Source organism: Novosphingobium kaempferiae (assembly GCF_021227995.1).
In the GTDB taxonomy this organism is placed as follows: Bacteria; Pseudomonadota; Alphaproteobacteria; order Sphingomonadales; family Sphingomonadaceae; genus Novosphingobium; species Novosphingobium kaempferiae.
Genome location: NZ_CP089301.1, coordinates 4856553 through 4967603, shown reverse-complemented (window position 1 = coordinate 4967603; position 111051 = coordinate 4856553). Strand labels below are relative to the sequence as shown.

Sequence of the window (111051 nt, the reverse complement as noted above, 5' to 3'; positions counted from 1 at the left end):
CGCTGGCGGGGAGCAGCAGGTGGTCGGGCACGGTGCCGGTGGAGCGCTGGGTGCCGGTGTCGAACAGGCGCAGCGTTTCCAGCTCGTCCCCGAAGAAGTCGAGGCGCAGGCCGCCTTCCAGCCCCGATGGCACGATGTCGAAGATCGAGCCGCGCACCGCGAACTCGCCCGCGTCGATGGCGGTGTCGGTGCGCTGGTAGCCCTGACGGCGCAGCAGCGCGATCAGGCTTTCGTGGCCCACTTCCATGCCGGGCTTGAGCAGGCGCACCGATTCGCGGATGCGGAAGGGGGTCAGCACCCGCTGGAGCACCGCGTTCGTCGTGGTGACGAGCAACTGCGGCCCCTGCCGCTTCAGTTGCAGCGCATGAAGCGCCGCCAGACGCCGGGCGCTGACCGAGAGCGCCGGGCTGGCGCGGTCATAGGGCAGGCAGTCCCACGCCGGGAACTCGATCACCTCCAGCTCGGGCGCGAAGAACTGCGCGGCGCTGGCGACGGCGCTCATGGCCTGATCGTTGTCGGCGATGAAGACCGCGCGGCCTTTGGCTGCGGCGGCGCGGGCGAGATCGGCGAGCACCAGCGGCTGCGAACCGCGAGTGACCGAGGCGAGGGTCAGCGGCGCCGAGGCCGTGATGATGCGGGAGAAATCAGTCATGACGGAGGTGGAAGGCGAGATATGCGGCAGTGGCGGGAAATACAATCGGTTTGCGCGGGGAAGGGGGCGCACAAGGATGTTGCCCGGCGGGTCTTCGTTGCAAGGCCGACACGGGGGTGGTTTGCGGGCAGAGACCTGCTAGGCGTGCCGTCATGAGCAACAGGCTGGCCGGTATCGTCGAGGTCGATGGACTTCAATATGAATGGGAACTGCGCAGCGAGCCGCAGTGGGACGACTTCGATGGCTGGAGAGGCATGACCGTCGCGCTGCAGCAGAAAGGCACCCAGCGCGGAGCCCTGCTGGAGTTTCCTCCACCCAAGCGCCTGATGAAAGGGATGCCGCGCGGGCGTCTTCAGATCGGTGATGCGATCGTATCGAGGGGCATCCGGGCAGCGTTGCTGGCCGGGTGGGAGCCCGCTTCGCGTGGCAAGCCCATGGTCTTCTCGGTCGATGCCGAGGGCAACTGAGCCATGGCTGACAGGAACCCGGCGAGCGACCCGGCGAAGGCGTGGGACGGCCAGCTTGTGACCAGATGGCTGGATGCCCGCATCGATGCGGCGGCACGCGAGCAGGCGGCAGCGGACAGGCGAGGGTACGGTGCCGAGGATGACTACGACAAGGCCGCCGCCGAGGAATGGGTGTGCCGAAACCTCAGGAAAGCGGCCAACGAAGGCGATCAGGCCGCTTTCGCGGAGCGCATCAAGCAGTTGCTGGCCCGCGACGACTATCCGGTCACGGGTGCTCACGACGACCGCCGCGTCGAGCGGAACGTGCGGGCGACCCTCAGGAAGATCGCGAAGATGACGAAGGCGAACGAGGGGTTCGAGAACACGCTGCGCTATCAGTGACGACGGATGCGGCGATGGAGGTTGCCCCGTCGGCAGGATGGCCTATGGCTGCGGCAATGAACTGACAGGCGGATACAATGGCAGCACCTTCGATCGACGAGCAGCGTGAACACTTCGCGTATTGCGTCCAGCTTTTTGGCGGCGTCACCGCTTTCTCGCGCCGTCTCGGCATCGACGAGCGGGCCATCCGGCGCTTCACGAACGGCGAGCGGCCGCTGGGCGCGGGCCTGCTGGAAGACACCGCCAAGGCGCTGCGGCAGCTTGCGGACGAGGCGACCGCTGCCGAGAAGGAGATCGTGGCTGGACTGGGCGCCGGGCCGAACGGCGCGTCGTAAGGCACTACCTCCACAAAGCATCACTTGCACCGAACTGCCCCAGCGACCACGACCGCCCTTGAACAAAGGGAGCGGACGATGGCGGGACTGGAAGGCAGGCGCATACTCATAACCGGCGCGTCGAGCGGGCTGGGGCGGCACTTCGCGCAAGTGCTCGCGGCTCAGGGCGCCGAGGTGGTGCTGGCGGCGCGGCGGGTCGAGGCGCTGGAGGAACTGGCGGCCACGATCGGCAGCGCGGCGAGCGTGGTGCCGCTCGACGTCACCGATCCCGCGAGCGTTCGTGAAGCCGTGGCGCAGGCGGGCGCGATCGACGTGCTGGTGAACAACGCGGGCGTCTCCGCCGCGCAGCCGGTGCTCGATGCGACGGTCGAGGACTTCGACCACATCATGAACGCCAACCTGCGCGGCGCCTTCCTCGTCGCCACCGAAGCCGCGCGCGGGATGCGCGATCGCGGCACTGGCGGGGCGATCGTCAACATCGCCTCGATCCTGGGTCTGGCGCAGGGCGGCCAACTGACGGTCTATGCGATGAGCAAGGCGGGCGTGGTGCAGATGACCAAGCAGATGGCACTGGAACTTGCCCGCTACGGCATCCGCGTCAACGCGCTGGCGCCGGGCTACTTCACCACCGACATGAACCGCGACTTTCTTGCCAGCAAGCTGGGCGAGGCGATGGCGCGGCGAATCCCGCAGCGGCGTTTCGGTCAGTTCGAGGATCTCGACGGGCCGCTCACGCTGCTCTGTTCGGACGCCTCGCGCTACATGACGGGCGTGGTGATGCCCGTTGACGGCGGGCATGTCCTCGGAGGGCTTTGAGCACCTCTCGGGGACGCTTGGTACACGCTAGGTGCAGTTCAGTGCAGGGCTCAGCGGGGCCATCAGCGCGGGATGTCGACGTAATCCAGCTGCATCATGCGGGTCAGCATAGGGCCTTGATATTCTTCGGGAATGCTCTGCGTACCGAGCGCCCAGGCCATGATGTCGACGTCTTCTTCCTCGATCATCCGCTCGAACATGTCGATCTCTTCGTCGGACCATTCGGCGTGGAATTTGTCGAAGAAACAGCCGATCATATAGTCGGCTTCCCGCGTGCCACGGTGCCAGGCGCGGAACTTCAGGCGGGCAAGGCGGCCAGCGTTATCGGGCGTAAGTTCGGTCATGGCCGCGCCGTACAGCGCAGCGCGGCCATGGGCAAGGTTGCGGTCAGCTGTGAAGGACGCGCACGATCTCCTGCGCCGGGCGACCGGCGAGGTTCTTGGGCACCTCTGCGACGAGTATGTCCTTGAGTTGCTTGTGATAATGCCTGCGCATCTCACCCAGCGAACGCGGATCGGCGACCACGACAAGCTGCTCGATATCGCGCGAAAGCACCTGCTGGTTCAGCCATCCAGTCACTGCCGCGACATGCGCGGCCTCGTCGAGTCCGTCGTTGCTGCCGTCCCCGGTCCGCGCCTGATGCCGCGTCGGACCGTCCAGCCGACGCGCGCCCGCGCTGAAGTTCGTAGCCTCCAGTTCGGGCACATCGATGGCGGTAAGCCGCGGTTCTGCCTCGATTCCGGAGTTGCGATAAAGCTCGAAATTCTCCCCGTCGACGATCGCGAACACGGTTCCGTGCGGCAAGAGCATGGGCTTCTCCTATGTTGGTGACGCGAAACTAATGACGTCATGCCCGGGCAAGTTCCCGCGCGGTCTGGCGAAACGGTGCACAGTCGCGCTAAGAGGCTCGGCCTATGCGGCCCGAAGCGCTCAATTCCCTGTTCGTCGAAGTCGAGGCGCTCGAAGGCGTCGGTCCCAAGCTGCGCAAGCCCTTGGAAAAGCTCGCGCTTACCCGCATCCGGGACATCGCGTATCACTTGCCCGACCGCTTCGTGGAACGCCGCGCCATCACCAATCTGGACGAGGCGGGCATCGGCGAGAACGTCATCGTTGCCCTGACCGTGCGCGAACACCGCGCCCCCAGCGGCCGCGGCCCGTTCCGCGTGATCGCCGAAGATGCGATCGGCAACATTTGCACGATCACCTACTTCGGCCGCGCCTCCTACACCGCGAAAAAGCAGCTCCCGGTGGGCGAGAAGCGCTGGGTCGCAGGACGTATCGACCAGTACGGCCAGATGCTCCAGATCGTGCATCCCGAGCATGTCTCCGAGGATTCCGTCGCCCCGGTCGGCCAGTTGTGCGAGGCGGTCTACCCGCTGTCCGAGGGACTTACGCAAGGCCGCGTCGCCTCACTGGTGGCGCAGTCGCTCAAAGCCTTGCCGGATCTGCCTGAATGGATCGAGCCGAGTCTGCTCAGCAAGACCGGCTGGCTCGCCTGGCGCGAGGCGCTGACCGAGGCCCATCGCGGCGTGAACGGCCCGGCGCGCGATCGGCTGGCCTACGATGAACTCTTCGCCAACGCTCTCGCGCTGATGCTGGTGCGCGAAAGCAACCGCTCGCAGCGCGGCACGCCGCTGGTCGGCGACGGATCGCTGCGCGCGAAGCTCAAGCTGCCTTTCGCGCTGACGGGCGCGCAGGCCCGTTCGATCGGGGAGATCGAGGGCGATCTGGCCCAGCCCTCGCCAATGCTGCGGCTGCTGCAGGGTGATGTCGGCTCGGGCAAGACGGTTGTCGCGCTCACCTCAATGCTGATCGCGGTGGAGGCTGGTGCGCAGGCAGCGTTGCTGGCGCCCACGGAAATCCTTGCTCGCCAGCATTACGAGACGCTCTCGCGCATGCTTCAGGGCACCGGCGTCGAGATCGCGCTGCTGACCGGGCGCGACAAGGGCAAGGCGCGCGAAGCGATCCTGATGGGGCTGCTGGGCGGCTCGATCCAGATCGTCGTCGGTACCCATGCGATCTTCCAGGACAGCGTGGCCTATCGGAATCTCGCGCTGGTGGTGATCGACGAACAGCACCGTTTCGGTGTCGGCCAGAGGCTAATGCTGGCGCGCAAGGGGCGCCGCGCGCCGCATACGCTGGCGATGACGGCCACGCCGATCCCGCGCACGCTGACGCTGGCGCAGTACGGCGAGATGGAGGTGTCCAAGCTCGACGAACTGCCGCCGGGACGTCAGGCAATCGACACGCGAGTCGTCGCAGTGGAGCGTATGGACGACGTTATCGGCGCGCTCGCTCGCCATATCGCCACCGGGCAGCAGGCTTATTGGGTCTGCCCGATGGTCAATGAGAGCGAGACGGATGATCTTGCTGCCGCAGAGGCACGCTATGCCGCGCTCAAGGAGTGGCTGGGCGATGCGGTGGCGCTTGTCCACGGGCAGTTGAAGCCGGAGGTCAAGGACGCGGCGATGGAGCGTTTCGCCAAGGGCGAGGCCAGCCTTCTCGTCGCGACCACCGTGATCGAGGTCGGCGTCGACGTGCCCAACGCCACGCTGATGGTGATCGAGCAGGCCGAGCGCTTCGGCCTTGCCCAGTTGCACCAGTTGCGCGGGCGCGTAGGGCGTGGGTCGGGCAAGTCGACGTGCCTGCTGTTGCGCGGTAACCAGCTATCTGAAACGGGCCGCCAGCGCCTCGCCCTGATGCGCGAGACGCAGGACGGCTTCCGGCTGGCCGAGGAAGACCTGCAATTGCGTGGTGGCGGCGAACTGCTCGGCACGCGGCAGTCGGGCGACGCGCCGTTCCGCATCGCCACGTTGGAGCAGATATCCAAGCTTCTGCCGTTGGCGCATGACGACGCGCGGTTGCTGATCGAGCGCGATGGCGGGCTGACCGGACCACGCGGGGAAGCAGCGCGCCTGATGCTCTATCTCTTCGAGCGCGACTGGGGCGTGCAGCTTCTGCGATCAGGCTAGGCCTGCGACGGCAATGTCACTTGACGGTGGCGGAGCGCATATTGCCCGAAAACCCCGCGCACTGGTAAGACCGACCGGCAAAAACCGAAAAATCGGTCGGACCGCAGGAGAGTGGCCGTGGGTGGGGAAAATGGGAAGGCCGATGAGGCCGGGCCGGCGGATGCACATGCTCCAAGGCTCTATCGCAAAGTGGCCGCGCGGATTGTAGAGGATGTGCGGGCAGGGCGCTATCCGGTAGGCTCACGCATGCCCGCGGAGCGCGAACTTGCCGTCATCATGGGCGTGAGCCGTCCGATCGTGCGTGAGGCCTTGCTGGCGCTCGAAGTGATGGGCGTGGTCGACGTGAGGATCGGTTCCGGCGCCTACGTGCTGCGCTTGCCGGAGGATGAGCAGCCTAGCTCGGCGGCCGAAGTCACGCCGATGGAACTGGCACAGGCGCGGCTGATATTCGAGGGCGAAGCAGCCTCGCTTGCAGCGGCAAATGTCACGGACGAGGAACTCGCGCGGTTGGACGCGGCGGTTATGGAGATGCGTCGCGAAGACGGGACGTTCGAGGATTGGCAGGCTGCGCTGACGGATTTTCACATGACGATGGCGCGGGCCACCCGCAACACCGCGGTCGAGCGTGGCGTGAGAGACTTATGGGACATGCGTTCACGCTCGCCCGAATGTCGCCGGATGCTGGAGGAGGCACGCAACCACAACTATCGCTACAGTCTGGAGCAGCACGTCGAGATTCTTGCAGCATTGAAGGCGCGCGATCCGGTGCGGGCGCGAGCGGCGGTGCGGATGCATCTGGAAGGCTCGATCGAGCACGTACTGATGGCGATCGAGGAGCGAGCGGTGGCGGATGCGCGGGCGAGGGTGGCGGAAATGCGCTCGCGCTATTTTTCCGGACGCTGAAACGACGAACGGCGCGTCTTGCGACGCGCCGTTCTCGCCTACTCACAAGGAGTAAAATGGTCGGGGAAAGAGGATTCGAACCTCCGGCCCCTGCCTCCCGAAGACAGTGCTCTACCAGGCTGAGCTATTCCCCGACCGGAGGGGCAATCCGAAGACCGCCCCGGGCAGGAGGGCGCCTATATAGGGCGACTCCGGGGGTGGCAAGAGGGCTTTTCGGAAAAACTTCAACGTCGTGAAATTCGTCGGGACAGGGCTGGGGAGCACCGGCGTTGGAGACTTCCGATAGCCTGGCTGCGACGATAGATTGTGCGGCATGACCACGCTGCCGCTCCACGCCGCCTCAACTGTCGCCCCGCATTGGGAGTGGCAGTATCTCGATCTCATGCGCCGCATCTGGGAGCAGGGCGACGAGCGCGTCGATCGGACCGGCGTCGGCACGCGGTCGGTATTCGGCGCGACGATCCGCTTCGATCTGTCGGGCGGTGCCATGCCGCTGCTCACCACCAAACGCGTCTACTGGAAGACCGCCACGCGCGAGATGCTGTGGTTTCTGACCGGCAATACCAATATCCGCCCGCTCTGCGCGCAGGGCGTGGAGATCTGGACCGACTGGCCGCTCGACCGCTATCGCCGCGAGACGGGAGAGGGGATCAGCCGTAAGGACTTCTCCGCACGGATCGTCGGGGATGAGGTCTTCGCCGAGGCGTGGGGTGATCTCGGACCGGTCTACGGCAAGCAGTGGGTCGATTGGGATACCTATGAGCCCGCGGGCGATGGCCTGTTCCGGCGTGGTGCAGGCATCAATCAGGTCGCGCAGGTGGTCGAGAGTCTGAAGACCAATCCCGGCAGCCGTCGTCACATCATCGAGGGCTGGAACGTCGCCGAACTCGATTCGATGGCCTTGCCGCCATGCCACAAGACCTATCAGTTCCATGTGGCCGATGGGCGGCTGTCCTGTCTGCTCTACCAGCGCAGCTGCGATCTCGGCCTCGGCTTCGCGTTCAACATGTGGTCGCTGGCGCTGCTGACGCGGATGATGGCGCAGCAATGCAACCTTGAGCCGGGTGAGGCCGTTTGGATGGGTGGCGATGTCCACTTGTACCTCAACCACGCGGAACTGGTCGAACAGCAGCTTTCGCGCGAGCCCGACGGGGTGGCCACGATGGCGATTGCGAGGCATCCGGATTCGATCTTCGACTATCGGATCGAGGACTTCGAAGTCTGCGGATATGCCCCCCAGGCGCATATCGCCGCGCCGGTTGCGGTCTGATTGACATTGCTGAGGTTTGAAATATTATGACTTAACCGTAGAATTTTGCATCCCAAGGTTCCTACGGCCCGACCTTGGCGGGAGAGCATGAAAATGGCCGAAAATACGGCACGAACGCGCGGTAATCTGCCGCCGTTGGAACTCTACGTCCCCGAGCCGCGCTATCGGCCGGGGGACGTTGTCGACTACTCGCATCTGCCGGTGCCGCCCGCCGGGCAACTGGGCCGGCCGGACGAGAATTGCCCGGCCAGCGAGACCTGGCCGATGACCACCGACATGATCCGCGTTCTCGACGAGGACGACCGAGCGGTCGGTCCCTGGAACCCCGGACTAGACGCCGAGACGCTGCGCCGCATGTTGCGCACGATGGCGCTGACCCGCGCCTTCGACGATCGCATGTATCGTGGGCAGCGGCAGGGCAAGACCAGCTTCTACATGAAGTGTACCGGCGAGGAGGCGATCTCGGTCGCCCACGCCCATGCGCTTGCCCATGACGACATGGTGTTCCCGACCTATCGCCAGCAGGGCGTGCTGATCTCTCGCGGTTATCCGCTGGTCGAGATGGTCAACCAGATCTACTCCAACCGTGCGGACAAGCTGAAGGGTCGCCAGCTGCCGGTGATGTATTCGGCGCGGGATTTCGGCTTCTTCACCATCTCGGGCAACCTTGCGACGCAGTTCCCGCAGGCCGTCGGCTGGGCCATGGCGAGCGCGATCAAGGGTGACACCCGCATCGCCAGTGCCTTCGTCGGCGAGGGATCGAGTGCGGAAGGCGACTTCCACGCGGCGATGACCTTCGCGGCGGTCTACAACGCGCCGGTGGTGCTGAACGTCGTCAACAACCAGTGGGCGATCTCCAGCTTCTCCGGGTTTGCCGGGGCGGAGCGCACGACCTTCGCGGCACGCGCTGCGGGTTACGGCATCGCGGGCCTGCGCGTAGACGGCAACGATGCACTGGCGGTCTATGCGGCGTCGCAATGGGCCGCCGACCGTGCCCGCGCCAACCAGGGTCCGACGCTGATCGAGCACTTCACCTACCGGGCCGAGGGGCATTCCACCTCGGACGATCCCAGCGCCTATCGCTCCGCGCAGGAGCGTGAGGAATGGCCGTTGGGCGACCCGATCATGCGCCTCAAGAAGCATCTGATCGTGCTGGGCGAATGGTCGGAGGAGCAGCAGGAGGCGATGGACCGCGAACTCGTCGAACAGGTCAAGGTGGCCACCAAGGAAGCCGAGAAGAACGGCGTGCTGGGCCATGGCCTGCACCACCCGTTCCACACCATGTTCGAGGACGTCTTCGAGGAACTGCCCTGGCATCTCGAGGAGCAGGCCGCACAGGCCATCCGAGAGCGTGAAACGAAATGGCCCGAATGGAAGGGGGAAGGCCATGACTGAAGAGGATTCCATCAGCCTGCGCGATGCTCCCACGCGCCAGATGAACATGATCGAGGCGATCAACGACGCGCTCGACATCATGATGGCGCGCGACCCGGACATCGTCATCCTGGGTGAGGACGTCGGCTATTTCGGCGGCGTGTTCCGTGCAACCGCGGGTCTGCAGAAGAAGTACGGTCGCAACCGCGTGTTCGATTCGCCGATCAACGAGTGCGGCATCGTCGGCGCGGCGGTGGGCATGGCTGCCTATGGCCTTCGTCCGGTGCCGGAGATTCAGTTCGCGGACTATATCTATCCGGGGCTCGACCAGCTCGTCTCCGAGGCGGCGCGCATGCGCTATCGTTCAGCGGGCGAGTTCACCTCGCCGATCACGATCCGCTCGCCCTTTGGCGGCGGCATCTTCGGCGGGCAGACGCATAGCCAGAGCCCCGAGGCGCTGTTCACGCACGTTGCCGGCCTCAAGACGGTCATCCCTGCGACACCGCACGATGCCAAGGGCCTGCTGATCGCCGCGATCGAGGACAATGACCCGGTCATCTTCTTCGAGCCCAAGCGCATCTATAACGGCCCGTTCGACGGCTATTACGACAAGCCCTCACGGACATGGAAGGGCCATGCGGGCGGTGTCGTTCCGGAAGGGTACTACAAGACCCCGCTCGGCAAGGCGCGCATCGTGTGCGAAGGCTCGGCGCTGACGGTGCTGGCCTATGGCACGATGATCCATGTCGCCGAAGCAGTGCTGGCGGAGAAGGGCGTCGATGCCGAGATCATCGACCTGCGCACGCTCGTTCCGCTCGACATGGCGACTGTGGAAAAGTCCGTGGAGAAGACGGGGAAATGCCTGGTGATACACGAGGCCACCCGCACTTCCGGCTTCGGCGCGGAACTCGTCACGCTGGTTCAGGAGCGCTGCTTCTATCACCTTGAGGCACCCGTCGAGCGCGTGACCGGCTTCGACACGCCGTATCCGCATAGCCTCGAGTGGGCCTATTTCCCCGGTCCCGTCCGCATCGGCGAGGCGGTCGATCGGCTCTTGAAGGATTGATTGGGATGGGACGCTATATTTTCCGGCTCCCCGACATCGGGGAAGGCATCGCCGAGGCCGAGATCGTCGCCTGGCACGTCAAGGTGGGCGACACCGTCGAGGAAGACGGCCGCCTTGCCGACATGATGACCGACAAGGCCACCGTCGAGATGGAAAGCCCGGTCTCGGGCACAGTGATCGAGGTGGCGGGCGCCGAAGGCGACATGATCGCCATCGGCTCGCCGCTCGTGGTGATCGAGATCGAAGGGGCAGGGAACGAGGATGGCGCCAAGAATATTGGGGCGCCCGCTCCCAAGGCCCAGGTGGCCGAGGAGCGGATCGAGGTGGAAACGTCGGACGCGGGCGATATCGACAGGGCCGTTGCCGGTGCTTCGACAAGCTCGGGACAAGCGGATGTAGCGCAAGAGCCTGTCAAAGCGTCTGAGCCGAAACCCGCTCCCGCTCAGGCTGAGCCTGTCGAAGCCCGCGCGCCTACACCCGCGCCAAAGACCGGCTCCCACGCCAAGGTTCTCGCGAGCCCTGCCGTGCGCAAGCGCGCGAAGGATCTGGGCATCGACCTTGGCGAAGTCCGCCCCGCCGACGATGGGCGGGTGCGCCATGGCGATCTCGATGCATTTCTGTCCTATAACGCCAGCGGCGGCTTCCAGCCTGCAGGCATGAAGGGCAAGGACGAGCAGGTCCGCGTGATCGGCCTGCGCCGTCGTATTGCCGAGAACATGGCGGCATCCAAGCGCAACATCCCGCACTTCGCCTATGTCGAAGAGTACGATGTCACCGCGCTGGAGGAGACTCGCGCTCAGCTGAATGCCGGGCGTGGTGATCGGCCCAAGCTGACGATGCTGCCGTTCCTGATCACGGCGATCTGCAAGCTGTTGCCCAGGTACCCGATGCTCAACGCGCATTACGATGACGAGGCGGGCGTGGTGACGCGCTATGGCTCGGTCCATCTGGGCATGGCCGCGCAGACGCCCGGCGGCCTCATGGTGCCGGTGATCCGCGGCGCGCAGGATCGCAACCTGTGGCAGCTTGCGACCGAAATCACCCGCCTTGCCAATGCGGCGCGCGATGGGTCGGCGAAGTCTTCCGAGCTTTCGGGTTCGACGATCACCGTCACGTCGCTCGGACCGATGGGCGGCGTTGCGACTACGCCAGTCATCAATCGCCCGGAAGTCGCCATCATCGGCCCCAATCGCATCGTCGAGCGACCGATGTTCGTGAAGGGCGCCGATGGCATCGAGCGGATCGAGAAGCGCAAGCTCATGAATATCTCGATGAGCTGCGATCATCGTGTGGTAGACGGCTGGGATGCGGCGAGCTTCGCGCAGGATCTCAGGAAGCTGATCGAGGCGCCTGCGCTGATCCTCGCAGGATAGGAGAGGGCAGATGGGTAGGGATCCGCGGGTAGACGAGTATATCGCCAAGGCCGCGGATTTTGCCCGCCCGATTCTGGAGCATTTGCGCGAGGTTGCCCATCGCGCGCTCCCCAGAGCTGAGGAGGCGATCAAGTGGGGCATGCCGCATTTCCTCGTGAACGGAAAGAACGTCGCCGGAATGGCGGCGTTCAAGGCGCACTGCACTTTCGTCATTCACGGTGACGGCAGGCAGGGCGACGCGATGGGCCAATTCGGGCGCATCGGTTCGATAACGGACCTGTCTGACGAAACTGAACTCGCGAAGAAACTGCAGGCCGCGCGTGAGCGCGTCGAGAGCAGCGGCACGGCCGTGCGGACCGTCCGCAAGCCCAAGGCCGAAATTCCCATGCAGGAAGATTTCTTGGCAGCCCTTGATGCTCTGCCTGCCGCCAAGGCCAGCTACGAAGCCTTCACGCCTGCGCAGCGGCGAGACTACCTCGAATGGATCACCGAGGCGAAGACCGAAGGTACGCGTGCCAGGCGTATCGCACAGGCCGTAGAATGGCTTGCCGAGGGCAAGAAGCGCAACTGGAAGTACGAGAACTGCTGAATCAGCGCACGACGCCTGCGTAGGCAATCCTGCCCTGACCCAGTGCCGCGCTGCTGGCGGGGATGCGCCAGCGCACATGCGTGACGTCTTCCGGTGTCGCCAGTCGTCCATCTACGCGCATGGCGTCCAGACGGCCCCAGGAGCGCCCTCCGTCCACCGAGACTTCCTGCATGTCGCTGGCGCTGCGCTGATAGCTCAGGCCGGCGGGAAGGGGGTTGGTCAGCACGAAGCTGCCCGTGCCCTTCATCCGGCGCCATGTCACCACGGTGACCACCCGGTCGCCCCGGGTGAGCATGTTCGCGGGTTCGAGGCGGCGACCATTGCGGGCGTCTATGCGCTCCACGAAGACCGTGCTGTCCGTTGCGATCGAGGAACCGCCCTGCGCTTGTGCGGGCAGGCTCGATCCGAGGAGCCCGGAGGCGATGACGACAGGCAGGATCGACCTGATGCGCTTGCTGCTTTTCACGGACATTCTCCCACTCCGCTGTTGCGGCCCCGGATCGAAAGTCTGCGCGCCACTCGCAAAAATATGGTTAAATTCTTGCTGTGGAGAAAAAATCGAAATGCGCTTTGGAAGCGTGTTGACAGCCCTGCGAGGCTGGCCTAGTGGCGGCGCTCCCAAGCGGACGCAACCGTTTAGAACGCGGGTGTAGCTCAGTTGGTTAGAGTGCCGGCCTGTCACGCCGGAGGTCGCGGGTTCGAGCCCCGTCACTCGCGCCACTTGGGAAAATCGCCAGGAAACTGGCAAAAACATATCGCTGCGCGGGTGTAGCTCAGTTGGTTAGAGTGCCGGCCTGTCACGCCGGAGGTCGCGGGTTCGAGCCCCGTCACTCGCGCCACTTCTCATGAAGTGGTTCCAGCAGCGATGAATGAAGAGGCCGGACCTAGTCCGGCCTTTTTCGTTTCAGCGCCGTCATTTGGTCACGGCCGGGGCGCTCCATCGCCCGGTTTCCATCCAGATCAGGAATCGCTTCAGCGGCAGCAGCCACACGACGCCGAGAACGATGTAGATCGGCGTCTGCGCGAGCGCATTCCAGCCTCCGATCAGGCTCGGGACGAAGCTGGCGATGGCGATTGCATAAACGCCCAGCGCGATGACCAGCAGGAGTACCCCGAAGGGGATTCGCCAGGTCGGTGTCTCGCGCATGCTCTATCCTCTTATGCGTTATATATCCGTGTCGGCGTGACGATGGCGGCCAGAGGCCGGTCGTGTGGTTCGACGGGCAGTTCCTCGGCCAACTGGCAGTCCCATGCAAGCCCGATTGCAGTGACATCGGGGTGTGCGGCCAGCCAGCGGTCATAGTGGCCGCCGCCTTGGCCTAGCCGATGGCCGTCTGCGGTGAATGCGACCAGCGGGACGATCACGATGTCCGGTACGACAGCTTCGTCGTGAAGCGAAGGCTGCATGGCTCGCCAAGGCCCGGCTTCCAGCAACTCATCGTCCCACGGGTTGCCCCAGATACGAAATTCCATCGCCGCATCGCGTGCCGGGAAGAACGGCAAGGCGACCCGGTGGCCGTTTTCAGACAGCCAGCGCGCCCAGCCAAGGGCAGGGGCCTCGGAGCCTGACGGATGGTACAGTCCGACCGTCGCGTCCGCGGGGATCATCGCCAGCACCGGAGCAGGGGGGCGGTTCAGTATCAGCGCGCGCAGGTTCTGCGGCAGCGCCTCGACATGTTCCGCGCGAGCCTGGCGATAACGCTTGCGCAAGGCGGCCTTTTCATCGGCAAGGTCGATGGGCGACGACGAGTGGGGCACCGTGGGCGTTTCCAGTCAACTGAGTATGGGGCTGGTCTGCGACATATCGATTAGAATTCCAACTTTGGTATTGTTGGAAGACTGAAACCTAAGCCCATGAAAAGGTGACGGGATCCACCATGGGTCGTTTGCCTAGAAATCCTCTGACGCCTCGACGTCAGGTGGGGACCATGTGCGTCGGACCAGGATCCGGGCAGGGACAGCCCCCATTGGATTGCTTATAGCCTCAGGGATGTTCGAACGGCTCGTGCCGGGCAGACCCCGTCGAGACCTAATTAGGCGCTTGGCGCGTCACTCTCAAGAAGGTCTGCAAGATTTTCAACGCGCGCGGCAACCGCGTCGAGGCGCTGGGCCAGATCGGGAGGGATTGTTGCTTCCGCAGCCGGGGCCGGCTCTGTCGGGCGATTGCGCAACTCATGAAGCTCGTCAGCGAGCATCAGGGAGGCAAACAGCAGCATCCGCGATTCGGTTTGTCCGACGACACCTGCGGTCGCGACTTTGGCGTCGATGAGCCGCGCGAGCCGCAGGATATGCGCTTCCTCGCCATCTGCACAGGCGAGGGCGAAATCGCGGCCACCGATCGAAAGCGTGACGTTGCCCATCAGGTGCGCTCCGCGAGCAGTTCGTCGAGGCCTGTGAGCGACAGGGCGACGCTCTGCTTGAGATCGTCGTGGCGGCGGCGCAGGTCGGTTTGGTCCGAGGCGGCCTTCGTGGTCGCCATCTCGATCCGCGCTAAAGCCGCCTCGATGCGATCGAGCGCGAGCAGGGCAGGGGCCTTTTCCATATGATTGCGCTGGGCTCATTGCCGGTGTGAGGCAAGCAGTTGTGCGCCGTTGTTCACAATCTTGTCATGCGACTACGCTTCACAAGTGCTCTACTTGCGATGGACTGTACTTGCCCCCATGTTCACGGCCGATCTTCCCCAGCCTTCGGCCCGAACTGCAGAGGGTGAAATCCGGCGGTGAACTTGACGGGAAGCGGCCTCTCCCTAAAGGGGAGCGCAAATTCACGAATCGTCCCAATATCCCGCGTACCCGGAGTAGTTCCATGACCCTCGCTTCCGACCGTCTCGCGCCGATGGCCAACGCCATCCGGGCGCTTTCGATGGATGCGGTCCAGGCTGCCAACAGTGGCCACCCCGGCATGCCGATGGGCATGGCCGACGTCGCGACGGTGCTCTTCTCGAAGTTCCTCAAGTTCGATCCGGCGCAGCCCAAGTGGGCCGACCGCGACCGTTTCGTGCTGTCGGCGGGCCACGGCTCGATGCTGATCTACTCGCTGCTGCACCTGACCGGTTACGCCAGCCCGACGCTGGAAGACATCCGCAACTTCCGTCAGCTCGGCTCGGTCTGCGCGGGTCACCCCGAGAACTTCCTCATCGAAGGTGTCGAATGCACCACCGGCCCGCTGGGCCAAGGTGTTGCGATGGCGGTCGGCATGGCGATGGCCGAGCGTCACCTTGCCGCTACCTTCGGTGACGATCTGGTCGACCACAACACGTGGGTTATCGCCGGTGACGGCTGCCTCATGGAAGGCGTCAACCATGAGGCGATCGGCCTTGCCGGTACGCTCAAGCTGGGTCGTCTCAAAGTCCTGTGGGACGACAACAAGATCACGATCGATGGCGACGCTTCGCTTTCGACTTCGGAGGACATCCCGGCGCGCTACCGCGCTTCGGGCTGGGACGTGTTCGATTGCGACGGCCACGATTTCGCCGACATCGAGCGCGCGCTGGGTCAGGCTGCGGCTTCGGACAAGCCCACTCTCGTCGCCTGCCGCACGCTGATCGGCAAGGGCGCGCCCAACAAGCAGGGCGGCCACGACGTCCACGGCTCGCCGCTGGGCGCTGCCGAGATCGAGGCTGCACGCGAGTATCTCGGCTGGACTTCGGCTCCGTTCGAGATCCCGGCTCAGATCGCTGAGGACTGGCACCTCGTCGGCAAGCGCGGCACCGCTGCGCGCCGCGAATGGGAAGCCCGTCTTGCGGGCCACCCGAAGAAGGCCGAGTTCGAGCGCCGCATGGCCGGTGACCTGCCTTCGGGCGACGAAGCCGCGAAGACTTTCGCAAGCTGGCTCGAAAGCGAGACCACCGTCGCCACCCGCAAGGCATCCGAGAACGCCCTCAACGTTCTCGCGCCGCTGGTGCCGGAGATGGTTGGCGGCTCTGCTGACCTCACCGGTTCGAACAATACCAAGGCGAAGTGCCAGTCGGCCTTCAATGCCGACGACTATTCGGGGCGCTATGTCTACTACGGCATCCGCGAATTCGGCATGTCGGCGGCGATGAACGGCATGGCGCTGCACGGCGGCGTAATCCCCTACGGCGGCACCTTCCTGATCTTCTCGGACTATGCCCGCAACGCGATCCGCATGTCGGCGCTGCAGCAGACCCGCGTGATCTATGTTCTCACACACGATTCCATCGGTCTCGGTGAAGACGGTCCGACGCACCAGCCGGTCGAGCAGGTGATGTCGCTGCGCCTGATCCCGAACCTGAACGTGTTCCGTCCGGCCGACGTGATCGAGACCGCCGAAGCCTGGCAGATCGCGATTTCGACGCCCGAGACTCCCTCGGTTCTCGCGCTGACCCGCCAGAACCTGCCGCAGCTGCGCACTTCGGGCGAGATGCTCACCGCGCGCGGCGCTTATACGCTTCGTCATGCGGAGGGCGACCGCAAGGTCATCCTCATCGCGACCGGTTCGGAAGTCGAGCTGGCGGTAAAGGTGCGTGACGCTCTGCAGGGCCAGGGTATCGGCGCAGACGTCGTCTCGATGCCGTGCATGGAACTGTTCGAGGCGCAGGACGCATCGTACAAGCATGAAGTGCTGCCCAACGATCCGTCGATCGTGCGCGTCTCGATCGAGGCAGGCGTGACACACGGTTGGGAGCGCTTCACCGCATTCAGCCGCAATGGCGGCCTCAACATCGGTCTGGACCGCTTCGGCGCGTCGGCCCCGGCAAAGGTTCTGTTCGAGCGCTTCGGCTTCACCGTCGATGCGATCGTGCCGCAGATTCTGGAAAAGCTCAGCGCCTAAGAGGAGATTAGGATTATGGCGATCAAGGTTGCGATCAACGGTTTCGGACGTATCGGGCGTAATGTCGCCCGCGCCATTCTCGAGCGTACCGACCATGACCTCGAGCTGGTGTCGATCAACGACCTCGCCAGCGCCAAGGCCAATGCCCTCCTCTTCAAGCGCGACAGCGTCCATGGTGCGTTTGCGGGCACCGTCGAAGTCGACGGCGACGACCTGATCGTCAACGGCAAGCGCATCAAGGTGACTGCCGAGCGCGATCCGGCGAACCTGCCGCACGCCGCCAACGGCATCGACATCGCGCTGGAATGCACCGGCTTCTTCACCGACAAGGTGTCGGCCTCGAAGCATCTCGAAGCGGGCGCCAAGCGCGTGCTGATCTCGGCACCGGCCAAGAACGTCGACCTGACCGTCGTCTACGGCGTCAACCATGACAAGCTGACCGCGGAGCACGTCGTCGTCTCGAACGCGTCGTGCACCACCAACTGCCTGGCGCCGTTCGCCAAGGTTCTGCACGAGAAGATCGGTATCGAGCGTGGCCTGATGACCACGATCCACTCGTACACCAACGATCAGAAGATCCTCGACCAGATCCACTCCGATCCGCGCCGTGCCCGCGCCGGTGCGATGAACATGATCCCGACCAGCACCGGCGCCGCCGTCGCCGTCGGCCTCGTTCTGCCGGACCTCAAGGGCAAGCTCGACGGTTCGTCGATCCGCGTGCCGACCCCGAACGTCTCGGTCGTCGACCTGACCTTCGTGCCGCAGCGCGACACCACCGCCGAGGAAGTCAACGCTCTGCTCAAGGCCGCTGCGGAAGGCGAGCTGAAGGGCGTGCTCGGCTACACCGACGAGCCGCTGGTCTCGATCGACTTCAACCACGATGCGCACTCGTCGACCATCGACAGCCTCGAAACCGCCGTGCTCGAAGGCAAGCTGGTGCGCGTGCTTTCGTGGTACGACAACGAGTGGGGCTTCTCCAACCGCATGGTCGACACGGCCGGCGTAATGGGCGGCCTGCTTTGAGACCTTGATGGAGATGGGCCGCCTCATCGGTATCGCGCGAAGGCTTCGGCCTCGCGCGCCGATGGAGGAGTTACGGTCCGTCACCGTTACTGCCGCCGCGGGAGTCCATGGGGACTTTCGCGGCGCGGTGCGTCCGGGCAGGAAGCCAAGGCGGCAGGTCTCCCTGATGGAGATCGAAAGCTGGCAGGCCGCCCTTGATGATCTCCATGCCTCGGACCTTTTCGGAGAGCGACCGCCCTGGCATTCGCGCCGGGCGAACCTTCTGGTCGAGGGGCTGCGTTTCCCGAGGGAAACCGGCTATGTCGTGGCGATCGGGCAGACCCTGCGCATCGCGATTACCATGGAATGCGATCCGTGCAGCCGCATGGAAGAGGTGGCGCCGGGCCTCAAGGGCGCGCTCATGCCGGACTGGCGGGGCGGCGTGCTGGGCACGGTGCTGGATGACGGCGAAATTGCCGTCGGCAACGAGATAAGGATCGAGAGATGAGCGCTTTCAAGACCCTGGACGATCTTGGTGATGTTGCGGGCAAGGTCGCGCTGGTGCGCGTCGACCTCAACCTGCCGATGCAGGACGGCGCCGTCACCGACGACACTCGGATCCGCGCCGCCGCTCCGACGATTCTCGAACTGAGCGAGAAGGGCGCAAAAGTTCTCCTGCTTGCCCACTTCGGCCGCCCCAAGGGTGAGCGCGTATCGACCATGTCGCTCTCGATGGTGGTCGGCGCGGTCGAGAAGACGCTGGGCAAGGAAGTGATGTTCGTGCCCGAGATCGCCGGTGACGTGGTCAAGCAGGCTGTCGGCATCCTTCGCGGAGGCGATATCGCAATCCTTGAGAATACGCGGTTCTGGAAGGGTGAGGAAAAGAACGACCCCGAACTCGTCGCTGCGATTGCCGCCAACGCCGATTTCTACGTCAACGACGCGTTCTCCGCCGCACACCGCGCCCATGTCACCACCGAGGGACTGGCCAAGGTGCTGCCCGCTTATGCCGGCCGTTCGATGCAGGCTGAGCTTGAGGCGCTGGAAAAGGCGCTCGGCACGCCCGAGAAGCCGGTTGCTGCCGTCGTCGGCGGCGCGAAGGTTTCGTCCAAGCTTGACGTGCTCAAGCATCTCGTCACGCAGGTCGATCATCTCATCATCGGCGGCGGCATGGCCAATACCTTCCTCGCCGCCAAGGGCGTGGACGTGGGCAAGTCGCTTTGCGAGCATGACCTGACCGACACCGCGAACGAGATCCTCGCCACGGCGGATGCCTCGGGCTGCACGGTCCACCTGCCCTACGACGTCGTGGTGTCGAAGGAATTCGCCGCCAACCCGCCGTCGCTGCGCACCTGCAATGTCCATGAGGTCGAGGCGGACGAGATGATCCTCGACGCCGGTCCGAACGCGGCCGAGACGCTGGGCGATGTGCTCAAGAACTGCCGCACGCTGGTCTGGAACGGCCCGCTCGGTGCGTTCGAGATGGCTCCCTTCGATGCAGCCACCGTTGCCCTTGCCCGCACCGCCGCCGCGTTGACGGTGGAAGGTACGCTCGTATCGGTTGCTGGCGGCGGCGACACCGTCGCGGCGCTCAACCACGCGGGCGTGGCGCAGGACTTCTCCTACATCTCGACGGCTGGCGGCGCGTTCCTCGAATGGATGGAAGGCAAGGAACTGCCTGGCGTGGCGGCGCTTTCCGTCTGATACGACAAGACAGACCGGGGCAGGATGCGGTGCGCATGAATACCAAGAACCATGCGGCCGCGCCGCCCTGGCAGGGCCGGTACGTGACGCTCGACGGCATGCGCGGGATCGCCGCGCTCGCCGTCGCGCTGTTCCACTACAACATATCGCAGGCCCCGCATGGCTATGTCGCGGTGGACTTCTTCTTTGCCCTGTCCGGCTTCGTGCTCTGCCGCACCTACCTGCCGCGCTGGGAAGCCGGGCTGACGACGTGGCAGTTCATGAAGCAGCGGGTGGTGCGGCTCTATCCGCTGTTCCTTGCCGGGATCGTCATCACCACGCTGTCGGCGATCTCCAATCACTGGACCGGCAAGGGCGATGTCTACAGCTACGCCAAGATCGCCAAGTCGCTGCCGTTCAATCTGCTGATGCTGCCTTCGCCGTTCACCAACACGCTGTTCCCGACGAATGTCCCGGCGTGGTCGCTGTTCTTCGAACTGATCGCGAGCCTGGGGCTGGCGCTGGTGCTTTTCCGTATTCCGCGTGCAGGGCAGATCGCCATCGCGCTGGTTGCGGGATGCTTCTTCGTGCCTGCGGTTCTGGCGCGCGAGGGAGGCAACCTCGGCCCGCTGTGGAGCCAGATGGGTACGACGATGCTGCGCACGACTATGTCGTTTACCATCGGCGTGGTGCTGGCGAGCCTGCCCGCCAAGGAGGTGCGCCATCCGGGCTGGCTGGGGGTTCTGTGCCTCGTCGCGATCGTCGCGATGCTGGTCGCCGACCCCGCCTTCATCCCCAAGGGCTGGTACGACATCGCTTGCGCGGTCGTGGTGTCGCCGCTTCTGGTCTGGCTCGGTTCACGGGGCGAGCCTTCGCGGGTTCTTATGCCGGTCGCGTGGTTCTTGGGTGAGGTGTCCTACGCGGTCTATGCGGTCCATTGGGCGCTGATGGAGCCACTGCGCTACTTCAAGGACGATCTGGGCTGGAACGAGGTGCTGATGGGGGCCGTCTACCTCGCATCCTGTGTCGCTCTGGGTTGGCTCTGTGTCCGTTGGGTCGACATTCCGCTGCGCCGGCGCCTCAACATTCTGTTTCATGCGCGGGCACGCCACGTCCCGCCGCGTGCGATACCGAATTGAACCTTATGGAAACTATGCCGCAGTTGCGAAGCAAGGGGGCGCGGCGTAGGCTTTAATTCAAGTTGCCGAACAACTCAGGAGGAGAAACCATGCAGTATTCGGAAATGACGGCCAAGATGGCCGACGGTGACGGCTTTATCGCCGCACTCGACCAGAGCGGCGGTTCGACGCCGAAGGCGCTCAAGGGTTACGGCATCGAGGATGGTGCATGGTCGAGCGAGGAGGAGATGTTCGGCCTGATTCATGAAATGCGCGCGCGGATCATCTCGTCGGCGGCCTTCACGGGGGAGAAGGTCATCGGCGCCATCCTGTTCGAGCGCACCATGGACGGCACCGTCGAGGGCGTGCCGACGCCGCAGGCGCTGATCGCCAAGGGCGTGGTGCCGTTCATCAAGATCGACAAGGGTCTTGAGGACGAAGCCAACGGCGTCCAACTCATGAAGCCGATGCCGACGCTGGACGAGCTGCTTGCGCGCTCGAAGGCTCTGGGCGTCTACGGCACCAAGGAGCGTTCGGTGGTCAATTCCGCCAACGCCGAGGGCATCGCCGCCGTCATCAAGCAGCAGTTCGAGATCGGCGCACAGGTGCTCTCCCACGGCATGATGCCGATCCTCGAGCCCGAGGTGAACATCAAGAGCGAGACCCGTGCGGAGTGCGACAAGCTGGTGCTCGCCGAGATCCTCAAGAACCTCGACGAACTGCCTGAGGGCCAGCAGGTCATGCTCAAGCTCTCGCTGCCGATCGTGCCGGGCACGTTCGACCCGCTGGTGGAGCATCCCAAGGTGCTTCGCGTCGTGGCGCTTTCGGGCGGCTACTCGCGTCCGGAAGCCTGCGTCGAACTGGCCAAGAACAAGGGCATCATCGCCAGCTTCAGCCGTGCGCTGCTGTCCGACTTGCGTGCGCAGATGAGCGATGCGGAATTCGACGCGGCGCTGAGCGAGGCGATCGAGGAAATCTACGTCGGTTCGACCCAGAAGGCCGAGGCCGCCGCAACGGCCTGATCGTTTCGGTCCGGAAAATGAAGAGGCGGCGCTCGCAGGGGCGCCGCCTTTTTCGTGCTCTCAGTACCCGCCCATGAAGCGGAAGCCGAAGCGATAGGCATTGGGCGCGATGGTGCCGCCGTTATCTCCACCGGCGACCTTGTCCGGCCGGATCTGCACCAGTTCCAGCGTGCCGTCCGCTACCCGTGCCGGCTTGCCGGAGGTAAGCTCCAGTTCGCCGCCGGTGCCGCTTTCGATGCGCACCCGCAGACGGACCTGCCCGGCCCAGACGCAGCGGGCGTTCATGGGGCAGCGGCTGTCTTCCAGCACCTGAAGGGGCGTGACGCGCGGTCCGCTGACACTAACCGTCTGGCCGAGCGCTGCATAGATCAGCGGATCTTCGGAAGGCGCAGGCGCCTCGGGCGGCGGCGTGTAGTTCGGCGCGGGGCTGTAGGCGGGAGCGGGCGCGGGACCGGGAATCGGCTGCGTCTGGGCGGGTGGTACGCGTGCAGGATCGGCGGGCGGGATCATCCGGCAGCCGGGAAGGGCCAGGGCGAGGATCGCGAGAGCGGCGGTCGATTTCATCGTGCGGAGAATGGCATCGCTCCCTGAACGGTTCCGTAACGAGGCATTGGCGCCCGGTTAGCGCCGCATTAGCAGCGACTCTGGATGCTCAGAAGGCAGGTTTCGACGGAGGGCCTTTTCCTCATGCCGGGGAGCAGCTAGGGCGCTAGGCATGACCGACGAAGCCGACATCCCGCGCGAACCCACGCAGCTCTACCTGATCTCGCCGCTGGACGTGAGCGGGGCTTTCCCGGACCGGCTGGCCCGGGCGCTCGATGCGGGCGAGGTCGCGGCGTTCCAGTTCCGCGTGAAGGACGTCGACCAGCACGAGGCTGCGCGTCTGGCGGAGCCCTTGCAGAAGATCTGCGCCGACCGCGAGGTCGCCTTCATCGTCAATGATTCGATCAGCCTGGCGAAGCGTCTCGGCGCGGACGGCGTGCATATCGGGCAGGAGGACGGCACCGTCGAGGAAGCCCGCCAGGCACTCGGTCGCGATGCGCAGATAGGCGTCACCTGCCATGACAGCCGCCACCTCGCCATGGAAGCGGGCGAGAATGGGGCGGATTACGTAGCGTTCGGCGCGTTCTTCCCGACAACTACCAAGCAGACCAAGCACGTCGCCGGGCTGGACCTGCTCGAATGGTGGCAGGCGATCTTCGAAATTCCCTGCGTCGCCATCGGCGGGGTTACGCCGGGCAACTGCGGCGATCTGATCCGGGCAGGCGCGGACTTCCTCGCCGTGTCAGGCGCTGTCTGGAACGGCGATGAGGAAGCTGCGGTTCGCGCCTTCCACGAGGCGATCGCGGCGGTTCAGGGCTGATATCTGGCGCTGCTCGCTTCTGCCCGCAGCCATGAGATGCCGAAGCAAAGCCCAAGGGCAGCCTTAGAAGTCGATCTTGGTGATCACTTCTTCGCCGAACTTCTGCGCCTGCTCCAGATACTCGGCGCGCGTCTCGGTGTAGATCGTCGCGCCCGAGCCGTCGACGCCGAGCGACTTGAGGTTGGCGAAGTGGTCCAGCGCCTCCTGTGCGTTCCAGCCCGCCTTCACCGAATAGGTCGATGAGGCGATGACCTTGGGCGGAACCTCGCGCCCGACCTTCACGCAATGCTCGGCCATGTAGGCGATGGCGGCGAGGATATCGTCGTCGCCTTCGAGGTTGGCGGTGCGGGCGGTGTCGGTGATCGCCTTGGGCACGAAGAACGGGTGCCAGGCATCCCCGAGTTCGACGGCCCGGCGCAGCGCTCGCTTCGAGTTGCCGCCCACCAGCAGCGGCGGATGCGGCATCTGCGCGGGCGTGGGCAGCACGCGGTTTCCGAGCGCGGTGTAGCCGTTGCCCTCGAAAGTGAAATCCTCGCCGGTCCAGGCCAGCTTCATGGCCTTCATGTATTCGTCCATGATGTCGTTGCGACTGTCGAAATCGACGCCCAGCGCCTTGTACTCCGCCTTCATGTATCCGGCGCCAAGGCCCAGGATCACGCGCCCGCCGGTGAAATGATCGAGGCTGGACACCGCGCGCGCAGTGATGAACGGGTTGCGATAGGGCAGGACGAGGATGTTGGTCTGGAGCCGCAGCGTCGTCGTCGCCGCGCCCAGCATCGAGAGCATGACGAAGGGATCCTGCGCATAGTGCCCGCCGTTGTCGAGCCAGCGCGAGGATGGCACCGGATGGTCTGTGACGGTGCCCGCATAGAAGCCCGCCGCCTCGACCGCCTTCGCGATCTCGTGCAGCGCCTGCATCGTGCCCCATTCCTGCGGCTTGTCGATATGGTCGAAGGGCAGGCTGGTGCTGAGGGTGAAGGTCATCGCTGTTCCGTTTCGTTATTCGGTGACTTCGGGCGGGAGCACCCAGGCGTCGGTGCGGTCGCGCACCCAGCCGCCGGATGCCCAAGAGCCGCCATCGACGGGAATGATCGTGCCGGTGACGTAGCTGGCCATCGGCGAGGCAAGGAACACCGCGACGCGGCCGCATTCCTCGTCGATCCCGGCGCGACCGGCGGGAATGCGCTTGCGGATGCCTTCGACCTGACCCGGGCTGGACTGGAACCATGTGCTCTCGTCCACCGGCCCGGTGAACTGGCCGCGCGTTCCGGGTGTCACCGTGTAGTCGGGGGCGATGGTGTTCACGCGGATGCCGTGTTCCGCGAATTCCAGCGCCAGCGTGCGGGTCAGGTTGTTGATGCCCGCCTTGCAGGCCGCGTAGACGGCATAGCCCGGCGCGGCGCGGCTCGCCTCGATGCTGGTCACGTTGACGATGGAGCCGCCGCGCCCGCCCGCGATCATCACCGGCACCGCCGCCTGCGTCGCGGCGAGGTTGCTGACGAGGTTGAGGTCGATGTGTCGCCGCCAGTTCTTCTCGGTCAGGTCGAGGAACCCGCGTCGGGTGACGCCGCCCGCATTGTTCACCAGCACGTCGAGCCGTCCGAAGGTATCTGCCGCTTGCGCAACCGCGCCCTGCAGGGCCTCCACGTCCATCACGTTGCCGGGAATGCACAGCGCTTTCCGCCCGCGCTGCTCGACCATGCGGGTGACCTGCTCGCAGCGCTCCGGGACGGCCTCGACGATCGCGATGTCCGCGCCCATATCGGCCATGCACAATGCAATGGCGCGACCGATCCCGCCGCCGCCGCCGGTCACGAAGGCAACTTGCCCGGTCAGGTCGATGTCGCTTGCCTGCAAGGGTTCCTCTCCGCTCGACAGGGCCGTGTGCGGCCTCTGGTGTCAGTTCGCTGTGGCGAACATAAATTCAGCATCAGCCAAGTCGGCAGGCTCGTCTATATCTTTCGCGAGGCCGGGCAGGGTGATCGTCTCGGCGGTCAGGCCGAGAGTTCCGGCCGCCTCGCGGTGGAGATTGGCGCTGCCGGTTCCGTAGTGGCAACGGAACGCTGCCGCCTCGGGCAACGGCAGCGAAAGTGCGTTGGTGCCGGTGCCGTGGCGGTCGGTCGCGATGCCGATCACTCCGGCGGGGAGGCGGGTGAGATGGCGCAGGTCCTCGGCATTGAGGCAGGGAAGGTCGCCTGCGAGCACGATGATGCGATCCGGCGCCGCGCCGCGCGCCGCGATGGCGAGAGCGCGTTCGAGTGCCGGATTGAGGCCGTCGCCCGGATCGGGGATGAACGGCAGCGCGCCGCGCGGCGGCCCGATCAGGATCGTGCGATCCGCGACTTGCGCGGCAGCCCGGATGACGTTCGCCAGCATCGCCTCGACGAGATCGTCGCGCTGACGATCCGGCAGCGCAGATGCGAGGCGCGTCTTGCCTTGACCCCGCGCCTTGACCGGGATGAGCGCCCAGACCGTCACGGGATCGCCGGGGCTTCGGTCAGGCTGGTGAAGCGGATGCCTGCGCCATCGGCCTTGTAGGTCTTGTTCATGTAGATGAGGATCGAGGTCAGCGCCTCCGCCGCCGCCGAATTGGCGAGGGCGCCGCCAGAAAGCCCGCGCAGGCCCATGCCGGGGCACAGGTCCACCACCGTCTTGCGCGCCTCCACGTCGTCCGAGAAGACCAGAACGTCGCAGTCGATGGCGTGGTCGGAATCGAGATGATGCGCGGAGACGTTGTGGAACGCCGTGACCAGCCGCGCCTCCGGGCCGAGGTGCGCCCGCGCCTGCATCGCCGCGCTGCCCTCGGCCGGAAGCTGCACGCGCATGACCTTGGGCGGAACGAGCGGCACCGTGGTGTCCACCACCACCGCGTCACCGATGCGGCTGCTGATCTGTGCGAGGGTATCTCCCTGCGAGGCATGGGGCACGGTGACGATCACCACGTCCTTGCCCTCCGCGGCGTCGGCATTGGCGGCGAAGCCTGCCGCGCCCAGCTCCTCGGCGGTCCCCTGCGCCTTCTCGGCCGAGCGCGAACCGATGGTGACTTCGTGCCCCGCGCCGACGAGCCTGCGCGCGATGCCCTTGCCCAGTGCTCCGGTGCCGCCGATGACCGCGATCCTTGCCATGCCTGTTATCTCTCCCGCGAAGTTTCGCCCGTGGCGATTGTCGTTGTCGGCGGCGGACTTAAGGTGTCGTTCGGGAGAACAGGATGAACGCCATTCCGGAACTGACCGTCAAACCGCTGGCCGGCCTGCCCATGTTCGCCGCCGGCCAGTCGATTGCGCAAGCGATTTGCACCGCTCTGGCGGCCACGGGCGATGCCTTACGCGACGGCGATATCTGCGTGGTGGCGCAGAAGATCGTCTCCAAGGTGGAGGGGCGCATGGTGGACCTCGCCTCTGTCGAGGTGGGTGAGGAGGCGCTTGCCCTCGCCGCGAGGACGGGCCGCGACCCGGCGATGGCACAGGCGATACTGGACGAGAGCGCGGAGATCATGCGGCCTCATCCAGCGGCGATCATCGCCCGGCACCGGACCGGCCATGTCCTCGCCAATGCCGGGATCGACGCCAGCAACGTCGAGGGTGGGGACAGCGGCACGGTGCTGTTGTGGCCGGTCGATCCCGACGCTTCGGCGCGACAATTGCGGGCCGATTTGCGGGAGGCGAGCGGAGTGCATGTCGGCGTCGTCATCGCCGATTCCATGGGCAGGGCCTGGCGCATCGGCACCGTCGGCACGGCGATCGGCTCTGCGGGGATCACCGTCTTGGAAGACCGGCGGGGCAAGGCGGTCGATCTCTACGGGCGCACCCTGCAGGCGACGGTGATCGCCGTCGCGGACTCGATCGCGACCATGGCGGCGCTGGCGATGGGCGAGGGGGACGAGGGCACGCCCGTCGCCATCGTGCGCGGAGCGCAGCGCTGGACCTGCGAAGATGATGGCCCCGGCGCGGCGAGTGGCTTGCGCCCGGTCGAACAGGATATGTTCCGATGAAAAAGCATATACTTGCACTCAGCGGCGGGGTCGGCGGGGCTAAGCTGGCGGCGGGGCTGGCATCGGTGCTGGCGCCGGAGGACCTTACCCTTGTGGTCAATACCGGCGACGATTTCGAGCACCTCGGCCTGACGATCTGTCCGGACATCGATTCCGTCACTTATGCGCTGGCGGGCCTCAACGACACCGAGCGCGGCTGGGGCGTGAAGGACGAGACGTGGCAGGCCATGGCGATGCTGCGCGCGCTGGGGGAGGCCGACTGGTTCAACCTCGGCGACCGGGACATGGGAATGCATATCGCCCGTTCCTGGCGGCTTCGCGGGGGCGATACGCTGTCTGCGGTGACGGCCCGTCTGACGCGCGAACTCGGTATCGCGCATGCGATAGTTCCGATGAGCGAGGCGCCTGTGCGCACGCAGGTCGGCACGGCGGAAGGGTGGCTGGATTTCCAGCGCTACTTCGTCGCCGAACAGTGCCGTCCGGTGGCGACGGGGGTGCGTTTCGAGGGTGCTGCCAGCGCCGCGCCGTCGCCTGCATTCGCCGCTGCGCTGGAGCGCGATGACCTTGGCGCGATCATCGTATGTCCCTCGAATCCGTACCTCAGCGTCGATCCGATCCTTGCCGTGGGGGACGTGCGGGAGGCGCTGGAGCGGCGCAAGGTGTCGCTGGTGGCGGTATCTCCGCTGGTGGGCGGGGCGTCGCTCAAGGGGCCGCTGGGCAAGCTGCTGGGGGAACTGGGCAAGCCGGTCTCCAATGCCTCTATCGCCGATCACTACGGCGATCTTCTCGACCATCTGGTGATCGACGAGGCCGATGCCGGGGATGCGGGGGACTTGCGGGCGCGGGGGCTTTCGGTCACCGTTTGCCCAACAGTCATGTGGCATGCCGACGACCGGGAGAGGCTTGCACGCGTAGCACTGATCGCAGCCGGTATCGAGACAGGATGACCATGGCACGCGACGATAACGCATTGATAAACCGACTCCTTTCTGCGCCTCTGGACGAAGTTCTGGCCGAAGCTAGGGCGCGCCGCGCGGCCCGTTTCGGACCGCACACACCGGCGCGGATGACCTATTCGCGCAAGGTCTTCATCCCGCTGACGCGGCTCTGCGCGGACGTCTGCCACTACTGCACTTTCGCCACCACGCCGTCCCGCCTGGAAGCGCCGTTCCTGAGCGAGGAGGAGGTGATGGAGATCGCCCGCGCGGGCGCTGCAGCGGGGTGCAAGGAGGCGCTCTTCACCCTGGGCGATGCGCCCGAGCGACGCTATGCGGTGGCGCGTGAGTGGCTGGAAAAGCGCGGTTTTTCGCGCACGATCGACTACGTGCGGCATTGCGCAGAACGTGTACTGAACGACACCGAACTGCTACCACACATCAACCTGGGCGTGCTTGAGGAGGACGACTGGCGCACACTGCGCCCCGTGGCGGCCTCCGTGGGGCTCATGCTGGAAAGCACGTCCGAACGCCTGCTCGAAAAGGGCATGTGCCACCATGGATCTCCCGACAAGGTGCCCGCCGTCCGCCTCGCCTCGCTGGCGGCAGCAGGGCGAGCGAAGCTGGCGACCACCAGCGGGGTTCTCATCGGCATCGGCGAGACGCCGCGCGAGCGGATCGAGTCGCTGATCGCGCTGCGCGACCTGCATCGGGAGCATGGCCATCTTCAGGAAGTCATCGTCCAGAACTTCTGCCCCAAGCCGGGGACCAAGATGTCCGGCGCCATCGAGGCGAGCGAGGCGGACTTCCTGCGCACCATCGCCGCCGCCCGCATCGTGCTGCCGGACGAGGTTTCGGTGCAGGCGCCGCCCAACCTCAACGACGAGCGGCTGGCCGAACTGATCGACGCCGGGATCGACGACTGGGGCGGGATTTCCCCCGTCACTCTGGACCATGTGAACCCCGAGGCGCCCTGGCCCGAGATCGAGCGGCTGGAGGCCGTGTGCGCCCGCGCCGGTCTGCCGCTGGTCGAGCGCCTGACCGTCTATCACCGCTTCATCGAGGAGGACGGCTGGCTCGACCGCGCGATCCGTCCGGCGGTGCTGCGCCTGTCCGATGCCGAAGGGCTGGGCCGCGACAGCCGCTGGAGTCCGGGCGTTTCCGATCCTGCGCCGGGCAGCGTCACCAGGCCGCTCGCGCGCCGCGATCACGGCCCGGTGGCGAGCCGCATCCATCGCATCCTCGACCGTGCGGCCAGTGGCACGGCGCTGGGCGAGGACGAGATCGCCGCCCTGTTCGCAACGCGCGGCGCGGCGGCGCGGGCCGTGGTGGAGGCGGCGGATGCGCTGCGGGCCGAGGTGCGCGGCGACGTCGTGACCTACGTGGTCAACCGCAATATCAACTACACCAACATCTGCACGCACGCCTGCTCGTTCTGTGCCTTCTCCAAGACCAGCAGCAAGGCGGGCTTTCGCGACAAGCCCTACGACCTCGACCTTGAGGAGATCGCCGCCCGCGCCCGCGAGGCGGTGGCGCGCGGGGCCACCGAAGTGTGCCTGCAGGGAGGCATCCATCCGCGCTACACCGGCGAGACGTACCTTTCGATCCTGCGCGCGGTGAAGGACGCCTGCCCGGACCTGCACGTCCATGCCTTCTCCCCGCTGGAGGTCAGCCAGGGCGCACGCACGCTGGGCATGCCGGTGTCGGATTACCTTGCCATGCTGCGCGATGCCGGGCTCGGCTCGCTGCCGGGTACGGCGGCGGAGATCCTGTGCGACGATATCCGCGCCAAGATCTGCCCGGACAAGCTGACCACCGACGAGTGGCTGGACGTTGTCGGATCGGCGCATAGGGTCGGGCTGCCCACCACCTCGACGATCATGTTCGGCCACCTCGAAAGCCCGCGTCACTGGGCGCGGCACCTGCTGGCGCTGCGCAACCTGCAACTCGACACCGGCGGCATCACCGAGTTCGTGCCGCTGCCGCTGGTCCACATGGAGGCGCCGTTCTACCGCAAGGGCCAGAGCCGCAAGGGGCCCACGTGGCGTGAGGCGGTGATGATGCACGCGGTCGCGCGTCTCGCGCTGCACGGGGCCATCGATTCCATCCAGGTGTCATGGGTCAAGCTGGGCATGGACGGCGCGGCGGCGGTGCTGGCGGCAGGCGCCAACGACCTCGGCGGCGTCCTCATGGACGAGAGCATCAGCCGAGCAGCGGGCGCCTCGCACGGCCAGCTTGCCGAAGTGGCCGACATGCGCGCGGCGGCAGAAAGCGTGGGGCGCAAGCTGCGGCAGAGGACGACGCTGTACGGCGAAGTCGGGGCCGTGATGGCGTAGGGTTGTTCCTCCCCCGACGGGGGAGGGGGACCATGCGAAGCATGGTGGAGGGGCACCCTCGGGATTGCCGGACCTCGATCGGCGCGCTCTGTTTCAAGGCGTTCGAACGAAAGGGCACGCGATCCGCCGCGTGCCCCTCCACCACCCTGCGGGTGGTCCCCCTCCCCGTGCCGGGGAGGAGCTTTGGGCGCGCGTCCAACCTGCCGCCTTAGGTCAGGCTTGTCCGCGAATGTCTCGCCAGTATTCGCGCTCAACCTCAGGGTCGATTTCGACGAGCTTCGAGCCGCCATGCAAGCGATCCGCTCCATCCTTGCGTGGCCCGGAAATCCAGAATTGCGCGCCTGTATCGACGTCGAAGTAATTCGCCTTGAAACCGCTTCCGTCGAGCGACTGGAATACCCGGCCCTGATAATGGATCGATCGTCCGGTTTTCGAGAACGTGACCCGACCGATCCGGGCAGGGCCGTTCAGACCCTCGGATTTGTCCTCGATATACATGATGCGCGTCTTGGGCTTCGACATGGTTCGATTTTAACGAAGACGTATTGCAAGGCAATGTTCGCTCAGGCTGAACTTGTCGAAGTCCCGGCCGCACGCGGCACGTTTAGGCCAAACCTCGTCATTGCGAGCATAGCGAAGCAATCCACGGTCGGCGCACTGCGCTGGATTGCTTCGCTATGCTCGCAATGACGAAAGAGGCATGAAACTAAATCACATCGCCCGAATATGCTGCCACATCGGCTCGGGCATCCAGGTATATTCGATGTAGTGCCCGAACACCTTGCGCGCATCGAGGTACAGGAACTTGAGCGCGCCCTCCGGTTCGCCGGAAAGGTCGCGTTCCATGGCGATGGGGAATTCCTGCGTGTCCACGCGCGCGCGAAAATCCGTCCAGTCGGGCACGCGGAAGCAGATGTGGTGGAAACGCAGGGGTCCGCCGTTCGACAGGCAGTTGGCGTAGATGCCGACCTCGTCGACCTCGTTCTCGATCAACTCGTATTGCAGGTCGCCGATCCAGATGAAGCAGATGCGTCCCTTCTGGCGCTTCGGGCCGGAAGGGGTGAGCACGGTCTGGTCGACCGGGATCACCGTCGGTTCCTTCTCCAGCCCACGGCCGCGGAACAGGTCTATGCCCGCTTCCAGATCGTCGCAGATGTAGGCGTTCTGGTAGTGCAGCCCTTCCAGCATCTCAGCCCTCCCGCGCGACGTCGTAGCGCGACAGGTAGCGTTCGAAGAGGGGTTCCAGTTCGGCCTTGCTCAGCCCGTACTGCGCCAGCTTGTATTCGTGCTTGCCGAACTTGTCCTGCGGGTTGTCGTCCACCCACTTCTGCACGCCGGCCTCCGCCTCGGCGGTCCATTCGTCGCCCAGCGCAGCGTAGACCTTCTTCGTGGCGGCCACCGGGTCTTCCACGATGTCGGCGTAGTGGACGTCGATGATCCTGTCCTCGCCGAACTTGTCGCGGAAATCCATGATGCGGTTGGCGTGTTCGGCGGCCTGCCAGGGGTAGTCCTGCTTCAGCCATTCGGCGTCGATCCGGCCCATGTGCGCCTGATGGCTGAGCGAGATGATCGAGCACAGCGAGCCGGTGGCGGTGAAGGGATCGCGGTGCGTCCAGATCACGCGGGCATCGGGATAGACCTTGAAGATCGTCTCCAGCCACAGCGCATGGCTGGGCTTCTTGACGTTCCAGACGCCGCCTGCGTGCTGCTGCAGCATCTGCAGGAACTTCTTATGGTATTCATAGGCACTGGTCATGTCGCACGAGAAGATGAAGTCCTTGTAGAGCGGCAGCTTGCCCTTGGACTCGATCATCAGCGTCTTGAAGTCGTGCGCCATGAAGAACACGCACTCGTTGGGGTAGACCGCCGATCCGCGATAGTACTTGCCCATGGCCGGGTTCGCTTCCAGCGCGGCCTTCTCCTGCGCGAGCCGGGTGGTGGCGCGCGGGTCGGTGGTGAGCAGCGCGCTGGAGCCGACCGGCGGCACCGGATCGTCGATCTCCCAGGTCAGCGGCGAACGGCGCGCGGGATCGGCGGCGAGGAGGTTCGACATCAGCGTGGTGCCGGTGCGCGGCACGCCCATGACGAAGACGGGGCGCTCGATGGGGCGCTCCAGCAGCTGCGGGTTCTCGCGCAGGTACTGCGAGGTCTTGAGGCGGCCGCGCAGGTAGTGGAGCGTGTCGTTGCGGGCACGGGCGATGCCGCCCTCGCTCATCCAGCCCTTGGCGATCCCCTCGTTGAACGAACGGGTGAAGACGTCGAACCCTTCACGCCAGCTGTCGTTGTCGAAGGTGTCGATGCCGGTCTCGCGGATCGCCTGCTCGACGAGGGCGTCGGGTACGAGCTGTTCGGCGGCGGTGGTGGCCATTGTGTTGTCCTCTTCCCGTGCGGCCGATCGGTCGGCCTTGCATGGGGACCAGATAACCCGTGCGGGCAGGGCGCTGGCAACGTGGAAGGGGTGAGAGAAGGGGACGTTGTGTCGAATTCGGGTCAAGACCCGACGCTCAAGCCAGCACCCGCCCCTGCCGCTGGCGGAAGGTACTGGGGCTAGCCCCCACCGCCCGGCGGAACGCGAAGGTGAAGCTGGAGGGGGAGGCGAAGCCCATGGAGAAGGCGATGGTCTTCACGCTCTCGCCCTCCATCAGCAGGCGCTTGGCGGCCTCCATGCGGCGCTGCTCCACGTAGTCGCCGATGGAGCAGGCGCGGCTGACGCGAAAGCCGCGGGTCAGCTGGCGGACCGAGAGCGAGCAGAGCCTTGCCAGTTCCTCAAGGCTGGGCGCGGCAAGATCGTCGGCCAGCCGCTCGTCGATCAGGCGCAGGCGCCAGCCGGACAAGCCACCGGTGACGGGGCGCTCGGCGATTTCGAGGCTGTGGCGCGCCAGTTCGATCGCCAGTTCCCCGCCAAGGAAGCCGAGCATCCGCTGCGCGGAAAGGCCGGGATGGCGCACCTCGGCGGTGATGCGGAACAGCAGCGCACGCATCTGCGCACTCGCGATGTCGAGCGCGGCGGCGAGGTGCGGATCGTCCCAGGCGAGGGTGCGCCCGGCGAGATCATGGACCAGCGCCGCGTCGATCGTGCAGACGAGCGAGGCCTGCCGCCCGCTGCCGCCCCGGATGAACAGTTCCTCTCCCGGCGGGATGACGAAGACGTCACCCAACCGCTCCAGCCGGTGCGGCCCCCAGCGATGGCGATAGCCGCCGCGCGACTGCAGCGGGCGTGGGGTGAGGCACATGTTGACGTGGTAGCCCTCGTTCAGCGCATGGCGGGAGTCGGTGGGCTCCGGGATATCGAAGCGCACGATCTGCGCGTGGACGCCCTGCGTTTCCAGTTGCGCGTCGATGCACATGGTCGCGGTGCGGGTCATGCTGCTCTCCCTTATGTGTCCCGGACGCTACCTTAGGGCCTGAATTCTATGTCTGCCGTGCTTGCCCGGCAATGCCCCCGCGCCGAACATCGCGGCCACGAAAGCGCCGCTCGAATGGCGCTGCACGGGATCGAGGGAGAGACTGATGGCGAGTGGCCTGTTCGACTGCACGGGCAAGGTGACGGTGGTGACCGGCGGCAACGGCGGCATCGGCTTCGGCTTCGCGATGGGCGTCGCCAGGATGGGCGGCGACCTGGCGATCTGGGCGCGCAATGCGGAGAAGAGCGCGAAGGCCAAGACCGAACTGGAAGCCGCCGGGGCGGGCAAGGTCATCGCCTATCAGGTCGACGTTTCCGAGGAAGCGAACATCGCCGAGGGCTATGCGCAGGTCATGGCGGACTTCGGCCGCGTCGACTGCGTCTTCGCCAATTCGGGCGCATCGCCGCGCTATAACTCGGTCTTCGAGATGCCGACCGAGCACTGGTACGAGTTCCAGAAGACCGCGCTGCACGGCGCCTTCTTCACCCTGCGCGAAGGCGCGCGGCTGATGAAGGAACGGGTCGAGGGCGGCGATGAGAGCGGCGGCAGCCTTGTCGCCTGCGGCTCGCTCTCGCTGTTCCAGGGCCTGCCGGGCAAGATGGAGTATGCGTCGTCAAAGGCCGCGGTGGCGGCGGCGATCCGCTGTCTGGCCATCGAACTCGCGCCGCTGGGCATCCGCGCCAACGTGGTCGCACCGGGCCTCATCATCACGCCGATGATGGGCGAGGGCGCCCGCGCCGACGCCGTGGCGGCGCACTTCGCCCCGACGATACCGATGAAGCGCACCGGCTTTCCCGCCGACTTCGAAGGCATCGGCGCCTACCTGTGCTCGGACGCCAGCAGCTTCATGACCGGTGAGACCATCACCATCGACGGCGGCTACATGGTTCGGCCGTAACGGCGGCGGACCCGAGAGGAGAGCGATATGGAACTGCTCAGAATCCACGGCTCGGGCGACGTGCGCCTCGATGCCTACGAACGCCCGGAGACGGGGCCGCTCGACGTGGTGGTGAAGATGAAGTCGGTCGGCATCTGCGGATCGGACCTGTCCTACATCAAGATCGGCGGCATCCCGACGCCGGGCACGATCACCGCGCTCGGCCACGAAGGCGCGGGCGAGGTGATCGAGGTGGGCGCGAGCGTAGAGGGCATCGCGGTGGGCGATCCGGTGATCGTCAACCCGATGATGACGCCGGGCAACATCGGCTCGGGCGGGCCGGAGGGCGCCTTCACGCAGGAACTGCTGGTGCGCGAGGCGCGGCTGGGCGAATCGATCCTGCCGATCCCCGAGGGCATCGACTACGACGTCGCCGCCATGTGCGAGCCGCTGGCCGTCGCCATGCACGGCGTCAACCGCGCGGACGTGAAGGCGGGCGACAAGGTGGTGGTGTTCGGCTGCGGCCCCATCGGCCTTGGCATGCTGCTGTGGCTGATCGACCGGGGCGTCACCGATGTCGTCGCGCTCGACCTTTCGGAAGAGCGGCTGGAACGCGCCCGCGCGCTGGGCGTGCAGGCGGCGCTCAACCCCGCCGAGGTGGACCTGCGCGCGGAACTGGCGCGGCTTCACGGCGAAGTGCCCAGCTATGGCCGGGTCGGCGTCGGCACCGATGCCTTCATCGACGCAGCGGGCGCGCCGAACATCCTTTCGCAAGTCGTGATGATGGCCAAGTTCCATGCGAAGCTGGTCATCACGGCGGCTTACATGAAGCCCATCGAGTTCCCCGTCGGCCGCATGCTGACGAGCGAGATGACCATCACCACCGCTGTCGGCTATCCCACCGAAATGCCCGATGTGATCGCCGCCATGCCGCGCCTGCGGGACAAGATTGCCGCGATGATCAGCCACAAGCTGCCCTTCAGCGAGGTCATGAAGGGCCTTGAGATCGCCGCCACCCCGCAATCGGCGAAAGTCATGATCGGCTTCGAGGAGAACTGAGATGAGCGACGTGAAGGAAGCCGCCCCCAGGCTCGCCTCGCTGGTCCGCTCGGGCGACGAGCAGGCCGAGGCCATTGCCGTCACCGACTTCGTGTTCGAGGCGAACGACATCTCCAACGCCTACCTCGTCACGACCGACGAGGGCGACGTCATGGTCAACACCGGCTTCATGGACAATGCCGAGCGCACGAAGCGGCTGCTGGAACCGCACCGCACCGGCCCGCTCGCCTTCATCGTCCTGACGCAGAGCCATGCCGACCACTTCGGTGGCGTGCCCGAGTTTCTGGAAGACGGCACGCAGGTGATCGGCGGCCCCGGCTTCACCGAGGCGTGGGGCGACATGAACCGCCTGCAACCCTTCTTCGGGCCGAGGAGCGGCAAGCTCTGGGGCTCGACGCTCAAGCGCGGTTCCGCGCCCAAGCCTGCGCCCGACGTGGTGCCCGATATCCTCGTCGACCGGCGGCTGACCGTTGAACTCGGCGGGCGGACCTTCGAGATCATCTCCACCCCCGAGGGCGAGACGATCGACGCGCTGACGGTGTGGATGCCGAAGGAGAAGATCGCCTTCACCGGCAACCTGTTCGGGCCGGTCTGGCTGTCGATGCCGTTCCTCAACACCCTGCGCGGTGACAAGCCCCGGCTGGTGCGCAATTACCTGAAGTCGCTGGAGGTCGTGCGCGATCTGGGCGCGGAGATCGTCATCACCGGCCACGGCGACGCCATCGTCGGCAAGGACCGCATCCGCGCCGATCTCGACAAACTGCACGCCGCCGTCTCATACGTGCGCGACTACACGCTGGACGGGATGAACGCGGGCCGGGACGTCCACACCCTGATGCGCGAATTCGCCTGGCCCGAGGGGCTGGAGATCGGCGAGTTCCACGGCAAGGGCAGCTGGGCGGTCAAGTCGATCTGGCGCGAATATTCCGGCTGGCTGCACTACGAAGACGGCACCACTGCGCTTTACGGCGTGCCGCGCAGCAGCGTGGATGCGGACCTCGTAGACCTGGCCGGCGGCGCGGTGAAGCTGGCCGAGCGGGCGCAGGCGAAGCTGGACGCGGGCGCGGCGCTGGAGGCGGTCCACCTGACCGACATCGCGCTGGGCGCGGAGCCTGCGAATGTCGAGGCGCTGCGGGTGCGCAAGGCTGCGCATGAGGCACTGCTCGCCGCTAGCGGGGGCAGGAACCTGTCGGAGACGATGTGGCTGCGTTCGGAGATCGCGGCGATGGAAGCGAAGCTAGGGTAGGGGGGAGCTAAGGCGGCGTTCGCTTTCCCCATTTTTCGTCATTGCGAGCACAGCGAAGCAATCCACGGTCAGCCCGTGACGCTGGATTGCTTCGCTGTGCTCGCAATGACGAATTGGGTTTAGTTCTCTCAATCGTCCACCTTCACCATCCCGCCCAGCACCGGCCCGCCTGCCACGGCAATCGCCTCGCCGGTGATGTAGCTGGCCGCATCGCTGACCAGGAACGCCACCAGTTGAGCGACCTCCTCCGGCAACCCGTAGCGGCGCAGCGGGAAGACATGCGCGGCGCTGTCGGCGTCGAAGCCGGTCTTCTCCCAGCCCGCGCGGGCTTTCTCGGTGGCGGTCATGCCGGGAGCCACGGCGTTGACGCGCACGCCCGCAGGTCCCCACTCGGCAGCGGCGACGCGGGTGAACATCTGCACGCCCGCCTTGGCGGCGGAATAGGCCGCCACTCCCTGCGTCCCGTGCATCCCTGCCACCGACGAGATGTTGACGATGGCCCCCTTCACCTTGCGCAGATACGGAAATGCCGCCTGCGAGGCGTACATCGCAGAGTTCAGGTTCAAGGCGATGTCGCGGTCCCACTTGGCCGGGTCCATCTTCGCGATGCCGACATGGCCATGCGCCCCGCCCGCATTGTTGACGAGCACGTCGAGCCGCCCGAAGTGCCCCGCGACCGTCTCCACCAGCGCCTGCACCGGGGCCAGTTCGCGCACGTCCGCCTCCACCGCCAGCGCCTTGCGGCCCAGCGCCTCGACTTCCGCGACCACGGCATCGAGCGGCGGGCGCTTGCGTCCCGCTACCGCAACGTCGGCGCCCCGGCTCGCCAGCAGCAGCGCGGTGGAGCGGCCTATGCCGGTGCCGCCTCCCGTCACCAGCGCCACGCGGCCGGTCAGGTCGAATTCCTCGAACATGGTCCTCTCCTCCATCGTCACCCCGTCCAGCGTGGCCGCGATATCGGCGGCGATGATCGGCGCGGGCCTTGGCAAGCGCAGGCCGGGCATCTTCACTTCGCAGGGATGTTCGGCAATAAGGTAGTAAATACTATCTAGTTGTCCAGAGGCATCGACGGGAGCAGGACGAATGAGCGAACAGGATCTTCTCGACCTTGGCGGGCAAATCGCCGTGGTCACGGGCGCGGGGCAGAATGCGGGGCGCGGGATCGCCCTCGAACTGGCGCGCCACAATGCGGGCGGCGTCGCCGTGAACGACTTCGTGCCCGAACGCGCCGAGGCGGTGGCGGAGGAGATCCGCGGGATGGGCGTGCCCGCGCTGGCGGTGCCCTTCGACGTGGGCGACCTCGACGCGATCCGTGCGGCGGATGCGGCGATCCGTGACCGGCTCGGCCCCGCGACGATCCTGGTCAACAATGCCGGGATGGCCGGGCCGGGCGGCTCGCTGCGCCCGACGCTGAACTTCTGGGAGGAGGAGCCCTCCGCCTGGGACCGATACCTGCGCACCAACCTCTATGGCGTCTACAACGCCTGCTTCGCCTTCATCCCGAACATGGTCGCGGCGAAGAAGGGGCGCATCGTCACCATCGTCTCCGATTCGGGCCGCGTGGGCGAGCCCAAGCTGGCGGTCTATGCCTCGGCCAAGGCGGGTGCGCAGGGTTTCGTGCGCTCCATCGCCAAGGAACTGGGGCGCTACAACGTGACGAGCAACGCCGTCTCGCTGTCCTCGCTGATGCCCGACATGCCCGAGGAGAAGCTGGCGGAAGTCATGCAGGGCGATCACGCCAAGGCGCAGATGGCCCGCTACACGATCCGGCGCTACGGCAAGTCCGCCGACGTGGCCGCGCTGGTGACGTTCCTGTGTTCCGACGCGGCGGAGTGGATCACCGGGCAGACCTATCCGCTCAATGGTGGCTACGCGCCTTCGATGTGAGGATCAGGCCGCGCTCGGCGTCGCTCATGGAGCGGTTGCGGAACAGCGCCTCGGCGTCCTTGGCGATCAGCGGGCGGCCGAAGTAGAAGCCCTGGATCTTGCGGCAGCCGAGCTCGCGGATGACCCGGACTTCCTTCTCGGTCTCCGCGCCCTCGGCGGTGGTCGACATGCCGAGGCTGTCTGCCATGGCCACCACGGCGCGGATGATCGCGAGGCTTTCCGCATTCCCGGTCGCCGCGCCCTGCACGAACGAGCGGTCCACCTTGATGGTCGAGAAGCGCATCTTGCGCAGATAGCCGAGCGAGGAATAGCCCGTCCCGAAGTCGTCGAGTGCGATCGCGCAGCCGAGCGCCATGACCTGCTCCAGCGCGGCGCGGGCCTGCGTCGCGTCGCGCAGGAAGATGCTTTCGGTGACCTCGATCTCCAGCCGGTTCGCGGGCAGGCCGCTCCCCGACAGCGCGCCGACCACGCTGGCGGCGAAGTTGGCGTCCAGCAATTGCTCGCCCGAGACGTTGACGGCGACGCGTATATGGCTCGGCCAGTGCATCGCCTCCTTGCAGGCGGCGCGCAGCACCCATTCGCCGATGGGAATGATGAGGCGCGTGTCCTCGGCCAGCGGTACGAACTTGGCGGGGCTGACCGCGCCATGTTCCGCGCTCTGCCAGCGCAGCAGCGCCTCGAAGCTGACGACCGCCTCGGAACCGGCATCGACCACGGGCTGGAAGACGAGGTTCAGTTCCTCGCGCTCCACCGCGCGGCGCAGCGCGGCTTCCAGCTTGCGGCGCTCCTCGGCATGGGCGTGTAGCGCAGGCTCGTAAGTGCGGTGCAGGTTGCCGCCGCCGTCCTTGGATCGGTAGAGCGCGAGGTCGGCGTTGCGCATGATCTTCTCGACCGTCGATCCGTCACGCGGACCGACCGCGGAGCCGATCGAGGCGCCGACGAACAGCGTATGGTGATCGACCTCGTAGGGCTGCGAAAGCCGGTCGATCACGCGCTTCGCCACGCGATCGACGTGCCCGGCGTCGGAGGCGTCGCGGATGACCACCGCGAACTCGTCCCCGCCGAGGCGTCCGCACAGCTCGTTCTCGGTCATCTGCTCCTTGAGGCGCTCCGACACACGGGCAAGGAGCTGGTCGCCGACATGGTGGCCGAGCGTGTCGTTGACCGCCTTGAACCGGTCGAGGTCGATCATCAGGAAGGCGCAGCGGCTGCGCCATTCGGCGGCATGTTGCAGGGCGCTGCCGAGCGTCTCGGTCAGCATCGTGCGGTTGGGCAGGCCGGTCAGGGTGTCGTAGCGCGCCAGCCAGGCGATCTTGTCCGAATTCTCGCGCGCCTGCGTCACGTCCGAGCCGACGCCGCGATAGCCCTCGAACACGCCGTTGGCGTCGAAGCGCGGCGTGCCCGAAAGCTCCCACCAGCGCGCATCGCCGCGGATCATCACCCGCACCAGCAGGTTGGCGAAATGCTCGCGATGCTTGAGGCGTTCGGCGAGTTCGTGGAGGCTGGTGGGGAACTGACCGCTTTCCCATGCCGAGCCGGCGATGAGCTGGAGCAGTGGTTGCCCCTCGACCTCGCCGGCATCGCGTCCCAGCGCGAAGGCGAAGCGCGGCGAGACGGAACGGATGCGGCGCGAGGTGTCTGTCTGCCAAAGCCAGTCGGCCTCGCCTTCCTCGAATTCGCGCAGGAGGAGGGAGACGACTTCGTCCTTCTCGACGATACCGGCCTCGGCGATCTGCCCGGAAAGGTAGCGCCGTGCGCCCTCGACCGCGCCCATGGCGACGATGCCGAGGAACAGCAGCGCAATGGCCGCCATGTCGAAGCTGCCCGCAAACAGGAACCACGCGATCGCCGAAAGGCCGACCACGCCGGAGAACACCAGCGTCGCCATCGGTACGGCAGGCAGCAGGATGACCGACGCCGCCATCAGCATGGCCAGCACCGTCCACAGCTTCACAAGGGTCTGTGCGCCAACGAATGGCCCGAAGGCCCAGAGAGGCAAGGCCCACGCAAGCGCGGCAAGCACCGCGCCGACGGTCTGGCGGCGCACGTCCTCGCGGCCGATGCGATTGTTCGGCGCGCTGGCGACGATGCGATCGACGCGGCATGCGTGCCACTGGGTGAGGGCGACGACCAGCACCCATGACAGGACGATTCCGGGATGGATGCGCCCGATCAGCAGCATCGCCGTGGCGAGTGCTCCGGCTGCCTGTGTCGAGAGACGCGCTCCAACGGCCCGCCGCAGCGTTGCGTACTGCAAGCCCCGTAGCCGTGCCCAGTCGCTGTCGGCAGGATCCGACAGGCCGAGCACGGCCCCGAGGGGCAAGTCTCCGGGAAGGGGCTTGCTTGTGGGCGACCGTGTGTTCACGGCCGAAGCGATAGGGCTCGAATGGTTAGTGGTAAGTAAACCGCCTTAGTCGCAACAACATCCTATTCGACGGTGACGCTCTTCGCGAGGTTGCGAGGTTGGTCCACATCGGTGCCTTTTACGCAGGCGACATGGTAGGCGAGCAATTGCACCGGAACGGCGTAGACTAGCGGCGCGATCAGCGGATGGACGCGCGGCATCTCGATGGTGGCGATGCAACCGTCACCCGCTTCGGCGATACCTTCCGCGTCGGAGATGAGCACGACCTTGCCGCCGCGCGCGCGGACCTCCTGCATATTGCTGACGGTCTTCTCGAACAGCGGGCCGGAGGGGGCGAGCACGATCACCGGCACGGCTTCGTCGATAAGCGCGATGGGGCCGTGCTTCATCTCGCCCGAGGCATATCCCTCGGCGTGGATGTAGCTGATCTCTTTCAGCTTCAGCGCACCTTCGAGGGCGAGCGGGTAGTCCGCTCCGCGACCGAGGTAGAGCACGTCGCGGGCCGGAGCGATGAGGTGCGCCATGGCGGCGATTTCCTCATCGTGATCCAGTGCGGCGTTGAGGCTTGCCGGGGTCTCCAGCAGGTGCTGGACGACCTGCGCCTCCTCGCTGTGATCCATGCGCCCGCGCTTGACCGCCAGATGCGCGGCGAGGGCGGCGAGAACGGCAAGCTGGCAGGTGAAGGCCTTGGTGGAGGCGACGCCGATCTCCGGCCCGGCGTGGGTGGGCAGCAGCAGGTCTGCTTCGCGCGCCATGGTGCTGGTGGGCACGTTGACGACGACGGCGATGGTCTGCCCCGCCGCCTTGCAGTGGCGCAGCGCGGCGAGGGTGTCGGCCGTTTCGCCCGATTGCGAGATGAACAGGGCAAGGCCGCCGTCCTCCAGCACGGGGTCGCGGTAACGGAACTCGCTCGCCACGTCGATGTCGACGGGCAGGCGGGCGAAGGTCTCGATCCAGTACTTGGCGACCATCCCTGCGTAGAAGCTGGTGCCGCATGCGACAATGGTGATGCGCTTGATCGCGCCGAGGTCGAAGTCGATCTGCGGCAGCGCGACCGACTGGTCGACTTGGCGCAGGTACGAGCGCAGCGTCTGGGCGACGACGGTCGGCTGCTCGAAGATTTCCTTCTGCATGAAGTGGCGGAAATTGCCCTTCTCGATCGCCACGGCCGAAGCGCCGGAGGTGACGATGTCGCGCTCTACGCGGTTGTTCTCCGCGTCGTAGATCGTCGCGCCATCGCGGGTGATGACGACCCAGTCGCCTTCCTCCAGATAAGTGATCTTCTGGGTCAGCGGGGCGAGCGCCAGCGCGTCCGAACCGAGATAGGTCTCGCCGTCGCCGTAGCCCACCACCAGCGGCGAGCCGAGGCGCGCGCCGATCAGCATGTCGGGGAAGCGGCGGAACGCGATGGCCAGCGCGAAGGCGCCGCGCAGCTGCGGCAGCACCGCCTTTACGGCCTCTTCCGGCGCGACACCGGCCTCGACTTGCTCGGAGACGAGGTGGGCGACGACTTCGGTGTCGGTCTGGCTTTCGAAGTGGCGCCCGCGCGATTCGAGGGCTTCGCGCAGCGGCTTGAAGTTCTCGATGATGCCGTTGTGGACGAGCGCGAGTTCTGCGGTCGCGTGCGGGTGGGCATTGGCGGCGGTCGGCGCGCCGTGAGTGGCCCAGCGGGTGTGAGCGATGCCGGTCAGCCCCGGCGCGGGATCGCGGGCGAGTTCCTTGACCAGGTTGAACAGCTTGCCCTCGGCGCGGCGGCGGACGAGCTGGCCGTCGAACAGGGTGCAGACGCCCGCGCTGTCATAGCCGCGATATTCCATCCGGCGCAGTCCGTCGACCAGCCGGTCCGCCACGTCTTCCTTGCCGACGATGCCGATGATGCCACACATGAGATTAAGTGCCTTGGTCTAGAGAGAATAGGGGACGCGGATGCCCGGCATGCTTGCCGGGAAATCCTTGGTATTTCGTGTAACGAGGATGCGCCCGCGCACGATCGCGCTGGCGAGGATGATGGCGTCGGGCGAGCGCAGGCGAGGGCGTTCCCGTCGCAGGGATGCGGCGCGCGTCGCGATTTCCTCGTCGATTTCGTCGATCGCGAAGCCCGACAGGAACGCCTCGGTCCGCTGGAGCAAGGGGCCGTCCCCCTTGGACATCACCTCGATCCAGGCCATGCGGCTGATCCAAAGGCGTCCGCCCATATCGGCCGCGCGCCGCATCTCGACGCGCGATTCCGGGATGCCGCCAAGCGCATCGATCACGATATTGGAGTCGAACGCGAAAGTGGTCACGAGGAGGGCTGGTCCCCGGCACCGGGCTTCGGCACGCGCGGAGCGAAAGCATCCGGGCCCATGACCTTGCGGTAATGCTCATGCTCGCGATCGTCGGCTTCATCGAACAGGTCTGGAAACGCGGCGCGGACTTCCTCGTAGTCGTAGTCCCATGGCCGTGCCGTGGCAGCGCGCTCACGCCTTTGCCATTCGACGGCATCGCCGATGTCCGTCCGATCCTTCCACAAGCCGAAACCCTTGTCGATCCAGTCATGGCCGTGAACCGGCTCGCTCTGCGCCTTGTAGGTCGAAACCGCCTCGCGCAGCACCGAGGCGCGCGACTTGCCGAGTTCGGCAGCGCGCGAGTCGAGCCAGCGAATGTCCTCGTCGGGAAGGTCTGCGAGAATGCGGGTCATGATATCGCGATATCATATCGTGATATCATCGACAAGGATGGTATCGCAGGAAGCATGAACGGGACAGTGCGCTATCCGTCATGACGAGGCACTGTCCCGGACATTACATCTTCGTCATCAATCCCCGTCGATCAGGTTGCCGAGCGAGCCCAGCAGCGATCCCTCGCCGCGGCTCTGGCCGCCGGTCGAGCCTGCCGCGGCCAGCATCCGTCCGGCGAGGCGCGAGAAGGGGAGGGACTGGATCCACACCTTACCGGGGCCGCGCAGTCGGGCGAAGAACACGCCTTCGCCGCCGAAGATCATCGACTTGACCGAGCCTGCGCGCACCACGTCGAACTCGACGCTGGGCTGGAACGCGGCGACGCAGCCGGTGTCGACGTGGAGTTCCTCGCCATGGCGAAGCTCGCGCTCGATCACGGTGCCGCCCATCTGGACGAAGACCCAGCCGTCGCCCTCCAGCTTCTGCATGATGAAGCCTTCGCCGCCGAACAGGCCGGTCATGATGCGCTGCTGGAAGTGGATGCCGATGGAGACGCCGCGAGCCGCGCACAGGAAGGCGTCCTTCTGGCAGATCAGCCGCCCGCCCACTTCGTCCAGCTTGATCGGCAGGATCGCGCCGGGCACCGGCGCCGCGAACGAGACGCGCGCCTTGCCGGAGCCGCGATGGGTGAAGACGGTGGTGAACAGGCTCTCGCCGGTCACGAGTCGCTTGCCCGCGCCGAGCAGCTTGCCCATGAAGCCGCCGCCCTGATCGGCCGAGCCGTCGCCGAACACGGTGGTCATGTCGATGGACGAATCCTTCCAGACCATCGCCCCGGCTTCGGCCACGGCGCTTTCGCCGGGATCGAGTTCGATTTCGACGAACTGCAGTTCCTGGCCCTTGATCTCGAAGTCTACGTCGTCAGAAAGCGCGGAACTGCGGCTGTGGCTCCAGGGGCTGTTGGCCATCACGAAATCTCCATGTACGGCACCGAAAACCGGGCCATGTGCGATGAACGACGATTTGATTTCGGCAAGATGACTTGTCAAACCGCGCTTGTCGGATATTCTTCGCAGTTCAACGAACACTGTCTGACGATTGGCCCACGTTAAAAGGGCTCGGCACAGACCGGCGCGGTATCGGTGTTTTGGGGAGAGGAAAAACGCCGATGAACGCTCGAATTGCGTCTTCCGTTCTTGTTTCGCTGTTTCTTGCAGGCGCCGCGCATGCCGAACCTGCGCGTCAGGCGCAACTCGTCGCCACCAATTTCGCGCCCGCCACGCGGGTGACGGATACCCGCTTCGATGCCGCCGCGCATGTCCAGCAGGGCTACAGCCTGCTGCGGCAGGGCAAGCAGGCGCAGGCGGTGAAGCTGTTCGACAAGGTTATCGCCGACGCCGACCAGCGCCTCGCAGGCGACATGCGTCCGCGCCTGTGCCGCGATGCCGGGGCAACGGCGGCCGCGGGCACCGTGGACGTCGATCCGGCGCTGTGCGAGGCGCATTACGGCAAGGGCTACGCGCTGATCGACCTTGGTCGCGGCGATCTTGCCGAGGCCGAACTGCGCGCCGCATCGCAGATGGCACCGGGCAATGCCCACTTCGCCAACGAATACGCCGAACTCTTCAAGTCCCGCCGCGAATGGCAGCAGAGCTACGACCTGTTCGCCGGAGCCTGGGCTGCCGTCGACAAGTCCACCTCCGGTCCCGACGCGAAGGTCGCGGCGCGCTCCCTGCGCGGCATGGGCTTCACCAAGGCGGCGATGGGTCAGTTCGACGAGGCCGAGAAGCTCTACGACCAGTCGCTCCAGTACGATCCGAAGAGCGAGATCGCCAAGGCAGAGCTTGGCAACATCGCACGCCGCAAGGCGATCGGCTCCTGATGCCCTTGCGCCGCGCCGCCGTCTCGGCTGGCGCGGCGATGCTGCTGTTTCCTGCGCCCCTCAGCGCGGAAGCGCAGGATCCGCGAATGGTCGAGATCGTCGGCCTGATTCGCGACGGCAAGCAGGCGGAAGCCGTCGGACGTGCCGACGCGATGATCGCGCAGTTTGCGGATGCGCAGCATGAGCCGGGCGTTTCCTACTTCTGCAACCGGGACGGCGGCGGCGTGGCGAACCTCGGTGCGGCGGCGGGGCGCGGGACGAAAGTCGATCTCGCGCCCGAAGCGTGGTGCGAGGCGCTCTTCGCCAAGGGCTTCGTGCTGTCGGGGCTGAAGCGTTACGACGAGGCGGCACAGGTGCTCGGGCAGGCCGTGGCGATGGACCCGACGAACCCCCATTTCCTCAACCAGTACGGCGACGTCCTGCGCCTGCGGGGCGATGCGGTGGCGGCGATGGTCCAGTACGGCAGGGCCTTCGAACTCACGGCCTCGGACGATGCCGAGATGCCCGCGCGCATGGCGAACCGGGCGCTGCGCGGCATGGCGCTGGCGTCCGAGAGTAAGGGCGACCTTCCTGCGGCGCAGGGATACTACGAGCAACTGCTCCGGCGTGATGCGACCGATGCCGCCGCGCGCGCGAATCTGGCCGAGATCGTCAAGGCACGCGCTGCGGGGAAGTGAAGGGGTTCAGCCCTTCGCTTCCGCCTTCTTTTTCTTCATCGCGTCGTGGAAGCGGTCGGCCCAGCCGGGCTTGACCAGCTGTTCCCCACGGACGAGGCGCAGTTCGCCGTCGGCCACATCGCGCGTCACCGTGCTGCCCGCCGCGACGATGGCGTCCGCGCCGATCTTCACCGGAGCCACCAGCGCGCTGTTGGAGCCGATGAAGGCGCGTTCGCCGATAACGGTCTGGTGCTTGAAGTAGCCGTCGTAGTTGCAGGTGATGGTGCCCGCGCCGATGTTCGCGCCCGCGCCGACGACAGCATCGCCGATGTAGCTGAGGTGGTTGGCCTTCGCCCCTTCGCCCAGCACGGCCTTCTTCATCTCGACGAAGTTGCCGACCTTGGAATTGGCCTTGAGCACCGCGCCGGGGCGCAGACGCGCGTAAGGCCCGATGGCGACGCCGCTTTCCAGCGTTGCGCCTTCGAGGTGCGAGAAGGCGTGGATCATCACGTTGTCGGCCACTGTCACGCCGGGGCCGAACACGACGTTGGGCTCGATGGTGACGTCACGGCCCAGTTGCGTATCCCAGGCGAAGAACACCGTCTCCGGCGCGATCAGGGTCACGCCGTCGACCATGGCCTGCACGCGGCGCTTCGCCTGCCAGCGGCCTTCCGCTTCGGCGAGTTCGCCCCGGCTGTTGATGCCGCCCACTTCGTCCGCATCGGCGGTGACGATGACGGCGCAGGCACAGCCTTCCAGCGTGGCGATATTGACGATGTCGACGAGGTAGTATTCGCCCTGCGCGTTCTCGTTACCGACTTTGGCAAGGAGGTCGAACAGGTCGGCGGACTTCACCGCCATCAGCCCCGAATTGCACAGGCGGCAGGCGCGCTGTTCCTCGGTCGCGTCCTTGTACTCCACCATCATCGCGATGCGCCCGTCGTCGTGGGCAAGGACGCGGCCGTACTGCAGTGGATCGGCGGGCTCGAAGCCGAGCACGACCACGGCGGGGGCATCCTCTGCATGGAGCCGCGCAATCATGGCGCGCATCGTCTCGGGGCTGACGAAGGGCACGTCGCCGTAGAGGATCAGCACGTCACCGTCGAAGCCCGCCAGCGCGTCCTGCGCCTGCTGCACCGCATGCCCGGTGCCCAGCTGCGGTTCCTGCACGGCGATCGTCGCCCGCGCACCCAATGCCTTCTCCAGCTGCTCGCGACCGTGCCCCGCGACGACGACCTGCCGCTGCGGCGCCAGCTCGGCGGCGCTTGCCAGCAGGTGTTCGAGCATCGGGCGGCCCGCGATCGGGTGGAGCACCTTGTGCAGGTCGCTCTTCATGCGGGTGCCCTTGCCGGCGGCGAGGACGACGATTGCGAGAGGAGCGGCGAGGGGGGCACTGGCAGAAGTCATGGGTGCTCTCCTGCCAGCAAATTGTTGCGGTTTCCATCCCGAGCGGCCACTGCTTTGCGCAATGACCAGCTTTCCCTTTCAGATCGTCGGTTTCGACCTCGACGGAACCCTGCTCGACAGCCTCGGCGACCTTGGCCATGCGGTGAACCACGCGCTCGAACTGGAAGGGCGCAGGCCCGTCCCGCGCGAGGAAGTGCGCGGCTTCGTGGGCGGCGGCGCGCGCAAGATGCTGGCGAATGCGCTGCTGGCGACCGGCGGCGCAGTGGAGGATGCGCGGTTCGAGGAGCTGCACGACGCGCTGCTCGCCTTCTACGAGGCGAACATTGCGATGGAGACGCGGCTCTATCCCGGCGGCGCGGCGATGCTGGACGAACTGGCCGCGCGCGGCGTGAAGATCGCCGTCGTCACCAACAAGCTGGAGCGGTTCGCCAGAAAGATCTTCGGCGAACTCGGCCTGACCGAGCGGTTCTACACCGTCATCGGCGGCGACACCCTCGGCCCCGGCCGCGCGAAGCCGCGCCCGGACCTGCTGCATCTCATGCTGGAGCGGGCGGGCATCGAGGGCAGGGCGGCCTATGTGGGCGACACCACCTACGACACGCGCGCGGCGGCAGCGGCGGACCTGCCGTGCATCGCCGTCAGCTTCGGGTTCAACGACCTGCCCGTAGTTGAACTCGGCGCGGCGGCGGTGATCGACCACTTCGACCAGCTTGTTCCCGTGCTGGAGCGGATCGGCAACGCCCAGCCGATAACCGCCTGAGCCGCTTGCCCCCGTAACCGCCTCGTGCGAGCCCTCCTGAAAAGAGGGAGACGTGACGATGCCGACACCGGGTGAGAAGCTGCGCGCGCTGATCGAGAACGGCGAGCATTTCGTCGCCGCTGAGGCCTACAGCGCGCTGACCGGTCGGATCGTCCAGCATGTCGGCTTCAAGGCGGCCTACCTTGGCGGCCATGCCTGCTCGGCCTTCCACTACGCCGTGCCCGACAACGGCATCTTCAGCCAGATCGAGCAGATCGAGCAGGCGGGCCGCATCGCGCAGGCCATGGATATCCCGCTCATCGCCGATGCCGACACGCTGGGCGAGACAGTGGCCGACGCCTATCGCTTCACGAAGATGTACGTCGCTGCAGGCATCGCGGGCTACCACGTCGAGGACGAGGTGAACCCCAAGCATTCCAAGCACGTCAACGGCCTGTGTTCGATCGAGGAGATGCAGCTGCGCATCGAGGCGGGCGTGAAGGCACGCGGTGACAGCGGCCTCGTCATCATCGCGCGCTGCGACGAACTTTACACCAGCGCCAACGGCGGCGGCGGCACCGGCTCGGTGGAGGAAGCCATCCGGCGCGGCCGGGCCTATGCCGAGGCGGGGGCGGACGCGGTCGTATTCGCCAGCGCCCCGCCGGAACAGCAGGCCGAGGTGATCCCGCATATGCCCATTCCGGTCTGCACGCTGGGCTTCAACCTGCCGGATACGCGCTTCACGCTCTCGACCGGATGGGGCTGGGTCTCGGCAGCGGTGAACCACCTGAAGATGGCGCGCGAGCTGATGGAGACCGGCTCTGTGGCGAGCGCGATGGATGCGTTCCGGAATTTCCCGGAGAAGTACGACCTGATCGACCAGGCGCTTTACGATGACCTGATCGTGGATTGGGCGGAGCGGACCGGCAAGCCGGTGCGGCCGAACCACGCGCGCTGATACGTCGTCCCGGATCAAGTCCGGGACGACGACTACTTCCCTTCCACACCCTTCGGCAGCGCCAGCACCTCAAGTCCCGCCTCGGGCGCAAGGTAGCGTTGGGCCATCGCCTGCACGTCCGCCGGGGTGAGAGCCAGCAGCCGGTCGCGCGCCTTCTCGAAGCGGTCTATCCGCTCGGGCTCCGACTGGGCGCGAGCGACGAGGGCCATCCAGCCCGCATTGCTCTTGAGCGCGTTCTGGAGCCCCTCGACGAGCGGCTGGCGGGCGCGGCGCAGGATGTCCTCGCTGACGGGCGCGGCGCGCAGTTCCTGCACCACGGTGCGAATCGCCGCGCGGGTGGCGGGCACTTCCGCCACATCGACGGAGGCATTGACCGAGAAGGTGCCGTAGCCCTTCCACTCGTGCGACAGGAAACTCGACGCCGAGGGGGAATAAGCCTTGCCGAGCGCCTCGCGCAGCTGGTCGGTCAGCTCGACGCGCATGACGCGCTCCAGCAGTTCCAGTTCCAGCGCCTCGACCGGATCGGTATCGTCGCGCGTGGGCCAGACGATCCGCAGCAGCGCCTGATCGGCGGCACCGGTATGGCGCACCACCTGCGCGGAACGGTCGGTCGAGAACAGCCGCGGCGGCTGCGGCTGCTCGGTGCGGAACGCGGCATCGCGGGCGGGCAGGGTGCCGAAGGTCTTCGCGACGAGTGCGATGGCGGCATCCTCGTCGATATCGCCCACCAGCGAGATTTCGAGCGCACCCTTCGCCAGCCGTTCGCCGATGTCGGCCTTGAGCTTGGCGTAGGAGAGGTGGCGGTAATCCTCCACGTCGCCAAGGCTGAAGCGGGGGTCGCCATTGCTGACGATACTGCCCAGACGCGCCTCCAGCGCCGATGCGGGCGTGGCGTCCAGCTGGGCGAAGTAGTTGTTGATGGCCTGCCGGTAGCGCACCTCGCCCTCGGGCCGATAGCCGGGGTCGGTGATGAGCGCGGCAAGCAGCTGGAGCTGGATCTCGAGATCGCGCGGCGTCGTGGTCAGACGCGAATCGAAACTGGCCGCGCCGCTCGACAGGCCAAGGCCGACGCTGCGTCCGGCAAGGATGGTGTCCAACTCGTCGCGGCTGTGCTTGCCGAGGCCGCCGTCGTCGAGGTTCGCCACCAGCTGCGTCGCATGCGGGTTTTCGCGCGTGTTGAGCCGGTCGCCGCCGTCGATGGCGAGGCCGACGCGCACGCGGTCCTGCTCCAGATCGGTCTTACGCAGGTTCAGCATCACGCCGTTGGCGAAACGCACCTCGCGGATGCCGAGATCGGCGCGGCGGGTGTCGCCGACGACCTGCCCGGCGGGGCCGAAGTCGGTATAGGCGAAGGCGGCGCTGGCGGTCGCGGCTTCGCGGTCGATGGGCGCGCGCATGACCTCGCGCCACGCTTCCCGCAATGCGGCTTCGCCGCCTTCGGGCGCCTTGCGGCCCTGAAAGCGGATCAGCGGGGCGTCGAGCGCCAGCGCCTCGCGCTTCATGGCGGCGAGCACGGCCTCGGGCGTGATCTGCGGCGCAAAACCCTCGAACCGCTCCTTCGCGGACTGCGGCGTGGAGGGCACCATCTTGTCGTCCACCAGCGAGAGCGCGAGCTGCGTCAGCATGGCGTTGCTGCGCGTCGCGGCGGCGGCGGCTGCGTTGACGATGCCGGTGCGGACCTGCGCCACCTGCTCGGCGACTTCGGCGGCGGAGAAGCCGTAAGCCAGCGCGCGGCGGTACTCGCGGCCTGCAGCATCGAGTCCGGCGCGCCACTTGCCGTCCACTGTGTCGATGATGATCCGGGTCGAGCGGCCCGCCTCGAACACGTCGCCCGTGCCGAATCCTGCGCCCCGGAACGGCGGCTCGGCACTGCGGGCAAGGCGCTGGAGGCGGCGGTTGACGATGTCGTAGCCGATCGAGCGCAGCAGCGTCTCGCGGCGCTGGGCGATGGAGTCGGGCTCGTCCAGCCATTTGCCGTTGCGCTGCACGGTGACGCGCTCCGACAGGGCGGGGTCGACGTAGGCCCCGGTGCGTGCCTTGTCCCTGGCGGCGATGGGGCCGGGGGAGGGCTGGCGCTCGGCGGACTTGGGCGCCCAATCGTTGAAGTGGCGGGTGATGCCCGCTTCCACCGCAGAAACGTCGAAGTCGCCGACGACGACCAGCGTGACGTGCGCAGGCACGTATTCACGCTCGTAGAAAGCGCGCAGGGAGGCTGCCGTCGCGGTGTTCAGAGTCTCGGTCGTGCCGATGGGGAAGCGCTGCGCGTAGAGCGACTTGGGGTAGAAGAACTTCGTTGCGTCGATGGCGTTGCGCAGCGACCACGAATTGCGGTCGCGCATCTCGGCAAGGACGACGCCGCGCTCCCGGTCCACCGCTTCCTGCGATATCGTGAGGTTGCTGGCCGTCTCGCGCATCAGCATCAGCGCGGTGTCGATCAGCCCGGCGTCGTTGCGCGGCAGGTCCAGCTTGTAGAGCGTGCGGTCGAAGCTGGTGGAGGCATTGGTGTCGGCCCCGAAGGCCAGCCCCTCGCGCTCCAGCAGCGGGATCATCTGCCCCTCGGGCACGCGCGCCGATCCGTTGAAGGCCATGTGTTCGAGGAAATGCGCGAAGCCCTGCTCGGCGGGCGACTCGTCGAGCGAGCCCGCCTCCACGTCCATGCGCACCATCGCGGTCCCGGCGGGCGTGGCGTTGCGGCGGATGACGTAGCGCATGCCGTTGTCGAGGCGACCGAAGCGGAAGTCGGGATCGACGGGAATGTCGCTGCGCTCGAAGGCCCAGGTGGTGTCGGAAGCGGGGGCCTTGTCCTTCGCGGCCAGCGGCAGGGGCGCCAGCACGAGGACGAGGGCGATCAGGGAACCTCTCATCGCGGCAAGGAGTGCCAAGGTGGGCGGGGGAAGGCAAGGCGCATGTTCCTCCCCGAGCTTGTCTCGGGGAGGGGGACCGCCCGCGCAGCGAGTGGTGGAGGGGGAGAGGCCACGCATTCCCCCTCCGTCAGCCCTGACGGGCTGCCACCTCCCCGAGACAAGCTCGGGGAGGAATTAGGAATCAAAAAGGCGGCACCCTTGCGAGCGCCGCCTTTTCGAATGCCGTGGCTTGCGAGGCTTACTTGCCGCGCAGCTTGCGGTGCTTGGTGAGGTCCAGCACTTCGCTCGGGCCGTTGTCGTCCTGCAACAGGCCGAGGCGGCGGGCGACTTCCTGGTACGCTTCCTCTTCACCGCCGAGGTCGCGGCGGAAGCGGTCCTTGTCGAGCTTTTCGCCGGTGGTCATGTCCCACAGGCGGCAGCCGTCGGGGCTGATCTCGTCCGCGAGGATGACGCGGCTGAAGTCGCCGTCCCAGATGCGGCCGAATTCGAGCTTGAAGTCGACGAGGCGGATGTTGATCGCGGCGAACATGCCGGCCATGAAGTCGTTCACGCGGATCGCCATCGCGGCGATGTCCTGCATCTCGTCATGGTTGGCCCAGCCGAAGCAGGCGATGTGCTCTTCGGCGACGAGCGGATCGCCCAGCGCGTCGTCCTTGAAGTAGTACTCGATCAGGGTGTGCGGCAGCATCTCGCCCTCGGGGATGCCGAGGCGCTTGGAGATGGAACCGGCGGCCACGTTGCGTACCACGACCTCGATCGGGATGATCTCGACCTGGCGGACCAGTTGCTCGCGCATGTTGAGGCGGCGGATGAAGTGGTTGGGCACGCCGATGTGGTTCAGGCGCGTGAACACATACTCGCTGATGCGGTTGTTGATGACGCCCTTGCCCTGGATGGTGCCCTTCTTCTGCGCGTTGAAGGCGGTGGCATCGTCCTTGAAGTACTGGATCAGCGTGCCGGGCTCGGGGCCCTCGTAGAGGATCTTGGCCTTGCCTTCGTAGATCTGGCGGCGACGGGACATGCGCGTGGTCCTTGAAACGGTCAAAAGAGCAAGCCCCGGCGCTTCGGGAAGGCCGGGGCATTCGAGCGGGCATATAGTGCAAGCGGGGTCAAAAGCAAACTGCGCGAGCGGCGGCCTCGTGCTAGGCGGCGGTGGAGGAGGAATCGGCCCGATGTCCGTCACTATCGAGGTCATGACCGGGGAACAGGTGCTAGCCGCCGTGGCCGACCTTGCGCGGCTGCGGATGACCGTCTTCGCCACATGGCCTTACCTCTACGATGGCGATCCTGTGTACGAGGAGGACTACCTGCGCGAGTTCGTCGAGGCGCCCGATGCGGTGCTGGTGGCAGCGCGGGACGGGGATCGCATCGTCGGCGCGGCCACCGCATCGCCCATGGCGGCGCAGAAGGCGGAGTTCCGCGCGCCGTTCGAGGCGCGGGGGCTGGACGTGGACAGGCTGTTCTACTTCGGCGAATCCGTACTGCTGGCTGAGTACCGGGGACAGGGGATCGGCCATGCCTTCTTCGATCATCGCGAAGCGCAGGCACGGCGGTGCGGGGCGGATGCGGCGACTTTCGCGGCGGTGATCCGGGCTCGGGAGCACCCGGATCATCCGGCGGACTACGTACCGCTCGACGGCTTCTGGACGAAGCGCGGTTATGCGCCGGTGGAGGGGGTCGTCACGCAGCTGGCGTGGAAGGATCACCGTGACGTGGCGGATACGGCGAAGCCTATGCAGTACTGGCTGCGGCGGTTTGCGTGAGGCCTATCCCTTCGTCATTGCGAGCGTAGCGAAGCAATCCAGCGGCGTGGGCCGTTCGCGGATTGCTTCGCTACGCTCGCAATGACGAGCTATGGGTTTGGCGCTAACCGCTTTCAGCGCGTTGCTAACTCCGCCACCAGATTGCGCGCTGCTGCGCTGACCTGCTGCCAAGTCGTCTCGAAGCCTTCGGGGCCGCCGTAGTACGGATCGGCGACGTCCTGCCCCTTCATGCCCGGAACGTGATCGAGCAGCAGCGACAGGCGCGCCTTCGCTCCGGACGGGGCCATGCGCCTGAGGTCCGCGAAATTGGTCGAATCGAGTGCGATGATCCGGTCGAAGCGCGCGAAGTCCGCCGGGCTCACCTGACGCGCGCGGTAGGAACGGATGTCGATGCCGTGGCGCGCGGCCTCGTCGCAGGAGCGCGGGTCCGGGCCCTTGCCGATGTGCCACGATCCGGTCCCGGCCGAGTCGACGAGTATGTCCAGCCCGGCAGCCTTCGCCTCATGGCGCAGCGCGGCTTCCGCTAGGGGTGAGCGGCAGATGTTGCCGAGGCAGACGAACAGGACGGAAGGGATCTGGGACATGGTATCGCGATAGCGCCACGGGCCACTCAGCGCACCGGGATTCTCACCGTCTCGGCCAGTTGCAGCAGCATGGCGCGCACGTCCGCTGCGACGAAGGGCTTGTTGAGCATGGGGCGCTCGGCATGGTCCTGCGGCAGATGCTCGCGGTCGTAGCCGCTGAGGAAGGCGAAGGGCGTCTCGCGCGCGGCGAGGGCGTCGGCCACGCGGTCGATCCGTTCTCCGTTGAGGTTGCCATCGAGCAGGGCGAGGTCGGGATCGGCATCGCGGATCAGTGCCAGCGCGTGTTCGCAGGAGGTCGCGGGGCCGATGGCGATGCCGCCCCCGTCCTCGATCTGGGCGATGATCTCCATGGCGACGAGCGGCTCGTCCTCGACGACGAGGATGCGCATCGGCGGCAGGGCGGCGGCGGGCGCGGGCTTGGGCGCTGGCGGCCGCACGCTCGGCTCTACGGGTGCAGCCTCGATCGGGGAGAGCGGCAGGGTCATCGACCAGCGCACGCCTTCGGGCGCGAAATCCGAGACGATGCGCGCGCCGTCGGCGGCCATGCTGTGCTCGATCAGGGTGGAGCCGAAGCCGCGCCGCTCGGGCGGGGCGACGACAGGCCCGCCGCGCTCGGTCCATTCCATCGCGAGGACATCGCCCATGCAGGTCCAGACCAGCGAGACGGTGCCGAAGGCGTTCGACAGCGCGCCGTACTTGTGCGCGTTGGTGGCGAGTTCGTGGAACACCAGCGAGAAGCGCAGCGCCAGTTCGGGCGGCAGGTCCACGTCCGGGCCGTCGAGCAGCAGGCGGTCCTCGCTCACCGCGCCGATGGCGACGTGGTCGGCGATCAGGCGGCGCAGCCCCGCGCTTTCCCACGTCGTCGCGCTCAGCATCGAATGCGCGCGTGACAGGGCCTGAAGGCGACCGGTGAAGGCATCCTGGAATTCCTTGTGCGAGCGGGCGTGGCGGAACCCCTGCGAGGCGATGGCCTGCACGGTGGCGAGGGTGTTCTTCACGCGATGGTTGAGCTCGCCAATGAGCAGGCGCTGGGTATCCTCGGCGCGGCGGCGCTCGGTGATGTCGAGCATCTCGACCATCACGCTGCCGGGACGCCCCCCTGATTGTATGGGCCCTGTTCCCGCAAGGGATGAGCAATACCACTCGCCCTCGCGCAGCACGCCGTCGGCGCGGCGGTAGCGGTGTTCCTGCATGGCGCGCCGGTCACCGCCCTGCAGCAGTTCGCCCATGCCCGCAAGGAAGGCGGCGCGTCCGCCGTTGGGCGGCAGGAACGGCGCTTCGGCCAGCGGCACGCCCAGCACTTCGGCGGCGGTATAGCCGAGGGTCCGTTCGGCGCTGCGATACCAGCCGACGATGCGCAGGTTCGAATCGATCTCTAGCACGGCGAGCGGGGAGTTGTCGCCATGGGCGCGCAGGCGGCCGAGCGCCGCGCCGAGTTCGTCGCGCTGAAAGGCGATCTCACGCCGCTGGCGGGCCAGTTCGACGAAGACGGCGACCTTGGAATTGAGCACGGTGATGTCGATGGGCTTTAGCAGGTAGTCGACCGCGCCCGCTTCGAACCCGCGGAACTTGCGGCGTTCGTCGGTGGCGATGGCGGTCAGGAAGATGATCGGCACGCCGCGCGTGCGCTCCGCCCCGCGCATCAGTTCCGCCAGCTCGAACCCGTCCATGTCCGGCATCTGCACGTCGAGCAGGGCGAGCGCGAAGTCCTGTCGCAGCAGCAGTTCCAGCGCCTCGAACCCCGAGGACGCGGTTACGAGTTCGACGCCGGTCTGATCCAGCGCGGCTTCGAGGGCGACGAGATTCTCGCGGATGTCGTCCACCGCGAGGATGCGGATCGGCCTATGCGGCAAGGAAGGTCTGCCGGGTATCGGATTCAGGGTAAACGGAGTGCCTGCTCTGCCCGGGACGCGCGGTCGTCATTCATTCGCCTCGGGGGGTGCGTTGATACGACCGGAACGCTCCCCCTTGCGCGCGTAAATCCCGGATCGGGTCGGTCAACGCACGGAAATACGGGCAGTTCCCGAGGTTTCTTCAAAAAGATGCATGGCGCGTCGATCATATCGATTGCGATCACGAGAACGACGCCAAAACTTCCTTAAGACATTGCTGGTATCGGCAGGGGATTATCGGGGCAATTCCAACAGCGAGCCTGGTTTACGATGCGTAAAGCATGTCAAAAGATCGCCAAGTTCTCACGAAACGTCGTGCAGGGCGTCGCGCGTGACGCGGCGGGCAACATCCTGCCCATCGCCGCGATGGGCGTGCTGGTCGCCGTCGTCGTGGTGGGCTCGGCCGTGGATATCAGCCGCAATTACCTGGCGCGCCAGCAGATCCAGTCGGCCTGCGATTCCGCTGTGCTGGCGGGACGCCGCACGGTGACGACGGCGGGCTTCGATCAGGCATCGAAGGATGCGGCGAAGGCCTACTTCGCAGCGAACTTCAACGACAACACGCAGAGCACCCGCTCGACCAGCTTCACGGTCACCTCGCCCGACGACGGCCAGACGGTGACGGCCACCGCGACGACGATCCTCGACACGCTGCTCATGCGCGTGTTCGGCAAGGACAACTTCCCGATCAGCGTGACCTGCAGCAGCTCGATGGGCGTGGGCAATGCCGACGTCATGATGGTGCTCGACACCACCGGTTCGATGGACTCGAAGCTGTCGGGCACGCAGACCCGCATCCAGGCGCTGCGCGAGGCGATGAAGAACTTCTACACGACGATCTACAACGCCACCGCCGCCAGCAATGCGCGCGTGCGCTACGGCTTCGTGCCGTTCAGCTCGACGGTGAATGTCGGGCGGCTGCTGAACGGCCTCGACTCCCGCTACATCGTCGACAGCTATCCCTATCAGTCGCGCATCTACGAGCCCGACGATTCCGGCGACAACGACACCAACGGCGTCTGGAACCAGAACACCCCGGTCAAGAGCTACAGCAGCAAGAGCAACTGCACGCCCGACCTTCCGGCGGACACCGCGTTCACCGACAGCGGATCGGGCGCGACCAAGGTCCAGACGAAGAAGGAATACCAGTGCCGCCAGGCGAGCGATAACAAGTACTACGTCTACTGGCGCTGGATCACGCGGCCTTACATGATGCGCTATCGCCAGATCACCTACGACACGAGCAACTTCAAGAAGTTCAACGCGGTCAACACGCCGACTGCTGCCTACGGCGCCAACGAATCCTCGACCTGGGGCGGCTGCATCCAGGAGCGCGGCACCGTCGCGCAGGCGAGCTTCAGCTATTCGTCGGCCACCGGCATCACGCCGAAGGCTGCACTGGACCTCGATCTGGACGGCTATCCGGACGTGAACGACAACAACACCAAATGGGCGCCGCTCTGGCCGGACGTGTCTTTCCGCCGCTGGAACAGCAGCGGTAACTACACCACCGCGACCACCACTTACGGCGGTGACGGCGGCAGCTACTGCCCGGTGCAGGCGCGCCTGCTCTCGACGATGACGCAGACGGCGTTCAACAACTATGCGGACTCGCTGCAGGCGGTGGGCGGCACCTACCTCGACATCGGCATGATCTGGGGCGGGCGCATGATGTCGCCGCAGGGGATGTGGCAGTCGCTTGTCAACGACGATCCGCAGAACGGCGGCGAGGTTTCGCGGCACATCATCTTCATGACCGACGGCCAGATGGAGCCCAGCTACCAGATCCCGCAGGCGTGGGGCATGGAGTACTGGGACCGCCGCGTGACCAGCGACGGCTATTCCAACGACGCGTCGCGCCATACATCGCGCTTCCTCGCGGTGTGTGAAGCGATCAAGGACAAGGGCATCCGCGTCTGGGTGATCGCGTTCACCTCCGGCCTCAGCAGCGACCTGCAGACTTGCGCTTCCGACGACAGCTCCTTCACTGCGACCAGCTCGGGCGAGCTCAACTCGGCATTCCAGGAGATCGCCAAGCAGGTGGGCGAGCTGAGGGTCGTGCAGTGACGGTCACGGACCGCATCCGTGGCCTGCGGAGCGATGCGCGCGGCTCGGCGGTGATCGAGTTCGCCGTCGCCGCGCCGGTGCTGCTGCTCCTGCTCATCGGCATCTACGACATGGCGCACACCGCCTATCTCACCGCCGTGCTTCACGGCGCGGTGCAGGAGGCGGCGCGCGGCGACGGGCTGGAGGGCGCGGACAACGCCAACGCCGACGCCTACGTCACCGGCATGGTCAAGCGCATCGCGCCCGACGCCACGGTGACGTTCAAGCGCATGAGCTACTACGACTTCGCCGACATCAAGCGCGCCGAGGCGTGGAACGACAAGAACACCAACGGCACCTGCGACAAGGGCGAGACCTACACGGACGAGAACAAGAACGGGAAGTGGGACGCGGATGTCGGCACCAGCGACAACGGCGGGGCCAACGACGTCGTGCTCTACACCGCGACCGTGATCTATAAGCCGGTGTTCATCGTACCCTACGTCGGCAACTCGACCGCGCAGCGCACGCTGACCGCCAGCGCGGTGCGCAAGAACCAGCCTTACGCGCTTCAGGAGAAGTACGGCGCGGCGGCGGGGACATGCTCGTGATGCGGCTCGCCCGTTTCGCGCGGCGGCTGCGTCGCGACCAGCGCGGGGTCTCCTTCATGGAGTTCGCGCTGGTCCTGCCGATCCTCATCACGCTGGGCTTCTACGGCACCGAGCTGGCGTGGATGGCGATGATCAACATGCAGGTCGGCCAGATCGCCTCCTCGGTGGCCGACAACGCATCCCGCCTCGGCCAGACCGACAACAGCGCGGTGACGCCCACGGTCAAGGAGGCCGACGTCAATGCGGTGATGTCGGGCGGGCTGCTGCAGGGATCGTACTTCAACTTCGAGTCGAACGGGCGGATCATCCTGTCGAGCCTCGAACGCGATTCCGCCACCGGCCGCCAGTTCATCCACTGGCAGCGCTGCCGGGGCAATCTCAAGGTCGTGTCGCGCTACGGTGCGGCAGGCAAGGGGCTGACCGGGACGACGATCACGGGCATGGGCGATCCGGCAATCGCAGCCGTACAGGGCTCCGCCGTGATGTATGTGGAGGTGAACTACACCTATCAGCCGCTGTTCGGCAGCTGGTTCGTCGGCCAGCCCAACTTCCGTCGCGAGGCGGCCTTCATCATCCGCGACGACCGCACGCTGGGAGCCAGTTCGGGCAACGGCATCTCGGACGCGACGGCGACGACCAAGGCGAGCTGCAACTGAGGATGGATTCGGGGCCTGCCCCAATCTTCGTCATTGCGAGCGTAGCGAAGCAATCCACGGTCGGCCCTCGACGCTGGATTGCTTCGCTACGCTCGCAATGACGAGAGGGGATGCCATTCGAAGGCAGGGGATTAGGTGCCGCTAGCTGCACCTTACCCTGTTCGTCATCCCGCGAAGGCGGGGACCCAACTGATGCCCGTGCGACAGGCACCGGCAGGAGATGGGTTCCCGCCTTCGCGGGAATGACGGGAATGATTTTGATCGCGACGAACGTCCTTGGCGAGCACTCCCGGCAAGCTGTCTCGCCGATAGCACCCACCGAAAGACCGCCAGCGGTCCCGGGTCTAGCCCGGGACGACGCGACAAATCAGCGCGGCTCCAATCGGATCGCGGTGCCGCCGCCCGGCGCCAGCCACACGTCGAGGGTATCACCCTTCTTCACCGTGCGCGTGTCGTAAGCGATCCGGTGACGCGCTTCGGTTTCGTAGGTCGCGCCTTCGCCGTCCTTCCAGACGCTGGCCTTGTAGGTCTTGCCCGCTTCGAGGAAGTCGAACTTCAGCGTCACGGTGCGCGCCGTCGCGTCGTTGACGCCGCCGACGAACCAGCGCTGCGAATTGCGGTCCTTGCGCGCGAAGATCGCATAGTCGCCCACTTCGCCCGCGATCAGGTGGCTTTCCGCCCAGTCGGTGGGAACCGACTCGATGAAGTTCATCTCGCGCGGGTACTTGTCGAGCTGCTCGATGAAGTCCGCCGCCATCTGGATCGGCGAGTAGATCGCCAGGTAAAGGCCGAGCTGCTTCGCCAGCGTCGATGCCAGCGCGCCCTTCGCGCCTTCGAGGCTGAGGACGCCCGGCGTGAAGTCCATCGGGCCGGACAGCATGCGGGTATAGACCAGCGTCGGCTCATGCTCGGGTCCGTTCGCGAACTGGCCCCAGGCGTTGTACTCCATGCCGCGCGCGCCTTCGCGCGAGACCCAGTTGGGGTAGGTGCGGCGCAGGCCCGTGTCCTTCACCGGCTCATGCGCGTCGATGGCGACGTGGTGCTTCGCGGCGTTCTCGACGACGGCGAGGTGATGCTCGACCATGCGCTGACCGTCGTGCCATTCCATGCGGATCGGGCCGACCGGGCCGCCGGGATGGTCGGTGTTGGCGATGATGCCGCCGTGGTCGGCGACGTAGCCGGTCTTCACCGTGTCCACGCCCAGCTTCTGGTAGAGCGCGAAGCCCGCGTCCATGTTCGCTTCGTAGTTCGCGATGTTGCCGCCGGTCTCGTGGTGGCCGATCAGCTTCACGCCCTTCTTAGCGGCGTACTTCGTGATCGCGTTAATATCGAAGTCCGGCGTCGCCTGCGTGAAGCTGAACTCGTCGCCGTGGCCGAACCAGTCGCCGTTCCAGCCCTTGTTCCAGCCTTCGACCAGCACGCCGCGGAACTTGTGCTTCGCGGCATAGTCTATGTACTGCATCGTGCGCGCGGTGGTGGCGCCGTGCTGCGGACCTTCCGCCCAGCTCCAGTCGTTGCGGATCATGCCCCACCAGATGCCGATGTAGCGGCCCGGCTTCACCCAGCTGACATCGCCCAGCTTGTTCGGCTCGTTGAGGTTCAGTTCGAGGTCGTTGTCGACGAGGCCCGCCGCATCGTCGGCGATGCGCACGGTGCGCCACGGCGTCGCGAACGGCAGTTCACGCACGACGCGGGCGCCGCGCGAGGAGGGCGAGAGCGTGGTGCGGAATTTCTGGCCCTCGGCGCGCTTGAACCAGTAGCCCGCGTAATCGACCAGCGCCGCTTCGTGAAAGGACAGGTGGGTGCCGTCCTCCAGCTTCATGGTGATCGGCGTGTGCGCGGTGGAAACGGCATCGATCGGGGTCTGCTGGTAGACCTGCTCGTAGCGGTTCCACTCGCCGCCCGGGATCCACCATGCGGTGCCCTTGGGCACGATGTCGAACTCGGTCGTCTCGTCGGCGATGTTCATCGTCTTGAGGCCGGGCTGCTCGGGCAGTTCGTAGCGGAAGCCGAGGCCGTTATCGAACAGGCGGAAGGTCACGTTCATCAGGCGCGCGCCCTGATTGTCCGCCTGCCTGAAGCGCACCGTGACCTGGTTGTACTTGTCCTTCACGAAGCGGCGCTCGCCCCAGGGCTGTTCCCAGGTGTCTTCGCCCTTGGCGGTGTCGTTGCCGGTGATCGCGAAGCCGCGCGTCATGTTCAGGCCATCGGTCAGGATGAAGCCCAGTTTGCTCGGCGCGATCAGCAGCTTGCCCTTGCGCGTGACCGACCATGTGGGACGGCGGTCGCCGTCGGTGGTGACGGTCAGCACGATCGAGCCATCGGGCGATGCGGCGGTGACGGCGGGGGCGGTCTCCTGCGCATATGCAGGGGCGGCGATGACGATGCCAGCAGTTGCCAGCAGGGCGAGCGGCTTCATGCCGTTTCTCCTTCGATGATCCAGATGCCGCCCCATGCGGGCAGGGCACCGGCTTCAGTGTTGTTCACGGCAGCGAGGACGCGGCCTTCGGTTGGAATTGCTGCGGGCCATGCTGCAGTATCGGCGCTCATGTTGAAGACGCACAGCACGCTGCGGCCATCGGCCTTGCGGCGCAGCACGAGGCGCGTCTCGTCCGCGAAAAGCACGTCGCACGAACCGCGACGCAGCGCGGTGTCGGCGGCGCGCAAGCCCAGCAGATGGCGCGTCAGGTTGAGCAACGATGCCGGATCGGCCTCCTGCCGGTCCACCGCGCGCGACAGGTTCTGCTCGCTCATCGGCAGCCATGGGGCGGACGAGGTGAACCCGCCGTGCTCGCTCTGCGCCAGCCACGGCAGCGGCGTGCGCACGCCGTCGCGCGAGAGGGTGAGCGGCCAGTTGGCGATGGCCTCGGGATCCTGCAGCAGCTCGAACGGAATCTCGTCCTGCAGCAGGCCCAGTTCCTCGCCCTGGAACAGGATCGGATTGCCACGCAAGGACAGCAGCACCATCGCCTTCATCCGCGCGAAGGCGTCCATCTGGTCGGGCGTGCTCCAGCGCGAGAGCGCGCGGGGCGCGTCGTGGTTCTCGAAGGCCCAGCTCGGCCAGCCGGCGCCGTCTTCCTCGGGCCAGAAGTCCTGCGCGGCGGCGATGTGCCGGGGCGTCAGGTTGTCGGCATAGAGGAAGTCGAAGCCGTAGGCGCTGTTCAGGCGCTGGTCGCCTTGCGTAAAGGTCTTCATCTCCTCGCTCGCGCGGGCGCCGCCCACTTCTGCCAGCGAATAGGTGTCGGGGTAGCTGGCGATCAGCGCCTGCAACCGCTCGATGAACGTGATGATGTCCGGGTGCGACTGGTTGTAGACCTGAAGCTGGAAATCATAGGGCCGCGTGCGCACCTTTCCGGTATCGGGCGCTGGCGGATTGTTGCGCAGCATCGGGTCGTGCATCGAGTGGTTGAGCGCATCGATGCGGAAGCCCGAGACGCCGCGATCCAGCCAGAACTTCGCCACGCCCAGCAGTGCTTCCTGCACTTGCGGGTTATGGCAGTTCAGCTGCGGCTGCTCGGCAAGGAAGTTGTGCATGTAGTACTGTCCGCGCCGCGCATCCCAGCGCCACGCCGGGCCGCCGAACACCGACTGCCAGTTGGTCGGCGGCGAACCGTCGGGCTTGGGGTCGGCCCAGACGTACCAGTCCGCCTTGGCGTTGCCGCGCGAGGAACGGCTCTCCGTGAACCACGGATGCTGGTCCGAGGTATGGGCATAGACCTGATCGATGATGATCTTGAGGCCGAGTTCCCTGGCGCGCACGACGAGCGCGTCGAAATCCTCCAGCGTGCCGAACATCGGGTCGATCGCGCAGTAGTCGGAAATGTCGTAGCCGAAGTCCGCCATGGGCGACTGGTAGAACGGCGAGATCCAGATCGCCTCGACGCCGAGGCGCGCGACATGGTCGAGCCGGGCGGTGATGCCGGGCAGGTCGCCGATGCCGTCGCCGTTGGAATCGGCGAAGCTGCGCGGGTAGATCTGGTAGATCGCCGCGCCGCGCCACCATGGAGCGGTGGAAGTTGTTGAAGTTTCGGTCATGGCGCTCTCTGGTAGGGCCCGGTGCATGCTGGGTATCTCTAGGTTCAGTTCAGTGCGCGGCGCAGACCGCGAAGCCGAGCGGCGGCAGGCTCACCGCAAGCGAGCCGGGAACCGTCGGTTTTCCGGGGCATTCCGCTCCGGCAAGCCGCTGGAATGCGCCCGAAGCGGGCTCAACCGCGATGTTGCCGCTGACCGCCTCGGTCGACGTGTTGAACGCCAGCACGACCTCGCGCCCGGTCGTCGGATCGAAGCGCGACACGGCGAAAAGGCCGGGCTTTTCGGACGAGGTGCGCACCTTCGTCATGCCCGAATGGAGGGCAGGGGTGCTTCGGCGCAGCGTGGAAAGCTCTGATATGAAACGATAAAGCGGATGTGACGGATCGAAGTGCTCTGCATTCGGCGCACGGGTCGTGCCCAGCAGCGGCTCGTCGGTCAGGCGCAAGTCCTTCGACGCGAACATGTCCTGCCGCGACCACTGGTCCCCGCCATGCCCGACGAAGCCCTGCTCGTCGCCATAGTAGATCGTCGGCACGCCGCGCAGCGTCAGCAGCATGGCATGGGCCAGCATGGAGCGCTTGAGCAGTTCGTCGTTGCTCGCAAGTGGTTGACCCAGCTTGAGAAACATCGGCAGGCGCCCGGCGTCGTGGTTGCCGAGGAACGTGGGCAACTGCATCGCCCCGGCCTTGCCGCCGGCATAGAGCGCATCGTCGTCGAACAGCCGCGCCAGCGTTGCCGTGCCGCCGTCCTTCGCGCCGCCCGCCGCATCGTCGACCGCGCGCATGAACGCGAAGTCGAGGACGCCGGGAAGCCCGGCATTGCGCGTCCACGAGGCGAGGAGGGCAGGGTCGTAATCGCCCGTCGCGACTTCGCCGAAGATGTGGAAGTTGTTGATTCCCTTGGCCTTCGCACGCTCCAGCATGGCGGGGACGAACTTGCGCCACAGCTCTGCGTTCACATGACGGGCGGTGTCGATGCGGAAGCCGTCGACGCCGAAGCGGTCGATCCAGCTGCCGTAGATCTCGATCATCCCGTCGACCACGCGCGGGTTCTCGGTGGCGAGGTCGTCGAGGCCCACGAAGTCGCCGTACTGCGAACTTTCGCCCTTCCAGTCGGTGTTGCCGCGGTTGTGGTAGTAGATCGGATCGTTGAGCCAGGCGGGGACTTTGACGTCCTTCTCCGCCCTGGGCACGACTGGGGTATAGGCGAACGCGGGATCGGTCAGTTTCGCCCAGTTTTCCGTCGTCGCGACGGCATCACCGGCGAACCCGGGATTGATGGCGGCGCCCTTCAGCCCGCCCTTGGTCGAGAAGGGATAGTCGGCCTTGGAGCGGTAGGGATACCCCTCCGCCGTGCCTTCCCTGAACTGGATCACGTCCGCCGTGTGGTTGACGATGATGTCCATGTAGACCTTCATGCCCCGGGCATGAGCGGCCTCGACCAGCGCCTTGAAATCGTCGTTGGTGCCGAAGTGCGGATCGACCTGCGTGAAGTCGGTGATCCAGTAGCCGTGATAGCCCGCGCTCTCGTTGCCTTTCGGCCCCTGCACCGGCTTGTTCTTGAAGATCGGCCCGACCCAGATCGCGCTCGCGCCGAGGCCCTGGATATAGTCCAGCCGCGCGGTCAGGCCCTTGATGTCGCCGCCGTGGAAGAACGCCTTGTCGGTGGGATCGAAGCCGGTCTGGAGCTTGCCGCCGGTAAGGCCGCCGGTGTCGTTGGCGGGATCGCCGTTCTCGAACCGGTCGGGCAGGACGAAGTAGATCACTTCCTGCTCGGGCGTGCGGGCGCGCATGTCCTCCACCGGGCCGGCAAGCGCCGCGCCGTGGGAGAGGGCCAGCGCAAGGGCGGCGAGGGAAGGCATGAGGCGGTTCATCGGGCTGTCTCCGGATGGCCGTCGAAAGGATAGGCGGAACCGTGAAAGTGAGGGTTCTTGCACGGTTCCGCCGGTGTGGCGCCGGTCAGGAGGAGGAGGGTTCCATCCCGACGCCGGGGGGTAAGTTATCAGAACTTAGCCCGAGCCCCACAGGGGCTCAGAACTTGTAAGTGAAGCCGGCGAGGAAGCGGCGGCCGTAACGCTGGTAGTCGATGATTTCGCGGCTATCGCCGGGGTTGGTCGTGACGAACGGCGCGTCGGTCAGGTTCTGGCCCTGGATGTAGAGCGAGAGGCCTTCCATCGGGCTGCCCGGCTGGAAGTCGTAGCCGATCTGCGCGTCCACGATGGTTTCCGAAGCCGCACGGCGACGCACGCGGTTGGCCGCGAAGCCCGAGACTTCACCCAGGAACGTCGAGCGATAACGCACCGAGCCGCGGGCGTTGAAGCCCCACTTCTCGAAGTAGGCGGTGCCGTTGGCGACCCACTTCGAATAGCCCGGCAGGTCACCCGTGGGCGAGTCCGGCGTCGCCTGGATCTTGCTCTTCGTATAGGCGACCGAGCCGGTCACGCCGAAGCCTTCGAGCGCCGGGATGACGGTCTCGAACGGCAGCGTGGTGGCCAGTTCGACGCCGTAGAGCTTGCCGCCCTTGCCGTTCACCGGGATGGTGTACTGCGCGGTCGGCGAGAGGACGACGCCGTTGCCCGGATCCTGCAGCGAAAGCTCGTCGGTGGGGACGCTCGACTGCTGGTTGTAGATGTAGCTCTTCAAATCCTTCCAGAAGAACTGCGCCGCGATCACACCCTTGCCGCCGAAGTACTGCTCGAACGTCAGGTCGAGCGCGTTGGCGCGCCAGGGACGCAGGTACGGGTTGCCGGACTCGCCGGTAACCTGCGCCACGCCGCCGGTGATCGTGTAGTCGAACTTCTCCGAGGCGCGCATGTCGTCGAGGCGCGGGCGGATGATCTCACGCGCGGCAGCGAAGCGGATGATGGTGTCGCTGGGGAAGCGCAGCGACAGGTTCACGCTGGGCAGCACGTCGAGGTAGTCGGTGCTGGTGTTGCGCAGCAGGGCTCCGACGTTGGGCGAGCCGTTCGGGTTGGTGCCGAGCAGCACGGCGCTGGCGCCGCGCGAGTTCTGGTCGGTCCACTGCGCCTGCACGCCGAAGTTGCCGGTCAGGTGCGCCGAACCGATGTCCGCGTCGAGATTGCCCTGGACATAGGCGGTCATCAGGCGCTCGCGGATGGCGTAGCTCTTGACGATCACGTCGCCGTAGGGGTTCGCGACAAGGTTGTAGATGCCGTCGCGTACCAGCGCGGCGGGATCGTAGCTGATGACCGGGCCGAGGCCGAGGTAGTTCAGCTGCGTCTCGCCCTTGAGGCGGTATTCCTCGGGCACCATCACGCTGGTCAGGCCGTCGGTGTTGGCGGCGAGGCCCAGGAAGTATTCCTCGGGAACCAGCGTCTTGGAACGGTTGGTGTAGTTCCAGCCGACCTGGAACGAGTGCAGCGGGCCGCTCTCGAACTCATGCTCGACCTCGACGCGGTACTGCCACAGCTCGTCCTTGATGTGACGGTCGTTGTAGTAGCCGTCCTGGCCGTTGACGATGCGGGTGCCGTCCGGCGCGATCTGGGTGCCGCCCCAGCCCTGCGGGCCGGTGAGCAGGATCGTGTTGTAGTCGCCGTAGTTGAGCGTCGGCGAGAACACCGCGCCCTTGCCGGTCATCACGAAGTCGACGCTGTCCAGGGCACCGATCGTGTTGCGGCCGGTGCCGGCCAGCGTCTCGATGTTGAGCTCGCTGCGGTCGGTCTTGGAATAGCTGACGTCGGCGTAGGCCTTCCAGCCGTCATCGCCTTCCCACTTGGTGTTCCAGCCGAACGAGTAGAGCTTGGCGTGGCGCTGGAACAGGTCGTTGCGGACCACGCTCTTGACGCCGTTGAACGTGCCCGAGGTGACGAGGCCGTCGGTGACGGTGCCGTTGGCGAGCGACGCGGTGTCCGGATCCCAGAACAGGGGCAGTTCGATGCCGCGCTTGATCTGGTCGTCCTTGAAGTCCGAGTAGAACGCATCGAGCGTCGTCGTCAGGTTCGGCGTCGGCTTCCACTGGAGGGTGCCGTTGAGGCCGAGGCGCTTCAGCTTGGTCGAGGTGACGTAGGACTTCGAACCGCCGATGACCTTGTTGCCATCCGGCGTGTCGGCATAGCCCCAGGCGTTGAATTCCTGGATCTGGTACGGCTCGTCGATGTAGCTGGCGCCCAGCGCGATGCCGAGGGTGTCGTTCGCGAACTGATCGACATACGTGCCGGTCATGCGATAGCCCTTGTCGTCGGACCCGGCGTTGAGCTTGCCGAGATCCGCGTAAGTGCCGCGCGCGCCGAACGAGATGATGCGCTTGCCCGCGTCGAGCGGACGGATCGTCCGCATGTCCACGGTGCCCGACAGGCCCTGGCCGACGAGGCTGGCCATCGGCGTCTTGTAGACGTTGACGGTGCTGACGACTTCCGACGGATACTGGTCATACTCGACGGCGCGGTTGTCGCCGGTCGAGGTCTGTTCGCGGCCGTTCAGCAGCGTGGTCGAGAAGTCCGGCGCGAAGCCGCGGATGGCGATCGAGTTCGAGCGACCGTTGACGCGCTGCGAGGTGAGGCCCGGCAGGCGGGCGATCGATTCCGCGATCGATGCGTCGGGCAGCTTGCCGATGTCTTCGGCCGAGACCGATTCTACGATCTGCTCGGCGTTGCGCTTCTGGTTGATCGCGTTCAGCAGCGACGCGCGGTAGCCGGTGACGACGATGCTGCCGGTATCTTCCGTGGTGGCTGCGTCATCTGCGGGGGCGGCGTCCTGCGCCCATGCAGCAGCGGGAAGCAGTGCCGCGACAAGTGCGGCAGCCATGGCCGTGCGCGACGAACCCGCGACGGCAGAAATCTCATTGCGAAGCGACATGATGTCCTCTCCTGACCCTCTGTTTGCCGGCCCATCTGGATGGTGTCCGGCTCTCCTCCTGCGAAGCCCGAGCATTGCTGCCGCGACTCCATTCGACCTGCCCTGATTAAGACGGTCCTGCGTTGCGCATAATATGGCATACGTATACGTAGGTGCGGGAGGGGTACGCGCCGTGTCTTCCATGCAACGCGCAGAATCCCTTAAAAGCACTCGATTGCATGGAGTTGTGTAACTCGGGTTGTGGCAATGTTGCAGCGCAGCATCGAGCAGGAAAGCCAATGGGACGCAAGCCGACCAACCGCCCGACCAGCTTCGACATCGCCTATCGGGCGGGGGTTTCGCAGCCGACCGTCAGCCGCGCATTGCGCGGGAGCAAGTCGGTCAGCGCGGCCACTCGCGCGCGGATCGAGGAGATCGCGCGGGAGCTGAACTACTCGGTCGACAAGAACGCGTCCTCGCTGCGCTCTCAGCGGTCCAACACCATCGCGCTGCTGTTCTTCGAGGAGCAGTCTCCCGACGATTCCAAGATCAACCCGTTCTTCCTCGCCATGCTGGGCGCGATCACGCGGGAATGCGCGAACCGGGGGCTCGACCTGCTGATCTCGTTCCAGAAGCTGGAGGACGACTGGCACGTCCGCTATCAGGACAGCCACCGTGCGGATGGGCTGATCCTGCTCGGCTACGGGGACTACAAGCTCTACGAAAGCAGGCTGCGGCAACTGGTGGGGCAGGGTACGCATTTCGTGCGCTGGGGCAGCGTCGATGCGGTGGATCTCGGCGCCAACATCGGCGCGACGGTGGGGTCCGACAATCGCGGTGCGGGCCGTATGGCTGGCGAGCACCTGCTGGGGCTCGGGAGGCGGAGGATCGTCTTTCTCGGGCAGGCGGACGAGCATTACCCCGAGTTCGCCGAACGCTATCGCGGGCTGTGCGAGGCGATGGCCGCTGCGGGCGCGGAGGTCGATCCTCGCCTGCAGCGCGATGTCGTGAACCTCGAGGACATGGGCCACACCGCCATGCGCGAGGTGATCGGGGAGGGGCTGGCGTTCGACGCCGTCTTCGCTGCCAGCGATCTCATCGCCATCGGTGCGATGCGGGCATTGGGCGAGGCGGGGCTGTCCATCCCCGGCGACGTGGCGGTGATGGGCTTCGACGATCTCCCCGCCGCCAGCATGACCAATCCGCCGTTGACCACGGTAATGCAGGATCTCAAGCAGGCGGGCGCGGTGCTGGTCGAGACCCTGGCGGACCAGATCGAGGATCGGGAGGTGGCGTCACGCACGCTGCCCGCAAGGCTGGTGGTGCGGCGCAGTACAGTGGGGTGATAAAATACGTCATCCCGGACTTGATCCGGGACCGCTGCCCGTGAACAGCCCACCGTGATGCGCGCGTATCTAGCCAAAGCATTCGTATGCATGTTGTCGCCGAACCCGCATCGTGCGACGCGCTCCGCCTGCACTCCGGCGCGGCACCAAACGCGCGAGGCATCAGGGAAGGGATGAAGTGATGGACGCAGCAACTCAGAAGCCCCGGCAGGGCTGGGCGGGGCTGTGGAACATCAGCTTCGGCTTCTTCGGCATCCAGATCGGCTTCGCGCTCCAGAACGCCAACATGAGCCGCGTCTTCCAGTCGCTCGGCTCCGGGATCGACGATCTCCCCGCGCTCTGGGTTGCCGCGCCGCTGACCGGCCTGCTGGTGCAGCCTATCGTCGGCCACATGTCGGACCGCACCTGGCTCGGCAGGCTCGGACGGCGACGGCCGTACTTCCTTGCCGGCGCGGTGCTCGCGACGATCGCGCTGCTCGCCATGCCCGAGAGCGGCGGCCTGCTGATGGCGGCGCTGCTGCTGTGGATGCTGGACGCCAGCCTCAACGTTTCGATGGAGCCGTTCCGCGCCTTCGTCGGCGACATGCTGCGCAAGGACCAACACACGGCGGGCTATGCCGTGCAGACCGCTTTCATCGGTGCGGGCGCGGTGGTCGGCTCACTGTTTCCCTATCTGCTGGAGCATCTCGGCGTCTCGAACGTCGCTGCGCTCGGTGAGATACCCGATACGGTGCGTTACAGCTTCTTCGGCGGCGCTCTGGCGCTTCTAGGTGCCGTTCTGTGCACGGTTTTCACCACCCGCGAATACTCTCCGGAAGAGCAGGCGGCCTTCGGGGAAGTGCAGGAGGTGGCTGACACCTCGACCTCCGCGCTCGCTTCCCGCAGCGTCTGGAGCGGCCTTCCGTGGATCATCGCAGGCGCACTCGTTGCAACGCTCGTCCGTACATGGTCGCTGGAAAAGGAGGTCTACCTCCTCGCCGCGCTGCTGGCGGGCTATGGCCTTGCAACGATGCTGGCGATCCGCCTCGTCCGCGCCGGGCGCAGCGCGTCGATGCTGGCCGGGATAGTCGGAGACTTCTCCGGCATGCCGCCTCTGATGAAACGCCTTGCTTTCGTTCAGTTTTTCAGCTGGTCCGCACTGTTCATCATGTGGATCAACACGACGCCGGTGGTCGCGCAATATCACTTCGGCTCGGCCGATCCGGCCAGCGCCGCCTATCAGGAAGCGGGCAACTGGGTGGGCGTGCTGTTCTCCGTCTACAACGGCGTAGCGGCGGTCGCGGCGCTGGCGCTGCTGCCGTTCCTGTCCAAGCGGCTCGGCAAGGCGAAGACCCACGCGCTGTGCCTCGTCGCGGGCGCAGCCGGTTTCGCGGGGTTCCTGCTGCTGCGCGATCCCAAGGCGCTGGTCCTGTGCGAAATCGGCATCGGCGTCGCCTGGGCCTCGATCCTCGCCATGCCTTACGCCATTCTGGCAAGCAGTCTGCCGCAGGCGAAGCTCGGCATATTCATGGGCCTTTTCAATGTCTTCGTGGTGCTGCCGCAGTTGCTGGTGGCGACGGTGATGGGCTCGATCATGAAGGCCTTCTTCCCCGGCGAGCCGATCTGGACGATGGCCTTCGCGGCAGGCACACTCCTCGTCGCCGCGCTTGCCTCGCTGCGGGTAGGCGAACCCGCCTGAGAGACATATTCGCGACGCCTCCCGTAATATTCCATCTTCGCGCGGCACCGATATTGCTCTAGGAGCACGGCAACAAAGAGGCTGCCAGAGGAGAGGAACCCATGCGCGCCACCCCCGATTTCGACTTCGCGCTGGGCGAAAGCGCGCAGATGATCCGCGAGACCGTCTCCCGCTTCGCCGACGAGCGCATCGCGCCGCTGGCCGCCAGGGTGGATGCGGAGGACTGGTTTCCCCGCGACCTCTGGCCCGAGATGGGCGAACTCGGCCTTCACGGCATCACGGTCGAGGAGGAATGGGGCGGCATCGGCCTCGGCTACCTCGAACACGTCATCGCGGTCGAGGAAGTCAGCCGGGCCTCGGCGTCGGTCGGCCTGTCCTACGGCGCGCATTCGAACCTGTGCGTCAACCAGATCCGCCGTTGGGGCAACGAAGAGCAGAAGGCGAAGTACCTGCCCAGGCTGATCTCCGGCGAACACGTCGGCAGCCTTGCGATGTCCGAGGTCGGCGCAGGCTCCGACGTGGTCGGCATGAAGCTGCGTGCGGAGGCGGTTTCCGGTGGTTTCCGACTCAACGGCACCAAGTTCTGGATTACCAACGGCACCTATGCGGACACGCTGGTGGTTTACGCCAAGACGGGCGAGGGCTCGAAGGGCATCACCGCCTTCCTGATCGAGAAGGACATGCCCGGCTTCTCCATCGGCCAGAAGATCGACAAGATGGGTATGCGCGGCTCGCCCACCTGCGAGCTGGTGTTCGACGACTGCCTGGTTCCCGAGGAAAACATCATGGGCCCGCTCCACGGCGGCGTCGGCGTGCTGATGAGCGGGCTGGACTACGAGCGCGTGGTGCTGGCGGGGCTACAGCTTGGCATCATGCAGGCCTGCCTCGACACCGTGATCCCCTACATCCGCGAGCGCAAGCAGTTCGGCAAGCCGATCGGCGCGTTCCAACTGATGCAGGCCAAGGTCGCGGACATGTACGTCGCGCTCCAGTCCGCGCGGGCCTACGTCTACGCCGTGGCGCGCGCCTGCGATGCCGGGCAGACCACGCGCTTCGACGCGGCAGGCGCGATCCTGCTGGCGAGCGAGAACGCCTTCCGCGTTTCCGGTGAGGCGGTTCAGGCGCTCGGCGGCGCGGGTTACACCAAGGACTGGCCGGTCGAACGTTACCTGCGCGACGCCAAACTGCTCGACATCGGCGCAGGCACCAACGAGGTTCGCCGCATGCTCATCGGCCGCGAACTGATCGGCGCGGCCTGACGGTCCTTAGTCTTCGAGGCTGCGGCGCACGTAGTCCTCGAAGCGTCCGGGCTCGCGGCCGAGCAGGCGGCGCAGGTCGCCCGAATTGCCGCGAGCGCCGGTGCGGGCCTGCCATGCGTTGAGGCGGCTGACGGCATCCGCAACATAGGCGAAAGCCGGTCCCGCAGCTTCCAGCCCGGCGACGAGTTGCGCCACCGGCAATTCGCCCGAGGCGACCGGGCGCCCGCTGACCGTGGTGATGAGCGCCGCGATTTCCGCCGTGCTCAGCGCTTCGTCGGTCGCGAGGTCGTAAGTGGCGAAGGCATGGCCGTCTTCATAGGCCACCTTCGCGACGACTTCGGCGAGATCGGCAAGGTCGAGATATCCAAGACGGGTCGCCAGCGGGAAGGGCAGTTCGAGCGCTGCGGCCTCCAGCGTTGCGGCGACGTCGATGTTCTGCATGAAGTTCTGCGGGCGCAGCACCGTCCAGTCGAGGCCGGACTCCGCGAGGTAGCCTTCGACCGCCAGCTTCGCGGCATTACCCGGCACGCTCGACACCTGTGCGTGAAGCGCGGAGACATAGATGAAGCGCTTCACGCCCGCAGCCACTGCCGCGTCGATCATGCCGGTGCCCATCGCCGCCTCGCGCGGATGGAAGGCCGGGGCGCAGTGGATCACGGTGTCGATCCCGGCGACCGCGAGCGCGCGGTCGACGGGATTCTCCAGATCGCCGGTCAGGCATTCGATGGAGTGAGAGCGCTGCGTGCCTGCGGTGAGGTTGCCGGGGATCGTCTCGATCGGGCGCGAGCGCACGACGCTGCCCTCTGCGGCATCGACGACGACTTCCATCGCCACGGCGCGTCGGGTTCCGGTGTCGCCATTGCCGGGGATCGTCTCGATGGGACGGGATCGACGGGTGCCAGTCTCCGAGTTGTCGGGAATCGTCTCTATAGGGCGGGAGCGGCGGGTTCCGGTGTCACCGTTGCCCGGGATCGTCTCGATCGGGCGGGAACGGCGCGTGCCGGTGTCGCCATTGCCGGGAATGGTTTCTATGGGGCGTGAGCGGCGTTCGGCGGCGACGAAGGTGCCGGGGATCGTCTCGATAGAGCGCGCCGGTTCCTCGGGATAGCGGCATAGCCCGCGAATCTCCGCATCGGGATCGTGCGCGCGCAAGGCGTCGATCACATGGCTGCCCGTCCGGCCCGTCGGCCCCACCACCAGAATGCGCATAGTTTCCCTCCGTACCCGCGAGGCCCCTTACGCGCCCAACCGGCACGAGGGAACTGACAAGTCCCGTTACCAGCCTTGCGGGGCTTGGCGCTGCGGTCAAGCCGTCGATGCCTCAGGAATGGTCGTTGCCGATGGGGACGATGGTCTGCGCAAGTCGCTCGACTTCGGCACGGTCGTGGCTCACGTAGAGGATCGGCAGGCGCAATTCGTCGCGGATGCGCTCGATCAGGCCGAGGATCTCGGCGCGCCGTGTCACATCGACGGAGGCGAGCGGCTCGTCCATCAGCAGGAATGCCGGATTGGAGAGCAGAGCCCGGCCTATCGCTACGCGCTGCGCCTCGCCGCCGGAGAGCGTCGCTGGCATCCGGTCGAGAAGCGCGGTGATGCCCAGCAGGTCGAGCGTATGGTCCCAGTCCAGACCCTCCCCCGACCGGTGCGCGAAGGCGAGGTTGCGGCGGACGGAGCGATGCGGGAACAGGCGCAAGTCCTGGAACACGTAGCCGCAGCGCCGCCGTTCCGGCTTGAGGTCGATACGCGCGGCGCTGTCATAGAGGACCGTGCCTGCCACCGCGATGCGGCCCTCGACCGGGCGCAGCAGTCCGGCCACGGCGTCGAGCAGGCTGGTCTTGCCCGCTCCCGACGGACCGAACAGCGCCGTCAGCCCCGGTCCTGCGGTGAACGCATAGTCCAGACGCAGATCGCCATGTTTCAGCGTGACGGCGACGTCAAAGGACATGGCGGCCCTTTTCCTGACCGCTGCGCCGCGCGAGCCACTCCGAAAGCACCAGCGCCGCCACCGAGAGCAGTACCGAAAGCGCGGCAAGGCGCGCGACCTGGATGTCGGAGCCGGGCAGTTGCAACGCGCTGTAGATCGCCAGCGGCAGCGTCTGCGTCTCACCGGGGATGTTCGAGGCGAAAGTGATCGTCGCGCCGAACTCGCCGACCGAACGGGCCAGCCCGAGCACCGTCGCGGCCAGCACGCCGTTCAGGCTCAGCGGCAGGGTGACGCTGGCGAACGTGCGCCCCGGTCCTGCGCCAAGCGTGCGCGCGGCGTTCTCAAGCCGCCGGTCGACGCCCTCCAGCGCAAGGCGCATGGCGCGCACCATCAGCGGCAGCGCCATGACGGCGGCGGCGAGCGCTGCTCCGGTCCAACGGAACAGGAAGGTCACGCCGAAGGTGCGTTCCAGAAAGCCGCCGAGCGCGGAATTGGGACTGAACGCGAGGAGCAGCAACCAGCCGGTCACGACGGGAGGCAGCACAAGCGGCAGATGGACGAGCGCATCGACCAGAACCTTGCCGGGGAAGCGCAGCCGGGCCAGCACCCACGCGAGCGCGAACGACACCGGCAGCGCGACCGCGATGGCGACCGCGCTGACCTTGAGGGAGAGAACCAGCACCTCCCATTCGGTCGGGGAAAGCAGGCTCACCGGTTACTTCGTGCCGAACCCGAAGCGGCGGAATACGGCCTTCCCCTCTGCCGAGACGAGGTAGCGGCGAAAGGCCTCGCCCTCCGGGTTGCGCGAGGATGCGAGGGTGGCGACGGGGTAACTGATCGGGTCGTGGCTTGCAGGCGGGAAGGGGCTCACCACACGCACGGCGGGATCGGCGCGCGCGTCGGTGGCATAGACGATGCCGAGCGGGGCGGCACCGCGGCTCACCAGCGCGAGCGCCGCGCGCACGCTCTCCCCGGGGGCGAGGCGGTCCTGCACCGATGCCCAGACGCCGAGCCGGGTCAGCGCCTGCTTGGCATAGATGCCCGCGGGCACGCCCGCCGGATCGGCGATGGAGAGACGGCCGTTGCCGAGGGCGCGGGCGAGCGGCATTCCACGCGCGACCTTGATCTGCACGGAGCTTGCGCGCGGGGCGATCAGGACCAGCGAATTGCGCAGGAACGAGACGCGTGTGCCCTTGCGGACCAGCCCCTTGGACTGCACGTCATCCATCCACGGCTCGTCGGCCGAGACGAACAGGTCTGCCGGTGCGCCCGAGCCGATCTGGCGGGCGAGCGCGGAAGAGGCAGCGAAGGACAGGCGCGGGCGTGGATGGCCCTTGCGGGCCCAGGCGTCGGCGGCGGCGTTCATCGATTCCTGAAGGCTGGCCGCTGCGAGCACCAGCGCGGGCTGTCCGCGCGGCGGGGCGGCGGAAACGGCCGCACCGTGCAGCAGGGCGAGCATCGCCAGGAACAGGGCCACGAACTTGCGCATCAGGGAACTCCGGACAGGAACCGTATCGGGCAGTATATGGCGCAAGTCCCGCCGCAAGGCCATGGTGCGCGGCGTCGAGTTCAATCCTGTCGACGTCAATCCTTCTGCGATGCGCGCGGTTCGGGCAGCAGATGCCCGGCCAGCCCGTCGTAGTCCGCGCCGTTGGCCGCCTGCGAGATGCCGTCCTGCAGGCTGCGGTAGTGCGCGAGAACCGTATCGCCAAGCGGGGTCAATCGTGCGCCGCTGGTCGCAGCCCGACCGGGGGCGGTATGGACGAGCGGTTCGTCCCAGCAGCGGTTCATGGCATCGACGAGCAGCCAGGCCCGGCGATAGCTCATGCCCATTGCGCGTCCCGCAGCAGATATAGAGCCGTGCTCGCGGATGGCGTCGAGGAGGTCGGCCTTGCCGGGGCCCATCGCGATTTCCTCGCCGGAATGGATCTGGATCTTGATCTTCAGGCGGGGCGGATGGGTCATCGGCGGCAACCTAGGGCGCTGCGGATCGCGCCGCAAGATGGCGCCGGGATGAACGGGATCTCCGCCATATCCTCGTGCGAATCACTCTGTCGCGCACAGGGCTCGGATGGCCTTGGGCGGTGCGCCAGCATCAAAAAAAGTTTTGCCTGCGATGAAGGCAGATGCTGACCGCAGCTTTACGCGCTTGCGGTGGTGCTTTGCGGCGAAATCCCGGGTTTGCGCGTGCGCAACGATTGCATCGACGCTGATTTCCAACGCTTCCTGTCTTTTTGCGACGCAAAAATGCCTCATTGCTTCTCTGTTCTGAAATTTCACGAGGCTTTGTGGATATTACCCTCTGATTGAAGATAATATTGCATTCCGTCTGGACGTTAAAACGATGTGATGCATTCGGGATATTCTGGAACAAACATCCCGATTCTGCTAAGAATGGCGCAACGAAACGAATTGGGCAGACGTCAAAAGGCGCACCCTTGAGAGGATGGTCCGGGCGAAAGGTGTCGCTGGAAAAGCGCATGCAATCGTCCCGACAACTGAGGATGCGCTTGATGAAGGTCGCTGAGGAAAATATTATCCGCTTCGAACGTATCCCGGACACGGGGCGCGATCTGTCGGCCAGGCTGTCGAGCGGCATGGTCTACGCCGCGCAACGGATGGACCGTGGCGAGGAGCATGACGGGCGCGGCCTGACGATTGCGATCCTGCTCTGCATGGCCTGCTGGGCCGCGCTCGGATACTTTCTGCTGGCGTGATCGCATGGCGGCGGGCCGGTCGGTCCGTCGTATTCGGGCCGTCACCCTGCCTTCGAGCCTCGGGTCGCCACCCGCTCCGGCATGTTCTGGCTGGCCATTGCCTCGCGCGATCAGGATCCGGGCGCGGCAGTCCATCCGCCCGCCGTCGCGACGTAGAGCCGTGCGACGTTCTGATACTGCCTGATCCTTGCATCAAGCAGCGAAAGCTGCGCGCGCTGGTAGGCGCGATTGGCGTCGAGTACCTGCAGCACGCCGCTGTTTCCCACCTCGAAGCTGCGCCGTGACAGATGCAGCGAGCGGCCGGAAATTTCCGCCGCCTCGTGCCGCGCGGCGATCTCTCGCGCGTCGCTGTCGAGCGACCAGAGCAGGCCCGACACTTGTCCGAACGCTTCGGTGACGACCTGCCGGTACTGCGCGTCAGCCGCGCGCGCCTCTGCCTCCGCGCCGCGCTTCTCGGCCTTGAGCGTCCCGCCGTGAAAGATCGGCGCCGTGACCCCGGCGAAGAGGTCGAAGGCGTTGAAGCGGTTGCTGGCGATCCTGCCGGGTTCCGAGGTCGATTGCGTCAGGCTCGCGCCCAGCGTCACGTCGGGATAGAGCTGCGCCGTGGCAACGCCCACTGCCGACACCGCTGCATGGAGCCGGGCCTCTGCCTCGAGAATGTCGGGCCGCTTGCGGACGAGCGCGGAGGGCAGGGCGACGGGTACATCGCTCGGCAACACGAAATCGTCGAGGCCGAAGTCGGTGGGTTCCAGTTCTGCCGGGGAAATGCCCAGCAGAACCGCCAGCATCGCCCGGCCTTCCATCAATTGCTGCTCGAACCCGGGAAGGTCGGCGCGATCGGCGGCCAACTGGTCGCGCGCGCTCAGCACTTCGACGAGGGTGCCGGAGCCAGCCTTTCGTCGCGCCTCTGTTAGAGCGGCGTTACGCTCGTCCTCGGCAAGCAGCGTGCGCTCGGTGGCGATGCGGTCGTTGAGCGCGGCGATGGCGAGCACTTGCGCCACCACGCGTCCGGTAACGACGAGATGCGCCGCCTCGGTCGCGCGCGCCTGCGCTTCGGCCTCGGCGCCCGCCTGCTCCAGTGCGCGGCGGTTGCGACCGAACAGATCCAGATCGTAGGAGACGCCCGCGCCCAGCGTGTAGAGGTCGAACTCCGGGTTGGGGATGTTCGCGCCGCCGAACCGGTCGGAGAGGCCGAATGCTGCGAGGTTCACCCGCTGGTATTCCGCGCGGCCGCTGGCATCGACTTGCGGCAGGCGGCGTCCCGCGACGGCGGCGATATGCTGGCGCGCCCGTTCGAGCGTGGCGCGGCTCGCGGCAAGGCTGTGGTTGCCTGCCAGCGCCCGGGCGACGAAGCCGTCGAGCCGGTCCGAGGCGAAGGCCTTCCACCATGCTCCTTCCGGCCCCTGCGTCAGCGTCGCGCCGACGGGACGGGAGGGGCCGTCGTAGCCTGCCTCCGCAGCGGGTGGCCCAGGCGCCGTGAAGTCCGGGCCGACCGCGCAGCCAGCGCAAAGCAGTGCCAGCGAGGTTATGGCGAAAAGGCGCTTCATGTCATTCCCCGATCGGCAGTGCGGACACGTCGACCCGCTCCTTCCTGACGCGGATCAGCAGGACCAGCGGCATCAGGGCGAGCGTGAGGACGAAGACGAAGTGATAGCTCGCGACGTTGCCCACCATCGTCGCCTGCCGCACGACTTCTGCGTTGAGCCTGGCCAGCGAGTCGACCGAGCCGAAGTCGAGATCGGGCCGGGCGTAGATCACCGCCGGATTGTCCGGCCGCAGCCCCTGCACCAGTGTCGCGCGGGAAGCGGCGATGTCGCGCACGAACTGGACGTTGAGCAGCGAGATGCCGATGGCGTTGCCGATGTTGCGCGTCAGCGCGTACATCGCCGCGCCTTCGTTGCGCAGCGCGGGGCTCAGCGTCGTGAACACCACCACCGAGAGCGGCACGAAGATCAGGCCGCTGCCGAAGCCCTGCACGAAGCCGATGCCCAGCAGCGCGCGCTCGTCCACGTAGAGATCGATGTGCGAGTACATCAGCATGCTCAGGCCCATGATCGCGAGGCCGCTGAGGATGACCACGCGCACGTCGATCAGCGCGATGAGGCGCGTCACCATCAGCATCGCCACCAGCGTCCCGATCGCCCGCGGCAGGCCGACCATCCCGGCGTGCAGCGCGGAATAGCCCAGCAGCGACTGCGTCATCACCACGATCAGCGGCAGCGTGGCGAAGGCGACGATGCCGATCATGATCGAGAAGACCGAGCCCACGGCGAAGTTGCGATCGCGGAACAGTTCGGGCCGGATGAACGTGTTGCGCGCGGTCGCCATGTGGACGCCGGTCAGCCAGCCCGCGATCAGCAGGATCACCGTGTACAGCTGGATCTCGCGCGAATCCCACCAGTCGAGATGCTCGCCCCGGTCGAGGATCAGTTGCAGCGCGGTCAGCGCGATCGACAGCGTGACGAAGCCGAACATGTCGAAGCGCGTCTGCTCGCGGCTGCTGCGGCGCACGAGGAACAGCCACATCCCCGCGAACGAGAGGATGCCGAACGGCACGTTGATGAAGAACACCCAGCGCCAGCTCAGCGCGTCGGTCAGCCAGCCGCCCAGCGTCGGCCCGATGATCGGCCCGGCCATCGAGCCGAGCGCGAAGATCGTCATCGCCTTGGCGTGCTCCTCGGGCGGGTTGATGTCGAGCAGGATCGCCTGGCTCAGCGGCACCAGCGCCGCGCCGCACGCGCCCTGCATGAAGCGGGCGAGGACGATCATCGTGAGGTCGGTCGACAGCCCGCACAATGCAGAGGCGACCGTGAACCCGCCGACCGAGACCAGCATCACCAGCTTGCGCCCCACGCGGCCCGCCAGCCACCCGCTCAGCGGCGTCGCGATGGCGCCCGCTACGAGGTAGGAGGTGAGAACCCACAGCACCTGCTCCTGCGAGGCGGAAAGGCTCGCCTGCATGTGCGGCAGCGCCACGTTGGCGATGGTGATGTCCACCGCCACCATGGTCGACGCGATCATCGAGGGGATGGTGATGAGCATCCGCCGCGCGCGCGTCGGGTAGGTGGGGGCGGCGTGCTCCATCAGTTGGAGGCTGGCGTGTCGGGGCCGAGGAGGTGGCGTTCGTGGCCGGTATCGACCTCGACGCTGGTGCTGAGGCCCGCGCTCAGCGGCAGGTCGCGCGGGGCGGAGTCGATGGCGACCTGCACCGGCACGCGCTGCACCACCTTCACCCAGTTGCCGGTGGCGTTCTCCGCCGGGAGCACCGCGAAGCTGGAGCCTGTGCCGGGGCTGAAGCTTTCGACGTGGCCCCGGATATCGTTGTCGGGGAAGGCGTCGATGCGGATGCGGGCGGGCTGGCCGACGCGCATGTGGCGCAACTGGTCTTCCTTGAAGTTTGCCTGCACCCAGAACCTCAACCCCGCCATCATGAATACCGGGCGGCCCGGCGTCACGTAGTTGCCGACCTGGAGCTGGTTGACGCGGGTGACGACGCCGTCCTGCGGCGCGCGCACGACCGTATCGGAAAGCCCGATGCGCGCCTGTGCGAGCTGGGATGCGGCCTTGCGGACCTTGGGCTGTGCGTCGATATCGCCGCCGACCGTCCCGGCAAGGCTGGCGCGCAGCGATTCCGCCTTGGCCTCGGCAGCGGCGATGGCGTCGCGGGCGGTGAGGGCTTCGGTCTGGGCCTGGTCGTACTGCGCCCTGGAGGAAATCCCTTCAGCCAGCAGCGACTTCTGGCGCGCGGCTTCGCCGAGGGCATAACTGCGGCGGGCCTGCGCCGCGCTGACCTCGGACAGCGCCTCGCGATAATCGGCGCGCAGCGAGCCGACATCGGTGCGGGCGTCGGCAAAGGCGGCTTCTGCCTCGGCGACGTTCGCCTCGAAGCTGCTCGACTTGATGCGGAACAGGACGTCGCCCTTGCGCACGCGCTGGTTCTCGCGAACCTCGACGGCGACCACGGTGCCCGCGACGCTCGGGCTGATCGCGATCATCCCGGTCTGGAGCGCGGCATTGTCGGTCTCCTCGTAACGTCCGCCGGAAAGGTAGAGCCAGCCCGCCGCCGCCAGCACCACCAGCGGCCCGCCGATCATCAGGATCGGGCGCAGATTGCGTCGCTTGCGGGGTGTCGTCGCGTCCGCTCCCCGGTCGGCCGCGATGGTCGTCTCTGCGTTCATTAAGCCCTGTCCCGATCTTTGCCGAGGAGATACTAAGCATGGCTACTATCGGCAATAGAGAGACTCGGGAGGGAAGCCTGTGAACGATCGTGTCCTGTCTCTGGAGGGGGTACACAATTTCCGCGACGCGGGCGGCTATGCGGTCGCGGGAGGTGACCGGATGAAGCGCGGCGCGGTGTGGCGCTCCGGCCAGCATCACGGTGCGAGCGATGCCGATCTGGAGCAGATCGCCGGGCTGGGTCTGGCCAGCGTGTTCGACCTCAGAACGTCGAAGGAGCGCGAGACGCATCCCTGCCGTCGCCCACAAGACTTTGCTGCGAAAGTGTTTTTCGCGCCCGATCCGGAAGTCCGGCATGCCCCGCATATCGCGGCGGCGCAAGTGGCGCGGCAGCGAACCGCTGAATCCACGCGTGAGAGTCTCGTGCGGAATTACGGCGGCATCGTCTTCCGGCCGGAGCTTCAGGCGATGATCCGGGGGTGGTTCGACGAGCTGGCGCAAGGGCAGGGGGCCAGCCTCGTCAACTGCATGGCGGGGAAGGATCGGACCGGAATCGCGGTCGCGATGCTTCACGCGGGGCTCGGCGTGCATCGGGACGACATCATGGCGGACTATCTGCTGACCAACTCCGCAGGCGATGTCGAAGCGCGGATCGCATCGGGGGGAGAGACGATCCGGGTGATCACCGGCCAGCTCGACGATGCGGTGCTGCGCGTGCTCATGGGCGTCGAGGCGGAGTATCTCGACACGGCATGGGCAGCGATCGACGAGCGGTACGGCAGCACCGACGCCTATCTTGAAGGCGCATTGGGACTGGATGCCTCGAAGCGCGGGCGGTTGCAGGCCATGCTGATCGAATCTTGACAATTATCGCCAAATAGGTTATATGGCCCAGCATCCGGTTCGACGCAGATCACGTCGCATCGGTGTATCGGGTCGGCGTCGTGGGCCGGGATGCGGTATCAAGCCGCGATCGCGCACCACGGTGTTCAGTCGAAGACCCGGACCGTCCTCTAGGCTCTGGCCCGGCCGTTCCCCCAACCGAGTTCCTCGGCCTGGGAGCGGCTCTCCCGGAAGTCCCATGACCGGCACCGACGCGAACCCCAACGTCGATCATACCGGACAGGTCCGATGGAATACAGGTCGAGCCGGGCTGCACTCCGCACCTACCCGGCCACTCGCAACGCGCTGCGGAAACCAAACCCCCGCGTCCCAGCCGGACGCTCACGACGCCGACCCGATGTTCATCTCGGATCCTCGCGTTTCTTTCCCCGGCGTTAGGCCCGCACTCGCCAGCGGGCGTTTTCGTGTGTCCATTCCAGACGTTCGTCATTGCGAGCGCAGCGAAGCAATCCAGCGGCATAGAGTTGCGTGGGATTGCTTCGCTGCGCTCGCAATGACGAAGTGTGGGTGAGAATAACGCCATTCCTCCCCGAGCTTGTCTCGGGGAGCGACTATCTGCTTGGTCAAGCGGATTGGTTGAGCCAGCTTCATGAGCATGGTTCATATCGCCACAGCCAGATACTGGCTCAAATTCGTCCACGCCGCCTAGCTACCATGTGCTCACGCCGGATCTTCCCGGACATGGCCGATCCTCCGGGCGCTCTAAAGACCTCAAGGACTACTGGCGTGCGATCGAAGTGATGCTCGACCATGCCAGGGTAGAGCGGGCCGTTCTGTGCGGCCTCGCCGCCGGTGCCTCGACCGGCGTCGCGTTTGCCGCACGGCGTCCCGAGCGGGTCGCCGGACTGGTGATCGTGAATGCCTACGTCCACTTCGAGCCTGACGATCAGGCGAAGCGTCTCGCGCTTTACGATGTCCTGCTGGAGGAAGGTGGACCGAAGCGGTGGGCGGATCAGCTGTTGCACCTGATGCACGTCGAGCAGCATTCGGCGATCGTCCATGGGTTCCTGCGTTCGCTCGACCACATCGATCCTGCCCATCTCAACCGCATATGCCATGAGCAGATGGGTTGGGATCAGCGGCCCGATCTGCAGCACATAAGCTGCCCCGCGCTCGTTGTGAGCGGCTCTCAGGATCGTCTCGTACCGGCCTATTGCGTCGAGGAGATAGTGGCCGGCCTGGCCAACAGCGCGCTGGCGGTGATGGACACAGGACACCTGCCCTATCTGGAGGCCCCAGGGGAGTTCAACAGGATCGTCGGCGATTTCCTCGATCAACACCGTATCTAGCTGTGGTGGAAATGGCCGTCTCTTCCATAATCGGCCAGTGGCGATCCTCTTATAGAACGGCGGGTTTGTCCCAAGCCCTGCCCATCACTGCCGACTCTTTGCGGTTTCGTCCGTCAATTTTCGGACTTCAAGTCCGGATGTTCCGCATTTTCGATTGCGGCCGCTCGCGCCGTCTACAACGATAGGCACGCCATCACTCCGGCTTGTCGTCATTTTCGACCTTGGCCTGCAATGCGAGTTTAGCGTCGATCGCTTCCAGCGCTTTAACGAAACGCCTATGTGCCAATTGCGCCTTCGGCATCAGCTTTGGGCTGATACCCCCAGCGGCGAGAATCTCGGCGCGAACATCCATCATCTTTTGCGCCTTCTTCATCGCATGAACCGCCACCGGGTCTTTGGAGATCGAGACGTAGCGGGTCGGCAGCCCAAACCGAGGATGGGTGCGAATTGCCTTGTCATCCGGCACGAACACTATCCGCGGTTCCGCATCAACCGTGGGAGTAACGTCGCGCCGGGTGCCGTCTTGCTGCTCCCATATCGCGTGGTGCTCTGCCTCCAGCCACACGCCAGGCTTTTCCCAAATGATCCACCCCATGATCGCCTTGCCGCCATGGGCGCGGATCGCCCGATCGACGTTATCGAAGCACTCGGTTTGCATGCTTCCCTCTAGAAGCTCCACCTCAATCCACTCGGGCAGGCCCTTGAGCACGATGTGAGCAAAGCGGATGATATTGTCGTCGATTTGGGCAGGAGCAATGGGTTTCATGGTCGACCATCTATGCCCCGCTCACATTTCCAGCAAGACGCGCTCGCCAGCCTGAGAGGGCGCCTGGCAGACCTATCGACTCTCGAAGGCTTGAGCCGGGCTCGCCGTTCCGAGCTCGACCCTTTGTCGATGTTCGCTTGCCATTTATGCGCTTCGAGGTCCGGACAGTCAGCAACTGATATTTGCCCTTTACAACCGGCCTGAACACGTCGGTTGCAAGGGGCAATCACGCTGCTCCCGGCAATGTCACTCAGGGATATTCAATCATTCGTTCGTCGAAAACTCCGGAACGCCGCAAGCCAACGGACGCCATCGCCTTCAGCAGCTAAACGGCCAACCGATGGAAATGGCGGGTGCATAGCCACCAGCGTCTCGGCTGTCATAGCCACATCCTGGAGCAGGTCTCGCCGCACGCGGACCGGCTCTTCGGAACGGTGCTTGAACAGGTTCCGCAACTACTCATTGCACACATTCGAAGGCCAGGAGCGACTCCGCGCTGGCGATGATGGCTTCCTCCGGACTGCGCGGCTGCCAGCCCAGTATGCGCATCGCCTTCGCGGCGCTGGCCTCGCGCACGATCCCGAGTTGCGGAACCATGGCAGCCATCGCGGGCGCATGTTCGGCGATGCACCGCACCTCCTCGTCGGGCATCTCATCGACGGGAACCCGGGCAGCCCGCTCACCGAGCTTTTCGCGCAGGATGGCGGCGACGTCCTTCAGCCACAGCGACTTGCCCGAAACCGCGATGAAGCGCTGGTTCCGCGCTTCGGGCGCGGTCATCGCGCGCAGGTGCAGGTCGGCGACGTCCCTGACGTCCACCACACCGAAAGCGACGCGCGGGCTCGCAGGGAGCGCACCTTCGAGCAGGCCCTGGATCAGTCCGATCGAGGTCGAGCGATCCCTGCCGAGAACCGGACCGAAGATGCCGGTGGGATTGATGACGGCCAGTTCGAGATCGGGCGCCTGTGTGCCCACGAAGTCCCACGCTGCACGTTCAGCGTGGAACTTGGACTGCATGTAGGCCTGCACCGAGGCTTCTTCCGGATCGGTCCAGTCGTTCTCGTCGAAAGGCGCTTCCCGAGCGGGCACGCCATAACCGACGGCGGCGAAGGACGATGTCATCACCACGCGCTTCACACCGGCGTCACGGGCGGCGTGGAGGACGCGCAGGGCGCCGTCGCGGGCTGGAACGACTTTTGCCATCTGATGATCTCCTTTGCGTGAAGGGGAGATGGACTTGCCGGTTCGTTTTGATAACGGGCATAATGTTTGATGCACTGTTCTGGAACTCCAAACTATGAAGGGATTGACGCTCCGCGATCTGGAGGCCGTGCGCCTGCTCGCCATCCGCCGCAATTTCCGCGCTGCTGCGTCAGAACTGGGCGTGTCCGCACCCACGCTCAGCCATATGATCGCATCGCTGGAGGAGCGCCTGGGCATCCGGCTGTTCAACCGAACCACGCGCAGCGTTGCCCCGACCGAAGCGGGGGAGGCCCTCATCAGCCGCACGGACCCTGCCCTGTCGGCCATCGCCGAAGCCTTCGAGGTGATCGAGGGCCTGCGCAACACGGCGTCCGGAAGGCTGCGGCTGAATGCCTCGGAAGTGGCCGTGACCCGGCTGCTGCCCGCCATCGCCCGCTTCATGACGGCGTTTCCGCAGGTCGAGGTGGAACTCGCCAGCGACGGGCTGCTCAGCGACATCGTCGCGGACGGGTTCGACGCGGGAATACGGTTGGAGGAGGCGGTGCCGCAGGACATGGTCGCGGTGCCCCTGAGCAGGGAGGAACAGATCATCGTGGTCGCCGCGCCCGCCTACCTTGCTTCGCGACCGGCACCGAAGACGCCTGACGACCTCAAGGAGCACGAATGCATCGTCGCGCGGCTTCCGAGTGGCCGCCCGATGGCCTGGGAGTTCGAGGAGGACGGCCGCGCCTTCAATGCCGCGGTCAGCGGGCGCATCCAGGTCGGGTCCGTCGCGCTCGCGCTGCAAGCGGCGCAGCTTGGCCTCGGCATCGCCTATGTGGGCCTGTCGGACGCCATGCCCGGCCTTGCCGGGAACTCGCTGGTCCAGCTTCTCGAGGCGTGGACACCGCCCTTCCCCGGACTGCGCCTGTATTACCCCCGGCAGCGCCATCACTCGGCCGCGTTCAAGGCGTTCCTCGGGTTCCTGAGGGATGAGAAGGTCGCGGTCTAAGCGCCGAAGGAATCCCCGATCGGGTAGCGCGCGGAAATATAAATCGGTCGCGACGCCGCGCGTTCGGGACTAGAACGCGAGCCGCTGGAAGAGGAAGTGAGCCCGCAGCAATGGCCATCGCCGGAGCGCCGATCCAAGTTCTCGTCGTCGACGATCACCCGCTGCTGCGCGACGGCATTTCCGCGCTGCTCGGCGGGCAGGATGACATCGCGCTCTGCGGAGAGGCGGCCAACGGGCTGGAGGCGATCCGGCGCTTCCGCGAACTGCGGCCCGACCTCGTGCTGATGGACCTCCAGATGCCGGGCATGAACGGCCTCGACGCGGTCGTCGCGATCCGGGGCGAGCATCCCGACGCGCGCATCATCGTCCTCACCAACTTCCGGGGCGACGTGCCCGCCCGCACCCTGCTGCGCGCGGGGGCGAGCGGCTACCTGCTCAAGAGCGGGGTACGCACGCAACTGCTCGACGCCATCCGCAGGGTCCATGCGGGCGGCACGTATGTGCAGAGCGAGATCCTCGACGATTTCGAGGACAACCCGGCAGGCGAACACCTGAGCGAGCGCGAGATCACCATCATGCGCATGGTCGCGCGCGGGCTGACCAACAAGGAGATTGCCGGGAACATCGGCGTGTCGGCGGAGACGGTGAAGCTCGCGCTCAAGACCGTGTTCCTGAAGCTCGACGCGACCGATCGCACGCAGGCCGCCATCACCGCCACGCGCCGGGGTTTTCTCGAACTCTAGGAGCGCGGCCACCAGCGCCGGCGTGCCCGCCGTTCGTAGGCCACCGCGCCGGGGATATCGAGCACCACTTCGGTGCCCCGGGCCGCCGGGCTTGCCACCCGCAGCGTACCGCCGATCGTGCGCGCCCGCTCCCTCATGCCGACGAGGCCGAAGTGCCCCTCCCTCCGGCCGCTCTCCAGAACTTCGGCAGGGATGCCCCGGCCGTCGTCCTGCACCTTGAGGCGGAAGGTTCTGCGGCCGTAGGAGGCGACGATCTCAACCGTGCGCGCGTCTGCATGACGGCCGATGTTGAACAGCGCCTCGCCGACGATGGCCCCGATTTCGGCGAGTGCGAGCGGATGGATCACCCGGATCGGGCCGAGTTCGCTGATCCGCACGTCGACGGCGCTGCCGATCAGCGCGTCGTCGACCGAGGCCTGCAGGGTTCTGCGCAAGTCCGCCGCGCTGTCCCGCGCGCGGATGTCGCGGAGGCTGTCGCGCCCCTTCGAGACGAGATCGTCCGCCCGATCCAGCGCCTCGTCGAGCGAGCGGCGTTCCGGGCTCTCCGCGCGCAGGCGATTGGCGACGGCTTGGATGCGGAACATGAGCCCCTGCACGCCCTGCAGCAGCGTATCGTGCAGGTCGCGCGCCACGGTCTCGCGCTCCATCAGGCGCTGTTCGAGCCGGTTGCGCATCCGCGCGGCGACCTGTGCGGAGCGCAGCGCCAGCAGCAGCCAGACGATCAGCGCCAGCGCGACGACCAGCCCGATGCGGAACCAGATGGACTGCACGAAAGTCGGCGTAATCTCGATCTCGACCGAGGCGCCCTTGAGGTTCGCAACGCCGTCCTCGTTCGTCGCGATGACGGTGAAGCGGTAGGTGCCCGGCGCGAGATTGGTATAGAACGCCTCGCGCCGATGGCCCGCTGCGATCCAGCCCTCGTCCTGCCCCTCCATCCGGTACTGCGCCTGCGTGCGGTCGGGGTTGGACAGGCTGAGCACCGCGAAGTCGATTTCCAGATCGCCCTGCCCGGCAGGCAGCCGGACATGGCGCGGGTCGCGATAGAATTTCCGGCCGACGCGCACGCCGCGGATCGACAGCTTCGGCGGGAACGGATTGCGGGTCAGCCGCGCCGGGTCGATCCAGACGGTGCCCGCCTGCGTGGCGATCCAGATGCGGCCGTCGCCCCCCTGCACGATGGCGTGGCGGCTGTGATCGTGCGGCATGCTGATGAGGCCGGAATCCTCGTCGAACCGCTCAAACTTCGGCCGATAGCCCGCGGTCGTGAAAGCCGCCTGCGCTTCCGCCGCAGCGATGCGGATCACGCCCGCGCTGCCCGCGAACCAGTGATCGCCGTCCGGGGTCACGACGATGCCGTTGACGTCGGCGAGTTCGGGGACGCGATCCCGGCCCAGCCGCTGCCACCGCGTTCCGACGCGCCGCGCCACCCCGGCGGGACCGCCGACATAGAGGCTCGCCCCGCCCGGACGCGATGTTGCGGCATAGAGCGTGACCGACTGCGGATCCTGTATCCGGAAGGGAATCGGCACGTCCTGCGGGCCGCCCGGCAGCATGTGCCGCAATGTGCGGTAGCTCCACTGGACGGTCATCGTCCCCTGCGGATCGGCGATCATCGAGCGCGGACGGAAGTCCGGCCCGGTTTCGCCGAACATCCGCTCCCAGCGATGGCCGCGCAGGCGGAACAGCCCGCCCCGCGCCACGCTGATCCAGTAATCGCCCCGCGCGTCGAAGGCGCAGTCGTAGACGGTGACGTCGGTGGGCAGCGACGGCCGGTGCCCGACGACCCGTCCGCCGCGCCACACCACCACGTCCCTGAACAGCGTGATCCACACATCGCCGTTCGGCGCCTCGCACATCGTGACGGGCCGGGCCTGCGACGACAGGATAAATTCGGGCCGCCCGCCGGGCCTGACCCGGTAGATGTTCCTCGCCTCCGCGATGAAGACGCTGCCGTCCCGCGCCGCCAGGAGCAGGTCGCCGAAGACGAGCGGATCGTCCAGCTTCGGCTCGGACACCACCGAGGCTCGACGAAAGCGGTCGATCCCCTTCTCGGTGCCGACCCAGATATTGCCTTCCATGTCCTGAAACGGACGATTGGTGATGTTGGACGTCAGGCCGTTCTGCGTCGTGAAGCGCTCCACGGCTGTGGAGGCTTCCGCCGCGCCGGCGGCACCGCGCGGATCGGGGCGCGTGATGCGCTGGACGCCGCGATACTCGGTCGCCATCCAGAAATTGCCCGCACGGTCGAACATCGTGAAGCCGTGGATCTGGGGGCGATCGGTCGCATAGGCGAAGCGCAGCGGCGGCGGTGTGCCCGCGCCTTTCTCGCCGGTGATCGGGCGGCTGCCGTCCCGATCGCTGAGCCAGACCCGCCCCTGCGGATCGATCGCCAGCCGTGCGATCGTGTCGTCATGCTTCCGGAACGGCGCGAAGCGCCTGCCCTCGGCGTCGGACTTCAGGATGACATCGGCATGGGTCAGCCACACTACGCCATCGTCGGTGATCGCGATGTCGAACGGATTGCCCGAAGGGATGTCGCTCCGGCGTCCGTAACCGGTCCAGCGTCCGTCGTGGAAACGGAACAGCGGGTCGTCCTCGGCGTCGCTGAGCGCCCAGACGGAACCATCCGGTCCCTCCTTCATCACCGATATCCGGTGCGTGACCGGCGATGGCGGCAGCATCGCCAGCCGTCCGCCGCGATAGACCGCGAAGCGGTGCGATCCCGCGTAGTTCGTCCAGACTTCTCCATTGCGGCGGACGAGGACGGCGGACGGCGCGCCCTGATCGGGAATTGGCGCGGCCAGCCGTTCAAACCGGACGCCGTCGAAGCGGTACAGCCCCTGTCCGGTCGCCAGCCAGAGGTAGCCGTCCCTGCCCTGCGCCACCGAATATATCTGCTTGGGCGCCTCGCGCTCCCGCCCCCACTTCTGGTGCGTATAGGCGGCGAAGGCGGAGGAGACCGGATCGTCGGCCTCCGGCGCGGACGCGCCCAGCGCCAGCGCGGGCATCGCGACCAGCAGGAACGCCATCCGCCTGAACAGCCTTCCCGCCACTTTGCCCATGCCCACTCAGGCGCCCCTTTCCGCAGCCGCCGCGCATTCGCTCAAAAAGATCTGTGTCGACCTGTGACCAGATGGAGCCGCAAAGTATAGGACTATTGCGTAAGAACTACGGATAATCGCGCGGTATTCATGCCCTTATCGCAAGCCCGCGATCACACCGTCCATCGCGCCATCGCGCTGCCAAGAAAGCGGAGCAGTGCAGCCGCTCTTTCCGGCACGGCGCGCGCATAGGCATGGAGCACCTGCACGGGCACGCTCGCCAGCGGAACCTGCGGCAACACCTCGACCAGATGGCCGGAGGCGAGATCGTCCGCCACCGATGCCTTCAGGATCTGCGTGATGCCAAGGCCGTTGCGCGCGGCGATGCGCAGCGCCTCGCCGCTGTCGGCATCCAGCACGCCGCGCGGCGGCAGGAATTCCCCCGCCTCGAACATCAGCGGGAATGCCCGTCCGGCCAGCATGTAGCGGACATGCGCATGCGCTTCGAGATCGGCGACGCAGGTCGGCGTGCCGTGACGGGCCAGATAGTCCGGCGATGCCACCAACGCCATCGGCAGGCGACCAAGCGGCCGCGCGATCAGGCCGGTATCGGGGACGTGGCCGACGCGGATCGCGGCATCGAAGCCTTCGCGGATCAGATCGACGTGGCGGTCGCTCAGGCTGAGGTCGAGCTGCACCTTCGGGTGCAGCTGATGGAACCCGACCGTCAGCGCGTTCACCAGTATCCTGCCGAAATCGGCGGGCATGCTGAGCCGCAAGTGCCCCGAGGCCTCAGTCCCGGCGCCGATCCCCTCGCCCGCCTGCTCGATCCCGCGGACGAGCGGCGCAACGCGCTCGAAATAGCGCTCGCCCTCGGCGGTCAGGGTGAACGCCCGCGTGGATCGCCGGAACAGCCGAAAGCCGAGCCGCGCCTCCAGCCGGGCCATGCTCTTGGAGACGGCGGACGGCGTGGTCCCTATGATCCGGGCGGCCCCCGTGAACGAGCCCGCCTCCACCACGCGAACGAAGATGCCGAGACTTTCCATGGCGGACATTATGGAACAACTGATGGCATCCTTGAAGGTCTGACGAGCCCGATTGGAAAGGATCATCTGCACTTCCAAACATGGAGGTATCTATGAGCAGGCTTTCAGGACAAGTCGCCATCATCACCGGCGGCAACAGCGGCATCGGCTTCGCCACCGCGCAGATCTACGTCGAGAACGGCGCCCGCGTCGTCATCGTCGGCCGCCGCGAGGACGCGGTGGCCGAGGCGGTGGCAAGGCTCGGCAGCAGCGCCGTCGGCCTCATCGGCAACGTCGCTGACCTCGCCACGCATGACCGGGTCACCGCCCTCGTCGCCGAGCGCTTCGGCCGCGCCGACATCTACGTGGCGAACGCGGGCGGCATCCGCATCCAGTCGAGCGTGGATGTGACCCCCGCCGACTTCGACATGCAGTTCCTCGCCAACACGCGCGGCACGTTCTTCGGCGTCCAGAAGATGCTGCCGCTGATGAACGATGGCGGCTCGATCATCCTCATGAGTTCGATCGCGACGCACAAGGTACTCGACGGCCACGCCGTCTACGCCGGAAGCAAGGCGGCGATAGAAGCCTTCGCCCGCAACTGGGCGCTGGAACTCAAGGAACGCTGCATCCGCGTCAACGTCCTCAGCCCCGGCCCGACCGACACCCCGATCCTCGGCAAGCTTGGCCTGCCCGCCGAAATCGCACCGCAGATCGAGGAGCAGTCGGCGGGCATGATCCCGTTCGGTCGGATGGGGCAGGCGGACGACCTCGCCAGGGCTGCGCTGTTTCTGGCATCGAGCGACAGCAGCTTCGTCACCGGCGTCAATCTGGCGGTTGATGGCGGCCTTACGCTGGCCTGAAGTACTGTCAGGCACCTTTAGGTGCCGTTCAGTACATGGTTGCCGCGTCAGATCGTCCTGCCGGTCCAGTCTTCGGAAACCGCCCATAGCCGTTCGGCCGCCTCATCGTCGGCGGCCCACGGCGCAACGCCCTTCCGCCCGACTTCCTGCCGGTTGATCGCGGCAATATCGCAATCCTCGCAATAGACCCCGCCAAGGCCGTCAAGCGCGGGGCTCGTGGCGCACCACAGGCTCGTGGCGGCGCCCTGCTCGACGGTCTTCATGCCTGCTGCCGGGTCTATCTTCGGCCTGCCCTGCGCATCGAAGGCATCGAAAGCGCCGAGTTCCTCGGCAGAAAGATGCCGAGACAAGTCCGTGATGATCTGCCCCGGATGCAGCGAGAACCCACGGATACCCTGCCCTTTTCCGCGACGATCGAGGGCACGTGCGAACAGGGCGTTGGCGGTCTTGGACTGGCCGTAGGCCTGCCATTTGTCGTAGTCGCGATGGCGAAAGTCGATGTCGTCGAAATCCACCGGCGCGATCTGGTGCCCGCGTGACGACACCGCAACGACGCGCGCACCGTCATGCATCGCAGGCCACAAGGCGCAGGTGAGGCGGAAGTGGCCGAGGTGGTTGACCGCGAACTGCCCTTCGTGGCCGTCGGCATCGCGGAAAAGCGCCGTCGCCATGACCCCGGCGCTGTTGACCAGGATCGAAAGGTCGCGCCCGCTCTCAAGGAAACGGGCGGCAAAGCGCTCGATCGACTGCGGATCAACGAGGTCCATCTCGGCAATCTCGACGCCGAGGCGGCCCGCAAGCGCAGCCCGCGCCTTGGCCATGTCACGCGCCGGCACGACGACGCTTGCCCCGGCATCGGCGAGCGCAACGGTCGTTATCAGGCCGATGCCCGAATAGCCTCCGGTGACGATTGCGGTAGCGCCGGTCAGGTCGACGCCGCGCATCACATCGGCGGCGGTGGATGCAGGGCCGAAGGCCGAGCTTACGGGGGTCTGGGGAGTAGTCATGACACGCGATCTACCTTACAATATTCGGATGAAGCATCGTCCATCGTCGGAATTTCTGTCGTGATAATCCAGAATCCACCGTCCGATCCGCTTTCGGACCTGCTGGCCGTCGTACAGGCCAGACCGGCCTGCTCGGTGCGGCTGGAAGCCGGAGGCGAGTGGTCGCTCCGCTTTCGACCGCAGAGCTGCAAGTTCAACGTCGTCCGCCACGGGCACTGCTGGCTGGTCGCCGGGGACGAGCGCCGACGGCTTAGCCCCGGCGACTGCGTGGTCATCAAGGAACGGGCGGAATTCACGCTTGCGAGCGACCCCTCGCTCGATCCCGTGGACGCAAGGGTCGCATTTGCGGACAACACGCTGCAGGGACGATACGGATCGGGAAACGAGGTAGAGATACTCGGCGGCAGCGTCACGTTCGATGCGACGGACGCCTCGCCCGTTCTCGACCTGCTGCCTCCGACCCTCGTCGTCAGCGCCGACGCCACGGCAGCCGCGCCGATCGCCTGGCTTCTCGACCAACTCGATCGCGAATGGCGGGAAGGTCTCGCAGGATCGCGAACGGCATGCGACGACCTCCTCCGCCTGATGTTCATACACGCGCTGCGGGCCCATTTCGCGCAAGCCGGGGACCATGCTCCGGGATGGATCGCGGCCCTCGCCGACCCGCCGTTGGCAGCGGCAATCCGCGCCATCCATGCGGAACCGGCCCGACAGTGGCGACTGGAGGAACTCGCGGGCATCGCGCGGCAATCCCGCTCGACCTTCGCCGCACGTTTCAAGGCTCGGGTCGGCGTCGCTCCCGTGGACTATGCGGCGGGCTGGAGGCTCACGCTCGCCGCAGCACGCCTGCGGTCCGGCCGGGAGTCCGCATCCACCGTCGCGGGATCGCTCGGATTTCTCTCCGACAGCGCATTCGGCGCGGCGTTCAAGCGCAAGTTCGGCGTTTCTCCGGGAAGGTATCGGGTCGCATCGGCGCAACGAGACGAGCCGGTCGCAGCCTGACATCAGGCTTTGCCTGCGATCTTCAGGACCGCCCGCGCAAACTCCTCTGGTGCTTCCTGCGGCAGATTGTGGCCAATACCGCCGCCGATCAGGCGGTGCTCGTAAGGGCCGGTGAAGCGTACACGGTAGGTATCGGGTTCGGGATGCGGCGCACCGTTCGCATCGCCCTCCATCGTTATGGTGGGAACGGAAATGGTCGGCGACCGAGCCAGTCGGTCTTCAAGCGGTTGCAGGCTGGGATCGCCCTCGGCCAACGAGAGGCGCCAGCGGTAATTGTGGATGACCACCGCGACATGATCGGGATTGTCGAAAGATTCCGCCGAACGCGCATAAGTCTCGGCGTCGAAGGCCCAGCGCGGTGAAGCCAGGCGCCAGATCAGTTCGTTGAAGTCACGGCAGTTGGCCGCATAGCCGGCGCGCCCACGCTCGGTCGTAAAGTAGAACTGATACCACCAGGCAAGCTCGGCTTTGGGGGCGAGAGGCACTTGTCCAGCCATCCGGCTTCCGATCAGGTAGCCGCTGACGGAGACGAGACCCGAGCATCGCTCCGGCCAGAGCGCCGCAACGATGCACGCGGAACGGGCGCCCCAGTCGAAACCGCCAATGACCGCCCTATCGATCCGAAGTGCATCCATCAGGCCGATCACATCGGTCGCCAACATCACCTGTTGCGCGTTGCGTGGTGTCTTCTCCGACAGGAACCGCGTCGTCCCGAAGCCGCGCAGGTGCGGGATTATGACCCGCAGCCCCGCCCGTGCAAGGACAGGCGCGACATCGGCGAAACTGTGGATGTCGTAAGGCCAACCATGCAGCAGGAGCACCGGCTGACCGTCGGCCGGACCCATGTCGACATAGCCGACTGAAAGCGTGCCGGCAGGAATCTGCCTGACCCCGGACAGCCTCCGCGCGCTCGCAGATGGCTTGAGCGCCGCCCGTGCGCGCAAAGGAAGCGAAGCAACGGCCAAGCCTGTCATCCCGAGAAATCGGCGACGACTGGATTGCCAATCATGATGTCCCCGGAATGACATCGCGCAAACTCCTCCATCGGCTTGAAGGCCCGATTGTCCCGCCCCAAAGGTGTCGATGAGGATAGACGGGTTACGGGAAAGCATTCAGCACGCGATCGGCCAGTTTCATTATCCTGAAGTGCAGGTCGCACCCGCGCAGGACCGCGCTGCGAACCTCGACCTTCGTATGATCGAAACGTGACCTCCCGACGATCCGCTAAGTACCTCCGCCCAGCTAACACTGCGTGTGTAACGGCCAATCGGGAGACAAGTCATGCGCGTCGTGGTTATCGGCGGTACGGGGCAGATCGGCTTGCGAGTTGTTTCGGGCCTTCAGGCTCTAGGGCATAGCGTCCTTGCGGCATCGCCGGGCACAGGCGTGGACATCATCTCAGGCGATGGCCTCGCAGCGGCTCTGGAAGGGGCAGAAGTGGTGATCGATGTGACCAACAAGGTCGCGATGGACCGCGATGCGTCTGTGAGCTTCTTCGAAACCGCTGCCCGCAACATCCTCACTGCGGAGATCGGCGCAGGCGTACGCCATCACCTCGCGCTTTCGGTGCTCAACAGCGAACGCCTGTCAGGTAGCGGCTACATCGCCGGGAAGCTCGCGCAGGAGAGCTATGTGCGAAGTGCTCCTGTCCCATATACGCTGGTTCATGCCGCCCAGTTCTTCGAACTGGTTCCGATGATAATCCAGATGTTGGCAACCGGTGGGGTGGCCAGATTGCCGCACGCTCTGTTCCAGCCCATTGCCGCGCAGGAAGTCGCCGATGCACTGGTCCATCTCGCGACCGGCGCACCCGTCAACGGTCGCTATCAGATCGCCGGGCCGGAAATCTTCCGCATCGACGAGCTTGCCGCACGATACGTTCGCAAGACCGGCGGCAGCGTGCGGATAGAAGCCGACCCGCACGGCACTTACTTCGGTGCGCCGCTCACCGACGACATCCTGCTGCCGGATGAAGACGCCCATCTGCAATGGACGACATTCGACGACTGGCTGGCCACGCAGGACGTGTCGAGCGCCGCCTGAACCCTGCTCCACCTTCATCTCAGGAGAAATACAATGCGCATCGTTCTTGCCACACTGCTCGCAGCCACGCTGCCGTTGTCGACCGTAGCTTACGCAAGCGACGCGAGCCCGGCCGGATCGACCGTTCTGACCTCCATCAAACCGGATTTCGCACAGCCCATCACCAACGTTCCCGGCAAGTCGGTCAAGACGGTTCTGGTCACTTACGCCCCCGGCGACGGTTCGCCCGCCCATACGCACGCCAAATCGGCATTCATCGTCGCCTACGTGCTCGAAGGCGCGATCGTCAGCGGCGTGAACGGTGGAGAGCCGAAGATCTACAAGGCCGGTGAATACTGGACCGAAAGCCCCGGCGACAAGCACGGTGTCAGCGCGAACGCCAGCAAGACAGAGGCCGCCCGGCTGCTCGCCATCTTCGTCGTCGACGACAACGACGGCCCCCTCACCGTGCCGGATCACCCGGCGAAGCACTGATCGCGGCGCGCGCGAGTCGGGACATCGCCGCGCACCGCTGCTAAAATCGGGCAAGGCGCTTCACGAGAGGGGGAGTCGATTGCCGCACATTCCGGATTTCGAGGCATGGGCGATCTTCGCCAAGGTCGCCGAGGTCGGCTCGTTCAGTCACGCGGCGGAGGAACTCGGGCTGGCCAGCACGACCGTGTCAAAGGCGATCACGCGGCTTGAGCAGCGCATGCAGACGACGCTGTTCCACCGGACCACGCGCAAGCTCTCGCTAACGGAGACCGGTCGCCTGACCGTCGAGCGTGCCGCCCGCATCCTTGCCGACGGGCGCGCGATCGAGGCGGATATCGTCGAGGAAGCGGCCATCCCGCGCGGCAAGGTGCGCGTCGCCTGTCCCACCGCCTTCGGCCTCGCGACGATCGTGCCGATCCTGCCGTCATTCCTTCTCGAATATCCGGATATCGAACTGGACCTGTGCCTGACGGAAGACGAGGTGGATCTCATCGGATCGGGGTTCGACGTGTGCCTGCGCCTCGGCCAGCCGCCCGACAGCACGCTGCGGACGGTGCGACTGCTTTCGTTCATCCGTCCGCTGGTGGCCGCGCCGAGCCTTATCGAGAAGCTCGGCATGCCTGCACATCCGGCGGAGCTTGCCCGCTATCCCGCCATCATCCCGACGAACGTGCCCTGGGGTGTCGACTGGGAATTCGACCACCCCGACCATGGCCCCGCAACGGTGCGCATGGCGGGCCGCTTCCACATCAACCACGCCGGAGCGGTAGTGCCGGCCGCGGTCGCCGGGATCGGGGTGGCGCTGCTCCCGGACTTCTTCATTGCCCGCGAGCTTGAGGATGGCAGTCTGGTCCGCATCCTGCCCGAATGGTCGGCGGCGACGAAGTCTGCCTACATGGTGACCCCGCCCGGCGTGGCCCGGCCCGCAAGGGTCCGCGTCCTGATCGAATGGCTGCGCGGCCACTATGCCAGGCAGGATCGCGCCCAGCGCGACCGGGCGGAAGGTGCCTAGTCGACGTTCACGACAGGCGGCGCCCGTTCGCCCGTCGCAAGGGCGATAGGGCAGGCACGCATCGCTTCCGCGACGATCTGCCGGGCTTCCTCGATGTCGATGCACGGCAGATCCACTGCAACGGCCACGCTGAGTTTCGCGGCCGTGCCTGCTGCACCAGCAACGCCAACCGTTGCCGTGACGTTGCTGTCTGCAGGAACCTCGACGCCTCTTGCCTGCGCCACATTGCGGATTGCGGCGAGCAGGGATGCTGCCTGTGCCGCGGCGAAGAGCTGCTCGGGGTTCGTGCCGGGGCCATCGGCTCCTCCCAGCACAGCGGGGATCGACAGTTCGACTCTCAGGCGTCCATCGCTGCTGGCGGCGAATCCCGATCGGCCACCAAGCGCGGTCACGGCTGCCTTGTAGGGTTGTGTCATGCGAGATGGCCTTCGTTCTTGGGAAGCGTCGGGGCGGCGGCAAGCAACCGCGCTTCTCATGTAACCGGCCATGAAGGCCCACATTACAGGCAACCCGCCAGATCACTGGTGCCGGAAAGCAAGCAATCCAAATGCGCATGATGACGCACTAGCCCTTCGTATGCTGGCCACCTCGCCTGATGCGTTCTATCCTCCTCGCAAGTCTGCCCGAGGACTATCAGGGACCGCTGCCGCCCGGAGGACACGATGGATACACCGACGCCGAGCATCGAGCCGATTGTCCATGTCGTGGACGATGATCCCGGCATGAGGGATGCTCTGGAAGAACTATTCCTGACGGTGGGCCTCGCCGCCCGCAGCTATCCGAATGCGCTCGTTTTTCTCGATCAGGCCGACCCCGAGGTGCCCGGCTGCCTGCTCTCGGACGTTCGCCTGCCGCACCTCGGCGGGCTGGAGCTTCAGGCGCGGCTGCCAGGCCACGGCTTCCTGCTGCCCGTCATCCTGATGAGCGGGCATGCCGACATACCGATGGCGGTGCGCGGCCTCAAGGCCGGAGCGCTGGACTTCCTCTTGAAGCCGTTGCGAGAACAGGACGTACTCGACGCGGTCAATACGGCGATCGAGGCGAACCTGCGGGCCCGCACCGACGCTGTCGAGGCCGCCGAGGCGCGGCTGCGCTACGTGTCTCTCTCTGCCCGGGAGAAGCAGGTCGCCTCGCTTGTGCTGGCCGGCCTGAAGAACAGGGAAATCGCGAACACGCTCGGCCTCAGCGAGATCACGGTGAAGATCCATCGCGGCAACGCCATGCACAAGGTCGAGGCGAAAAACGTACAGGATCTCGTCCGGATGGACCGTGTTCTCGATTTCTCGATCAGCGGTTTCGATGCATCCGTAATCCAGAACGCCTGAAAAGCCGGTCGCAGCGCTCAGCCACGATCCATCGCGTTGGTAACGCAGGTCAGGAACGTTTCCGCATCGCACGGCTTGCGCAAAAAGGCCGTGCCGCCCACCCGCCCCACTTTGCGCCGGGTCATCTCGTCGTCGATCGAACTAATGAGAATCACCGGTAGGGCGGGCGCGATCTGCGCGACGCGGCGGGCAAGTTCGAACCCGTCGGTGCCAGGCATGCGGATATCGGTGACCAAACAATCGAAATCCCGCACTTGCGCCTCCGCCAGAAACCCCTCGGCCGACAGGAAGCGCGCGCTGTCGAAGTCCAGCGCTTCGACCATTTCACCGATCGCATCGCACATGCCCGGATCGTCATCGACAACGGCAATGAGGCGATTGCGGGACAAGTTGCATTCCTCGACAAGCCAGACCCTGAACATGCTCCATGCAGAATTTTGCGGCATTGCTAAAGACATACGGTAGTCTAGCCGGCCTCGATCGGTCGCAGTCCTTCCGGCAGTCGATCCCACAGGCGGACGAGTTCCGCGACCGATCGTGCTCCGGTCTTCCTCATCACATTGCCGCGATGCAGTTTCACGGTGACTTCCGTCACGCCAAGCTCATAAGCGATCTGCTTGTTGAGAAGCCCGTTCACGATCAGCCGCAGAACCTGGCGCTCACGCGCCGAAAGGGCCTCCAACTTCGCAGCACATTCGCGAGTGACAAGGTCTTCGGCACGGCTGGCACGATCGGCGTCCACCGCAGCACTTACCGCGTCGAGCAGATCCTGCTCGGAAACGGGCTTCGTCTTGAACTCGAACGCGCCGGCCTTCATCGCCCTGATGCTCATGGGCACGTCGCCATGCCCGGTCAGGAAGATGATCGGCATGGCACGAGCCGTCCGCGACAGTTCCACCTGCAGGTCGAGCCCGCTGAGACCCGGCATCCTCACATCGAGAATGAAACAGCCAGGACGATCGGGAAGCGCCGCCGACAGCAGGCCGTCAGCATTCTCGAAGCACAAGGTATCCATTCCGACCGATGCGAAGAGTTCTTCCAGCGCCTCCCGGAAAAGTGCCTGATCGTCGGCGATGACGATCAGCGGGCGCTCGCGCTCCGAAAGGGGCTCGACAACCCGACCGCCGTCATCGGCTGGAACTCGATCATGCACGGCGTCTGACTCCTCGCAGCGGTTTACCAGAGCGCTGCAGAGGCACCAAGGCGGCCTATGCCTTCGTATGATCGAAGTGCCCCGGTGTGAGAGGGCGCCCGCCCGTCAGGTTCCCTCTCGTACCGGGCGATCAAGCCGCCATGAGTTCGTCGGCCGGGCCGAAGAACTCGTAATGGATCCGATCCGCCGCGACACCTGCAAGCGAAAGCCCTGCCACGAAGGCGCGCAGGAACGGCTTGGGACCGCACAGGAAGATGTCCGCATCGGTCAGCGGGGTGTTGGCCGCGAGCCAGTCGAGCGAGACGAAGCCCTCGCCATGGTGCGTACGGCCCAGTTCGTCTCCCGGCAGCGGGTCGCTGTAGAACGTGAACACTTTCAGAGCCGGGCAGGCGGCCGCCAGAGCCTTGACCTGCGCATCCATGGCGTGCGTCTCGCTGTTGATCGCGCCATGCACGTAATGCGCCTCCAGTTGCGGATGCTCACGTACGATCGCTTCGGCCATGCTGACCATCGGGGTAAGGCCCACTCCGCCCGACAGCAGGATGACCGGGCGCTGCGGCGCCTCAGCCAAGAAGAAATCCCCGGCGGGCGGTGTCGTCTCCAGCACGTCGCCGACTTCGACATCATCGTGGAGGAAGCGTGAACCGCCCTGCCCGTTCGCCTCGCGCTTCACGGAAATGCGATAGTATTCGCCGTTCGGGCCGCAGGAGATCGAATAGTTCCGCTTGAGTTCCGGCGAGCCGGGCGGCTTCAGCCGAAACGTCAGGTACTGGCCCGGCTTGTGGCGAAGCACTGGCCCGCCGTCTTCCGGGCACAGGACGAAGGACGTGATGACGCTGCTCTCGCGGATCTTCTCCGCGACCACGAACCGGCGCCAGCCGTTCCAGCCGCCTTCCGAGCGCATGATCTCATCGCGCAGGACGACTTCGCGCGCCTTGAGGATATTGGCGAGGAACCAGTATGCCTCACCCCAGGCCGCAAGGATCTCATCCGTCGCCGCATCGCCCAGCACTTCCTTGATCGCGGCGAGCAGGGCGTTCGCCACGAACGGATAGTGCTCGGGCAGGATGTGGTAGCCGACGTGCTTGTAGGCAATCCGCTCGACCACCGGCACCAGCGCACCGAGGTTCTCGATATTCTGCGCGTAGGCCAGGATAGCGCCGGCAAGCGCGTGGACCTGCGCCCCGCTCTCTCCCTGATTGGCGTGATTGAACAGCGCCTTGATGTGCTCGTCCTGGAAGAGACGCGCGTACATCGCCTTGGTGATCGCCGTGCCGTGCTCGGCCAGTGCGGGGACGGTCGCCTTGACGATGGCTATCGTGGCGGACGTGAGTGCTTCGGGCATCGTGGTACTCCTTGGGGGCTTTTTGGGGGGATCGGCTCAGGCCGTCTCGACGGGCGGGCGGCGGTACTGGATGGCAAGCTGGAAGCTCTCGGCGATGCGGGCCGCCTTGGCCTGCACGACGGCGGCGACCGGCGGCGGCAGCAGTTCGTCGGAACTCGCGCGCCACAGGGCGAGCCAGCGCTCGAAGCGCTCAGGCGTCATCGCATCGGCGTGAAGCAGGTGAAGGGCGAGCGGACTGCCCTTGTAACGGCCACTGGTGCGCAGGATCGAGGACCAGAAATCCGCCAGCCGTGCATGATGGTCCTCCCAGTCATGAACGTGCGCGCCGAACACCGGGGCGAGCAGAGGGTCCGCCCGCACCCGTTCATAGAAGGCTTCGACCAGCGGGCGGATGGCGGCTTCCGCGATCGTCGAGGGATGATCCATCATGCGACTCCAAAGCTGCATTAAAGCCGCATCTATTTCCTTATAAAGGTGCATGTCAATAGCATCTTTAATGCTTGCACCTTCGGCGACAAAGGAGCACTAAAAATACACCTTTCGCGACTCGCCCTCCCGACGGGCCGCTCTGCAAGGGGAAGGAATTCGCAATGTACGAGAGCATCGCAGTGAGCATCGAACACCGCCGGCCGGAAAATTTCGGCGACCGCGTGGCATACGGCTTCACCAAGACCCTGCGCTTCTTCGCGGACCTTATCTTCCAGGAGCGCCATACCCATCGCGCTATCGTGATCGAGACGGTCGCCGCCGTTCCAGGCATGGTCGGCGCCACGCTGACGCACCTGAAGTGCCTGCGCCGCATGGTCGACGACAACGGCTGGATCCGCACACTGATGGAGGAAGCCGAGAACGAGCGGATGCACCTGATGACCTTCGTGAAGGTCGCGCAGCCGAACATGTTAGAGCGGCTGCTAATCCTGCTCGTTCAGTGGGGCTTCTACTGTGCGTTCTTCGGCATCTATCTTGTCGCGCCGCGGATCGCTCACCGGGTCGTCGGCTACTTCGAGGAGGAAGCCGTGATCAGCTACACGCACTTCCTGCAGGCCATCGACGCCGGAACGATCGCCGACCGGCCCGCGCCCGCTCTTGCCATCCACTATTGGAAGCTGCCGCAGGACGCGACGCTGCGCGATGTGGTGCTGGTCGTCCGCGCGGACGAGGCGCATCATCGCGACGTCAACCACGGCTTCGCTGACGAACTGGCGGGACAGGCTCCGCAAGCAGCGGCGCCCTATCCAGAGCATGCGGCGGAGCTGGATATTGCCGCCTGAACCGCCCCGGCAGTCCCGCGCCTGCAAAACGGTCCGGCTTGAGCCGGGCCGTTTCGCGCGTCATGACGACGTGATGCCCCTTCTTGCCGGATCTGCCCCATGCAGCTGACCCGATATACCGATTATGCGATGCGCATGCTGCTTCACGTCGCCACGCGCGACGAGGGCGACCTTTCGTCGATCCAGGAGATCGCGGAGGTCTACGACATCTCGAAGGACCACCTGAAGAAGGTGGCCCATGATCTCGGACAGGCCGGGTTCCTCGAGACCGTGCGCGGCCGCTACGGCGGGCTCAGGCTCGGCCGACCGGCGGAGCATATCACCATCGGCCAGATCGTGCGCCATACCGAGACCGGCTTCGACCTCGTCGACTGCAGCACCTGCCTGATCGCCCCGGCCTGCACGCTGCCGCGCATCCTGAACGAAGCGACCCGCGCCTTCCTGGCCGTGCTGGACCGCTACACCCTGGCCGACCTCCTCGCGAAGCGAACGAACCTGCGCAAGCTTTTCGCGCATACCGAAGCGATCCGACAAGTAACCGTCGATCCTGAAGACGAAGAGACTTGCATCAAACGCCGCTAAAGTTCGTCGCCATATTCATTACGCCGTCTCCGGCACCAATTATGTGGCGACTACCTACCTAATCGTATGAATCACGAAGTCGTATCTCCGCGCTACCAAAGCGAAGCAAAGGAGTACGAAGACATGACCCAGCGTCTCGATCATATGAAGCAGGTTCCCGCACTGACGCAGAAGCTCGTGGAGCTGACATTCGCCGTCAAGAAAGGCACCGTCGAGGAAGCCATCCTCGGCCTCATCGAAATCCGCGCCTCGCAGCTCAACGGCTGCGCCTTCTGCCTCGATATGCACACCAAACAGGCCCGCATTCACGGCGAACGCGAACTGCGCCTGCATCATCTCGCAATCTGGCGTGAATCCCCGCTGTTCAACGACCGTGAACGCGCCGCCCTTGCATTGACCGATGCGCTGACCAAGCTGTCGCCCGAAGGCGTGTCGGATGCGGTCTACGCCGAAGTGCGCAGCCAGTATACCGAAGACGAAATCGTCCAGCTGACCTACATGGTCATGATCATCAACGCCTGGAACCGCGCCGGCATCGCATTCCAGCCGGTCCCCGGATCGCAGGACAAGGCCTTCGGCCTCGACAAGGCGAACCTTTCCTGACCCTGCCCGCACCGACCGCGGGCCGCGGCCTGCGGTCGGTCCGAAGTGGCGAAACCGACAGGACCGATCCGATGGCTTCCATACTTCTCATCACCGCAAGCCCCTACGGCAGTTCCTCGCGCGGGGCGCAACTCGCGATGCAGGCCGTTACCAACCTGCAGGCCCAAAACCCCAGGCTCACGCTGATCGAGCGCGACTTGTCCGCGCTGGCCGATGCGACCATCCATTCGGGCTATTCCGATGCGCTGATCGGCGGCCATTCGCATGACGCGGAGGTCTTCGCATTGTCGGAGCATCTGATCCGCGAGCTTGAGGACGCTGCCTACCTGATCGTCGCAACGCCGATGCACAATTATACCGTGCCCGCAACGCTCAAGATGTGGATCGACTTCGTGCTGCGATACGGTCGCAGCTTCGCGCCTGTCGATGGCATCAAAACGGGGCTGCTCAAGGACCGGCCTACACTCGTCGTCGTGACTGCGGGCGGGATCGTGTCCGGTGCCGGTCGGCTCCAGCCCGATCACCTTACCGGATACCTTGCCGACGTGCTTGCCACCGTGGGCGTGCGCGATCTGAAGTTCGTCTATCTCGACGGCCTCGTGAACCCGGCACGCGCCGAACAGGTCGCAGCCGACGGCGCCCAGTCCATTGCCATGGACCCGGTGTTCGGCGCGAAAGTGATGGCCTGAACTATACCCCCGGATGGTCGATGCTGCCATCCGGAGTGATGGCCGCAAAAGCCTGAACGGTCCAACATCGCCTTGCTCGGGCTATCCCTCCGCACCCGCAACGCCCGGGCATTCTGCGCTGCCTTTCCGCCCCCCGCAGGCATGCGCAGACATCCGGGCGGACCGGCCCTTCCCAGCCGGTCCGCCCATCGGCGGCTCGTTCGACATCCTTCCGCGACCGGGAGCGCGGCAGGTCGGCCCTCACCCTCCCGGCAATGGAACCTTCGACAATGATACCAGGCCAAAAGTCCGATCATCCGGGCGGGCCGATGACGAGCCGCCGCGATATTCTGGGCGGCATGGTCGTCACCGGACTGATGCTCTCTGCCCCACCTCTCAACGCGGCCACACTGCGTCGCTCACTCTCAAAGGAAGACATGACAATGGACAATTTCACGACCAAGGACGGCACCCGCATCTTCTACAAGGACTGGGGCCCGAAAGAGCTTCAGCCGATCGTGTTCCATCACGGCTGGCCGCTGAGCGCGGACGACTGGGACGCGCAGATGCTCTACTTCCGCGAGCAGGGATTTCGCGTGATCGCTCATGACCGGCGCGGCCACGGCCGTTCGGAGCAGACCGATGCAGGCAACGACATGGACACTTATGCGCAGGACGTCGTCGAACTCGCCGCGCATCTGGACTTGCGCAATGCCGTGCATATCGGCCATTCGACCGGTGGCGGCGAGGTCGCCCGCTATGTCGCCAGATCGCAGCCCGGCCGCGTCGCCAAGGCAGTGCTAGTCGGCGCGGTCCCGCCGATCATGCTCAAGACCGAACGCAACCCCGGTGGGCTGCCGATGGCGGTCTTCGACGGGTTCCGCGCAGCGCTCGCCGCCAACCGCGCCCAGTTCTACATCGACGTGCCGACCGGCCCCTTCTACGGCTTCAACCGGCCGGGCGCCAAGGTCATCCAGGGAACCATCGACAACTGGTGGCGCCAAGGCATGATGGGCGGTGCGAAGGCGCATTACGATTGCATCAAGGCCTTCTCGGAAACGGACTTCACCGAAGACCTCAAGGCCATCGGCGTGCCGGTACTCGTCATGCATGGCGACGACGATCAGATCGTACCTATCGCGGATTCGGCCCAACTGGCGATCAAGCTGCTCAGGAACGGCGAACTCAAGGTCTACAAGGGCTATCCGCACGGCATGCTGACCACGCACGCCGATGTCCTCAACCCGGACATCCTCGCCTTCATCCGCAAATGACGGTGCCGGGAGCTGCAGCGTTGCCGTCGCTCCCGGCCTATCGCTCAATCCGGCAAACGCTGGATCAGGTGGTAGGCTACCGTCTCATAGCCGCAGCGCTCGTACACCTTCTGCGCACCGACATTCGCCAGTGCGGTATCGAGCGCGACGACCTGAAGACCGGCCCGGAGCGCGATCTCGCGAACCTTGGCGAGCATGGTCTCCGCATGGCCCTGCCGACGCGCTTCGGGCGCGACGACGAGATCGTCGATGTAGATCGAACGGCCGAAGACAAGGTTCTCCTGAAACCGAAATCCGGCGAGGGCGCGTACCTCGGCGCCGTCGAGCAGGGCCAGGAGCCGATAGCCGTCCGCCATCTGTCTCACGATACGCCCGACCACCACATCGTCGTCCGGTTTGAGGTGCGGCCTCAGTAGCCGCATGACCGGCAAGCAGCGACGTATCTCCGCCTCTGCAGCGATTTCGCTGATCGTAATCATCGCCAATGTCATCCTCATCCCGGTGCGCCGCAGTCCGTGGCAGGCTCGACTAAACTCCATGATATCCTGATCCTATCGCCCTCGGTTGGCGGCAACGAGTGGGCAGTGGTCAAATCCCCTCATACGTAGGCATAGGTCCGACCGCATGATCCGCTCCAGGCACGTGTTACGCGGCATTGAGCCACCGATACCAGAAGTCGAGGGTACGGGGCGGGCATGATACTCGGCGTATCGGCTATGCCCACGCCCACGTGAAACTGATTGCCCGGATCGCACGTCAGGACCATCGCCCGCGCAAGGAAGGGCAGCCCAGCCGCGCCCAGTGGGCCATACTGCTTCCCTTCGCGTTCGGGGCATCTACCGTCGTCCAAAGCATCGCGGACCAGATTCCGGTGAGCATGATCGCCGGCGCCCTGACTTTCGTGACGCTCGCCTCGCTCACCACGCCGCGCTCCGGGCGCCGCTCGTGAGCGCCCACCGGCTCTGATCATCAGCTGCCATCTCCCGGCAGACTGCAACGGAAAGCAGATCCACCCTCGGGACGATTTGTCGCCGCGATCTCCCCATCATGATCGTGCATGATCGTCCGGCAGATCGCCAGACCGATGCCCATCCCACCGGGCTTCGTGGTGAAGAAGCTGTCGAACAGTCGCCCGATGTTTTCCGGCGCGACGCCGGGACCACTGTCGGCGACGACGAATTCGACCCGCCCGGTGCCCGTCAGATGCGTAAGCACGCAAATCTCCCGGATCGCACCGCCCGATTGTTGTTCTATCGCATGGATCGCGTTCACCAGCAGATTGACGGCCACTTGCTGCAACTGGATTCTGTCGCCACAAATCAGAGGCACGTCAGGCGAGAGTAGTTCGCGGACTGTAATGCCCTTCTCAACACATTCCTGGTTCACGAACCGAACCGCGTCGCGCATGATCGAATTCAGCGATACCTGCGCTCTTTTCGGCACCTGCTTGGACGCCATCGCCTGAATGCGACCGATGATATCGGTTGCCTGGCCAGCGCTCTCGATAATTTTTTCCAGCAGATGTCGTACTTTGGCGAGATCAGGATTAACTTGCGCCAGTCTCCTCAGACTAGTCCCGCCATTCAGCATTATGGCGCCCAGAGGCTGCTTGACCTCATGCGCGATGGAAGTGGACAGTTCGCCCAATGTCGATATCCGCGATGCGTGCGCGAAGTCCGTCTGCAGCTGCCGCAGTTGCCGCTCCGCAGCGACACGGTCACCGATCTCCTGCATGGTGATGAAAGTGGTATCGAGATTTTCCGGCGGCTGTGGGTAGGTGACCAGAAGCAGAACCTCGACAATACGCCCATCGAACGTCTTGACCTGCATCTCTTCGACGTAATTGCGTCGACCGTCGAAATGCGCAGCCATCACTCGTTCAGCCGCTTGCGGCGTCGCTTCAAACATATACCGAACCGGCTGTACCAGCTCGGCATCATTCGCCGCTCCAAACATCCTCGCGGCTGCTCTGTTTACACGGGTAACGACAACGGAATCGCAAGCCTGTTCAACAATGCCAGGGTGGTCGTGAAGATATGAAACTATGTCTGTGATACCTTGCGCCTTCAGATTTTCGAAGACGACTCCCGGCGCGCGGGCGTCTACCTCCCACAATGCGATCGGCATGTACTCGAGAAGGCGATCAAAGCGGTGCTCGGTAGAACTCGCGGCGATCATTGGCTCGCAATCGGTTGTTATAGCTTCAACGTCCACGCTATTTCGTGGATACGGTGCCATCTGCTCCATGATGCAAGCTATGCCCCCAGGTATTGAGCCGCCGCGTAATACACGCCTACTCAACAACGGGATTTTGACACATCCCCATTTGGGTAGAAAGCGCAACTCGCTAATGAGTTGTCGCTGCCTGCGCCTCCTGCCCAACCTCGGACGATCTTGAACTCGCTTCAATTACAATGAATGAAGCCCCGCCAGAGAGGGCGGGTACCTGAGAAATGTTGTTCCGGATTGTCCCTGATGTGCTCCCGAAAGCTGCCTTTCGAGGTTGGGGAACGTCCGCTATTTCCATCCGATGCTCAAAAGCGGACCGAACAGAATGTCCCAATGCCCGCCATTCAACTCCACGCCTTACGCGACTGCCCTGCCCCTGCTGGAAGGCGCTGGATCCTCACAGAAATGAACCTGCGCTTTGCCCTTCCTCTTGGACCGATACAGCGCTGCATCGGCACATTGCAGAAGCCTGTCGAGGTCGAGACCATGAACCGGCGCAAGTGAAATCCCGACGCTGGCGGAAATCTGCATCTCCGTATCGTCGATACGGTAGCTCTCGGAAAGTTGGCGGATAATGCGGCGCGCGAGAAGCTCCGCCTGATCCGCATGCAGGACGCCGGGCTGAAGGACCACGAATTCGTCGCCCCCCAGCCGGCCGATGACGTCATCGCCTCTCACTGCAGCGCCCAATCGCGCGGCGACCTGGATCAGCAGCCTGTCTCCGACGGGATGCCCGAACTGGTCGTTGATCGCCTTGAAGCCGTCCAGATCGAGATAGTGAATGGCGATCTGCTGATCGATCCGGCACGATAGCGCCTGTTTGAAAAACGATTCACGCACGAGCAACCGGTTGGCAAGGCCGGTGAGTGGATCGTATCGTGCCAGGTTTCCCAAGTCATGCTTGGTCGTCAGATGCTCGAGCGCAGAGTGATAGAGATGTCGGACGGATTCGATGCTCATCGCGGCCACGACGAGAAGCAGAATAGCCTCAAGTATGAAGAACTGTCCGGTGACGGTCAGAGCACCGATCCGTGTCGCGTGCACGAGCATTCCCAACGACACCGGGACAACCGTGATCGTCTGGCCAAGCAAGCAGAGCTTGGGCCGGCCCGCATTGCGCGATACGATCCCGGCGCCAAAGGTGAAGATCAGGCTGACCGTGGCCAGATGGACGAGGGGATCGGGCGCTGCGAGCGCCACCAGATTGAGGCTCGCTATCAGGCCGGCACAGGCACATGTTGCCCATGTGTAGCGATTCTCCCACCGCCGCAGCGCAGGAATGTCCTGAGCCAGGCCCCCTGCTCGGTGATACGCGCGAATGATCGCAAGGCGAACGGCGGTCACCATGCTGGAGCACAGGACCAGCGCAAGAACCGGCCCGCTGTGCCAGCTTACCAGGACCAGTGTTCCTACGACGGCGTAGAGAATGCCAAACCCCAGGATTGGGATGGCCATCGCGAAGAGCGGTGCAAGAAGGTCGCGATAGACGGCCTCCGGCAGCAGTTCATCTGCCGCCTGTCCAAAAACCGTCGCCTGCGGACGGGCGCGAGGGGATGGGGATCGTCTCTTCATCAACCGATCATACAGGACCAGGCTTAACGATTTGACCAGAATGAGGCGTGCTGTGCATGGTTGCGATTTGGCCGCTCACGCGCGAAGTCTTATCATGGCCTGCAGCGGGCAGCTCGCGCCTACTCGTCGTTTCCGTTCGGGTGATCACTCGCGGGAGGCGGAACGGCAGCGCCGCGGCGGTTCGGCATTTGCGTCGTCTGCTGACTCTCGGGGGCATCTTCCTTTGCTGGAAACCAGCGTTCGACAAGGGAAGCAGCGACAAGCAGCAGGAGAGCAAGCGCTGTGCCGGCGAGGACGAGGATGTACTGACCGGCCCCGGCGGTGATTCCCACGGCCGCAGCCATCCACAGGCTTGCCGCAGTCGTCATATTGCGCACATCTCCGCCGCGCACGAAAATGAGGCCTCCGGCGATAAAGCCAATCGCCTGCGCGAGCCCCTGTATGACGCGAACGGGATCGCCCTCGGCGTGGTGCTCGACGAGTTCCAGCGCCGACAAGGTCAGCATCCCCGAACTCAGCGCGACAAGTCCATGCGTGCGTAAGCCCGCATCGTGGCCACGGCGCTCGCGTTCGAAGCCCAGGGCAAGACCCAGAACCGTCGCAAGACCGAGCCTCATCAGGGTCGTGGGCAGGTCGTCTTCAAGCATCTTTCGTACCCGGGCGGAACGTGATGACGCGATAGAGATAGTACACCAGGACTGCGGCCATGATCCCCAGGCCAGCAGGCCCCAGGTAGCGATCGAC

General features: G+C 65.8%; 110 protein-coding genes and 3 tRNA genes (2 of these 113 running past the window's edge). 55 read left to right on the top strand and 58 right to left on the bottom strand.

The features are described from left to right. Positions 1–652: the beginning of a transcription-repair coupling factor gene (gene mfd / locus LO787_RS22605; protein ID WP_232493225.1), read on the bottom strand. The gene continues 2825 nt to the left of window position 1, outside the view; the window shows 652 of its 3477 coding nt (coding positions 1–652); its start codon is at positions 650–652; the stop codon falls past the left edge of the window. Positions 653–804: 152 nt separating this feature from the next. Between mfd and LO787_RS22600 the strand changes: the two genes are divergently transcribed. The 4 genes from LO787_RS22600 (at position 805) to LO787_RS22585 (ending at position 2651) form a co-directional block, all read left to right on the top strand. Further along, positions 805–1119, top strand: a complete 315-nt coding sequence (locus LO787_RS22600; protein ID WP_232493224.1) for a hypothetical protein — start codon at positions 805–807, stop codon at positions 1117–1119. Positions 1120–1122: 3 nt separating this feature from the next. Next, a complete protein-coding gene (locus LO787_RS22595; RefSeq protein ID WP_232493223.1) occupies positions 1123–1500 on the top strand; it encodes a hypothetical protein in 378 nt (125 codons plus the stop codon). Positions 1501–1577: 77 nt separating this feature from the next. After that, complete coding sequence (locus LO787_RS22590) at positions 1578–1835, top strand: hypothetical protein (protein WP_232493222.1); 258 nt, start codon at positions 1578–1580, stop codon at positions 1833–1835. Positions 1836–1913: 78 nt separating this feature from the next. After that, positions 1914–2651 (top strand): glucose 1-dehydrogenase, encoded by a 738-nt coding sequence (locus LO787_RS22585; protein WP_232493221.1) that lies wholly within the window; start codon positions 1914–1916, stop codon positions 2649–2651. 62 nt (positions 2652–2713) lie between these two features. Here the strand turns inward: LO787_RS22585 and LO787_RS22580 are convergent, their stop codons facing one another. Continuing rightward, entirely contained in the window at positions 2714–2995 is a 282-nt protein-coding gene (locus tag LO787_RS22580; RefSeq protein ID WP_232493220.1) for an FAD assembly factor SdhE, read from the bottom strand. A gap of 43 nt (positions 2996–3038) precedes the next feature. Next, a complete protein-coding gene (locus tag LO787_RS22575) occupies positions 3039–3461 on the bottom strand; it encodes a baeRF12 domain-containing protein (protein WP_232493219.1) in 423 nt (140 codons plus the stop codon). Between the two features lie 104 nt (positions 3462–3565). On the opposite strand from LO787_RS22575, the gene recG reads away from it, so the two are divergent. Beyond that, a complete protein-coding gene (gene recG, locus LO787_RS22570) occupies positions 3566–5623 on the top strand; it encodes an ATP-dependent DNA helicase RecG (RefSeq protein ID WP_232493218.1) in 2058 nt (685 codons plus the stop codon). A gap of 117 nt (positions 5624–5740) precedes the next feature. Continuing rightward, on the top strand, positions 5741–6526 hold the full coding sequence (locus LO787_RS22565) for a FadR/GntR family transcriptional regulator (RefSeq protein ID WP_232493217.1): 786 nt from the start codon (positions 5741–5743) through the stop codon (positions 6524–6526). Positions 6527–6583: 57 nt separating this feature from the next. Here the strand turns inward: LO787_RS22565 and LO787_RS22560 are convergent. Further along, positions 6584–6660 (bottom strand) — tRNA-Pro (locus LO787_RS22560). A 179-nt stretch (positions 6661–6839) separates the two neighbouring features. Between LO787_RS22560 and thyA the strand changes: the two genes are divergently transcribed. The 5 genes from thyA (at position 6840) to LO787_RS22535 (ending at position 12198) form a co-directional block, all read left to right on the top strand. Then, positions 6840–7796, top strand: coding sequence for a thymidylate synthase (gene thyA, locus LO787_RS22555; RefSeq protein WP_232493216.1), 957 nt, complete (start codon positions 6840–6842; stop codon positions 7794–7796). Between the two features lie 93 nt (positions 7797–7889). Beyond that, positions 7890–9191 carry a 3-methyl-2-oxobutanoate dehydrogenase (2-methylpropanoyl-transferring) subunit alpha gene (locus tag LO787_RS22550; RefSeq protein ID WP_232493215.1) on the top strand — a complete coding sequence of 434 codons (1302 nt, stop codon included), beginning with the start codon at positions 7890–7892 and terminating at the stop codon, positions 9189–9191. Further along, positions 9184–10236 (top strand): alpha-ketoacid dehydrogenase subunit beta, encoded by a 1053-nt coding sequence (locus LO787_RS22545; RefSeq protein ID WP_232493214.1) that lies wholly within the window; start codon positions 9184–9186, stop codon positions 10234–10236. The genes LO787_RS22550 and LO787_RS22545 overlap by 8 nt, the downstream gene beginning before the upstream one ends. A gap of 5 nt (positions 10237–10241) precedes the next feature. Continuing rightward, entirely contained in the window at positions 10242–11609 is a 1368-nt protein-coding gene (locus LO787_RS22540; RefSeq protein ID WP_232493213.1) for a dihydrolipoamide acetyltransferase family protein, read from the top strand. Between the two features lie 10 nt (positions 11610–11619). Beyond that, positions 11620–12198, top strand: coding sequence for a YdeI/OmpD-associated family protein (locus LO787_RS22535; RefSeq protein ID WP_232493212.1), 579 nt, complete (start codon positions 11620–11622; stop codon positions 12196–12198). Position 12199: 1 nt separating this feature from the next. Here the strand turns inward: LO787_RS22535 and LO787_RS22530 are convergent, their stop codons facing one another. Further along, a complete protein-coding gene (locus LO787_RS22530) occupies positions 12200–12664 on the bottom strand; it encodes a hypothetical protein (protein WP_232493211.1) in 465 nt (154 codons plus the stop codon). Between the two features lie 177 nt (positions 12665–12841). Here LO787_RS22530 and LO787_RS22525 point away from each other — a divergent pair. Next, positions 12842–12918: transfer RNA gene (locus LO787_RS22525), tRNA-Asp, on the top strand. A 42-nt stretch (positions 12919–12960) separates the two neighbouring features. Continuing rightward, positions 12961–13037 (top strand) — tRNA-Asp (locus LO787_RS22520). A gap of 74 nt (positions 13038–13111) precedes the next feature. Here the strand turns inward: LO787_RS22520 and LO787_RS22515 are convergent. From LO787_RS22515 to LO787_RS22500, 4 genes are all read right to left on the bottom strand, one after another. Beyond that, positions 13112–13345: a DUF2842 domain-containing protein gene (locus tag LO787_RS22515; protein ID WP_232493210.1), complete on the bottom strand. Its 234-nt coding sequence runs from the start codon at positions 13343–13345 to the stop codon at positions 13112–13114. A gap of 11 nt (positions 13346–13356) precedes the next feature. After that, complete coding sequence (locus LO787_RS22510; protein WP_232493209.1) at positions 13357–13908, bottom strand: 5-formyltetrahydrofolate cyclo-ligase; 552 nt, start codon at positions 13906–13908, stop codon at positions 13357–13359. Between the two features lie 323 nt (positions 13909–14231). After that, on the bottom strand, positions 14232–14558 hold the full coding sequence (locus LO787_RS22505; protein ID WP_232493208.1) for a cell division protein ZapA: 327 nt from the start codon (positions 14556–14558) through the stop codon (positions 14232–14234). Next, complete coding sequence (locus LO787_RS22500; RefSeq protein ID WP_232493207.1) at positions 14558–14740, bottom strand: hypothetical protein; 183 nt, start codon at positions 14738–14740, stop codon at positions 14558–14560. Before LO787_RS22500 ends, LO787_RS22505 begins: the two co-directional genes overlap by 1 nt. A gap of 263 nt (positions 14741–15003) precedes the next feature. Between LO787_RS22500 and tkt the strand changes: the two genes are divergently transcribed. The 6 genes from tkt to LO787_RS22470 all read left to right on the top strand — a co-directional run bounded on the left by tkt (position 15004) and on the right by LO787_RS22470 (position 21817). Continuing rightward, on the top strand, positions 15004–16992 hold the full coding sequence (gene tkt, locus LO787_RS22495; protein WP_232493206.1) for a transketolase: 1989 nt from the start codon (positions 15004–15006) through the stop codon (positions 16990–16992). Positions 16993–17007: 15 nt separating this feature from the next. Further along, on the top strand, positions 17008–18015 hold the full coding sequence (gene gap, locus LO787_RS22490; RefSeq protein WP_232493205.1) for a type I glyceraldehyde-3-phosphate dehydrogenase: 1008 nt from the start codon (positions 17008–17010) through the stop codon (positions 18013–18015). Between the two features lie 61 nt (positions 18016–18076). After that, positions 18077–18502: an MOSC domain-containing protein gene (locus LO787_RS22485; protein ID WP_232496397.1), complete on the top strand. Its 426-nt coding sequence runs from the start codon at positions 18077–18079 to the stop codon at positions 18500–18502. Continuing rightward, positions 18499–19698, top strand: a complete 1200-nt coding sequence (locus LO787_RS22480) for a phosphoglycerate kinase (RefSeq protein WP_232493204.1) — start codon at positions 18499–18501, stop codon at positions 19696–19698. Before LO787_RS22485 ends, LO787_RS22480 begins: the two co-directional genes overlap by 4 nt. 35 nt (positions 19699–19733) lie before the next feature. Continuing rightward, entirely contained in the window at positions 19734–20816 is a 1083-nt protein-coding gene (locus LO787_RS22475) for an acyltransferase family protein (protein ID WP_232493203.1), read from the top strand. Positions 20817–20905: 89 nt separating this feature from the next. Beyond that, positions 20906–21817: a fructose bisphosphate aldolase gene (locus LO787_RS22470; RefSeq protein WP_232493202.1), complete on the top strand. Its 912-nt coding sequence runs from the start codon at positions 20906–20908 to the stop codon at positions 21815–21817. A gap of 60 nt (positions 21818–21877) precedes the next feature. Here LO787_RS22470 and LO787_RS22465 read toward each other — a convergent pair whose 3' ends face one another. Then, positions 21878–22381 carry a hypothetical protein gene (locus tag LO787_RS22465; protein ID WP_232493201.1) on the bottom strand — a complete coding sequence of 168 codons (504 nt, stop codon included), beginning with the start codon at positions 22379–22381 and terminating at the stop codon, positions 21878–21880. 151 nt (positions 22382–22532) lie between these two features. Here LO787_RS22465 and thiE point away from each other — a divergent pair, with 151 nt between their 5' ends. Then, a complete protein-coding gene (thiE, locus tag LO787_RS22460) occupies positions 22533–23180 on the top strand; it encodes a thiamine phosphate synthase (RefSeq protein WP_232493200.1) in 648 nt (215 codons plus the stop codon). Between the two features lie 63 nt (positions 23181–23243). Here thiE and LO787_RS22455 read toward each other — a convergent pair whose 3' ends face one another. From LO787_RS22455 to npdG, 4 genes are read right to left on the bottom strand one after another with little or no spacing between them, the layout of a single operon-like run. After that, positions 23244–24164: a TIGR03619 family F420-dependent LLM class oxidoreductase gene (locus LO787_RS22455; RefSeq protein ID WP_232493199.1), complete on the bottom strand. Its 921-nt coding sequence runs from the start codon at positions 24162–24164 to the stop codon at positions 23244–23246. A 15-nt stretch (positions 24165–24179) separates the two neighbouring features. After that, positions 24180–25037, bottom strand: a complete 858-nt coding sequence (locus tag LO787_RS22450; protein WP_232493198.1) for an SDR family NAD(P)-dependent oxidoreductase — start codon at positions 25035–25037, stop codon at positions 24180–24182. A gap of 42 nt (positions 25038–25079) precedes the next feature. Then, positions 25080–25658 carry a 2-phospho-L-lactate guanylyltransferase gene (gene cofC, locus LO787_RS22445; protein WP_232493197.1) on the bottom strand — a complete coding sequence of 193 codons (579 nt, stop codon included), beginning with the start codon at positions 25656–25658 and terminating at the stop codon, positions 25080–25082. Then, positions 25655–26305: an NADPH-dependent F420 reductase gene (gene npdG / locus LO787_RS22440; protein WP_232493196.1), complete on the bottom strand. Its 651-nt coding sequence runs from the start codon at positions 26303–26305 to the stop codon at positions 25655–25657. Before npdG ends, cofC begins: the two co-directional genes overlap by 4 nt. Positions 26306–26388: 83 nt before the next feature. Here npdG and cofE point away from each other — a divergent pair, with 83 nt between their 5' ends. From cofE to cofH, 3 genes are read left to right on the top strand one after another with little or no spacing between them, the layout of a single operon-like run. Then, positions 26389–27171, top strand: coding sequence for a coenzyme F420-0:L-glutamate ligase (gene cofE, locus LO787_RS22435; protein WP_232493195.1), 783 nt, complete (start codon positions 26389–26391; stop codon positions 27169–27171). Further along, on the top strand, positions 27168–28118 hold the full coding sequence (cofD, locus tag LO787_RS22430) for a 2-phospho-L-lactate transferase (RefSeq protein ID WP_232493194.1): 951 nt from the start codon (positions 27168–27170) through the stop codon (positions 28116–28118). Before cofE ends, cofD begins: the two co-directional genes overlap by 4 nt. Positions 28119–28120: 2 nt before the next feature. Beyond that, positions 28121–30442, top strand: a complete 2322-nt coding sequence (gene cofH, locus LO787_RS22425; protein ID WP_232493193.1) for a 5-amino-6-(D-ribitylamino)uracil--L-tyrosine 4-hydroxyphenyl transferase CofH — start codon at positions 28121–28123, stop codon at positions 30440–30442. Between the two features lie 213 nt (positions 30443–30655). Here the strand turns inward: cofH and LO787_RS22420 are convergent, their stop codons facing one another. The 4 genes from LO787_RS22420 to LO787_RS22405 form a co-directional block, all read right to left on the bottom strand. Beyond that, entirely contained in the window at positions 30656–30964 is a 309-nt protein-coding gene (locus LO787_RS22420; protein WP_232493192.1) for a 1-deoxy-D-xylulose-5-phosphate synthase, read from the bottom strand. A 189-nt stretch (positions 30965–31153) separates the two neighbouring features. Continuing rightward, positions 31154–31630 carry a VOC family protein gene (locus LO787_RS22415; protein ID WP_232493191.1) on the bottom strand — a complete coding sequence of 159 codons (477 nt, stop codon included), beginning with the start codon at positions 31628–31630 and terminating at the stop codon, positions 31154–31156. 1 nt (position 31631) lies between these two features. Next, the gene (locus LO787_RS22410) at positions 31632–32810 is read right to left on the bottom strand and encodes a sulfotransferase family protein (protein WP_232493190.1); all 1179 of its coding nucleotides are present in this window, start codon (positions 32808–32810) and stop codon (positions 31632–31634) included. A gap of 136 nt (positions 32811–32946) precedes the next feature. Next, positions 32947–33807 (bottom strand): helix-turn-helix transcriptional regulator, encoded by an 861-nt coding sequence (locus LO787_RS22405; RefSeq protein WP_232493189.1) that lies wholly within the window; start codon positions 33805–33807, stop codon positions 32947–32949. A gap of 145 nt (positions 33808–33952) precedes the next feature. On the opposite strand from LO787_RS22405, the gene LO787_RS22400 reads away from it, so the two are divergent. From LO787_RS22400 to LO787_RS22390, 3 genes are read left to right on the top strand one after another with little or no spacing between them, the layout of a single operon-like run. After that, complete coding sequence (locus LO787_RS22400; RefSeq protein WP_232493188.1) at positions 33953–34744, top strand: SDR family NAD(P)-dependent oxidoreductase; 792 nt, start codon at positions 33953–33955, stop codon at positions 34742–34744. A gap of 27 nt (positions 34745–34771) precedes the next feature. Continuing rightward, positions 34772–35782 (top strand): zinc-dependent alcohol dehydrogenase, encoded by a 1011-nt coding sequence (locus LO787_RS22395; protein WP_232493187.1) that lies wholly within the window; start codon positions 34772–34774, stop codon positions 35780–35782. Between the two features lies 1 nt (position 35783). After that, positions 35784–37028, top strand: a complete 1245-nt coding sequence (locus tag LO787_RS22390; RefSeq protein WP_232493186.1) for an MBL fold metallo-hydrolase — start codon at positions 35784–35786, stop codon at positions 37026–37028. Positions 37029–37156: 128 nt separating this feature from the next. Here LO787_RS22390 and LO787_RS22385 read toward each other — a convergent pair whose 3' ends face one another. Then, positions 37157–38032 carry an SDR family NAD(P)-dependent oxidoreductase gene (locus LO787_RS22385; RefSeq protein WP_232496396.1) on the bottom strand — a complete coding sequence of 292 codons (876 nt, stop codon included), beginning with the start codon at positions 38030–38032 and terminating at the stop codon, positions 37157–37159. A 79-nt stretch (positions 38033–38111) separates the two neighbouring features. On the opposite strand from LO787_RS22385, the gene LO787_RS22380 reads away from it, so the two are divergent. Next, positions 38112–38915, top strand: a complete 804-nt coding sequence (locus tag LO787_RS22380) for an SDR family NAD(P)-dependent oxidoreductase (protein WP_232493185.1) — start codon at positions 38112–38114, stop codon at positions 38913–38915. On the opposite strand, the gene LO787_RS22375 is transcribed toward LO787_RS22380, so the two are convergent. The 5 genes from LO787_RS22375 to LO787_RS22355 form a co-directional block, all read right to left on the bottom strand. Then, on the bottom strand, positions 38887–41238 hold the full coding sequence (locus LO787_RS22375) for a putative bifunctional diguanylate cyclase/phosphodiesterase (RefSeq protein ID WP_232493184.1): 2352 nt from the start codon (positions 41236–41238) through the stop codon (positions 38887–38889). The genes LO787_RS22380 and LO787_RS22375 overlap by 29 nt on opposite strands. A 104-nt stretch (positions 41239–41342) precedes the next feature. Then, positions 41343–43166 (bottom strand): glutamine--fructose-6-phosphate transaminase (isomerizing), encoded by a 1824-nt coding sequence (gene glmS, locus LO787_RS22370; protein WP_232493183.1) that lies wholly within the window; start codon positions 43164–43166, stop codon positions 41343–41345. Positions 43167–43184: 18 nt separating this feature from the next. Further along, entirely contained in the window at positions 43185–43565 is a 381-nt protein-coding gene (locus tag LO787_RS22365; protein ID WP_232493182.1) for a type II toxin-antitoxin system VapC family toxin, read from the bottom strand. Beyond that, positions 43562–43960, bottom strand: a complete 399-nt coding sequence (locus tag LO787_RS22360; protein WP_232493181.1) for a ribbon-helix-helix domain-containing protein — start codon at positions 43958–43960, stop codon at positions 43562–43564. Before LO787_RS22360 ends, LO787_RS22365 begins: the two co-directional genes overlap by 4 nt. Before the next feature lie 117 nt (positions 43961–44077). Next, on the bottom strand, positions 44078–44908 hold the full coding sequence (locus LO787_RS22355) for a TIGR00266 family protein (protein WP_232493180.1): 831 nt from the start codon (positions 44906–44908) through the stop codon (positions 44078–44080). Positions 44909–45108: 200 nt separating this feature from the next. Here LO787_RS22355 and LO787_RS22350 point away from each other — a divergent pair, with 200 nt between their 5' ends. After that, a complete protein-coding gene (locus LO787_RS22350) occupies positions 45109–45822 on the top strand; it encodes a tetratricopeptide repeat protein (protein ID WP_232493179.1) in 714 nt (237 codons plus the stop codon). Next, positions 45822–46499 carry a tetratricopeptide repeat protein gene (locus LO787_RS22345; protein WP_232493178.1) on the top strand — a complete coding sequence of 226 codons (678 nt, stop codon included), beginning with the start codon at positions 45822–45824 and terminating at the stop codon, positions 46497–46499. The genes LO787_RS22350 and LO787_RS22345 overlap by 1 nt, the downstream gene beginning before the upstream one ends. A gap of 6 nt (positions 46500–46505) precedes the next feature. Here the strand turns inward: LO787_RS22345 and glmU are convergent, their stop codons facing one another. Then, a complete protein-coding gene (glmU, locus tag LO787_RS22340) occupies positions 46506–47885 on the bottom strand; it encodes a bifunctional UDP-N-acetylglucosamine diphosphorylase/glucosamine-1-phosphate N-acetyltransferase GlmU (RefSeq protein ID WP_232493177.1) in 1380 nt (459 codons plus the stop codon). Positions 47886–47946: 61 nt separating this feature from the next. Here glmU and LO787_RS22335 point away from each other — a divergent pair, with 61 nt between their 5' ends. Both LO787_RS22335 and LO787_RS22330 read left to right on the top strand, forming a co-directional pair. Next, positions 47947–48645: an HAD-IA family hydrolase gene (locus tag LO787_RS22335; protein ID WP_232493176.1), complete on the top strand. Its 699-nt coding sequence runs from the start codon at positions 47947–47949 to the stop codon at positions 48643–48645. A 58-nt stretch (positions 48646–48703) separates the two neighbouring features. Continuing rightward, positions 48704–49582, top strand: coding sequence for an isocitrate lyase/PEP mutase family protein (locus LO787_RS22330; protein ID WP_232493175.1), 879 nt, complete (start codon positions 48704–48706; stop codon positions 49580–49582). Between the two features lie 32 nt (positions 49583–49614). On the opposite strand, the gene LO787_RS22325 is transcribed toward LO787_RS22330, so the two are convergent. Both LO787_RS22325 and purC read right to left on the bottom strand, forming a co-directional pair. Further along, entirely contained in the window at positions 49615–52446 is a 2832-nt protein-coding gene (locus LO787_RS22325) for a M16 family metallopeptidase (RefSeq protein WP_232493174.1), read from the bottom strand. Between the two features lie 238 nt (positions 52447–52684). Beyond that, on the bottom strand, positions 52685–53467 hold the full coding sequence (purC, locus tag LO787_RS22320; RefSeq protein WP_232493173.1) for a phosphoribosylaminoimidazolesuccinocarboxamide synthase: 783 nt from the start codon (positions 53465–53467) through the stop codon (positions 52685–52687). Between the two features lie 151 nt (positions 53468–53618). Between purC and LO787_RS22315 the strand changes: the two genes are divergently transcribed. Further along, entirely contained in the window at positions 53619–54209 is a 591-nt protein-coding gene (locus LO787_RS22315) for a GNAT family N-acetyltransferase (protein ID WP_232493172.1), read from the top strand. Positions 54210–54322: 113 nt separating this feature from the next. Here LO787_RS22315 and LO787_RS22310 read toward each other — a convergent pair whose 3' ends face one another. Together LO787_RS22310 and LO787_RS22305 are read right to left on the bottom strand one after the other, a co-directional pair. Next, positions 54323–54793 (bottom strand): low molecular weight protein-tyrosine-phosphatase, encoded by a 471-nt coding sequence (locus LO787_RS22310; RefSeq protein WP_232493171.1) that lies wholly within the window; start codon positions 54791–54793, stop codon positions 54323–54325. A 26-nt stretch (positions 54794–54819) separates the two neighbouring features. Continuing rightward, positions 54820–56646 carry a response regulator gene (locus LO787_RS22305; RefSeq protein WP_232493170.1) on the bottom strand — a complete coding sequence of 609 codons (1827 nt, stop codon included), beginning with the start codon at positions 56644–56646 and terminating at the stop codon, positions 54820–54822. A 309-nt stretch (positions 56647–56955) separates the two neighbouring features. Between LO787_RS22305 and LO787_RS22300 the strand changes: the two genes are divergently transcribed. The 3 genes from LO787_RS22300 to LO787_RS22290 are packed head-to-tail and all read left to right on the top strand — an operon-like array spanning position 56956 to position 59998. Further along, a complete protein-coding gene (locus LO787_RS22300; protein ID WP_232493169.1) occupies positions 56956–58752 on the top strand; it encodes a pilus assembly protein TadG-related protein in 1797 nt (598 codons plus the stop codon). Further along, complete coding sequence (locus tag LO787_RS22295) at positions 58749–59342, top strand: TadE/TadG family type IV pilus assembly protein (RefSeq protein WP_232493168.1); 594 nt, start codon at positions 58749–58751, stop codon at positions 59340–59342. The genes LO787_RS22300 and LO787_RS22295 overlap by 4 nt, the downstream gene beginning before the upstream one ends. Next, a complete protein-coding gene (locus LO787_RS22290; protein WP_232493167.1) occupies positions 59333–59998 on the top strand; it encodes a TadE/TadG family type IV pilus assembly protein in 666 nt (221 codons plus the stop codon). The genes LO787_RS22295 and LO787_RS22290 overlap by 10 nt, the downstream gene beginning before the upstream one ends. 367 nt (positions 59999–60365) lie before the next feature. On the opposite strand, the gene LO787_RS22285 is transcribed toward LO787_RS22290, so the two are convergent. From LO787_RS22285 to LO787_RS22270, 4 genes are all read right to left on the bottom strand, one after another. Then, positions 60366–62417 carry a glycoside hydrolase family 97 protein gene (locus LO787_RS22285; protein WP_232493166.1) on the bottom strand — a complete coding sequence of 684 codons (2052 nt, stop codon included), beginning with the start codon at positions 62415–62417 and terminating at the stop codon, positions 60366–60368. Next, complete coding sequence (locus LO787_RS22280) at positions 62414–64033, bottom strand: alpha-amylase family glycosyl hydrolase (RefSeq protein WP_232493165.1); 1620 nt, start codon at positions 64031–64033, stop codon at positions 62414–62416. The genes LO787_RS22285 and LO787_RS22280 overlap by 4 nt, the downstream gene beginning before the upstream one ends. A 49-nt stretch (positions 64034–64082) precedes the next feature. Beyond that, positions 64083–65903, bottom strand: a complete 1821-nt coding sequence (locus LO787_RS22275) for an alpha-amylase family glycosyl hydrolase (RefSeq protein ID WP_232493164.1) — start codon at positions 65901–65903, stop codon at positions 64083–64085. A gap of 157 nt (positions 65904–66060) precedes the next feature. Further along, the gene (locus LO787_RS22270; RefSeq protein WP_232493163.1) at positions 66061–68844 is read right to left on the bottom strand and encodes a TonB-dependent receptor; all 2784 of its coding nucleotides are present in this window, start codon (positions 68842–68844) and stop codon (positions 66061–66063) included. A 278-nt stretch (positions 68845–69122) separates the two neighbouring features. On the opposite strand from LO787_RS22270, the gene LO787_RS22265 reads away from it, so the two are divergent. The 3 genes from LO787_RS22265 (at position 69123) to LO787_RS22255 (ending at position 73106) form a co-directional block, all read left to right on the top strand. After that, entirely contained in the window at positions 69123–70169 is a 1047-nt protein-coding gene (locus LO787_RS22265) for a LacI family DNA-binding transcriptional regulator (RefSeq protein WP_232493162.1), read from the top strand. Between the two features lie 181 nt (positions 70170–70350). After that, positions 70351–71847: an MFS transporter gene (locus tag LO787_RS22260; RefSeq protein ID WP_232493161.1), complete on the top strand. Its 1497-nt coding sequence runs from the start codon at positions 70351–70353 to the stop codon at positions 71845–71847. Positions 71848–71948: 101 nt separating this feature from the next. After that, on the top strand, positions 71949–73106 hold the full coding sequence (locus tag LO787_RS22255; RefSeq protein ID WP_232493160.1) for an isovaleryl-CoA dehydrogenase: 1158 nt from the start codon (positions 71949–71951) through the stop codon (positions 73104–73106). A 6-nt stretch (positions 73107–73112) separates the two neighbouring features. Here LO787_RS22255 and LO787_RS22250 read toward each other — a convergent pair whose 3' ends face one another. From LO787_RS22250 to LO787_RS22225, 6 genes are all read right to left on the bottom strand, one after another. Beyond that, the gene (locus tag LO787_RS22250) at positions 73113–74315 is read right to left on the bottom strand and encodes an NmrA family NAD(P)-binding protein (protein WP_232493159.1); all 1203 of its coding nucleotides are present in this window, start codon (positions 74313–74315) and stop codon (positions 73113–73115) included. A 112-nt stretch (positions 74316–74427) separates the two neighbouring features. After that, positions 74428–75051 (bottom strand): molybdenum ABC transporter ATP-binding protein, encoded by a 624-nt coding sequence (locus LO787_RS22245; RefSeq protein ID WP_232493158.1) that lies wholly within the window; start codon positions 75049–75051, stop codon positions 74428–74430. Next, the gene (gene modB / locus LO787_RS22240; RefSeq protein WP_232493157.1) at positions 75041–75742 is read right to left on the bottom strand and encodes a molybdate ABC transporter permease subunit; all 702 of its coding nucleotides are present in this window, start codon (positions 75740–75742) and stop codon (positions 75041–75043) included. Before modB ends, LO787_RS22245 begins: the two co-directional genes overlap by 11 nt. A 3-nt stretch (positions 75743–75745) precedes the next feature. Beyond that, positions 75746–76519, bottom strand: coding sequence for a molybdate ABC transporter substrate-binding protein (gene modA, locus LO787_RS22235; RefSeq protein WP_232493156.1), 774 nt, complete (start codon positions 76517–76519; stop codon positions 75746–75748). 95 nt (positions 76520–76614) lie between these two features. After that, a complete protein-coding gene (locus LO787_RS22230) occupies positions 76615–76995 on the bottom strand; it encodes a winged helix-turn-helix domain-containing protein (protein WP_232493155.1) in 381 nt (126 codons plus the stop codon). 81 nt (positions 76996–77076) lie between these two features. Then, positions 77077–77310 (bottom strand): hypothetical protein, encoded by a 234-nt coding sequence (locus LO787_RS22225; protein WP_232493154.1) that lies wholly within the window; start codon positions 77308–77310, stop codon positions 77077–77079. A 233-nt stretch (positions 77311–77543) separates the two neighbouring features. Here LO787_RS22225 and LO787_RS22220 point away from each other — a divergent pair, with 233 nt between their 5' ends. Continuing rightward, entirely contained in the window at positions 77544–77747 is a 204-nt protein-coding gene (locus tag LO787_RS22220; protein ID WP_232493153.1) for a hypothetical protein, read from the top strand. A gap of 110 nt (positions 77748–77857) precedes the next feature. Here LO787_RS22220 and LO787_RS22215 read toward each other — a convergent pair whose 3' ends face one another. The 3 genes from LO787_RS22215 to LO787_RS22205 are packed head-to-tail and all read right to left on the bottom strand — an operon-like array spanning position 77858 to position 81925. Continuing rightward, the gene (locus LO787_RS22215) at positions 77858–79294 is read right to left on the bottom strand and encodes an efflux transporter outer membrane subunit (protein WP_232493152.1); all 1437 of its coding nucleotides are present in this window, start codon (positions 79292–79294) and stop codon (positions 77858–77860) included. A gap of 1 nt (position 79295) precedes the next feature. After that, on the bottom strand, positions 79296–80831 hold the full coding sequence (locus LO787_RS22210) for an MDR family MFS transporter (protein WP_232493151.1): 1536 nt from the start codon (positions 80829–80831) through the stop codon (positions 79296–79298). After that, positions 80831–81925 carry an HlyD family secretion protein gene (locus LO787_RS22205; protein WP_232493150.1) on the bottom strand — a complete coding sequence of 365 codons (1095 nt, stop codon included), beginning with the start codon at positions 81923–81925 and terminating at the stop codon, positions 80831–80833. Before LO787_RS22205 ends, LO787_RS22210 begins: the two co-directional genes overlap by 1 nt. A gap of 79 nt (positions 81926–82004) precedes the next feature. Between LO787_RS22205 and LO787_RS22200 the strand changes: the two genes are divergently transcribed. Together LO787_RS22200 and LO787_RS22195 are read left to right on the top strand one after the other, a co-directional pair. Continuing rightward, complete coding sequence (locus LO787_RS22200; protein ID WP_232493149.1) at positions 82005–82787, top strand: tyrosine-protein phosphatase; 783 nt, start codon at positions 82005–82007, stop codon at positions 82785–82787. Between the two features lie 695 nt (positions 82788–83482). Continuing rightward, entirely contained in the window at positions 83483–84115 is a 633-nt protein-coding gene (locus tag LO787_RS22195) for an alpha/beta fold hydrolase (RefSeq protein ID WP_232493148.1), read from the top strand. Positions 84116–84308: 193 nt separating this feature from the next. On the opposite strand, the gene LO787_RS22190 is transcribed toward LO787_RS22195, so the two are convergent. After that, positions 84309–84881 (bottom strand): hypothetical protein, encoded by a 573-nt coding sequence (locus LO787_RS22190; RefSeq protein ID WP_232493147.1) that lies wholly within the window; start codon positions 84879–84881, stop codon positions 84309–84311. Positions 84882–85340: 459 nt separating this feature from the next. After that, positions 85341–86084 carry an NAD-dependent epimerase/dehydratase family protein gene (locus LO787_RS22185; protein ID WP_232493146.1) on the bottom strand — a complete coding sequence of 248 codons (744 nt, stop codon included), beginning with the start codon at positions 86082–86084 and terminating at the stop codon, positions 85341–85343. A gap of 94 nt (positions 86085–86178) precedes the next feature. Between LO787_RS22185 and LO787_RS22180 the strand changes: the two genes are divergently transcribed. Together LO787_RS22180 and LO787_RS22175 are read left to right on the top strand one after the other, a co-directional pair. Further along, entirely contained in the window at positions 86179–87075 is an 897-nt protein-coding gene (locus LO787_RS22180; RefSeq protein WP_232493145.1) for a LysR family transcriptional regulator, read from the top strand. A gap of 110 nt (positions 87076–87185) precedes the next feature. Then, positions 87186–87818 (top strand): response regulator transcription factor, encoded by a 633-nt coding sequence (locus LO787_RS22175; protein WP_232493144.1) that lies wholly within the window; start codon positions 87186–87188, stop codon positions 87816–87818. On the opposite strand, the gene LO787_RS22170 is transcribed toward LO787_RS22175, so the two are convergent. Beyond that, entirely contained in the window at positions 87815–90880 is a 3066-nt protein-coding gene (locus tag LO787_RS22170; protein WP_232496395.1) for a sensor histidine kinase, read from the bottom strand. The two genes, LO787_RS22175 and LO787_RS22170, sit on opposite strands and share 4 nt — an antisense overlap. Before the next feature lie 152 nt (positions 90881–91032). Then, positions 91033–91914: a LysR family transcriptional regulator gene (locus LO787_RS22165; RefSeq protein ID WP_232493143.1), complete on the bottom strand. Its 882-nt coding sequence runs from the start codon at positions 91912–91914 to the stop codon at positions 91033–91035. 83 nt (positions 91915–91997) lie between these two features. Here LO787_RS22165 and LO787_RS22160 point away from each other — a divergent pair, with 83 nt between their 5' ends. Continuing rightward, entirely contained in the window at positions 91998–92747 is a 750-nt protein-coding gene (locus LO787_RS22160; RefSeq protein WP_232493142.1) for an SDR family NAD(P)-dependent oxidoreductase, read from the top strand. 47 nt (positions 92748–92794) lie between these two features. Here the strand turns inward: LO787_RS22160 and LO787_RS22155 are convergent, their stop codons facing one another. Then, entirely contained in the window at positions 92795–93754 is a 960-nt protein-coding gene (locus LO787_RS22155) for an oxidoreductase (RefSeq protein WP_232493141.1), read from the bottom strand. Between the two features lie 60 nt (positions 93755–93814). Between LO787_RS22155 and LO787_RS22150 the strand changes: the two genes are divergently transcribed. Then, entirely contained in the window at positions 93815–94756 is a 942-nt protein-coding gene (locus LO787_RS22150; RefSeq protein WP_232493140.1) for an AraC family transcriptional regulator, read from the top strand. A 2-nt stretch (positions 94757–94758) separates the two neighbouring features. Here LO787_RS22150 and LO787_RS22145 read toward each other — a convergent pair whose 3' ends face one another. Beyond that, positions 94759–95730: an alpha/beta fold hydrolase gene (locus tag LO787_RS22145; protein ID WP_232493139.1), complete on the bottom strand. Its 972-nt coding sequence runs from the start codon at positions 95728–95730 to the stop codon at positions 94759–94761. A gap of 307 nt (positions 95731–96037) precedes the next feature. Here LO787_RS22145 and LO787_RS22140 point away from each other — a divergent pair, with 307 nt between their 5' ends. The 3 genes from LO787_RS22140 (at position 96038) to LO787_RS22130 (ending at position 98285) form a co-directional block, all read left to right on the top strand. After that, entirely contained in the window at positions 96038–96799 is a 762-nt protein-coding gene (locus tag LO787_RS22140) for an SDR family oxidoreductase (RefSeq protein WP_232493138.1), read from the top strand. Positions 96800–96832: 33 nt separating this feature from the next. Next, a complete protein-coding gene (locus tag LO787_RS22135) occupies positions 96833–97273 on the top strand; it encodes a cupin domain-containing protein (protein WP_232493137.1) in 441 nt (146 codons plus the stop codon). Between the two features lie 79 nt (positions 97274–97352). Then, the gene (locus LO787_RS22130) at positions 97353–98285 is read left to right on the top strand and encodes a LysR family transcriptional regulator (protein WP_232493136.1); all 933 of its coding nucleotides are present in this window, start codon (positions 97353–97355) and stop codon (positions 98283–98285) included. Here LO787_RS22130 and LO787_RS22125 read toward each other — a convergent pair. Further along, entirely contained in the window at positions 98282–98701 is a 420-nt protein-coding gene (locus LO787_RS22125) for an Ohr family peroxiredoxin (protein ID WP_232493135.1), read from the bottom strand. The genes LO787_RS22130 and LO787_RS22125 overlap by 4 nt on opposite strands. Positions 98702–98947: 246 nt before the next feature. On the opposite strand from LO787_RS22125, the gene LO787_RS22120 reads away from it, so the two are divergent. Further along, on the top strand, positions 98948–99610 hold the full coding sequence (locus tag LO787_RS22120; protein WP_232493134.1) for a response regulator transcription factor: 663 nt from the start codon (positions 98948–98950) through the stop codon (positions 99608–99610). 17 nt (positions 99611–99627) lie between these two features. On the opposite strand, the gene LO787_RS22115 is transcribed toward LO787_RS22120, so the two are convergent. The 4 genes from LO787_RS22115 to LO787_RS22100 all read right to left on the bottom strand — a co-directional run bounded on the left by LO787_RS22115 (position 99628) and on the right by LO787_RS22100 (position 102537). Then, the gene (locus tag LO787_RS22115; protein ID WP_232493133.1) at positions 99628–99999 is read right to left on the bottom strand and encodes a response regulator; all 372 of its coding nucleotides are present in this window, start codon (positions 99997–99999) and stop codon (positions 99628–99630) included. Between the two features lie 77 nt (positions 100000–100076). Then, on the bottom strand, positions 100077–100763 hold the full coding sequence (locus LO787_RS22110) for a response regulator transcription factor (RefSeq protein WP_232493132.1): 687 nt from the start codon (positions 100761–100763) through the stop codon (positions 100077–100079). Between the two features lie 130 nt (positions 100764–100893). Next, positions 100894–102108: an NO-inducible flavohemoprotein gene (gene hmpA / locus LO787_RS22105; RefSeq protein ID WP_232493131.1), complete on the bottom strand. Its 1215-nt coding sequence runs from the start codon at positions 102106–102108 to the stop codon at positions 100894–100896. Positions 102109–102144: 36 nt separating this feature from the next. After that, positions 102145–102537, bottom strand: coding sequence for a group III truncated hemoglobin (locus LO787_RS22100; RefSeq protein ID WP_232493130.1), 393 nt, complete (start codon positions 102535–102537; stop codon positions 102145–102147). Positions 102538–102698: 161 nt separating this feature from the next. On the opposite strand from LO787_RS22100, the gene LO787_RS22095 reads away from it, so the two are divergent. The 5 genes from LO787_RS22095 to LO787_RS22075 all read left to right on the top strand — a co-directional run bounded on the left by LO787_RS22095 (position 102699) and on the right by LO787_RS22075 (position 106506). Continuing rightward, positions 102699–103379, top strand: a complete 681-nt coding sequence (locus LO787_RS22095; protein WP_232493129.1) for an alternative oxidase — start codon at positions 102699–102701, stop codon at positions 103377–103379. Between the two features lie 99 nt (positions 103380–103478). Then, on the top strand, positions 103479–103961 hold the full coding sequence (locus LO787_RS22090; RefSeq protein ID WP_232493128.1) for an Rrf2 family transcriptional regulator: 483 nt from the start codon (positions 103479–103481) through the stop codon (positions 103959–103961). 123 nt (positions 103962–104084) lie between these two features. Continuing rightward, the gene (locus tag LO787_RS22085) at positions 104085–104564 is read left to right on the top strand and encodes a carboxymuconolactone decarboxylase family protein (protein ID WP_232493127.1); all 480 of its coding nucleotides are present in this window, start codon (positions 104085–104087) and stop codon (positions 104562–104564) included. Positions 104565–104635: 71 nt separating this feature from the next. Continuing rightward, the gene (locus tag LO787_RS22080; protein WP_232493126.1) at positions 104636–105253 is read left to right on the top strand and encodes an FMN-dependent NADH-azoreductase; all 618 of its coding nucleotides are present in this window, start codon (positions 104636–104638) and stop codon (positions 105251–105253) included. Between the two features lie 422 nt (positions 105254–105675). Continuing rightward, positions 105676–106506, top strand: coding sequence for an alpha/beta fold hydrolase (locus LO787_RS22075; protein WP_232493125.1), 831 nt, complete (start codon positions 105676–105678; stop codon positions 106504–106506). Positions 106507–106550: 44 nt separating this feature from the next. Here the strand turns inward: LO787_RS22075 and LO787_RS22070 are convergent, their stop codons facing one another. After that, on the bottom strand, positions 106551–106985 hold the full coding sequence (locus LO787_RS22070; RefSeq protein ID WP_232493124.1) for a GNAT family N-acetyltransferase: 435 nt from the start codon (positions 106983–106985) through the stop codon (positions 106551–106553). Positions 106986–107236: 251 nt separating this feature from the next. Here LO787_RS22070 and LO787_RS22065 point away from each other — a divergent pair, with 251 nt between their 5' ends. Further along, positions 107237–107455 carry a hypothetical protein gene (locus LO787_RS22065; RefSeq protein WP_232493123.1) on the top strand — a complete coding sequence of 73 codons (219 nt, stop codon included), beginning with the start codon at positions 107237–107239 and terminating at the stop codon, positions 107453–107455. A gap of 20 nt (positions 107456–107475) precedes the next feature. Here LO787_RS22065 and LO787_RS22060 read toward each other — a convergent pair whose 3' ends face one another. The 4 genes from LO787_RS22060 to LO787_RS22045 form a co-directional block, all read right to left on the bottom strand. Continuing rightward, entirely contained in the window at positions 107476–108753 is a 1278-nt protein-coding gene (locus tag LO787_RS22060) for a PAS domain-containing sensor histidine kinase (RefSeq protein WP_232493122.1), read from the bottom strand. Between the two features lie 339 nt (positions 108754–109092). Beyond that, complete coding sequence (locus tag LO787_RS22055) at positions 109093–110307, bottom strand: GGDEF domain-containing protein (protein WP_232493121.1); 1215 nt, start codon at positions 110305–110307, stop codon at positions 109093–109095. Between the two features lie 119 nt (positions 110308–110426). Then, positions 110427–110954: an MgtC/SapB family protein gene (locus LO787_RS22050; RefSeq protein WP_232493120.1), complete on the bottom strand. Its 528-nt coding sequence runs from the start codon at positions 110952–110954 to the stop codon at positions 110427–110429. Continuing rightward, positions 110947–111051, bottom strand: the 3' end of a protein-coding gene (locus LO787_RS22045; protein ID WP_232493119.1) for a DedA family protein. 504 nt of this gene lie beyond the right edge of the window; only the last 105 of its 609 coding nucleotides appear in the window; the start codon falls outside the window, past its right edge — the gene reads right to left on this strand; its stop codon occupies positions 110947–110949. The genes LO787_RS22050 and LO787_RS22045 overlap by 8 nt, the downstream gene beginning before the upstream one ends.

Excerpts from the sequence above, each read along its gene's own strand:
- LO787_RS22600 (WP_232493224.1), top strand. The coding sequence starts at position 805 with ATGAGCAACAGGCTGGCCGGTATCGTCGAGGTCGATGGACTTCAATAT.
- LO787_RS22595 (WP_232493223.1), top strand. The coding sequence starts at position 1,123 with ATGGCTGACAGGAACCCGGCGAGCGACCCGGCGAAGGCGTGGGACGGC.
- LO787_RS22590 (WP_232493222.1), top strand. The coding sequence starts at position 1,578 with ATGGCAGCACCTTCGATCGACGAGCAGCGTGAACACTTCGCGTATTGC.
- LO787_RS22585 (WP_232493221.1), top strand. The coding sequence starts at position 1,914 with ATGGCGGGACTGGAAGGCAGGCGCATACTCATAACCGGCGCGTCGAGC.
- LO787_RS22580 (WP_232493220.1), bottom strand. The coding sequence starts at position 2,995 with ATGACCGAACTTACGCCCGATAACGCTGGCCGCCTTGCCCGCCTGAAG.
- LO787_RS22575 (WP_232493219.1), bottom strand. The coding sequence starts at position 3,461 with ATGCTCTTGCCGCACGGAACCGTGTTCGCGATCGTCGACGGGGAGAAT.
- recG (WP_232493218.1), top strand. The coding sequence starts at position 3,566 with ATGCGGCCCGAAGCGCTCAATTCCCTGTTCGTCGAAGTCGAGGCGCTC.
- thyA (WP_232493216.1), top strand. The coding sequence starts at position 6,840 with ATGACCACGCTGCCGCTCCACGCCGCCTCAACTGTCGCCCCGCATTGG.
- LO787_RS22550 (WP_232493215.1), top strand. The coding sequence starts at position 7,890 with ATGGCCGAAAATACGGCACGAACGCGCGGTAATCTGCCGCCGTTGGAA.
- LO787_RS22545 (WP_232493214.1), top strand. The coding sequence starts at position 9,184 with ATGACTGAAGAGGATTCCATCAGCCTGCGCGATGCTCCCACGCGCCAG.
- LO787_RS22540 (WP_232493213.1), top strand. The coding sequence starts at position 10,242 with ATGGGACGCTATATTTTCCGGCTCCCCGACATCGGGGAAGGCATCGCC.
- LO787_RS22535 (WP_232493212.1), top strand. The coding sequence starts at position 11,620 with ATGGGTAGGGATCCGCGGGTAGACGAGTATATCGCCAAGGCCGCGGAT.
- LO787_RS22515 (WP_232493210.1), bottom strand. The coding sequence starts at position 13,345 with ATGCGCGAGACACCGACCTGGCGAATCCCCTTCGGGGTACTCCTGCTG.
- LO787_RS22505 (WP_232493208.1), bottom strand. The coding sequence starts at position 14,558 with ATGGGCAACGTCACGCTTTCGATCGGTGGCCGCGATTTCGCCCTCGCC.
- LO787_RS22500 (WP_232493207.1), bottom strand. The coding sequence starts at position 14,740 with ATGGAAAAGGCCCCTGCCCTGCTCGCGCTCGATCGCATCGAGGCGGCT.
- tkt (WP_232493206.1), top strand. The coding sequence starts at position 15,004 with ATGACCCTCGCTTCCGACCGTCTCGCGCCGATGGCCAACGCCATCCGG.
- gap (WP_232493205.1), top strand. The coding sequence starts at position 17,008 with ATGGCGATCAAGGTTGCGATCAACGGTTTCGGACGTATCGGGCGTAAT.
- LO787_RS22485 (WP_232496397.1), top strand. The coding sequence starts at position 18,077 with ATGGAGGAGTTACGGTCCGTCACCGTTACTGCCGCCGCGGGAGTCCAT.
- LO787_RS22480 (WP_232493204.1), top strand. The coding sequence starts at position 18,499 with ATGAGCGCTTTCAAGACCCTGGACGATCTTGGTGATGTTGCGGGCAAG.
- LO787_RS22475 (WP_232493203.1), top strand. The coding sequence starts at position 19,734 with ATGAATACCAAGAACCATGCGGCCGCGCCGCCCTGGCAGGGCCGGTAC.
- LO787_RS22470 (WP_232493202.1), top strand. The coding sequence starts at position 20,906 with ATGCAGTATTCGGAAATGACGGCCAAGATGGCCGACGGTGACGGCTTT.
- LO787_RS22465 (WP_232493201.1), bottom strand. The coding sequence starts at position 22,381 with ATGAAATCGACCGCCGCTCTCGCGATCCTCGCCCTGGCCCTTCCCGGC.
- thiE (WP_232493200.1), top strand. The coding sequence starts at position 22,533 with ATGACCGACGAAGCCGACATCCCGCGCGAACCCACGCAGCTCTACCTG.
- LO787_RS22455 (WP_232493199.1), bottom strand. The coding sequence starts at position 24,164 with ATGACCTTCACCCTCAGCACCAGCCTGCCCTTCGACCATATCGACAAG.
- npdG (WP_232493196.1), bottom strand. The coding sequence starts at position 26,305 with ATGGCAAGGATCGCGGTCATCGGCGGCACCGGAGCACTGGGCAAGGGC.
- cofE (WP_232493195.1), top strand. The coding sequence starts at position 26,389 with ATGAACGCCATTCCGGAACTGACCGTCAAACCGCTGGCCGGCCTGCCC.
- cofD (WP_232493194.1), top strand. The coding sequence starts at position 27,168 with ATGAAAAAGCATATACTTGCACTCAGCGGCGGGGTCGGCGGGGCTAAG.
- cofH (WP_232493193.1), top strand. The coding sequence starts at position 28,121 with ATGGCACGCGACGATAACGCATTGATAAACCGACTCCTTTCTGCGCCT.
- LO787_RS22420 (WP_232493192.1), bottom strand. The coding sequence starts at position 30,964 with ATGTCGAAGCCCAAGACGCGCATCATGTATATCGAGGACAAATCCGAG.
- LO787_RS22415 (WP_232493191.1), bottom strand. The coding sequence starts at position 31,630 with ATGCTGGAAGGGCTGCACTACCAGAACGCCTACATCTGCGACGATCTG.
- LO787_RS22410 (WP_232493190.1), bottom strand. The coding sequence starts at position 32,810 with ATGGCCACCACCGCCGCCGAACAGCTCGTACCCGACGCCCTCGTCGAG.
- LO787_RS22405 (WP_232493189.1), bottom strand. The coding sequence starts at position 33,807 with ATGACCCGCACCGCGACCATGTGCATCGACGCGCAACTGGAAACGCAG.
- LO787_RS22400 (WP_232493188.1), top strand. The coding sequence starts at position 33,953 with ATGGCGAGTGGCCTGTTCGACTGCACGGGCAAGGTGACGGTGGTGACC.
- LO787_RS22395 (WP_232493187.1), top strand. The coding sequence starts at position 34,772 with ATGGAACTGCTCAGAATCCACGGCTCGGGCGACGTGCGCCTCGATGCC.
- LO787_RS22390 (WP_232493186.1), top strand. The coding sequence starts at position 35,784 with ATGAGCGACGTGAAGGAAGCCGCCCCCAGGCTCGCCTCGCTGGTCCGC.
- LO787_RS22385 (WP_232496396.1), bottom strand. The coding sequence starts at position 38,032 with ATGCCCGGCCTGCGCTTGCCAAGGCCCGCGCCGATCATCGCCGCCGAT.
- LO787_RS22380 (WP_232493185.1), top strand. The coding sequence starts at position 38,112 with ATGAGCGAACAGGATCTTCTCGACCTTGGCGGGCAAATCGCCGTGGTC.
- glmS (WP_232493183.1), bottom strand. The coding sequence starts at position 43,166 with ATGTGTGGCATCATCGGCATCGTCGGCAAGGAAGACGTGGCGGACCGG.
- LO787_RS22360 (WP_232493181.1), bottom strand. The coding sequence starts at position 43,960 with ATGACCCGCATTCTCGCAGACCTTCCCGACGAGGACATTCGCTGGCTC.
- LO787_RS22355 (WP_232493180.1), bottom strand. The coding sequence starts at position 44,908 with ATGGCCAACAGCCCCTGGAGCCACAGCCGCAGTTCCGCGCTTTCTGAC.
- LO787_RS22350 (WP_232493179.1), top strand. The coding sequence starts at position 45,109 with ATGAACGCTCGAATTGCGTCTTCCGTTCTTGTTTCGCTGTTTCTTGCA.
- LO787_RS22345 (WP_232493178.1), top strand. The coding sequence starts at position 45,822 with ATGCCCTTGCGCCGCGCCGCCGTCTCGGCTGGCGCGGCGATGCTGCTG.
- glmU (WP_232493177.1), bottom strand. The coding sequence starts at position 47,885 with ATGACTTCTGCCAGTGCCCCCCTCGCCGCTCCTCTCGCAATCGTCGTC.
- LO787_RS22335 (WP_232493176.1), top strand. The coding sequence starts at position 47,947 with ATGACCAGCTTTCCCTTTCAGATCGTCGGTTTCGACCTCGACGGAACC.
- LO787_RS22330 (WP_232493175.1), top strand. The coding sequence starts at position 48,704 with ATGCCGACACCGGGTGAGAAGCTGCGCGCGCTGATCGAGAACGGCGAG.
- LO787_RS22325 (WP_232493174.1), bottom strand. The coding sequence starts at position 52,446 with ATGAGAGGTTCCCTGATCGCCCTCGTCCTCGTGCTGGCGCCCCTGCCG.
- purC (WP_232493173.1), bottom strand. The coding sequence starts at position 53,467 with ATGTCCCGTCGCCGCCAGATCTACGAAGGCAAGGCCAAGATCCTCTAC.
- LO787_RS22315 (WP_232493172.1), top strand. The coding sequence starts at position 53,619 with ATGTCCGTCACTATCGAGGTCATGACCGGGGAACAGGTGCTAGCCGCC.
- LO787_RS22310 (WP_232493171.1), bottom strand. The coding sequence starts at position 54,793 with ATGTCCCAGATCCCTTCCGTCCTGTTCGTCTGCCTCGGCAACATCTGC.
- LO787_RS22300 (WP_232493169.1), top strand. The coding sequence starts at position 56,956 with ATGCGTAAAGCATGTCAAAAGATCGCCAAGTTCTCACGAAACGTCGTG.
- LO787_RS22290 (WP_232493167.1), top strand. The coding sequence starts at position 59,333 with ATGCTCGTGATGCGGCTCGCCCGTTTCGCGCGGCGGCTGCGTCGCGAC.
- LO787_RS22285 (WP_232493166.1), bottom strand. The coding sequence starts at position 62,417 with ATGAAGCCGCTCGCCCTGCTGGCAACTGCTGGCATCGTCATCGCCGCC.
- LO787_RS22280 (WP_232493165.1), bottom strand. The coding sequence starts at position 64,033 with ATGACCGAAACTTCAACAACTTCCACCGCTCCATGGTGGCGCGGCGCG.
- LO787_RS22275 (WP_232493164.1), bottom strand. The coding sequence starts at position 65,903 with ATGAACCGCCTCATGCCTTCCCTCGCCGCCCTTGCGCTGGCCCTCTCC.
- LO787_RS22270 (WP_232493163.1), bottom strand. The coding sequence starts at position 68,844 with ATGTCGCTTCGCAATGAGATTTCTGCCGTCGCGGGTTCGTCGCGCACG.
- LO787_RS22265 (WP_232493162.1), top strand. The coding sequence starts at position 69,123 with ATGGGACGCAAGCCGACCAACCGCCCGACCAGCTTCGACATCGCCTAT.
- LO787_RS22260 (WP_232493161.1), top strand. The coding sequence starts at position 70,351 with ATGGACGCAGCAACTCAGAAGCCCCGGCAGGGCTGGGCGGGGCTGTGG.
- LO787_RS22255 (WP_232493160.1), top strand. The coding sequence starts at position 71,949 with ATGCGCGCCACCCCCGATTTCGACTTCGCGCTGGGCGAAAGCGCGCAG.
- LO787_RS22250 (WP_232493159.1), bottom strand. The coding sequence starts at position 74,315 with ATGCGCATTCTGGTGGTGGGGCCGACGGGCCGGACGGGCAGCCATGTG.
- LO787_RS22245 (WP_232493158.1), bottom strand. The coding sequence starts at position 75,051 with ATGTCCTTTGACGTCGCCGTCACGCTGAAACATGGCGATCTGCGTCTG.
- modA (WP_232493156.1), bottom strand. The coding sequence starts at position 76,519 with ATGCGCAAGTTCGTGGCCCTGTTCCTGGCGATGCTCGCCCTGCTGCAC.
- LO787_RS22230 (WP_232493155.1), bottom strand. The coding sequence starts at position 76,995 with ATGACCCATCCGCCCCGCCTGAAGATCAAGATCCAGATCCATTCCGGC.
- LO787_RS22220 (WP_232493153.1), top strand. The coding sequence starts at position 77,544 with ATGAAGGTCGCTGAGGAAAATATTATCCGCTTCGAACGTATCCCGGAC.
- LO787_RS22215 (WP_232493152.1), bottom strand. The coding sequence starts at position 79,294 with ATGAAGCGCCTTTTCGCCATAACCTCGCTGGCACTGCTTTGCGCTGGC.
- LO787_RS22210 (WP_232493151.1), bottom strand. The coding sequence starts at position 80,831 with ATGGAGCACGCCGCCCCCACCTACCCGACGCGCGCGCGGCGGATGCTC.
- LO787_RS22205 (WP_232493150.1), bottom strand. The coding sequence starts at position 81,925 with ATGAACGCAGAGACGACCATCGCGGCCGACCGGGGAGCGGACGCGACG.
- LO787_RS22190 (WP_232493147.1), bottom strand. The coding sequence starts at position 84,881 with ATGAAACCCATTGCTCCTGCCCAAATCGACGACAATATCATCCGCTTT.
- LO787_RS22185 (WP_232493146.1), bottom strand. The coding sequence starts at position 86,084 with ATGGCAAAAGTCGTTCCAGCCCGCGACGGCGCCCTGCGCGTCCTCCAC.
- LO787_RS22180 (WP_232493145.1), top strand. The coding sequence starts at position 86,179 with ATGAAGGGATTGACGCTCCGCGATCTGGAGGCCGTGCGCCTGCTCGCC.
- LO787_RS22175 (WP_232493144.1), top strand. The coding sequence starts at position 87,186 with ATGGCCATCGCCGGAGCGCCGATCCAAGTTCTCGTCGTCGACGATCAC.
- LO787_RS22170 (WP_232496395.1), bottom strand. The coding sequence starts at position 90,880 with ATGGGCAAAGTGGCGGGAAGGCTGTTCAGGCGGATGGCGTTCCTGCTG.
- LO787_RS22165 (WP_232493143.1), bottom strand. The coding sequence starts at position 91,914 with ATGTCCGCCATGGAAAGTCTCGGCATCTTCGTTCGCGTGGTGGAGGCG.
- LO787_RS22160 (WP_232493142.1), top strand. The coding sequence starts at position 91,998 with ATGAGCAGGCTTTCAGGACAAGTCGCCATCATCACCGGCGGCAACAGC.
- LO787_RS22155 (WP_232493141.1), bottom strand. The coding sequence starts at position 93,754 with ATGACTACTCCCCAGACCCCCGTAAGCTCGGCCTTCGGCCCTGCATCC.
- LO787_RS22145 (WP_232493139.1), bottom strand. The coding sequence starts at position 95,730 with ATGACAGGCTTGGCCGTTGCTTCGCTTCCTTTGCGCGCACGGGCGGCG.
- LO787_RS22140 (WP_232493138.1), top strand. The coding sequence starts at position 96,038 with ATGCGCGTCGTGGTTATCGGCGGTACGGGGCAGATCGGCTTGCGAGTT.
- LO787_RS22135 (WP_232493137.1), top strand. The coding sequence starts at position 96,833 with ATGCGCATCGTTCTTGCCACACTGCTCGCAGCCACGCTGCCGTTGTCG.
- LO787_RS22125 (WP_232493135.1), bottom strand. The coding sequence starts at position 98,701 with ATGACACAACCCTACAAGGCAGCCGTGACCGCGCTTGGTGGCCGATCG.
- LO787_RS22120 (WP_232493134.1), top strand. The coding sequence starts at position 98,948 with ATGGATACACCGACGCCGAGCATCGAGCCGATTGTCCATGTCGTGGAC.
- hmpA (WP_232493131.1), bottom strand. The coding sequence starts at position 102,108 with ATGCCCGAAGCACTCACGTCCGCCACGATAGCCATCGTCAAGGCGACC.
- LO787_RS22100 (WP_232493130.1), bottom strand. The coding sequence starts at position 102,537 with ATGATGGATCATCCCTCGACGATCGCGGAAGCCGCCATCCGCCCGCTG.
- LO787_RS22095 (WP_232493129.1), top strand. The coding sequence starts at position 102,699 with ATGTACGAGAGCATCGCAGTGAGCATCGAACACCGCCGGCCGGAAAAT.
- LO787_RS22090 (WP_232493128.1), top strand. The coding sequence starts at position 103,479 with ATGCAGCTGACCCGATATACCGATTATGCGATGCGCATGCTGCTTCAC.
- LO787_RS22085 (WP_232493127.1), top strand. The coding sequence starts at position 104,085 with ATGACCCAGCGTCTCGATCATATGAAGCAGGTTCCCGCACTGACGCAG.
- LO787_RS22080 (WP_232493126.1), top strand. The coding sequence starts at position 104,636 with ATGGCTTCCATACTTCTCATCACCGCAAGCCCCTACGGCAGTTCCTCG.
- LO787_RS22075 (WP_232493125.1), top strand. The coding sequence starts at position 105,676 with ATGGACAATTTCACGACCAAGGACGGCACCCGCATCTTCTACAAGGAC.
- LO787_RS22070 (WP_232493124.1), bottom strand. The coding sequence starts at position 106,985 with ATGATTACGATCAGCGAAATCGCTGCAGAGGCGGAGATACGTCGCTGC.
- LO787_RS22060 (WP_232493122.1), bottom strand. The coding sequence starts at position 108,753 with ATGGAGCAGATGGCACCGTATCCACGAAATAGCGTGGACGTTGAAGCT.
- LO787_RS22055 (WP_232493121.1), bottom strand. The coding sequence starts at position 110,307 with ATGAAGAGACGATCCCCATCCCCTCGCGCCCGTCCGCAGGCGACGGTT.
- LO787_RS22050 (WP_232493120.1), bottom strand. The coding sequence starts at position 110,954 with ATGCTTGAAGACGACCTGCCCACGACCCTGATGAGGCTCGGTCTTGCG.